This window comes from Inconstantimicrobium porci (genome assembly GCF_009696465.1).
Classification (GTDB): Bacteria; Bacillota; Clostridia; order Clostridiales; family Clostridiaceae; genus Inconstantimicrobium; species Inconstantimicrobium porci.
Genome location: NZ_VULX01000003.1, coordinates 115344 through 216357, shown reverse-complemented (window position 1 = coordinate 216357; position 101014 = coordinate 115344). Strand labels below are relative to the sequence as shown.

The following is a 101014-nucleotide window of genomic DNA, read 5'->3' as shown; positions in this document are numbered from 1 at the left end:
CAATTATGTTTAATAATTCTTGTCTTATCATTTGTAAACCTCCGTTTAGTAAAACTAATTAGTATATCCATTAATATTAGTATTATCCAAACGGACATAGATAATTCAGGAAAATTTGAGTGATAAAGAAATCTTGGCTCTGTAGAGCCTTGATATATAAGGGCTAAGAATTATGCTTAACCCTATATAATTAATAATATTGGAGGTGAAAAAATGGATTATCTAAAAATACAAGATATAAGCATGAATTTTCATTCTAAGAAGGGAATTACAGAAGCTTTAACCAACATCAACTTTTCAGTAGAAAAATCTGATTTTATAAGTATCATTGGTCCTTCAGGATGTGGAAAGTCCACCCTTCTAAATATAATTGCAGGACTTTTAAAACCATCTTCCGGCTCTATACTTTATAATGGCAAAAATATAAACAACAATAGAAATGTTCTTGGATATATGTTTCAAAAGGATAACCTCTTTGAATGGCTGTCTGTATGGCAGAATATCTGTCTTGGACTTAAGTTAAAGAAACAGTTAACAGACGAAAATATCAAAAGATTGAACAACCTGCTTAATGTATATGGATTGTCAGCATTTAAAGAACATCACCCAAGTGAATTATCAGGCGGTATGAGGCAACGTGCATCTCTTATCAGGACTCTTGCTTTATCTCCAGAAATTTTACTTCTAGATGAACCATTTTCAGCATTGGACTATCAAAGCAGGCTTACTGTATGTAATGATATTTCACAGATAATAAAAAATGAAAAAAAGACTGCCATATTGGTTACTCATGATCTAGCAGAAGCTATATCGACATCTTCAAAAATCATAATTTTATCCAAGAGGCCAGCTGTAGTAAAAAAAATTGTTAATATTTCATTTGATAGTAATCTTACCTCACTTGAAAGACGAGATGATCCTAAATTTTCAGAATACTTTAATATTCTTTGGAAGGAGCTTGATACAAATGACTAAGGAGCAGGAACACTCATTATTTCTTGCAAAAGAAAGTCATGATAAAAGAATTCTTAAAATAACAAGACTATTAATCCTGATAGTTTTTATTATCATATGGGAAATCTCTGCTGATTTAAAATGGGTTGATCCATTTCTTACATCAAGTCCGTCAAGGATAGTAAAGTCAGCAGTTCAGATATATTGTGAAGGAACACTTATACGTCATATATTTGTTACATGCTTTGAAACTATTATAGGCTTCATATTAGGTACAGTGCTTGGTGCATTAATTGCTATACTTCTATGGTGTTCAAAATTTGCATCAGATGTAGCAGAGCCATATCTTGTAGTTTTAAATGCACTGCCCAAGATAGCTCTTGGTCCCATTATTATCTTCTGGGTAGGTAACGGTATAACAGCTATAATTGTAATTACTCTTCTTATATCAATAATTACAACGATTATCAGCATACTTGCTGGTTTTTCAGAAATAGACACTGAAAAAATAAAACTGCTCAAAACAATGGGGGCTGGAAAAGTTCAGACGTTATATTATCTAATAATTCCAGCTTCAATTCCAAATATAATCTCAGCCTTAAAAATTAATGTTGGATTATCATGGGTTGGCGTTATAATTGGAGAATTTCTGGTTGCAAAAGAAGGCCTTGGATTCTTGATAGTATATGGTGGCCAGGTTGCACAGCTTGATATGGTTATGATGAGTATTGTCATACTATCCATAATTGCGTATATCATGTATAAAGTCGTTGCTGTTATAGAAAAAAAGATAAGTGCCAAATACTAAATTTAAACTTCTCCCAGAAAACTGTTTAATGTTTTCATAGACATAAATATATGGGGGAAGTTTTTTCTTTTAAAATCATCTATTAAAACATTTTTTCCAGGATGCAAAATTATGTCTACTTATTAGTTTGATATTAATAATATTTATATAAAAACAGCAGCTAATATAATACAGCTGCTGTTTTCTGCTATATGAATTCTAACTCCCATTTAAGCTTTCCCGTTTTTTCATCAGGAACGTACTTAAAATATGCTGAAAAAGTATTACCCTTTCTACTTTTTAGATTTCTAAATCCAACTTTACCATTCTTTAAAAGAAGCTCTACCATCTGCCTGCTTACATGCTTCCCAAATGATTCTATATACTTATCATTCTTCCATATAGTATAATTACAGCCGTTTTTCCAGTTTACACAACCAAATGACTTTTCATTTTCTACTATAGCATTTCTACAAATAGGGCATATACCTACTACTTCAGCATTCTCTGGAGCCTTAACTTTCATCTTACTAAGAGAAGCCTTATCATTCTTTATAAGATTTACAGCATTATTAGTAAAATCATAAATCAACTTCATAAAATCAGATTTAGTAAATTTCTGCTTTTCTATATCAGATAAAGTCTTTTCAAGCTTTCCTGTATAATCAAGGTTGAATAAATCCTTCACAGGGAAAGATTCAACCATTGTCCTTCCAAGCTCAGTACATGTAAGACTCTTTCCTTTTGCATTAACATATCCTATATCCTTTAATCTCTTTATAGTATCAGCACGTGTAGCTGGTGTACCAATACTGAAACCACTGAGGATTGAATTCATCATTTCATCTGAATCTTCTTTATTATTAAAACTCTTACCACATGTCTCCATTAATCTAAGAAGAGTTTTTTCTGTATGATGCTTTGGTGGTTTTCTTGTAACAGAATTAACTTTATCAGCAACAAGTTCAACTATATCCCTTAATTCTACTAAAGGAAGAATAGTATCCTTACTTTCAATCTTTTCCACAACACGCCATCCTTCAACTATCTGAACTCTTCCCTTAGCCATAAAAACTCCCGGAGAAGCTATATTGTTAACTTTAATAGTTATCTTTGTTTCTTCAAATTCAGCAATAGGCATAAACTGCATGATAAACCTGTTCTTAATAGCTGTATAAACAATTTCTTCATCTCTGCTTAAAGATGATGGCTTAACATAAGTTGGTGTTATAGCACTATGGCTTTCTACCTTTGAACTATCAAAGATCCTTTTGTTAGTTTTAAATTTAATCATATTTTCATAAGGAAGACCCTTTTTTAGTGTCTCAAGCACTTTTCTAGTTTTGTCTTCAAGACTTTCATCAAGAACTATACTGGCTGTTCTAGGATAAGTAATATGTTTCTTTTCATAAAGACTTTGAGCCACCTTTAACACCTTATCTGATGTCCATCCTTTATATTTACTTGTTATATATCCCTGTAAGTTTGAAAGATTAAAAAGATATGGTGCATACTCCCTCTTCTTCTCAATTTCCTTATTTACAATTTCACCTTTTGTTAACTTTATTGCTTCTGACACTTTTTTAAGATAATCTTTATCATCAAACTTTTCTGTATTATTTTCATAATATAAAGCATCAAATTCTTCATTTTTTTCAGTTTTAAATGTTCCTGATAATTTGTAATATGTTGTAGCATTAAAGTTTTCTATTTCCTTATCTCTATCATAGATTATTTTCAGAGTAGGTAAAAGTACTCTTCCCACATTTAATATTTTATCTTCTTCAGTAAATTTATATTTCAGCGTCGCTACAGAAGTTAAATTAATACCTATAACCCAATCTGTCCACTGTCTGCTTATTCCTGCATCCTGTAATGATTTCATCTCTGAATTAGGTTTTAATGAAGCCATCCCCTTTTTAACTTCATCAGCAGTCCATTCATTTAAAAGAAGTCTATATGTTGGCTTCTTAACTTCAAGAAATATAAAGATTTCATCAGCTATAACCTGTCCTTCCCTATCAAAGTCAGTTGCTGAAATTATACAATCAACATCATCACGTTCAATAAGACTTTTTATTATTGAAATTTGCTTTTTAGCACCAGAATCAATAATATTTCTATTAGAACTGTCATGTTTTATTTTATACATAAAATTCTGAGGAATGAATGGAAATTTTTCCATCCTCCAACTTTTCATATTCTCATCATAATCTTTTGCATCATAAAGTTGAAGCAAGTGTCCAAATGCCCAAGTAATTATATAATCCTTCCCCTCAAAATAACCATCCTTTCTAGTCTTAACATTTAATGCATCTGCAATATTTTTTGCAACAGATGGTTTTTCCGCTATTACTACTTTCAATTTGTTCACTCCATTCGATAAGATTGTTTTTCGTCATTAGTCTATTATACTACATTTATCTTATCATTTCCTGTATTCTATTTTTAAATTTAATATTATGATATAATTGGTAATAGAGGTGATAGAAATGAACATATTAATAGCTGAAGATGATATCAGAAATCTCATAAAACTTCATCTCACTAAAAAAGGATTTAACGTATATGATGCATGTAATGGCCAGGATGCTTACAATATATTTAATACAATAAAACTCGATCTTGCAATCTTAGATGTAATGATGCCCTTAATGGACGGAGTTACTCTTCTTAAAAATATTAGAAAATCAAGCAGAATTCCTGTAATTTTTCTTACTGCTAGAAGTGATGATTCAGACAAGATACTAGGTCTTAAATTAGGTGCTGATGATTATATGATAAAACCATTTAATCCTGCAGAACTTACGGCAAGAGTTTATGCACAACTCAGGAGATATTACCAGTACAACTCTGTAGAAGATGAAAGTACATATACTATTGGTGATATTACAGTTGACTCTAACAGCTGCACAGTCACAAAAAATGGTAACAAAATAGATCTTAATACTAAAGAATTCAAACTTTTGGAACTTCTGATTAAGAATGTAGGTAAAGTATATACAAAAAAGCAATTATACGAAAATGTATGGCAAGATATTTACTGTGGTGATGATAACACAATCATGGTTCATATTAGTCACTTAAGAGACAAAATTGAAGACAACCCTAAATACCCCAAATACTTAAAAACAATAAGAGGAATAGGATATAAACTTGAAGAGTATTAATATGAAAAAGATAAAAAAGATTAAAAAGAAAAAACTTGTAAACCTGCTGCTTAAAAATTACATTATATCATTTTTACTTATGCTTACACTTCTTATAGCAACAACATTTACTGTATTTACAATTGCAAATATATATTATAACCTGATCATAGAAAATGATGTAACAGCAAGTGTATTCTTCAGGGATGATTATAAACAAATTCCCTATAAGGTCATAACATCTAAACATGGATTTGCTTATGTTTATGATACCAATGGAAAAATCCTTGTAGATAAGCATTATACAGTCAACTTTGATTACCAAAAGTTCAATCCTGAAAATATATTTTCAATAGTTTATAAAGATGGTTTTAATAATAAAGCTAATCCAAACTTAACTCTAAGCTATGAGCATTATAAAATTAAAGCTGGCTATAATAAGAAACAAAATTATATACTAATTATTGGATATCCAATAAAAGGAGCTGATTTTTTCACAACAATAGACAGGAAACTGAATTTTAAGGTATTTTCTGTTCTAGCACTAATTATATGCATTTTATTATTTTTTGTGATATTTTCAATATACTCAAGATTTACATCAAGATTTTTTGTTACCCCTGTCAATATACTTATTGAGGGTGCAGAAAAATTTGCTGCCGGCGATTATTCCAGCAGAATAACACTTAAAGTTCAAAATGAATTTAAAGATCTTGGAGATACGCTAAATCTTATGGCCAGTAGAATATCTGAGGAAAAACATCTTAAAGAGAAATCAGAGTTTGCAAGAAAAAGACTTATACTAGATGTATCTCACGACTTAAAGAATCCTTTATCAAATATCATGGGATATGCCGACTATCTGGTAAGCAATGATATCTCTAAAGAGGAAATGTCTAAATATCTTTACATTATCCAACAGAACAGTATCAGAGCTAATAATCTTATACAAAACCTGTTTGAATTTTCCAAATTAGATAGTGAAGACTTCCATCTTCAATTGGAAGAAACAGATATATGTGAATTTATGCGTGAACTTATAGCTAGTTATATACCTGCACTTGACCAAAAACATTTCAATTATGATTTCGATATTCCAGAAGAAAAGATACTTCTTAATATCGATAAAAAGCAACTGGACAGGGCTATAAGCAATTTAATCTTAAACGCAATTAAATATAACAAAGAAGGAACAGCTCTTTCTATCACAATTCAGTTTGAAAATAATAAACTTTCGCTGATAATCTGTGATAATGGTGTAGGTATTCCAGAATCAAGCTTATCAACTATATTTGATCCATTTGTGAGAGTAGATAAATCTCGAAATATCCACAGTGGTGGCACCGGCCTTGGCCTTTCTATTACAAAAACAATAATTGAAAAACATAATGGTAGTATTGACCTGATATCAGCTGTCAATAAAGGATGCAAATTCATTATTTCATTTACTTTAAATCATAATATATAAAAAGGAGCTCTAAAGCTCCTTTTTACTTTATATGATATTTTAAATACTTATTTATTTTACTCTTCCAAAGCCTATATTTCTTTTTATCCTTCTGTTTGACTACATTCAGAAAATCCTCTAAAACTCCAGCTTTGCTGAGCCCTTTCATTAAATGCCTAGGATAGTTTACTTCCTTTTCATAATTGTTTTTAGGATCAATTATCATAAGGCTCATATCAGAACGCACAAAAATATCCTTACATCTTAAATCTTTACGTTTAAAGTGAAGTCGTGAAAATTCTTCGATTAGATCAAGCAGATTCTCTGACAGTTTGATATTTAATGAATTCTGTTTCAAGTATTTATCAAGTCTCTCACCTTCGACATATTCTCTTATAATATAGTAATCACCAACTTCAACAATATGCGGGAAATACTTTGATTTTCTTGTCCTATATAATATAGAACTTTCATCACTTAATACATCTTTGCTCTTAAATATTTTCATAACATTATTATCAGGAAGAAGAAAAACCACTCCATTATGTCCTTCTCCCAAATATTCACCCTGTTTCAAAAGTTCTTCAGCCTTTTCGCTTAAATTAACACTATAACAGTAATTTTTAGCCATATAAAGCTCCACAATATTACTTCAATATATTACTATGATTTATACTGCAATTTAATTCCTGGAAAAATCATTTAATTTATCTATAATGTCACTAATAACTTCATCTCTATTAATTTCATTAAGCATTTCATGGCGTCCGCCATTATAAAGCTTATAACTTACATCTTTTACATCAGCTTTTTTATAAATGCCATAGAGGTTTAATATTCCTTTTCCGTAATTACCCACTGGATCACAGTCACCTGCAAAAATATATATTGGTAAATTCTTAGGCACTTTGTTGACATTTTCTTTTTTCACATTTTTCTTTAATGCTTTAAACAGTTCATTATAGAAAGATGCAGAACAAACAAAACCACAAAGTCTATCATTAAGATATTTATCAACCTGCTGTGTATCTCTTGATAACCAATCAACAGCTGTTCTCTTTTCCTTTATTTTTTTGTTGTAGTTTCCAAAACATAATTTGTCTATAAAATTGCTTGTATGTTTTGCTCCTCTAATTTTACATTCCAATCCTGACAATAAAATTCCAAGACTTGTACCAAAGGGTGGTTTTCCATTAGTTCCAGAAAGAATAACAGCCTTAATCTCATCACCATATAATTGTATATATCTCTGAGAAACAAATGAACCCATACTATGACCAAATAATATCACTGGTACACCCGGGTATTCCTTCTTAATTATATCTGTTACATCATGAACATTTTCTACAAGTGCAGAAAATCCGCTTTCTCCTAAATAACCAAGTTCATTATTTTCTTCTGCTACTTTTCCATGTCCCCTGTGTTCATGACCATATACTATATAACCAGCTTCATTTAGCTTTTCTGCAAAATAATCGTATCTAGATATAGTTTCAACCATTCCATGTGAAATCTGCACAACTGCTTTAGGTATTTTACTATTATCTAAAGTCCACTTATATCCTCTGATGCTCTTATTTTCTTTGTCCTTAAATGTAAATTCCACTTTCAATTAATTCTACTCTCCTTCTACCTATTTATATAATAACTTATACATTTTATAATTTGTATTAACCTTTTTTACGTATTTATCCGTCTCTGGAAACGGTATGCTTTTAAGCGAGCTGCCGTCTTCTGAGTGCTCCTCATTGTTAAGCCACTTTTCCACATTACCTCTTCCGCCATTATAGGCCGCTATAATAAGATCAAGGCTTCCAAATTCCTCTCTAAGATTGTCCAGATACCAGCAACCCATTCTAATGTTATACTCTTCGTTAAGAAGCTGCGATGTACTATTAAATTCTATATCCATCTTTGTTGCAGCCCATTCTGCTGTGGTATCTGTTATCTGCATTAATCCATATGCATTTTTTGTGGATTTTGCATTTTTATCAAAATTACTTTCTGTCTTAATCACTGCCATAACTAATAACGGATCAAGATTATACTTTTCTGAATACCTCTTTACTATATCGTAATTCTTTAAGGGATAAAAAACTGAATACATTAAAAATATAGAGCCTATTAATATCATAAGCAGTGTAATTATAAATTTTAGTAAATTTGATTGTTTCTTTTTGTTCCTCATGAAAACTCCTTAATTATTACTCTTTAATACATTTAGATATTGGATCAGTTTATTAACTTGTTCTCTTGTTTCAATAAAACTTCCTGAACTGTTAATTATAAAATCAGAATACTCTATCTTTTCAATTAATGGTATTTGTGAATTAATTCTATTTAAAACATCACTGCTGCAAAGTCTGTCTCTTTCCCTTACCCTTGCTATTTGTGTTGCTGTATCAACGTATACAAGAACTACATAATCCATATCTTCATTAATCTTGTTTTCTATGAGAGTAGGTGCATCTAGTATTACTAGCTTTTCCCCAGCCTTATCATATTTCTTAAATTTATTATTAATTTCTTTTAATATATAAGGCATTATTATATTCTCATATTTTATTCGTTCTTTTGCAAATCTAAATATATGGTTTCCAAATTCACGAGCTTTAAAATTTCCTTGCCAATCAAAAAAACCTGTTCCAAATTCATTCTCGACTCTTTTTAAAATCTCAGGATACTTTTTAAGCACTTCCTTTGTAATTAAATCTGCATCAATAACAGGGAATCCGGCTTCACTTAAAATACTAGATACATTACTTTTACCTGATCCTATTCCCCCTGTAAGACCAATCTTAATCATCTTAAAAACTCCTCCTATTTTGCTTCATACCACGTATTACCTGTATTTATATCTACGTCTAACCCTACATGAAGCTTAAGCGCATTTTCCATCTCAGTCTTAACTAATAATTTTACTTGTTCAAACTCATTCTGTTTTACATTAAGTATCAATTCATCATGAACCTGAAGAATTATTTCACTCTTAAATTTATTCTTTTTAAGTTCATCATATACATGAATCATAGCAAGTTTGATTATATCTGCTGCACTTCCTTGAATAGGTGCATTCATAGCAAGTCTTTCACCAAGAGCCTTAACTATTTTGTTTGATGCTGATATTTCAGGAATATATCTCTTTCTATTTAATATAGTAAGTGCATAACCATCCTTCTTAGCATCTACTATTGTCTTATCAAGGTATTCTTTTACTTTCGGATATCTTTCAAAATATGCATCCATATACTGCTTTGCTTCTTTTCTTGTTATATGCAGATCCTGTGAAAGGCTGAAATCACTAATTCCATACACTATACCAAAATTAACTGCCTTCGCTCTGCTTCTCAAAAGTGAAGTTACTTCTTCTATAGGAACATTGAATACTTCTGATGCTGTTTTTGTATGAATATCAGTATGATGCGCAAATGCATTTATCATATTTTCATCACCTGCCATATGTGCAAGTACTCTAAGTTCAATCTGCGAATAATCAGCAGATAATATAATATCATCTTCATTATTAGGAATAAATACTTTTCTAATCTCTCGTCCCATCTCATACTTTATAGGTATATTCTGAAGATTAGGATCAGTAGAAGATAGTCTTCCTGTAGTAGTAACTGTCTGGTTGAAGCTAGAATGAATCTTTCCATCTTTATCAATTACCTGCTTTAATCCCTCAACATATGTAGAATATATTTTTGTTATCTGTCTAAAATATATTATTTTTTCTATTACAGGATGCTTATCAGCAAGTTTTTCAAGAACTTCTGCATTTGTTGAATATCCAGTTTTAGTTTTCTTTATTATAGGAAGATCTAATTTTTCAAAAAGTATTTTTCCAAGCTGCTTTGGAGAATTAATATTAAATTCTTCATCACATAATTCATAAATTATCCTTTGTGTTTTATCTATTTCTTCTCTAAACTTAACTTCAAGTTCATCAAGCTTATTTCTATTAACATTAAATCCTGCAGATTCCATAGCTGAAAGAACAAAACACAACGGCATTTCTACTTCATATAAAAGCTTTTCCATCTGTTGTTCTTCTATCTTGCTCTTAAGAGTTTCATATAGTCTGCTCATAAAACTATTTTCAATTATCTTTATATCACTGTCTACTTCATCTACATCCTCACAAAGATAATCATTCACAAGCTTTGGAAGTGAATAATTCTGTTTTGCGGAGTCAAGAAGATAAGCACTGATTGCAGTATCAAAGATCATACCTTTAACTTCAATATTCATCTTACTTAAAACAGTAATAAGATTTTTGCAGTCATGAACAACCTTTTTTATTTCGTCTTTTTCAAAGTATTTCTTTAATAAATCTAAAGACTCTACTTCATTTTCTATCTTACTGTATTCAATAACATAAGATTTTCCACCAGTAAGTACATATAAGTTATCTATAACTTTTGTAGAAAATCTTTCAGTACCTTTTAACTCATATGAAATAAAACTGATATCTTTAATACTGTCTACAAAACTCTTAAGCTTTTCATTAGAATCAATCTTTTCATAATTTATATCAGTTTTTATTTCTTCAGTGTCTTCTCCACATTCAGGAAGCTTATTTAATAAAGACTTCATTTGATATTGAATGATAAACTTCTTTAATTCTTTAGCATCTGCTTCACTTACTTTAATATCTTCAATATTAAATTCAATAGGAACATCTTTAACTATAGTTGCAAGATGTTTTGAGTGTACAGCCTGTTCTTTAAATGCTTCAAGATTTTCCTTAAGTTTCTTGCCACTTATCTTATCAATATTCTCAAGAACATTTTCTATACTGCCATACTCAGCAATTAATTTAAATGCAGTTTTTTCTCCAACGCCAGGTACTCCAGGGATATTGTCAGATTTATCGCCCATTAATCCTTTAACATCAATAAACTGCTGTGGTGTAACTTTGAATTCTTCCATCATTCTTTCTTTAGTATAACTCTCTGTCTCTGACACACCTTTTTTTGTAATGACAACATTGATATTATCACTTGCAAGCTGAAGCGCATCTCTGTCTCCAGTTACAACATATACTTCCATACCAGAAGCTCCACATTTGTCCGCTATAGTACCAATAATATCATCAGCTTCATAACCCTCAATCTCGTATATTTTTATATTCATTATAGAAAGCATTTGTTTAATTCTTGGAAACTGCTCAGCAAGTTCGGATGGCATCTTTTTTCTACCAGCCTTATAATCTTTGTATTCTAAATGTCTAAATGTAAGTGCCTTTCTATCAAATGCAGCAAAAATATAATCTGGATTTATTTCTTCCTTCATCTTAAATAACATATTAGTGAATCCATATAACGCATTTGTATATTTTCCTTCACTTGTAGTAAGCAATGGAAGTGCATAAAAGGCTCTAAAAGCTAAACTATTTCCATCTAAAATTAGTACTTTCTTCATTACGTTTCCTCCAAAATTACTGTTCTTTATACAACTTATATTATTATAACATGTGAAGACATTTTATTTTAAGATAATCTAAATTTTTATTTATACTCTATTATTGAGTATAACCCACTATAATAATAAATATATAAAAAATGTATTATAAAAATATAAAGTTTTTATTAAAAATAAGCTATTTCAAGACACAGTTAGACAAAAGAGGAAAGTTATGAGAAAATATGTTTATAACAGAATAAAAAAGGAGACGGAAATATGAATAATGAATTTTTAAAAAAATATGCAGAACTCGCTGTTAAAATAGGCGTTAATATTCAGAAAAAACAGACTCTTGTAATAAATTCACCTGTTGAATGTGCAGAGTTTACAAGACTTGTAACTGAATATGCTTATAAAGCAGGTGCAAAAGAAGTATTTGTTAACTGGAATGATGAAATATGCAACAAACTTACTTATCTTCATGCTGATGAAAGCATTTTTAATACAGTACCACAGTGGCTTGTTGACAGACAACTATCATTCGTACACGATGGTGCAGCATTTTTAAGCATTTCTGCATCAGATCCAGAATTATTAAAAGATGTAAACCCAGAAAGAATTGCTAAAAAGAATAAAAATTCAAGTATTGCTTTAAAAGAATTTAACGAAAAACTTATGGCTAATGAAAACTCATGGTCTGTTATTTCAATACCTACTAAAGCATGGGCTACTAAAGTATTTAGGAACGAATCTTCAGAAGAAGCAGTTGAAAAACTTTGGGATGCAATTTTTAAGATAGTAAGAGTTGATAAGGAAAATCCAGTTGAAGCTTGGAATCAGCATATTGCGAATCTTGCAAAGAAAACTTCATACTTAAACGATAAAAAATTTAAAAAACTTCACTATACAAACTCATTAGGAACAGATTTATGGATTGAACTTCCTAAAGATCACATATGGGCTGGCGGTGCAGATAATGTTCAGGGAACAGATGTTAAATTTATTGCCAATATGCCTACAGAAGAAATATTTACACTTCCAGATAAAAATGGTGTAAACGGAATAGTATACAGTGCTCTTCCACTAAACTATGGTGGAAATCTTGTCACTAATTTCAGTATGACATTTAAGGATGGGAAAGCGGTAGACTGCACAGCAGAAACTGGCATAGAAACTTTAAAACATATTTTAGATACAGATGAAGGCTCTAGAAGACTTGGAGAAGTAGCTTTAGTACCTTATGATTCTCCAATTTCAAATTCTAAGATCATCTTCTTCAACACTCTATTTGATGAAAATGCATCATGCCATTTAGCACTAGGCAAAGCATATCCATCTTGTATAAAGAACGGAGAAAACATGAGCGATGAAGAATTATCAAATCATGGAGTTAATGATTCATTAAATCATGTAGACTTTATGGTAGGAACAAAGGATTTAAACATTACAGGTATAACTGAAAACGGTGAAGAAATTCAGATCTTCAAAGAAGGAAACTGGGCATTCTAAACAATTATCAATGATCATTCACCAATACTCATTTATCAGTTAATGATTAAACTCTACTTACTGCGGAGTTCTAAAAAGAGGAGCAAATCTCCTCTTTAAAGCTCTACTGAAATATAAAATTACGTAAAATAAGAGAACAGAGTTTTTCTGTTCTCTTATCATTTTAAACTTTGTTAATTATTAATTAAGAGGTTTGGAGGTTTCCTCCATTTAAGATGAATTCATAAGCGCATCATCATGAATTTCTTCCTTCATCGATCATTGAATATTGATCATTGATGAATGTTTTTATACTGCTACCTCTTCTATATATTTTTCTAAGATGACTGCACGTATTGTTTCGTACTTCGTGAACTTTGGCAGTTTCCTTTTTATTTCATTTAAATTATTGAATCCTATCTCATTGCATACAGATAAAATCTGATCTTTCTGCTTATCTGTAAAGTACTTCTTTAAATTAAAGTATATATCTATATAATGACCTTCAACATAACATTCTGTTATATAGCCAAGTATAGTAGATATAGAAACTTCCTCCTCCTCAGCAATATGCTCTAAAGGATGCTTTTCTTTAACCATATCAAGCACAACTTCTTTTGTACTTCTGCTGTCTCCGTCTATAATAAGCTTTTTATTTCTTTTATTCTTCCACTTAACATCTATTTTTTCATCTTCTATATACTTCTTAACAACTTCCAGGATTTTTTCGCCGTACTTCGCAATCTTAACACTGCCTATTCCGCCGATATCTTCAAGCTGTTCAAAAGATACTGGGTATCTGCCGCTGATTTCTTTTAGCGTATGCTTAGGAAGAATTGCCTGGACAAAAGTTTCTTCTTTTTCAGCAATTTCATTTCTAACATCCATTAATTGTTTTAGAAGCTTCTCATCAGTATTAACATTGAAGACATCTGGATCATCTTTAAGTTCAATATTATTATTAAGCAAATAATCTGAAATTGCTTTTAAAAATACCTTACCGTACTTATCATACTTAACTTCACCAACACCGGAAATCATCATAATTTTTTCTTTGGTATTAGGACAGTGAATACTCATATCTTTAAGAGTACTGTCACCAAATATTATATATGGAGGCACATTAAGCTGCTGTGCAATATCCTTACGAATGGCTTTAAGAATTTCAAATAAATCATTGCTATTTTCAATCTTTCTAGAAACTGATAATTCTTTAAACATAACAGTCTGCTGTCCTTTAAGAACTTTTACTGATAAATTATTTAATCTTACAAGCGGGAATGTACCCTCTTCTAATGTAATATATCCATGCGAAATAAGCATATTGATAAAATCCCTTAGGTCTTCTTTTGAATATTCACTCATTATGCCATATGTAGATAGTTTATCAAACTCCTGTTCTATTATCCTCTTACCCTTAGAGCCTCTTAAAACATCAACTATCGCATTTATTCCGTATTTTCTCTTCATCCTATATATACATGACAGTACTTTTTGCGCATCAATAGTTCTATCCACAATTATGCCTTCCATGTTACAGTTGCTGCATTTACCACAGTTATCGTTATACGTCTCTCCAAAGTAATTAAGAATAAACTTCCTGTAGCAGCTGTTGCTGTTAACAAGATCTATCATCTGCTGAAGTTTCTTATACGCAACCATTCGCCTTGTTTCATTTTCAGTTCCAACCTCAATTAAATACTTCTGTTTCCTAACATCAGTCTGTCCAAAAAACAGTACACATTCACTTTCTTCACCATCTCTGCCCGCTCTGCCTATCTCTTGATAATATGATTCAATGTCTTTTGGCATATTATAATGAATTACATAACGTATGTTTGACTTGTCTATACCCATTCCAAAGGCATTTGTAGCTACCATTATGTTGATCTTGTCATAGATAAAGTTTTCCTGGCTTTTATTTCTTTCTTCAGCAGTCATTCCTGCATGATATCTGCCAGCAGAAAATCCTTCATCTATCAGCATTTCATACAAATTTTCAACATCTTTTCTTGTAGCTGCATAAATTATCCCGCTACTGTCCTCATTCTTACTTACGTAATCTAGTACATATTTTCTTTTGCTCGTAGGTTTTAATATGTTGATAGTAAGATTTTCTCTATCAAATCCAGATACAAAAATTTTAGGATTATTCAATTTTAATAGGTTTACTATATCAATTCTAACTTCACTTGTTGCAGTAGCTGTAAAAGCAGTTACAACAGGTCGTACATACAATGAATCTATAAATTTAGCAATATTATTGTAGCTTACTCTGAAGTCATGTCCCCATTGAGATACACAGTGTGCTTCATCAATAGCTACCTGCGAAATGTTCATCTTAGATAAAGACATAAGGAATTCATATGAATCCAATCTTTCAGGAGCAACATATATTATCTTGTACTTATTGTCGCACATACCAGCTATTATCTCCTGCATCTCTGAAGAAGACAATGTACTGTTAATATAAGCAGCTTCAATACCCATAGCTATTATTGTATCAACTTGATCTTTCATAAGAGAAATAAGCGGTGATATAACTATAGTCACCCCTTCAAATACAAGTGCAGGTATCTGGTAACATATAGATTTTCCTGCACCTGTAGGCATTATAGCAAGAACGTCATTTTTATCTATTATACTTGTAATTATTTCTTCCTGATTCTTTCTAAATGATTTATATCCATAATACTTCTTAAGTAACATCCTGCATTTTTCAATCATGCATTTTCACCTCTACAAATTAGTCTTTCTTTAATTATTGACACTCAGGACAATATTATAACATAAAAAGCAGAACAACATAAAAACAGTATGTTTTTAATGATTAATAAATATTATAATATTAAAGAAGCTTAACTTAGAAGGTGATTATTCAGATGAAAAAGTTTTTTAAATATACATTTATTACAATTCTATGTTCAGTTGTAATAATATTGGTTATTTTTAGAAATAGAATTATGCTAACGTATAATCTTGTACATTATGTGGTTTCATTAAAAGATAATAAAGTTTCATATTCTATTAATAACATGGAAACACTTAAGACGATGGACCATAAAAATATAATTTATAAAAAAGTCAATGGCAGATTACAGACTCTTGATATATATAGTTCAAAAAAAGAAACTGATAAATTATCTCCTGTAATTCTTTATGTTCATGGTGGCAGCTGGGCATATGGTGATAAAAGTATTCCTGAATTTCTCTCACCAGTTCTTGAAATGCTTAGGGAACAGGGCTACACAATAATCAGCACATCATATGAACTTATGAAGGATAAAGTGATCTTTGAAGATCAGGTTTCTGATGTAAAAGATACTATACGATGGATTTATAAAAACGGAAGCATGTATAATCTTAATAAGAATGAAATTGGGATTATAGGCATATCATCAGGCGCACATTTAAGCTTAATGGCATCTTATAGCGACAACAATCATTTTATAGGCGATCCATCTTTAAAACAGTACAGTAGCAGTGTAAAGTACATTATTGATTTTTCAGGACCTACAGATCTTTCAACACTAAATATCAAAGAAGTTGCTCCTGAACTATACCATGTTGCTGAAGCTGCTTATAACAAGGATCTTCTTATAGATTCATATAGCCCACTAAAGTATATTAATAAGAATATACCATCTACTTTGATTATTCACAGTAAAGCAGATACCATGGTGCCCTATGTTAATTCATCTATTCTTTACTCAAAAATAAAAGAAAGTAAAGGCAGAGCAAGAATGGTTTCACTATCATCAAGTGACCATACACTAAAAAACATTAGCCAAGATGATATAAAACTTCTTGTGACAGAAATTCTCAAGTTTATAATATTAAATTCTCCTTTATAATATAAACCACTAGACGTTTATGCATTTTTACTCTTTAATTTGACTAAAAGAGCTTTTATTCTATAATTATATATATATATTTATATTTTTAAGGAGAAATTATGATTACAAAATTGCTGTTGATTAGACATGGAGAAACAGAATGGAATGCTTTAGGTAAATTCCAGGGTTCAAAAAATATCGACTTATCAAATGCTGGCATAAAGCAAGCTGGCTATCTTAAAGAAAGACTTGATGGAGCCTTTGACTGCATATATACAAGTCCGCTTAACAGAGCACAGAAGACAGCTGAAATATTATGTTCAGATATGAATATATCTCCTATTGTAACAAAAAACTTAAGAGAAATTGACTTTGGAGAATGGGAAGGCTTAACAATAGACGAGATAAAAAATATATATGGAAAAGAATTTGCATTATGGAGAAACGACGAAATCAATGCTCCTCTATGCGGTGGTGAACAGAGCATAAAATTAGCTAGTATACGTGCCAAGAGATGTGTACTTGATATTGTTAATAACAATAAAGGTAAAACTATCGCAATAGTTGCTCATGGAGGCATTATAAAAGCAACCATACTTGGTATATTCGATTTAAAAATGACAATGTATCATAAAATTACTTTAGGCAACACTGCTATATCTGAGATTCATTTTAACGAAAACAATGAAGCAAAGATAGTAACTTTAAATGATACATCACATCTTCCAAAAGATATGGAGATAAAATCATACGTATAAGTAATGCATAGTTCATAGTGCATAATTGGAGATTGAAATCCTTAATCGAAATTAATATAAAAGAAAACTTGTCTTCTTTAAAACTCTCCATAACAAAAAAGTCAAGCATACAAAAGATACTTGACTTTTTATTTACAATTTATTGCAATTCCTTTTCTGTAGGCATTGAATCAATTGCTCCATAGTTTGTGCAAGTTATCGCTCCAACTTTGTTAGCATATGTTATGATTGTTTCCCACTGTTCCATTGATATATTCTTCTTATCCTGCATTTGTGCAACCTGTTTTAAAACTCCACCAACGAATGCATCTCCAGCACCTGTTGAATCTACCTGTTTGATCTTTATAGATGGAATTATGTTCATCTGTCCATTACTGCTAATTAATGTTCCTTTTGATCCTAATGTGACAGCAACAGTCTTTGCACCTATTTCGTGGAGGATTTTTACACCGTCTTCTAATCTTTCTTCTTTAGTTATCAGCATTATTTCTTCATCACTTAACTTTACAAAATCAGATACACTGATAAACTTCTTGTAATCTTCTACTACGGAATCAAGCATATCATCGCTGATAAGTGCATCTCTGTAATTTGGATCGAATGATACAAACATATTATTTTCATTAGCATACTTAAGAAGCTTGAAATAAGTGTCTTTTAACTTTCCTTCAAGAAAACCTGTAGCTGATCCAAAGTGGATTATATCATCCTTAGATATCTTAGCAGTATCTATGCTTGAAAATTCATACATTCCGTCACTTCCTCTATGAAATTCGAAATCTCTTTCACCATTTTCATCGATAGCAACAAATGCAAGAGTTGTATATCCTGATTTTACTACCATTTCAGTATTTATATTTACTTTTTCTAAAGTATCAACAAGGAAAGTACCAAAAGCATCATTTCCTACCTGACCCATAAAATAAGCTTCTCCACCTAACTTACATATTGAAGCAGCAACATTTGCAGGAGCTCCTCCTGCTTTCTTTTCGAAATTTGCACCTTGTGCAAGCCCCTTATTAATATCTTTTCCTATAAAATCTATAAGAAGTTCTCCGATACAAAATACTTTATTACTCATATTTAAATCCTCCCATGCTCCATAAATTTAAATTATTTATTTTAATTTCTTCATTTGAAGAAATAATAATTCCCTGAGAATTATTTTTACTGTATATACGTGAAGACAATACATATCTTCCGCCCTGTAAATATATTTCCACAGCTGATTTATCTACAAACATATTTATAGATACTTTTTCATCTTTTTCAATCTTAAACTTTCTTATGCTCTTCGGTCCGTTTAATATTGAACTGTTATCAAGAATTCCTGTACCATTTTTAAAGTCTAATACAAGTTTTGAATATTCATCATCTATACCCATGAATTTAATTTCTATATGATCAGCATTTAGTCTATCGATTTCTGCATTTATTTCATAAGAATTATCATTAGTATTTTCTGATTTCCACTCTGTACATATAACGCCTTCTGCCTCAGCAATAACTTCCTGTCTTAAATCTTTCATTTCTTCAACAGGCTTTTGATATAAAAGATTATCTTTTATAAATATTTCCCTTGGCATAGTTAAACAGTGAACTCTTCCATGCTCAACTGTCATATGATCATTTTCTTCTTCAGGAAGACCCATCCAGCCAATCATTATGTCTCTATTGTTATCATCTTTAAATACCTGTGGTGCATAAAAATCAGTTCCCAAATCAAGTTCTTCAAATGTTCCATGATCAAAATCAAGTGTATTATAATTTAATTTCCCAAGAATATATCCAGACTGGTATATGTTCTGATATCTGTATTCTTCTTTTTCAAGACCCTGTGGTGAGAAAATAAGTATATCTGTACCATTTATATTTAGTAATGATGGACATTCCCACATGAATCCGAAATCTTTATACTTTGTATTTATCTTGCCCACAAGACTCCATTTTTCAAAGTCAGCTGACTCATATAATAAAGCGCATCCCTTTAAACCTTCGCTCTGAGCTCCAATTACAAAGTAGAACTTATCACCCATTTTATATGCCTTAGGATCCCTAAAATGTGGTGTATAACCTTCGGGTATAGTATCTAAAACAGGCCCTTTTTTAACTATATTTCCTTTTTTATCTACAGTTGCAACACATTGATATGAACTTCTATTTCCCTGGAAATCTTTAACATTTCCTGTGTATAACAAATTAAGTTTATCACCAATTACAATGCCACTTCCTGAATAGCAGCCATTTTTATCATACCAATCATCAGGCGCAAGAACTGCTTTAGGTATTGAATAGTTAATGAAATCTTTAGTTCTTACTAGGCCCCAGTGCTTAAACTTATGTTCACAGTCAAAAGGATTCCATTGGAAAAATATATAATACTCATTATTAAAGTATGCTAATCCATTAGGATCATTAATTAATCCAAAGTTCATTTCAAGGTGATAATTAAGCTTCCAGTCATCAAACTGTTTATCTTCCATATATGATTTTATTGCTTTATCATTAATCTCATTTATTGATTTCATATATTATCCTCACTAATTATTAAGTTTTTGTTGTACCTATAATAACACTAAAGAGAGTTTTCTACTATACAGAAAACTCTCAGAAGTATTTTCTTATTCTTTTGGATTAAAGAAAATGTATGTTAATAAGAATGATACTGCTATACCGATAGCACAACATACTAAATAACCTACAAGGTTAGTGTTTAAGTATAATAGTATTCCTGGAACTGCAGTAACTCCCATACCTGTACCAGCAAGATTTATTATCCCTGCAAACATACCTGCTGCTGCTCCTCCTGCTAATCCAAATATAAATGGTTTTATAAATCTTAAGTTTACACCGAAGATTGCAGCTTCAGTAATTCCTAAAAATGCAGGAACTGCTGATGAGAAATATAATGAACGTTTCTTCTTATCCTTAGTTCTTGCCGCAACTGCCATTGCTGCTGCTCCCTGTGACACAATTGCTCCAGAGATGATTGCATTAAATGGATTTAAGCCAGTAGTTGCAATAAGTTCTGCTTCTAAAGCATTGAATATATGATGAACACCTGAAACAACTATAAGCTGATGTGTTGCACCAATTATTGCTCCACCAATACCAAATGGTATAGCAAGGAACATCTTAAATGCTTCTAATATATAAATTTCACTTGTGTGCATTAGTGGTCCTATAACAAATAATCCTAAGATTATTGATATAAATAAAGTTAAGAATGGAGTAACAATAAGATCAATAATATCTGGAATTACCTTTCTTAATGCTTTTTCAATCTTTGCTCCTATAATTCCAATTGCAAGAGCTGGTAAAACTGAATTCTGATATCCAACTATAGATATTGCCATTCCAAACAATGATACTGTTATTGGCTTAGCAGCACCTGATGCTACATCCCATGCATTTGGAAGCTGTGGTGCTACTAGCATTAATCCTAATACAAGTCCTACAACAGGAGTTCCACCAAACTTCTTCATTGTTGACCATGCTACAAGTGCTGGTAAAAATGCAAATGCTGTATCTGTTAAAACCTTTGAAAGAGTTTCAAGAGTTGGACTCATTTCTATTCCTAAACTAGGAAGGACTCCTCTTAGTCCCATAAATAATCCAGTCGCTACAAGTACCGGAATAATTGGTACGAATATATCTCCTAAAGTTCTTGATATCTTCTGTGGGATAGTCATATTGCTATAAGCATCTTCTTTTACGCTGCTGCTTATTTCAACGTTGCCAGACATTGCTGCAAATACTTTATTTACGAAACCAGTTCCTAAAATAATCTGATACTGTGCAGCTGAAAAGAACTGTCCTTTAACTCCATCAATATTTTCTATTGCCTCTTCGTTTATTAATTCTTTGTCTTTGACTATAAGTCTTAGTCTTGTTGCACAGTGTTCCATAGATTTTATATTTTCTTTACCGCCAATGTGTTCTAAAATCTGCTGAGCAACTTTCTGTTCCTTATTCATTGTCATACCTCCGTTATTATTTCTTAATGATATGATACCAATTCCACATTCACTTGTAAACATTTTTTTGTTTTTTCATCATAATTTATAATATTGTCAAAACACCTCATCATCTGTATACGATTGCGACTTGATATAATGAAAATTTTATTTTTTATAAATTAACAAAATATTTTTTTCAATAAAAGCTTTACAAGATATTTATGGAATTAGTTTTCCAACTAACATCGGTATTCACTTTTAGTATTATCATTTCCAAAATCAGTTATTCTATTATAAAAAATCCCCACAATTATCTTGTGAGGATTTTTAAATTATTTATTTTACATGTATGGTGATGGATTTACATGTCCACCATTTATTCGTATTTCATAATGAAGATGAGGTCCTGTACTTAGACCTGTTGAACCAACATAAGCAATAACTTGTCCCTTTTTAACGCTCTGGCCTGTGCTTACTATATATCTGCTACTATGTCCATACAATGCTTGAATTCCATTTCCGTAGTTCAAGATAACCATGTTACCATATACTGAATTCCATTGTGCAGTACCTACTACTCCATCATGTGATGCATATATAGGTGTTCCCTGTGGAACTGCAATATCTACTCCTGTATGAAATCCTTTCTTTCCTGTAACAGGATGAGTTCTTGTACCATAAGGACATGATATATAACCACCGCTTACAGGCCTCATATATCCTGAAGAAGATGATGATGGCTGCTGTGGAGTATTACTTTGCGGTTTTTCTACATTGTTATTTGTATTTACACTTGAAAATATGCTATCCATCTGTTTCTGAAGCTGATCATTATATGAAGATAAGTCTCCAATCTTATCATTAAGTTCTTTCTCTTTGTTAGAAAGACTGCTTATCAACAATGCTTTCTGCTGTTCAAGACTTTGAACTTCATCATACTCTGACTGTGTTTTACTCTTCTGTGCTTCATATTTTGATTTTGTGTCTTCTAGCAGCTGCTTTTTATTTTCAACTTCTTGCTTCTTTGAATGAAGATTTTCCTTAGACTTATTAAGATCCTCACGTTTATTTACAAGATCCTTTCTTAAAGAAGTAACTTCATTAATAAGTTTTTTATCATTGTTAACAAAATAAGCAAAGTTTGCTGCCTTGGCTATAAGATCTGATAAACTCTTAGATTTTATCATCATCACAATAAAATTATCCATATAACTGCTTTTATACATTACTCTTATTCTTTCACCAAGAAGCTTTTCCTTTTCTTCTATTTCTTTTTCTTTTGATTTAATATCCTCTTCATTTTTAGTTATTTTATTATTAAGCTTTGTAATATAATCTTCTATTTCATTAAGTTCGCCTTGTATACTATCTATATTAGTCTGAAATCCATCAATCATTTTTTGAGAATCCTCAAGTTCTGCAGACTTGCTGTTAAGCTTGTCCTTAATTTCGCTTAACTTTTTATTTTCAGATTCTTTTTGAACTGAAATGTCTGATTTCTGTTTCTCTAGCTGTTCTTTTTTTGAGTTATTGCTGTCGATTTTCTGTTGATAGTCCTGTTTTGTTGTAGCTCTAACAGCTATGGGATTACTTAATGTTATAGAAAATAGCATAATAGCTACCATAATACTTGCTTTAATTCTATTTCTCTGCATTTTTCAACTTTCATTCCCTTCAGTATAATACTATTCTATTATATAACAGCGAAAAAAATAATCAAATATCATAATTAAACTTTTTTTATTTATTTTATTGCATAAATATCCACTACTTTCCATGTTTCATCTACATTCATCTGTATTTTGAAAAACATTTTTTTCTCCTTATTCTCTGAATGGAGTTCTATTCCAAATAATTTCTTGCTAACCTTATATTTCAGTGTAGTATAGATATTCGCATAAAATGTATTATCTTTTTTTACAACTTCAGATTCATTTATCTTAAAATCATAATGTGACAGCTCATACTGATTTCTAAGAAGTCTTCTCTCTACAACAAACTCATTATAAATTTTTTCTTTATTTTCAGCTTTGATAATATTCATATCTTCTGCATTCATTGCATCAAAGATGCTCTTTACGCTTTCCTCAACGCTCTTGTTTAAAATAGCATCAAGAGTGTCATTATTCAGATTCATTTTTAAATGTATAACAGGATTTTCTGTTACTTTTACCTTTTCACTTTGTATTGTACCCCATGGGAAAGTTTTTTCTATGTATATTTCTGTACCCTTATCAGCAGCAAAAGGCCCTTTGTTTATAAAGTCACCTGCTTTTATATCAGATTTTTTGTCATTAATATACACATCTGCATCTTGAAAATCTGAGCTTATACTAATTCTGGTTCCTTTAAGATCCACATTAAACAATGTACTGCTACTGACAGCAGTTATTTCTTTTTCAAAATTAAGCTGGCCAAAAGAATTATTGTTAACGGCCCTCAGTTTATAAACACCAGGTACAATATTCTTCAATGTTACAAGTTCATTGTCTTTTTTAGTAACGTATTTTTGCTGATTATTCAAATAAATAACTGTACCAGCAAAATTCACATTAACTTTAATATCAATTCTCTTAACTTCTACATAATAATTATCAAAGAACAGCCATTTTCTATTCTTTAATTCCACAAAATCACAGTATCTGCCTTTGTTCTTTAAATCGGTGATAAGCGAATTAACACGTGATTCATTTGAAAAATAATCAGCAAAAGGCTTAAATTCATTTCTTCCTGTCCTGTCATCAGATTCAATCCTGCAGTATGTGTTAATTTTGTAATATTTTTTTTTATTCAAAGCATTTTCCAAGTTGTTTAATGTGTACTCTTTTGAAAATGCTAATCTGCCTATTAAAAATCCAATTAAAAATAGCACAAAAACTGCAGCTATACAAAAAATAGCTACAGTTTTCTTTTTATCTCTGGCAGAGAATATCTGAATATTTATATTAATATTTTTTATAAACTCTTTTATTTTCGCAATCAATTCTTTTATCCTCCACCATTAATTATTATTTTACACTCACAAAGTTATCAAATATACTGTCATTCTTTATCTTGTTTTCATTACCAAGTGCACATATGCATTGTTCACTTAAGATTGACTCTATAAGGTTCTTGAAACCTCTGATTGTCGTTACATCAGTGTTTATAACCTGTTCTCTTTCCCTTTGAATCATATTTCCAGTTATCTTTGAGAAATAGCAAGCATCTCCATGATCTGCCTTTGATGAATTGCTAAGCGGCTGATCAAGCTTACTTATAGTTCCAATCACATATTTTGTCATCTGTTTTTCATCTACATCAAAATTCTCAAGATATCCAGGCACTCCATCATAAGCATTAATTGTTTTATTGATGTTAGGATCTCTGTATGATAAGAATGCAGCACTTCCGTCTCTTCTGAAAAGACTAAATACCCCGTAAGCTCCACCTTTTACTCTTACTGTATTCCATAAATAATCATAACTCAATATAGTTTCAAGTACATTAAGCGCTCCAGTATATTTGCTTCTGTCAAATATGCCGCCTTTGCCAACGTAATTTACTTCACCCTGAGTTAAGATTCCTTCATTAAGCTTTCCTGCTTTTTTATCATATGAATAAGATTTTACTGTTTCATTTCTAAGATGTCCTGCAAAATCTACAATTTGCTTAGATACAAGATTATAATCCTCTTCATCTCCAGAAAAACTTGCTATTAAGTTTTCCCTATTGAATATTTTTTCTGCAGTTTCCTTTAATTTATCAGCTACACTGAAATCGTCTTTTTCAATACTGTCATTTATACTGCATATAAACTTATAGTATGATAATCCATAAAGTTTTTCATCATAAGCACCTTTATCAGACAAATATGAAAGCATTCTTCTGTAAGTGACCATATGGCCGTTTTGAATTATCATAGACTGTAGTCTTGATTTTAAGTCACCAATTATCTGTTTTAATCTTTCCTTATCATTATAAATTGTTTTCATAATTATCTCTTCAATTATCTCTAATGATTTTTCTGTATTATTCATTAGTGATTTGAACTTGATTGAGAAATAAGGATTAAAACCTCTGTCATTACCGCTGTAATCATTAAAAGCTGTTGGAGTAAATGAAACTTCACCAATATTTATATTAACTACATTATTCAACTTTACATAATCATATTTTTCAGTATTAAGTTTACCGATAATATCGCTAAGCAGTCTTATATAACTAACATCCTCAGCTGCTATACACTTTGATTTAAAGTTTAAAGACACATAAGCTATCTTATTAGTATTAAAATCATGATAGATTATATCTGTTCCATTATTTCTTCTAAGTTCTGTTGGAACAATTTCTGCTTTTTTGTTAATGTCCTCTAATGAAAGACTAGGTATTTTATCAAGGTTTTCCTTCTTATCAGGAGTATTCTGTCTTTCAAGAAGTTTCTTGCCTTTTGCAATAACCTCCTCTAGTTCTTCATCGCTCATCTTATTCTTTATGTCTTTAAGCTTTTCCTTAAGCTTAGCTTCTTTTTCTTCATTTAATCCTTTGTGAGGTTTCATAACTATTAAACTTATATTTTTGTTTTCAAGGATATACTTCTTGATTAATCCTTCAAAGTAACCATTAAACATTTCGCTTCTTATCTTTTTAAATACGTCTTCATACTGTAAGTGGCATAGAGGATCTCCTCCATATAGATAGCTATCCATAATCTTTGAGTAATATATTAATCCTTTTGGATATCCATAAGATTCAGCTTCTCTAAGTGCAAATTCAACCTTATTTACTGATGCTTCGATAACATCCTTATCAATACCATTTTCAACGAGTTCTTCAAGCTTAGCAAAAATTATATTTTTAAATTCTTCTTTCTTAGATTCTTCTGAATTTTTGGCAATTATTGTGAACATTGTTTGATTCATGCCGTTATCATATTCGCCAGTAACAGACTTTGCAACCTTCTTATCAAGCAGTTCTTTTTTAAGTGGTGCCCCAGATGATGTTAAAAGCATATGAGACAAAATCTCAAAAGCAAAATATAATTCATTATTAGAAGACTTATCGACAATAAAGTTCATATTTAAATATGTCTTTTCTTTATCATCTTCATCTTTACCTATTCCATACTCTATAACAGCTTCACGAGTACTTTCATATTCTTTTTCATCTTTAATTTCAGAATCAATTTCTTGATAAGTGAAATCTTTTAGATAGTTATCATTTATAAATGACAGCTCCTTATCGGTATCTCCATCACCATATAAGAAAATATAACTGTTTGATGGATGATAATACTTCTTATGGAATGCAATAAATTCTTCATATGAAAGATCAGTAATATAATCAGGATCTCCACCAGAATTATTACTGTACTGTGTATTAGAAAGCGCTATCTTTGGTATCTGTCTGTAAAGATATGAATCAGGTGAAGAATATACACCCTTCATTTCGCTGTAAACAACACCATTGTATTTTAATTCATCATCCTTATTCTCTAATTTATAGCTCCAGCCCTCTTGCATAAATATCTCTTCGTGTTTATATATATTAGGATAAAACACTGCATCAAGATATACATCCATCAAATTATAAAAGTCCTTTTCATTCCTAGAAGCTATTGGATATATTGTTTTATCAGGATATGTCATAGCATTAAGAAAAGTATTTAATGAGCTTTTTACAAGTTCAACAAACGGTTCTTTAGTATCAAACTTTCTAGATCCGCATAGTACGGAATGTTCAATTATATGAGGTACACCTGTACTGTTGTCTGGAGGTGTTCTAAATCCAATTGCAAAAACCTTATTGTCATCATCGCAGATAAGTTTAATAAGTTTTGCTTTTGTAACATCATGTTCAAATATCAATGCTTCAGCATTTATTTCATGTAGTGTTCTCTTTTCTTTTAATTTAAAGCCATGATAAGAATTACCTATTTGTAAATTCATTAAAATAACCCCTTTCTATAATTAGTATGAATTGAATAAGCTTATTTTACTTATTTTTATTCTTTTTACTTAAAGCAGCATACTTATCTTTTTTAACCTTTTTCTTTGGAATACTGTCTACTATTTTGCCCATATATACAAATTTTTTTGCAATCTTTATATGTAATTTGTTTTCCATTGCCCTGATTATGTTTTCTTCTATTTCTGTAACTACAGATATTGAATATCCAGTCTTACCTGCTCTTGCAGTTCTTCCTGATCTGTGAAGATAAGCATCAAAGTCTTCTGGAATATCAAGATTGATAATATGGCTTATATCCTGAATATCTAATCCTCTTGCAGCTATATCTGATGCAACAAGCACCTGAATTTTACCCTTCTTAAAATCTTCAATGGCTTTCTGTCTTGAAGACTTAAAACTGCTTCCATGTATTGAACCAGCCTTTATCTTGTTAAATCTCAATTTTTCCATTGTCATATTAACATCATAATTTCTATTGATAAATACAAGTGCTCTTTCAGGTTTCTCAGCATGTATTATCTTTCTTAACATATCAACCTTATCTCTCTGCTCACATACGCAGTAGTAATGTACTATATTTTCGTTTACAGTAGTAGTCTTCTTTGCACTGACAAAATTATACTCGCCAGCTATTTTTTTATATAGCTTTTTTGTCTCATCATTAACTGTTGCTGAGAATAATGTAAACTGCTTAATGTTTCTTGCAGATTTTATTATCTTCTCAACAATATCTATGTTATTCTTGTTTAATAATACATCACCTTCATCAAAAATAACAGTATTAATAGTATTAGCAGTTATTTTACCCTTCTGCATAAGTTCTAGGATTCTTCCTGGTGATCCCACTAAGATCTGAGGTTTTTCCTTTAACTTTTCCATCTGTCTCTTAATATTCGCACTGCCTATAAGTGCTGTTGTCTTAACTTTCTTATCTGAATCAGCACACAGCTCTCTTATTGTTGTATTAATCTGTACAACAAGTTCATGTGTTGGTGATAAAATAATGCACTGATTTTCTCTCTTATCTTCATTTATCATTTCTATAATCGGAAGTACATATGCTAAAGTTTTTCCTGTTCCCGTTTCAGACTGTGCTAAAACATTTGAACCGCTTCTTATTTCCGGTATAGCTTTTATCTGTATATCAGTGGGCTCAGTTACTCCTTTTAAATTAATTGCTTTAATTAATTCTGAACTTACACCTAAATTTTCAAATGTTTTCAATATTTTTTTACCTCTTGTTCTATTTTATTTTTTATACCTATAATATTTATTATTATAGCCTAATATAAATTCATTATAAATATAATTAAATGATGATTAACAATTTATTTCTACATATATAAAAAATAATAAGTTATACTTATTATTATAAAGAAATTTTATATTTATAGCAAAAGGGATGATATTTATGGCTATAAAATCAATAAACTCTATAAAGCTCACAAAATTTAAGTTTCTGTTTCAATTTATAAGTTACTGTCTTATAGGTGGTTCTACATTCGTAATTGATATTATAATTATGAACTTCTTGTGGTATGTCTCCGGAAAAAATGCAGGAAATGTAAACTTTATTTTTAAACTTATATCTTTTTCAATTTATTCTACTGTTGGATTTCATTTAAATAAAAGAATAACTTTTAAATCTAAGTCCTATAGCAAAACATCTTATCTACAGTACATCTCAGTAGTAGGACTATTGTCACTTATTGATGCAGTAGTAGTATCCAAACTAACCCTTATAAATATATTTTCATTAAGTAGCACTGCCTGGGCAAATATTTGTAACTTAACATCAAGCGCCATAACTGGGATACTTGGTTTTCTTATAAACAAATTTATAGTTTTTGATAATAAAAAATAATTTATATAATAAGCAAAATGCCTAGTATTAAGATAACATAATATCTTAATACTAGGCTTCTTAATATCTAGAATGTAAATAACTCCATATTGTCTACGGCTTTATTAACAATTTCATCTATGTCTAATGCTTCTTCTGCTTTTCTTATTGCTTCAACCTGTGGCTTTGTCTTTGGATGTTTTGGAACAAAGATTGTACAGCAGTCTTCATATGGAAGAATAGATGTTTCATAAGTTCCTATTTCATTAGCAACTTCTATTATATCTTCCTTATCCATTGCTATTAATGGTCTGAATACTGGTCTGTCAGCACAGTCATTACTTACAACAAGGCCTTCCATTGTCTGGCTTGCAACTTGACCAATACTTTCACCAGTTGAAACTGACTGAATATTCTTATCCTGCGCAATTTTGCAGGCAACTCTCATCATGAATCTTCTCATTATTATTGTAAGTTCATCTTCTCTGCACTTTTCGATGATATCCATCTGAATTTCAGTAAATGGCACAACATAAAGATTAATTCTTTCTGTATAATTTGAAAGAATTTTAGCTAAATCCTTAACTTTGTCTTTAGCTCTTTCTGAAGTATATGGGTGACTGTGATAATAAACACAGTTAAGCTCAACGCCTCTCTTAGCCATCAAATATCCTGCTACTGGTGAATCAATACCACCTGAAAGCATAAGAAGTGTACTTCCATTCATTCCATAAGGAAGTCCATGAGCTCCTTTAACCTTATCATGGTTAGTATATATGTAAGCATTGTTCTGTCTGATTTCAATATTTACAAGACACTCAGGATTATGAATATCAACAGTAATATCTTCAGTGTTTCTTAAGATATATGCTCCAACTTCTCTTGATGTTTCCATTGAATTTGTTGGGAAGCTCTTATTTGCTCTGTTAGTAGTAACTTTAAATGTCTTGGCATTACTGTCTTTTACCTTTGCTAGTGCTTCTTCCTTGATTTTATCATAATCAATAGGAACCTGCTTTACTATACATACTTCTTTAACACCAAATACCTTTCTAGTCTTGTCAACTACTTCGTCAAGATTTTCAGATTTGATAAACCATCTTCCCTGGTCAACGATTATTTCGCACTTGATACCAGTTAACTTCTTAAAGATGTTGTCTCTTAATTTCTTTTCAAACTTATTTCTATTTAAACCTTTTAAAAATATTTCTGGTGCCAATTTTACTAAAACTAGTTCATTCATTTCTTTATTCTCCTTAAAAACATAAGTGATTTTTTTAATTTATCTACTGTATAATCTACTTCTTCCTTAGTATTCATATCACAGAAACTAAATCTTAAAGCAGAATCAACTTCTTTATCAGTAAGTCCTATTGACATTAACACATGGCTGCCCTTTGTAGATTTAGATGAACAGGCAGATCCAGTTGAAACAAATATTCCGTATTCCTCAAGCATATGTAAAAGGACTTCGGATCTAACTCCCCTAAATGATACATTAAGTATATATGGAGTAAACTTATCTCCTACAGGACTATTTATTCTTATATCGTTAATGCCTTCAAGCTGTTTTATAAAATATTCTTTTAACTCTTCTACCTTTTTATAATTTGCCTCAAGATTAGACATAGTTATTTCAACAGCTTTTTTCATAGCCAGCACTGATGGCACATTAGAAGTTCCTGATCTTAATCCTTTCTCCTGCCCACCACCATGAACTAATGGCACAGGATTGATTCCTCTTCTAATATAACAGAAGCCAATGCCCTTAGGTCCATGAAGTTTATGGGCACTTGTCGACATTAAATCAATACTGCATCTTTTCACGTCTATAGGTAATTTTCCATATCCCTGTACAGCATCAACATGGAATTTTGCACGTTGAGAATTTTCTTTTATGATATGACCTATTTTCTCAAGATCCTGAACTGATCCTACTTCATTATTTACAAACATAACAGATACAAGCACAGTATTCTTCTTAATAGAATCTTTTAATTGATTAAGATCAATCTGTCCATTGATATCAACATCAAGATATGTAACTTCTATGCCGTTTTCTTCTAGATACTGTGCAGTTTTTAAGATACTTGGATGTTCAAATTTACTAATAATTATATGATTCCCAGGTTTTGTTAAGCCTTTTAGAAAAAGATTATTGCTTTCACTTGCACCTGATGTAAAAAATATTTCTTCCTTTGTAGAATTTATTGTAGATGCTATAAATTCTCTAGCATCAGTTAACTGCTTATCACAAGATACACCAATACTATGAAGAGATGATGGATTGCCATAGAAATTTTTCATTGCCCTTGCCATTTCATCTATTACTTCATCATAAGGTCTAGTAGTGGCGCTATTATCAAAATATACTTCCATAAACCCCTCTCCTTATTCTTTATTTAAAATAACATTATTTTCTTTCAACTAACATTAAAATTCTACATAATAATATGTAAAATTTCAACTACATTTGGAAAGATAATTTTTTCTGCTCATTTTGAGCCTTTTTGACAAAATACTCATTCTGTTTATTAATATCACAAATATCTTTATCATTTAAATTGCCTCTTCCCATTCTATCACAAACTGAAAGAAGAGAAATATCTTTAATTGAAACTTCGCTAACCATCTTCTTTAAATTTGCATAAGGAAGGTTTCTATTAACGTACAAAATCTGCATGTGCCACCTTATTAATGATGATACTTTTTTCACAAAATCATCATCAAGTCCAAATTTATAAAGAAATCTTTCAGCTAAATCCTTTCCCACAATATCGTGATCATATGAAGTCCATCTGTTATTTCGCTTGATAGTAGTTTTGCTCTTACCTATATCATGTAAAAGTGCTGCCCACATAAATACAATTACATCAGATGATTCATCTTTTACTTTGGCAGCTTCATCCACTACCATCAATGTGTGATTGAGCACATTTCCTTCAGGATGAAATTTCTTTTCCTGCTCAGTATTCCTAAGTTCAAGAAACACATCAAAAGGCTCCTCATTGAATTTTCCATCCTCCATCATGTTTTTAATATACTGAGAAGGTTTTTTCTTATTTAAAAGATAATTTTGCAGTTGATCAAAAATTTCCATTTTATTCATATTAAATCTCCTTTTTATTCTCGAATCATATTGAAAAAATGTCTATATATAGTAAAATGTTTTTGTCGGTATTTTTAAAACTGAACAATTAACTTCAAAACCAAAATAATAAATACGACTTATATCCTTTATGGAATAAGAACGGAGGGATTTAAATTTGGAAAAGAAATTAAATGTGTCTATCTTTGACACAAAAAAAATTGTATCAATAGGATTATTATCATCTATCTCAATCTTTTTAGGCTTATCTGGACTAGGATTTATACCTATTCCACCAGTTAAAGCTACAATTCTTCATGTTCCAGTAATTATTGGAGCAATTTTAGACGGGCCTATTGTTGGTATGATTATTGGTTTATTTTTCGGACTATTCAGCATGTATAATGCACTAGTTACAATGACTCCAACATCATTTGTATTCTTAAATCCAATAATTGCACTAATTCCAAGAATTATGATTGGACTGATTTCTTACTATGTCTATACTATTTTGTGCAAATTTCTAAAAAATAAATATAAAGCATTCTCCGTAGGTGCTGCTGCTGTATGTGGTTCGTTAATTAATACTGCAGGAGTTTTAGGACTTGCCTATTTTATTTATCTTGATAAATTTTCAAAAGCTTTAGGTTTATCAGCAACAGCTGGAGCTAAAGCTATTTCTCTCGTAGCGGCTACAAATGGAATACCTGAAGCTATCGTTTCAGCTCTTATCACCATTCCAATAATAGCCGCTGCAAAGAAAGTCAGACGGAAATAACGGAATTTTATTATTCATCATTTAGTAATTGTTCACTAAAAATACTATATATATTCACATAATATGACACTAAATTAATAAAAACTATTTATTTTTCTAACGATTAAAGTTATAATAGTTGCAGAGAGAAGATAATTTTTTCTCTAAGATAAAATACCATATAATTTATATGAAATATACGGAGGTCATAAAATGTTAGTTTCAGCTAAAGAAATGTTAAACAAAGCAAGAGAAGGAAAATATGCTGTAGGTCAATTCAACATAAACAACCTTGAATGGACAAAAGCTATTTTATTAACTGCTCAAGAAAATAACTCACCAGTTATCTTAGGAGTATCTGAAGGTGCTGGAAAGTACATGGGTGGATATCATGCAATCGTTGGAATGGTTAACGGATTAATTGAAGATTTAGGAATCACTGTTCCAGTTGCTTTACACTTAGATCACGGTAGCTATGAAGGAGCTAAAAAATGTATTGAAGCTGGATTCTCTTCAATCATGTTCGATGGTTCTCACTATCCAATAGCAGAAAACATAGAAAAGACTACTGAATTAGTTAAAGAAGCTGCTGCAAAGGGACTTTCTCTAGAAGCAGAAGTTGGATCAATTGGTGGAGAAGAAGATGGAGTTGTTGGTGCTGGAGAAGTTGCTGATCCTAAAGAATGTAAGCAAATAGCTGACTTAAATGTTACTATGCTTGCTGCTGGTATCGGAAACATTCACGGAAAATACCCTGAAAACTGGGCTGGATTAGATTTCGAAGCATTAGCTAAGATAAACGAAGCTGTAGGAAATATGCCATTAGTTCTTCACGGTGGTACAGGAATTCCTGACGATATGATAGCAAAGGCTATATCTTTAGGAGTTGCTAAAATCAACGTTAACACTGAATGTCAATTAGTATTTGCAGAAGCTACTCGTAAGTACATTGAAGCTGGTAAAGACTTAGAAGGAAAAGGATTTGACCCTCGTAAGTTATTAGCTCCAGGATTCGAAGCTATCAAAGCTAAAGTTAAAGAAAAGATGGAATTATTCGGATCAGTTAACAGAGCTTAATTTAAATATTAATAATTAATAATGGTTAATGAAATTCGTATAGAATTTCAAAAATGAAAAGGATGTCTTAAAACTTATGTTTTAGACATCCTTTTTTCATTTGGATTTCAATAATAACTAAAGAGTTATTATTGAAATCTGATTATTTTCTGCTGTTACCCTAATCTTTGTGTTATTTTTGATATCTCCTGCTATTATCTTCTTTGCAATGCTTGTTTCAAGCACATGTTCTATATATCTCTTCAGTGGTCTTGCTCCGTATACGGGATCATATCCTTCGTCAGCAAGCAGTTCTTTTGCTTCATCTGTTAATTCAATTTCAATATTCTTATCTTGAAGTCTCTTCTTAATATCAAGCATGAATATATCGATAATTCTCTTGATTCCCTGATGAGTTAAAGGTCTAAACATTATTATATCATCAACTCTGTTTAAGAACTCAGGTTTAAATCTTCTTCTCATTTCGTCCATTACAAGAGATTTTGTTGAATCATCTATATTATCTTCATCCTTGTTGGCAAGAAGATTTTCACTACCGATATTAGAAGTCATTATAATTATGCAGTTCTTAAAATCTACAGTCTTGCCCTGGTTGTCAGTAAGACGTCCATCATCAAGTATCTGCAGGAAGATATTAAATACATCTGGATGAGCCTTTTCAATCTCATCAAACAATATTACTGAATAAGGTTTTCTTCTTACAGCCTCTGTAAGCTGTCCGCCTTCTTCATAACCTACATATCCTGGGGGAGCTCCTATAAGTCTAGAAACTGAGTACTTTTCCATATATTCGCTCATATCTATTCTTATCATGTTATCTTCTGAATCGAACAGTGTTCTTGCAAGAGTCTTTGCAAGTTCTGTTTTACCAACACCAGTTGGTCCAAGGAAAATGAATGAACCTATCGGCTTATTTTCATCCTTCATTCCTGCTCTTGCTCTAAGTACAGCATCTGAAACTAAAGTTACTGCTTCCTGCTGACCTATAACTCTGCTTGATAGTTCACTTTCAAGTCTTAACAGCTTTTCTCTTTCGCCTTCTACAAGCCTGCTTACAGGAATTCCAGTCCATTTTGCAACTATCTTTGAAATATCACTTTCTGTAACTTCTTCTTTTAACAAAGCATTATCATAATGATTTTTCATGTTTGCTTCTTTTTCTTTTATTTCCTGCTGCAGTTTTGGAACAAGCCCATACTTATATTCTGCAACCTTGTTTAAATCATATTCTCTTTCATATTGTTCAATCTTACCTTTTGCTTCATCAAGCTGAGTTTTAAGATTTCTTATTTCCAGAATAGCTGATTTTTCTTTATCATATTTTGCTGTCATTTCATCATTTTTAGTTTTCAAATCTGAAAGCTCTTTTTCCAGTTTGACAAGTCTCTTCTGAGATTTATCATCTTTTTCTCCGCTTATAGCTTTCTTTTCAGTTTCAAGCTGGAACAATTTCCTTCTTACTATATCAAGTTCAGTAGGAAGAGAATCTATTTCTGATCTTATCATAGCCCCTGCTTCATCAATAAGATCAATTGCCTTATCAGGTAAAAATCTGTTCTGTATATATCTATGAGAAAGTTTTGCTGCTGCGACTATTGCATTATCATGTATTCTTACACCATGATGTATTTCGAATCTTTCCTTTAGTCCTCTTAAGATAGCTATAGTATCTTCAACAGTAGGCTCATCAACTATTACAGTCTGGAATCTTCTTTCAAGTGCCTTATCCTTTTCGATATACTGTCTGTATTCATCGAATGTTGTAGCACCAATACAGTGAAGTTCTCCTCTTGCAAGAAGCGGTTTAATCATGTTGCCTGCATCCATAGACCCCTCAGTCTTCCCTGCTCCTACTATTGTATGAATTTCATCAATAAAAAGTATAATTCTACCGTCACTGCTTTCTACTTCTTTAAGAACTGCTTTAAGTCTCTCTTCAAATTCACCTCTGTATTTTGCACCTGCTATAAGTGCTCCCATATCTAGTGAGAAGATTATCTTATCTTTCAGACCTTCTGGCACATCGCCTTTGACGATTCTTTCAGCAAGACCTTCAACAATAGCTGTCTTACCAACACCAGGTTCACCGATTAGAACTGGATTGTTTTTAGTTCTTCTTGATAATATCCTGATAGTTCTTCTGATTTCTTCATCCCTTCCGATTACAGGATCAAGCTTATGCTTTTTAGCAAGTTCAATAAGATTTGTTCCATACTTCTTAAGCGCATCATAAGTTCCTTCCGGATCCTGAGTATCTACTCTCTGATTACCTCTTATATCCTGTAAAACTTTAAGAAAATCTTTTTCATTTATATTAAATTCTGAAAGTAGTTTACCAACTGTTGTGCTTTTTTCAAGTTTAATCATTGCCAGCATAACATGCTCAACACTAATATAAGAATCTTTATACTTTTTAGATATTTCTTCTGCTTTAATAAGAACTTCTTCTATTCTTCTAGTTGCATAAACGCCAGAAGAGCCTGCGTCGCTTCCTAAAACCTTAGGCAGTGAATCTAGAACGCTGTCAGTTCTTTTTCTAAGTGACTCTAAATTTATATTCATTCTTTCCAGTACACTTGGAATAAGTCCATCTTCCTGATTAATTAGAGCAGAAAATAAATGTATTGTATCAACCTGCTGCTGATCATATTTAACAGCCGTCATCTGAGCATCATTTAAACTCTGCTGGACTCTTACTGTCATCTTATCTATATTCATATACATTACCTCTTTTCTATTTAATTTTAGCTTATATTTATATGATAATACAAACATCAAAGAAAGTCAAAGTAAATTTTTTTCGTAATTTGTTTTTTTTTATGATTTTATGATAAAATTAACTAACAATTATTACTGTTGGAGGTTATGTCATGAGAAGAGAATATATTAACTATCCATCTAATCTTCCCATTGAAATTACATACTGTAGCATAAGTCAATATCCTATTCACTGGCATAATACTATAGAAATAGTTTATGTACTGCAGGGAAATCTTAATGTAAGTATCGAATCGGATGAATTCGAACTTCATGCTAATGAAATGGAGATAATAAATGTTGATGAAGCACATAAGTTCAGATCAAAAAATGAAGATAACAAAGTACTTATATTTCACATTGATCCATCTTTTTTTGAAAAATACTACAGTGATATAGATAATATGATATTCTATGTAAACAGCTCAGATGAAGGAGCCCAGGATGCAGAAGAATATAACATACTCAGAAAATTTTTATGTCGAATTTTATGTGAATTAGTTCAGCACCAGGAAGGATATGATGAAGAAATAGAATCAACACTTGTTTCTGTTCTCTATCATTTAATTAATAATTTCCATTATCTTTTATATGATAAAGATGATCTTAAGAACAATGAAGAACAGCTTGAAAGATATCATAGAATATCAAAATATATATTCAATAATTATAATAATGTAACCCTTCAGGAAATTGCCCAAAAGGAATTTTTAAGTTCGCATTATTTATCACACGAAATAAAATATGCCACAGGTTACAGCTTTACAGACCTTGTTAACATAACAAGAGTTGAGGAATCAGTGAAACTTCTTTTAGAAACTGATATGGCAATTTCAGAAATATCAGAAGAAGTCGGTTTTTCTCATCCAAGATATTTCAACAAACACTTTAAGCTGAACTACAATATTACACCACTGCAGTTCAGGAAAAAGAACAAGGTTAACGAAAAAACATATGAAAAGCAGAAACGTGTAAATTACTTTGATTTAAAAGATTCTTTAGAGTATATAGTCTACTATCTTGAGGATTACGATAGATTTAACTACGAAAATAAGATAACAAAAATCAACATCGATATGAATGACTATAAAAGCGACTTTAATAAAAACTTTAAAGAGATACTGAATGTGGGAGATGCTTTTGATCTACTTATAGAAGATAATAAAGACTTTCTAGAAGAGATTCAGGAAGAAATATGTTTTAAGTATGCTCTTCTTTCAAATGTATTTTCTTCAGATATGGGAATTTTCCCAGCATCAAAATTTCATAACTGGAATCGTGCTGTTACTGTATTTGAATTTCTTGATTATCTTGACATGAAGCCGCTTATCATACTTGACAGTACGGATTTTTCAGATGATGAGTTTATATTTGCTTTAAATTCATTCATTAATTATTTCAAAGATGTAGAAACTTTAAGTCTTGCAGATTTTAAGTTTTCATACTCAGACAATATTAGCGAAACACTAAGAAACAAAATAAATACATTATTTAAGGAAAACTACTGCATATCATTAGATGCACAATATAATTTTAAATCTCCAGAAATCATAATCGATCCAGTATTTGATACTGCATATATGATACCATTTATAATAAATAAGATAATTAAAGATGATAGCTTTATATCATCTGTTCATGGCTTTGATGTACTCGACAAACAGGTTAACCTTACAAATGAAGTCTTTTTTGGATATCCAGGACTTATTAATGATAAAGGCATCAAAAAACCTGCTTATTATGCCTATTATCTTCTTAATAAACTGGGCAACATTATTATTGACCAGGATGACGGTTATATCGTAACAAAAAATGATGATGGTGAATATCAGATACTACTTTATTCATACAATGACGATATAAACTCATTATCAGATATAGAAACAATGTCAAAATTAAGAGGCATGAAAAATACTGCCAAAGTCAACTTCAACTTAAATATTGTCAACTTAAATTCAAACTGCAGAATTACCACTTATGAAGTTAATGAAAAGGTAGGATCATCTTATAATTACTGGATTGGTATGGGCAGACCAAAACGACTTAATAAAGAAGAAAAAGAAATACTTCACAAAGCATCCTTTCCACGAATAAACTTTTTATACTCCAAAAGAAGCACAATTCTTAACCTACAGGCAACACTTATTGGCTATGGTGCAGAGCTTATCATAATAAAAGAGGTGGCTGTATCAAAAGTCTTTGATACTAGCCGAAACAAAAAGGTAGATTCGTAATTGAATCTACCTTTTTTACGCATAATATTAACATGTTGAATGAGATAAAATTTGAAAATGTTTTTGTAGATGGTACAAAAATTGAAGCTAATGCTAACCAATACACTTTTAGCTATTAAAAAATTTGAGGCAAAACTTCAAGAAAAAACAAGAACTACTCTTGAATCAATGAAATCAGATTTTAATTTAGATATTGTTATTCCTGAAGATAAAATCATGGTTTCATACGTTAAAAACTTTTTAGTTGATTATATTAAGCCAATTATAAAAAGAGATAATATAACATTTGTATGTGGCAAAGGAAGAAGAAAAAGTAAGCTTCAAAAATATACTGAAGCTTTAGGTGAATTTATAAGAAAACAGACATTATATGATGATTATAATGATATCTTCGATGGTCGAAATAGTTTTTCGAAAACTGATCACGATGCAACTTTCATGCATATGAAAGAAGATCATATGAAGAATGGACAATTAAAGCCTGGTTATAATGTGACTATAGGAGTAGAAGCTGAATATATTACAGGTGTTAATATAACTAGTGAAAGATCAAATCAGCTTACATTGATACCGCTTCTAGATAAGATGTCTAAAAATCTTACTAAGAAGTATGAGTCCGTAACTGCTGACGCAGGCTTCGAAAGCGAAGAAAATTATACGTATTTAAAGAATAACAATCAAACCGAATATAAAAACTGATTTAGGAATTCTGTATAGAATCAATAGATCAATACAAGTTGAAGGTGCTTTTGGAATAATAAAACAAGATGCAAATTTTAGACGCTTTCTAATGAGAGGTAAAAAGAATGTCTTTATTGAAATTTTGTTGATGGCTTTTGGATTTGACATTAATAAACTTCACAACAAAACTATGCAGAACAGAAACGGACAGCTGCTTCATAAGCAGCAAGTATCGTAATTTATGTAATAAAACAAATTATGGAAAAGTCCGTAAGACCTTTTATTTGTTGTGTTTAAAAATATATTTTTACCCATAAATTACATAAAAATTAATGCATAGAATAAAAATATTCAAAAAAATAAGCCATACTCAGAATGATTTTTCAATCATTCTGAGACGGCCCCCTCTTTTATTCAACTAAAGCTTATTTTTAATTCTGTTTGCTAAAGAAAAATACTTTAATGATTCCTGAAGATCCTGTAGCTCATAATACATATATCCCATTTCCATATATCTTTTATATCTCTGCTTAGGAGTCCCAAACTTCATCAGTGCATCCATTGATAAGTTCATATACATTTCCATCTGTCTTTCTTCCTGCTTACAACCACAAATTTGCGCTTTATAATAATATGCTTTATCGATAAGTTTCACATCATTGAAGTAAATAGCTAGATTTAATGTTTCATCACTTATACTTTCTGCTTTGTTTATTTCACCGCATGAAATTAATACTTCAAGACATCTTATTAGATAATTTGCATATTCATATGATTTCGAAGAACCCCTTGCTTCAAGAGATTTATTCATAAATTCATTAAATTTTTCATTATTGCCCTTGTCTGAAAATATTTTTGCAATCCTTAAATATGATTCTGATAAAATATCCTTATATTCTTCAAGACATTCACAAGCTTGCCTAAATATTTGCTCATCAAATTTATTAGATGTCTTTAACTCAAGACATAAGTATTGAGTCATAATTTCACCCTTAATCTTATTATCAGTAATCTTCTCAACATTATTCAAAGATTCATTAATATAATATGATGCTTTATCAAATAAAGAAAGATTAGAATAGCATATACTTTCATAAAGATAATTTTGTCCGATATTGTTATCATCAAGATTATATTCATCTGCTGATTTGCAAAGTTTATCAAAATATGTGATAGCTTCTAAGTATTCTTCTGCTTTAAAGAAATACATCGCCATATCCTTGTAGTAGACTTTTTCAACATCTACATTTTCTTGATACAATTCATAATAATTAGGTATAAGTGTTTCTACCTCATTATACTTTCCTGTTTCAAGATAATAATTAAATAGTCTATGTATAATTTTTAAAGATAAATCTGTATAGCAATACCTAGTTGAATGTTCTAAATTAAACTTTAAATACTGCTCAAGTTCTTCCCCTTTATAATTCCCAACAGAAGACATATTGGTTGTGATCTGTTCTCTAACATCTTGTTTAAGATACTCTAGTCTTAAATCAAGTTTTTCTGCAACGAACTTTAATATATCCTCATCTGGTTTAATCTTATTGTTCTCTATACTACTCATTTTTGACATTGAAATTTTATCTTCGCATAAATCTTTTAATGTTATGCCTTTGTAAATTCTAGACCTTTTTATTTTCTCTCCTATAGATAATATTTCCATTTAATCACCCATTACAAAATTATTTTATAATACCTGCATCTTTTAAAATACTAACACTTTCATCTAGATATAATTTAGCTTCATCAAATTTTTTCTGATCAAGATAGAATTTTCCAATTAATATAGATGTCTGTGAAATTAAATTCTTATCATTACTTTCTTTTGCTATATCATACGTATTTTTTAGAATTGCCTCTGCTTCAGTAGTATCTTCATAGATTGATGCAATTCTATACTTAATATTATTTATTTTTATCTTACTTTCATAATCATGTTCATCAACGACTTCTGTAAGCTTAACAAGCATATCCATGCATTTATCCATTTCCTTCTGTTTTAAAAGGTTCTCACAAATGCATATCATAGTTTCAATAACATTAGTATCGCTGTTTCTAAGTCTTATTTCTTTTGCTTTATTAAAGTGTACTAAAGAATCACCTATCTTTTCATAATCATAAAGAATTTTACCAAGACTATGTTCTATACCACTTATAATTTTTTCTGAATTACAGATTTTAAGTTCATTTAATGCCTTATTGCAAAACTCCATAGCTTTGCTACTGTCCTCTTCAAAACATCTTTCTGATAAATCAATTAATTCCTTAGCATATTTCTTTTTATCATGAAGAACCTCTAGCCTCTCTTGAGTAAGTAATATGTATTTTTTTGATTCATCATCTTTTTCTTGTTTAAATGCAGTAAGTGTCTTGAAAAAATAAATTTCAGATAATAAATATTCATTATTTAATTTTCCATCCTCATAAGACCTTTCTGCTTGTCCTAAGTATGTAGTTGAAGAGTGATATGCTCTAAGGTTAAATGTTATCTTTCCCAAATTCAGAAAAGTTTTTGTTATCATATCAAAACAATTATATTTAATAAATATAACATTGGCTGACAGTAATAATTCCTGAGCTCCAAAATAATCTTTTTGTTTCATAAGTATTTCAGCACGCAAAAATAACACTCTTGCCCTTATAATGTCAAGAGAATATCTTACTGCATATGCTTCAGCTTTCTTAAGATACTCATTAGCTTTTTCAAGATCATTACAGAAAATATAGTTTTCGGCCATCAGCTCACTGTATTCGCTTATCCTTTTAGCTTGTGTAGCTTCTGATTCCATTAAATATTCTATAGATGTCTTAAGCTGTTTTGATAAATATTCAAGTAAATCCATAGATGGATTAGATCTGCCTGACTCAACAAGACTAATCTGACCCGGAGTTATTCTTTCTCCAGCTAAATCTTTAAGTGTCATGTTGAGTTCTTTTCTTCTTTTTTTAATTTTTTCACCCAATGAAAGAATGTCCATATCTTTACTTCCTTTTCCATAATTAATATCTGTATATTACATAAATTATACCATATTTTTTCTGCATTTAATGTGTTTTTTTATATTTTTTTGTACTTTATTATATTTTGGGTAAAAAAAATAGAGCATTTGACAACACTCTATCTTAATAATCATTACATTATCATTTTTTTTATGCACTGACATCTCTTTGACATCCTACAGCCAGCCTTTCTACTGAGCCTTATAAGCTGTTTTCTTGATCTCCAATCCATTGAAGGTATTAATGATAACATCATCAAGGCTCCTATGAAAATACCCATAATAAATGCTCTTATATATCTCATATCTGCACCTCTAATTAAATTATTTATATATATCTTGTGCATCTTATTATATTTTATTATAAAAAAATATGGATATAGTCCGCTTAGCTTCACTAAAAGATAATAAATTAAGATTCTTCTAATGCCTTTTTTGCAAGATAATCAGCTCTGTCATTAAATCTGTCTCCAGAATGTCCTTTTACTTTTATAAAATTAATATCTATCTTTTTCTTCATCGCTTGAATCTGACTATGATAATCTTGAGTAATTCTATTATTACGTTTCCACGTTCCTATTGCCCATGACTGAATACCCTGATAATCAAAATAGATATTTACTTTTTTAAAGCCCTTTTCTATAGCATATCTGATAGCGTTTAATGATCCAAGAACTTCACCAGATACATTTCTTAATGCAATAGCATCTTTATCATAGCCAATTCCTTTATCCTCATATACTATATTATCGCTGTTTACAACTACAAAACCATAAGAGAAGTTATTCTTCACAGTATTAAAACTTCCATCAACATAAATTTCTGCAGTATCAGTATCATTTTCTGTTTTAATAACATTCTCAGGTTCATCCTCTATCTCAATCTCTACTCCATGAAGTTTTATAAAGTTTATTGCATCTTCCCTGCTTGTAAAACTTTTATATATTGCTCCCTTATGACCTATAACTTCCTTTTTACATTCATCCCATGTATTATAAATCATGCCATTTCCGCTTTTGCCACATGCTACTGCATAAAATTTTGATGCCATTAATTATCAATTCCTTTCAATGATTATTGTGCAGTTAACTGTTCTATTGCAGAATATATTTTCTCAACATTTTCTGCATGAGTATACTGTACAAGATAGTCTACAGCTTTTTTTAGAACAATGATTATATCATTCTTTCCTTCCCAGTTCTCTACTATAACTTTAAGTGGTGTATCTTTAACAACTTTGTTAAGTGCAAAAAAGATTACTCCTATATCATCTATTCTGCCGATAAAAGGTATCTTATCAGGAATAATATCTGTAGGTAGTGATACATACGCTAATGATGATACTATTATTGCCTTTGTCTTAACAGTAACTCTTTCATCTTTTAAAAGTCGGTAAATAAGACATATAATATCTGGTACAAGAAGAATATAGTCTGAAACATTATGAACCTTCTCAGGCATTCTGCTCTCCACAATATCTCTGCCCTTTGTGTATAAGTCCTCAACCTTATGTAAATCTGTCAGATCATCAGCTTCATCTATTTCTTCCTCTTTTTCCTCAGAAACATCATTTTCTTGACCAAATTTTGAGATATTTATACCTTTTGTTTCAGCTATTATAAAGCCGTCTTTTAGACTGAGCTTATTAAGTTCTAGATTTATAAATGGATACTTTCTGAATATTTTCTTTAAATCTATGCTTACTTCGCCTTTAGCTGAAATAATCCCGAAATCGCTCAAACTTTTTACTGCCATTTTCAAAGCGTAATTTTTCACAAACTTAATGATGCCCATCTTTAATAATTTAACTTTTCCTAAAGACAAGACAATCACATTATCCTGAACATATTTAAGCTCCACAGCTACCCTGAATGGTATATTAATAATATTTTTAAAGTTTCCTTCTAAAACAATGTCATCATTTATTGATACACTGCTTATATTAAGTCCATCTATTTTAATAAAATCATTTATTATACTGATAATGTCATCTCCTGAAAGTCTTACATCAATATTGCTTATATTCACTTTTACCCCTCCATAATAGAAAAAATGCAATTTCATGCATTATTTTTCTCCCATCTAGTAATATAGTATAACGTATTACATATATTTTTTAAAGAAAAATGATAAACAGAATTCTTGACTTTATATTTCAGATTAATCTAAAACTTATTATTTACACTTTAGCTCTTTTTCGTAAAATTATATATGATAGAATCGCTCCGCATGCAAGACCGCCAAAATGGGCTGCATTATCTATATTCGGCTGACTGAATCCAATTATGATGTTAACAAAAATCACTGATGCCATATTATTAAAGAATGATTTTCCTATCTTGTCCTTTTCCATAAACCCAAATACTGCGGCAGCACCAAAAAGTCCAAAAATCGCACCTGATGATCCAACTGAAACATAAGGAGATATTACTGCTGAAAGAAGGTTTGAGCATATTCCTGACAAGAAATAAATAATCATATACTGTTTCTTGCCAAATACATCCTCAATTATATAACCTAATGAATAAAGTGCATACATATTAAAAAATATATGAATTAATCCTCCATGCAGGAACATTGCAGTAACAAGCCTGTAAATTTCTCCACTCCATATATAAGAATCGACTTTTGCGCCCATAGCTACCAGTACATACGTATTAATATCTATTATTGAGTGTGATAAATAACATGAAACAACAAATATGATTATATTAATTAGAATAAGTATGTTTGTCACATTAAGTGCTAAAGGTAACCTGCTTTTTTCATTATTGGTCATCATATTAATAATTCTTGATAATACATCGCTTGCTGACGAACAATATATTACAGAGTTTTCTTTAGTATTGAAAATCAGCTTGTTGTAATCATCTGTCTGTACCTGTTTATTCGATTTTGTAAAAATAACATTATTTAAAGAAAATGATACATTTTTTGACTTAAGAAACTGTTCTGCATGATAATAACACTTATTGTATTCCTCTTCATCCGAAGTTATCACTGCATACAATCCCCCATCAGTATCTTTTAGTGCAATCCATTTCTTTTTACCCTCAAATTCATATTCATCTATATAAAATCCATACTGCTTTAAAAGCAGATTAAATAATTTCTTTTCATTAACAGCCATTGATCTGCCTCTCTTTTATCCTCATTATTTTATTTTCTTTTTGATTCCATCGTAAAGATATATAAGATATTCTACATCAACACCTTCCTCTTTTAACTTTTGAATGTGTTCATCTGCAATTTTGATAGTATCTCTTGCCTGTCTAAAATCTTTATCCTTAATACATGTACTTGTGTACTGCAGAAGATAATCCACCTTTTTTACTTCCTTTGCAAGATCTTCTCTGTCTTCATTTACAAGTTTCATCATAACTGCATAAATCTTTGGTGAACTTGTATCTCTATTTTCATATAAAAAATCATTATTTCTGCTATTTTTATTAGCCATAATCTTTCGTCCTCCTAAATATTACAAAAACACCTCAACAAAATAAAAATTAACACAAAACAATGAACAATTAATCGTCTAATTTATAAAGCTAAAGTATAATAATTGTTCATTGAAGATCAAATTCATATTTATTGAGATGTTTTAATTAACATATATAAATTCTTCTTATTTTATTGTTTCTTCTAATACGTCAAGAAGATGTTCAAATGTGTGCATTGTAGCTTCGATTGGCTTTGGAGTAAGCATATCCACTCCTGCTTTCTGAAGCACTTTTATTGGATAATCAGATGATCCCGCTTTTAGGAAGCCTTTATATTTTTCAACAGCTTCGCTACCCTTTTCAAGAATACTGTTTGCAAAAGCATTTGCTGCTGAATATCCTGTAGCATACTGATAAACATAAAAATCACTAAAGAAGTGTGGAATTCTTGCCCACTCGCTGTCTATCTCTTTATCTACTACGATATCATCACCAAAATACTTAACATTTAAGTCATGCCATATCTTATTAAAATCTTCCGCAGTAAGTGCTTCTCCTTTTTCTATCTGTTCATGAACAACAAGTTCAAATTCAGCAAACATAAGCTGTCTGAAGACAGTAGTTCTAATCTGTTCAAGCTGCTGGTTTACAAGGAAAAGCTTTCTTGCTTTATCATCTGCATTATCAATCAAATAATTGATAAGCAGTATTTCATTAGTAGTAGAAGCTACTTCTGCAAGGAACAATGAATAATCATGATACTGATATGGCTGTTCCTTTCTTGAATAATATGAATGCAATGAGTGACCCATCTCATGAGCTAAAGTAGATACATCATTTAACTCATAATTATAGTTAAGTAAAACATATGGCATAGTATCATAGCTTCCCCATGAGAAAGCTCCTCCTCTTTTACCCTTGTTTTCAAATACATCAACCCAGCCCTGATCTATTCCGTCGCTGAATATATCAAGATATTCACTTCCTAATGGCTTAAGGCCTTTCTTGACTATTTCAACAGCTTCCTCAAATTCAATATGCTCACTCTTAAAATTAGTTACTGGAACATATAAATCATACATATGGATTTCATTTAGTCCAAGCATCTTCTTTTTCAGCGCAACATATCTGTGAAGCAGGTATAGATTATCATTTATAGTCTTAACTGCATTTGTATAGACTTCTGTTGGTATATTGTTTGGCTGCATAGAAGATTCAAGTGATGACTTATATTGTCTTACTTTTGAATTAAAGATAAAATTCTTTACTGAACTTACTAGTGCTGTTGCAAATGTATTTTCAAGATTTTTGTACTGTCCGAACAATGCTTTGAAAGCACCTTCTCTTACTTTTTGATCTTTACTTTTTATTAGTGAACTGTAATTTTCCTCAGTAAGCTGGATTTTAGCACCATTCTCTCCCTCAACTACAGGAAATTTCATATCAGCATCAGCAAGCATGCCCCTGATATTTTCTGGTGCCTGCATAGAATCAGATGCAAGTGCTAACACTTCTTCTATTTCCTTTGGAAGTACATGTTCCTTCTGACTTAAAAGAGTAGCAAATGTAAATCTATATTCATGAAGTTCTTCTGTATCCTCTACTATTTTTAATAAAACATCCTTATCTAAAGATAAAATCTCAGGTTCAAAAAATGCTACATAACTGTTAAACTCAGCTAAATAGATATCTATTTTAGTCTTAAGCGCCTGATATTTAGCATTTGATGTATCTTCATAATACTTAAGATAAGCATACATCATAAGTTTTTCAGCAAGTCTTGTATATTTCTCAGACTTCTTTAAAAATTCATAAATAGTCTTTCCATCCTTTAGTCTTCCCTGAAACTCTTTTAATGATGGTGCATTTAACTTTAATGTCTTAAAATCTTCATCCCATTTTTCATCAGATGTATATATTTTGTCAAGATGCCATTTGTACTTATCATCAATTTCACTTCTAAGTCTCTGTTTCTTTATTGCTTCCATATTATAACCACTCCTTAAACAGTATTAATTTTTAAATCAGAAATTTATACAGTCTACTCTGTATACTGCTCTTCTTTACCCTTTATATCTTCCATAACTTTTTCTATATCTTCATCAATCATATCAAGTATATCATTTATCTTGTCTTCCATTTCATTATGATCTTCATTAAAATCAAAGCAAATCCTCCATGATGGGTTATATTCATCAAGCATTTCTTCAACTTTATAACCACTATTTTCAATGTTTTCTATACTCATAAGATCATAAATAGCGCTATATTCCCATTCCTCAACATCCCTGCCGGTACTGAATTCTATATATACTTTTGAACCACTCATATAGAATTTTGTTACAAATTCTGCTCCCTGATTCACCTTATAGCTACCATGTTCTTTTAAAAACTTACCTTCATTATCTCTTTCAATTAAAACTAATGATGAAAAATCCATTTTATCATCTCCTCTCTAGTTATTCTTAATTCATTATAGTATAAAACACTTGACATAAAAAAGTCAAAATTTATTTAATTATTTGTAAATATATGGTAATATAGTTTTGTAATTATTTAATAGGGGTGGTAATTATGTCATCAAGACGAAGGCGAAGAAAGCATAAAATTAAAGTATATATGTTCAAACTATTAACAACATTAATACTATTTACAATAATGGTTTGTGCTGTATGGATGAATTATGTCGATTCAATTTGTAAAAATGTTTACAATGCAGCAAATTATTATCTTACGGAAAGTATATTTACATCAAAAAAACTATCTAAGATAGACAGCATGAAACTTAAATTTTCAGACTCAAAAACAGCAGTAGTGGAAGTTAAAGGTCTGACAATCAATAAACCATATCAGTGTATTACTTATAAAGCATACTTTTCTAAAGCCCAGAATGCATCATGGAAATTAGATAATGTATATAACGATTCTTATGAAAGCAAAGATACTACAGATTATTAACTAGAAGAAGATATTGCAAATTATTTGCAAAACAATGTATAATATATAACGTAATTATTTTTGCTTATGTAAAAACTTCATATTAGTCATATAAATTTAAATTTTTGACTCACATAAAACTCTAGGAGTGATACTCTTGATAAATATACACAATTTAAGTTTTTCATATAATAAGAAAGACTATACACTAGAAAATATAAATTTAAATATACCAAAAGGTTCATATGTTTCAATTGTAGGAAGTAATGGTAGCGGAAAAACAACTCTTGTGAAAATACTTTTAAAACAACTTAAACCTTCTACTGGCAGAATTGAAATAAACTCAAAAAAAATAGGTTATGTGCCTCAGAGACTTGATAGTTTTAACTCTCAGTTTTCTATATCTGTTAAGGAAATTCTATCTTGTCATGGCTCAGCACTAAAGCTTCACATAAAAAACTACAGTAAAATTCTCAAAAAATTTAACCTTGAAGGAAAACTTAACTCTTTGATTGGAAATCTTTCAGGTGGTCAGTGCCAGAAAGTCTTAATAGCAAGAGCGCTGATGGGAAATCCTCAGTTGCTATTTTTAGACGAAATGAGCACTGGTGTTGACGAACAATCACAGCTGGAAATTTACGATACAATAAGCAACCTTAATAAAACAGATGACATAACAATATTATCTGTAGAGCATGATATCTCAAAGGCTTTTCGATATTCTACACATATACTTGAAGTATCTGATAAAAAAGCTTTACTATATACTGTTAATGAATATAAGAATTTATATTATAGAAAGAATTTCTCATCTTAGAAAGGTTGATTAAAAATGTTTCAATTAGAATTTATGCAGAATGCTTATATAGCAGGATTATTCATAGCAATTTTATGTCCTTGTATAGGATTATTTTTAGTATTAAAAAGATATTCAATGATTGGAGATACTCTATCTCATTCATCATTTGCAGGTGTAGCCATAGGTCTTGTGCTAGGTTATAATCCCATACTTACTGCATTAATCTTTACAACATGCTGTGCAATACTTATTGAGTTCTTACGTAATTATTTCAAAAAATATAGTGAACTTGTAATGTCCATAATCCTTACACTAAGCCTCGGTATAGCTATAGTACTGGTAAGCACCGGTAAATCTTCCGCAAAAGTCACTTCATATCTTTTTGGAAGCATCCTGACTGTATCTAAACAGGATCTGATTACAATTGCTGTATGTTCAGTAGTATGTATACTTTTAATCATTGTTCTTTATAAGAAACTTATGTATGTTACTTTTGATGAAGAGGGTGCAAGGATTGCTGGAATAAATACTAAATTAATAAATTACTTATTTACAGTAATAATAGGTGTAACTATTTCTATGTCAATAAGAGTTATGGGTATTCTCGTTATATCATCAATTATTGTTATTCCAGTTGCCTCAGCTATGCAGTTTAAGAAAAACTTTTTAAAAACTCTGATAATTTCAATTATATTTGGAGTTATAGATATATTTCTAGGTCTTTTCTTATCATACGTGCTTGATAGTGCTCCAGGTGGTACTATAGCACTTACAACTGTTGCAACTCTAATTGTATCAATAATTATTAGTTCTCTTACTTCCTCCAATTAGGAATAAAAAACTGCTGAAGACAAATCTAAATGATTTATCTTCAGCAGTTTTTATTATCTTTATCATTCTTATTGCTTTTAGCAATCTTCTCACTGCACTCACTACATATTCCCTTAAGTACAAGCTTATGTTCTGTCAATGTAAAACCGGTCTGATTTTTTACGAGTTCCTCTATTTGTTTCATCGGACATGGTACCTTAATCTCTTTATTACATAAACTGCACTTTAATATATGACTATGTTTTTCCTTTACTAAAGAATAAAGATGACTATTTTCACCAATATTAAACTTTTCTACAATATTGTTTTTCTCAAACACTTCTAAAGTTCTATATACTGTAGATAAATTAATATCTATGTTTTCACCTCTGCTCCTATTATAAATATCTTCAGCTGTAAGTGCATTTGGGCTCTTTGAAAGAAGCATATAAATATATATCCTTGCTTTTGTTACCTTAATATTATTCTCTCTTAAAAAAATATCAGCCTCCACACTTCTCCCCTGCTCTCATTAAAATATGTCATTTCATTTAGAATTATGAATAAAACTAAACTTTTATATTTATTATAGCACAGGACTTTGTTTTTTTATCATTTTATTTATTTTTATTATTATGTTTTTTTAAACTTTTTAAAACATAATAAATCTTATCAATATCATCTTCAGATAAATTATCAAAATTTTTAAGACTCTCTACAATCTGATAAACCGCTCTGTTCTCATAATTCTTTTCAATATATTCATCCTTTGTCGTAAAATAAGTTGCAATTGTTGCAGTAAGCATACTAATAAATATAACACTGTTTATCATCAGTACCGCAGCAATACATTTACCTATAATTGTTGTTGGAGTTATATCACCATATCCCACTGTAGTGGCCGTAACAAAACTCCACCATAACGCATCTGCAAAACTCATATCTTCTGTAATAGACATTCCAACAGCCCCAATCACCATTGTGGTTGCAGTTCCTGCTATTGCATAATCAAGAAGTGTTATTTTAATTACATTATGAACTTCGCTCCTGAATTTAAGTATATATAAAATTATTCTTATAAGCTTAGACAACTGTACTATCTTAAGGCCACTGATATAATATTGCATACCTGAAACCATAAGAAAAAACACAAATATATTCTCGGGAATAATAGCTATAACATTAATAATATTTTCCTTAACAAATTCAGCTTTGTTTTCTGACAGTGCAAGTTCTAACAAATACTCAAAGAAAAATATAACCCAAAATAAATTATCAAAAACTGCAAGAGTATCATAAATTCTTTTAGAAGTTATAAGTCCGATCTGTAAACATAATACTACTATGGCAGACAAAGTTATTATTCCGGCTAAAAGTCTGTTAAAACGTCTTTTTCCATCCATATTAACACCTTAAAATATCATCTTTAGACCTAGTAAAATAAGCATAACACCGCCTATATAATCTGCATACTTGGGAATAAAGGAAATCTTTTTAACCTTTCCTGCTGCATAAAATGCTAACGCACTGAACATAAAGGTTATAATTCCAATAAATATAGTATCCCAAAGTATGGTTGTAAAATTCCTTAAATTCTGAAATGCAGTAAAACCTACAACAAGTGCATCAATACTTACTGATATACCCAGTATAATATACATACTCCATTTTGTAAGCATATAATCAGACTTACCTTCCATTCCTTCTTTTATCATCAATACACCTACAACTGCAATTGTAATACCTCCAATTATTGAAGGTACTGAAGCAAGATGCTTACTAAAAAGCATTCCAGAATATGCTCCTATAAATGAAAAAAGAAATTGAAAAACAGCAAATGATAAAACAAAATATATTTTCTGTTTTGCTTTTAAGGCATCCCTTATCCCAAGGCTTATTGAAACGCCAGAAGCATCCATGGCTAAGGCAACTGCAATAATAAACAGATTAATAAAATTCATAATCCCACCCTCACTTTTATTAGTAATTTTGTTTAATGCTATAAAAATAACTTAATAATAAAACATCGATAAATTGATAATATTATAAATAGCATAGCATTTGCATTCTACATTATTTGTATTAAAAAGTTATTTTATTTATGCTTACACACTGAAATAAAAAAATACTTTATTTTTAATATATTTTGTTGTATTATATATACGTTATATTAATTACGCATATTGTATAGCACATTTAGACTGTCGAGTATAACCCGCGACAAAACTAAAGTATAAAGGAGCAATATAATGAACTGTATAATAGCCCAATCAGGAGGTCCTACTGCAGTAATAAATGCTAGTGTTGCAGGACTTGTAGAAACAAATAATAAAATCAAAGCCTTTGATAACGTGTATGCTGGACTTAATGGTATCCAAGGTATATTAAACAAAAATATAATTAATCTTACAAATATTTCTCATGATGACTTAAATACATTTAGATATACTCCATCTTCAGGACTTGGTTCCTGCAGATATAAATTAAAAGACTATAAAATTGACGATAGTGAATATGTAAAACTATTAGATATACTTGATAGTTTAGATGTTAAAGCATTTTTCTATGTTGGCGGTAATGATTCTATGGATACAATATCAAAATTAGGTGCGCTTGCTGAAGAAAAAGAAATCGACATAAAATTCATCGGTATTCCAAAAACTATAGATAATGATTTAATGTATACGGATCATACACCAGGTTTCGGAAGTGCAGCTAAATTCATTGCTACAAGCACATTAGAAACTTATCTTGATTCAACAGTCTATATGGATAATGGTGTCTTCATTTTGGAAACAATGGGACGTGATACTGGTTGGCTTACAGCTGCCAGCTGTCTTGCAGTTATAGATGGCAAACAAGCTCCTGATCTAATTTATCTTCCTGAAACAGCCTTTGATGAAAAATCATTTATCGAGGACGTTTCAAGAATATACAAAGAAAAGAAGCACGTTTATATAGTTGCATCTGAAGGACTTAAAAACAGTGATGACACATTTCTTTCTGCTATAAATACAAAAGGTAGCCATGATAATTTTGGTCATACTCAGTTAGGTGGTGTAGGTAATTATTTAAAGAATCTTATAATAGAGAATAACATCACTACTCGTGTTAAAGTCCTAGAATTAGGTGTACTTCAAAGATGTTCAATGCATCTATCATCAAAAGTTGATGTTGAAGAAGCATATACTGTCGGCTGTGATGCTTTAAAATATTCTCTAGAAGGTCACTCAGGAAAGATGGTTGCAATAAAAAGAGATTCTTCTAATCCATATGCAAGTTCTACATTCTTAGTACCTGCTAAAAATGTTGCTAATAAGGTAAAATATTTTCCCAATAAATGGATTAATGAACGTGGAAATAATGTTACTGATGAAGCAATTGAATATTTAAAACCACTTATTTTCGGAACTGCAGATTATAATTCTAATAATTATACTCCAGTTTATAAAGTATTTAATAATTAAATCCATAAAAAAGGACTGTCTATTTTGGGCAGTCCTTCTTTATGAAGTTTTATATACAATTACTTTTTATCAGCTGTTATTTTAATGAATCTTTTAACTGCCTCAATAAAATAATCTATCTCCTCAACTGTATTATAAAACGCAAAGCTTACTCTTATCATGCCTGGTGTATAAAGTGATTTATCAGATGCAAAAATGAATGTATCACTATCTTTTATACCAAGCAACTTTTTTACATAAGGCTGTGCACAAAAACATCCTGTCCTTATGCCAATACACTCCTTGTTACCAAGATACTCCGCGAGTTCCTGATGTCTATGCCCCTTTATATTAAAGCAGCATACTGAAACTCTTTTCTTATCATCTGGGTCATAATACAATGTCACCTCTGGAATCTTCATGATTTTTTCTGTAAAATAATCTTTCAGCAGATTTTCCTGTAACTCAATTTTATCGAGTCCTATATTCTCCATATCATCCATTGCAGTAATAAGTGATAATACTCCTGCAACATTAGGTGTTCCTCCCTCTTCTTTTTTAGGTGCCTTAAGCCAGAACACCCTGTCATGGCCTACAATATCTACAGTCCCTCCCCCAGAAATAAATGGGTACTTTTCATTGAACCTATCAATCTTTCCAACTATTACTCCTGTTCCAAAAGGCGCATACATTTTATGTGCAGAAAATACCATAAAATCAATTTCTTCTTCTTTACAACTTCCTAAAATATTTATTTTCTTGTGTGGAACAAGCTGTGCTCCATCCACAACAATAACCGCATTATATTTATGAGCTATCTTTGCTATATAGTGAACATCATTAATATATCCAGTTACATTAGATGCCCCTGTAACTGTAACCACCTTAACTTTTCCTAAATATTTTTTACATAGCTTCTCGAATTGTTCCACCTTTAGTTTTCCTTTTTCATCAACCTCAACATATTTAACAGTCGCATACTTTCTCCAAGGCAAATCGTTTGAATGATGTTCCATCCTAGTTGAAATAACTATATCTTTTTTGCTCTTAACTAAAGCATTTGCTAATATATTAATTGACTGGGTAGTATTCATACTATAAATAACAGTATATCTTTCATCATTTATATCAAAGAATTTTTTTACTCTCTGTCTTGATTTATTATATAAATCAGAGGATATCTTAGATTTGTATCCCACTCCTCTTCCAACTGAAGCGTAATAATTCATATATTTTTCTAACTCATCAAAAATATTTTTAAATGGCGGCGTAGTTGCAGCATTATCGAAATTAATATATTTAGTATCTTCTCCATAGATATTTTTAACTAAAGTATCTATACCCACAATAGTATCTCTGCAATTAATAATATCCTTATCCAACATATACATTACCTCCACTATATATTATTGTAGATAATTCTAGATGGATACAAAAAATAATATATTTTGCTATTTTAAATCATATACTTTATATATAATATTTTATGGAGGCATGTAATGTATCCAGATAAAAAATACATGGAAGGTACTGATGCAAAGGATTTAAACTTTGCTCCTTTATCATCAGAAATTTTAAATCAACTATATAACCCAACTAAAAATATCAACTTTTTCACACCAGTTATCATGAAAGAACCTTTTTTTTCTGATGACAACCTTAGTAGAAATACATCAAGCCAATCCTATATTAGATTCTTTCATGCAGCACATTCAAAAAACAGCATAGACATTTATATAAACTCACAACTTATTAAGAAAAATATTAATTATACATCTATGACATCATATATTTGTATACCTTCTGGTACTTATACTATAAAATTATACAAATCAGGAACCCATCAAAATCCAATTCTTATATCTAACACAAAAATATGCAATAATAATCACTATACTTTTGCAATAATCGAAAACAGTAGCAAAATAAGTATACTTATGCTAAAAACCAAAAACAAAGATACAACAAGTTATAAGGGTATCCATGTCCGTTTCAGTAATCTCGTTCCGTCATCACCATTGCTAAATGTCACAATAGATAGTGAGCAACAGTTATTTAATGAAATTGAATATGGTGAAACTACAAGTTATGTAGATCTTTCACCAGGTATCTATAGTTTTGAAGTATTTCCAAAGGATTATAGTTTGAAGAAATTAATTGCTCCTAATGTTTCTCTAGCATCCGGTGCCTACCACACAATATTTGCCATCGGACGTGCGGATCTTTCTGGTTCACATCAACTGCTTATATTTAGAGATATATAAAAGCTTATCATATACTTATACTTAAAATTGTATATGAGTATTCTCTATAAGCTAACTTTGGAAAAAAATATCTCAATAGCATATCACAGTTCACAGAAGGTATCCAAATCTAATTATTATCAGAAACTACCTTTAGGATGTTTCCTCTTTATCTGTGATCTGTGAATTGCAATCTATGATTTTATAACATATCCCTGCTTATCTAAATATATTTCTTATTACAAAAAAATATTTGAATTTAATAATTGATTACTCTTCTATTCAAATCTTAATGCATCTATAGGATTCATTTTTGCTGCTTTTCTTGCTGGATATATTCCAAAAAACAAGCCTATAAGAGATGAAAAAAGCAAAACTCCCAATATTTTGCTGAAGGTTATAACCGGCATAATATGAATCTTGTTCCCTATAAAATAACCTCCTATCATTCCAATTAGCAGTCCTATAATACCTCCTATTACAGTTAATATTAGTGACTCAATAAGAAATTCTTCCATGATGGCAGCAGTACTTGCGCCAATCGCTTTTCTTATTCCAATTTCACGCGTTCTCTCAGTTACAGAAACAAGCATTATATTCATGACTCCAATTCCACCTACAACTAGTGATATTGCTGCAACTACTCCTAAAAAAGCAGTAAACATTAATACTATTTTATCAACCTGCTCCAGCATATTTGATGCTTTATCTATCATATATATATTTTTATTAACACAATTATGTTTTTTTTCTAGGTAAGTCCGTATCTCACTGATTGATCTTTCAACGTTTTCTTTACTATCTGATTTATAAACCAAATTATTATATTGTTCTGATACTCCAAGTGTTTTCGAAAAAGCACTTATAGGTACCATTACTAATGCTGTCTCACTTTCAGGCATAAAACTTTCACCATTTAATACTTTCGTAACTCCAATAATTTTAAATTTACGCTTATTATTATTTCTACCTATATTTATAGTTTCATTAATCACATTGTATCTTCCAAATAAGCTTTTAGCACTTCTTTCATCAATTACACATAAATATCTGCTGTTCTCTACCTCACTATTATTAAAAAATCTTCCGTATTTCATTTTTTGTGGTATAATCTTTATAAAATCTTCAGTACACCCCTCAATATACATATCACGTGATTTTGTGCCATTTTCTGCCCTAACTCTACTTCCCTGAATAGGTGATATATATTGAATAGTATTTATATTATCCTTAATAGCCTTATAATCATTTTTTCTTATATCATATGACTCCCTATATTTTTCATTAAGTAAATTTACACCTACTTTAACAGATGTAGTCCCTACCTTATCAAACTGTCCTATCATTGATTCTCTTACACCTTCACCAAGAGACAGAATGGTAATTACAGAAGCTATACCTATAATTATTCCTAGCATAGTTAATACAGATCTCATCTTATTGGCTCTTATACTTTTAAAAGAAAGTTTTATGCTTTCAAATAAATTCATATTTTCAACCTCTTATTCAAAAAATTAATTTGCTGATTCATCACTAACTATTCTTCCATCCTTCACTGTGATAATTCTCTGTGCAAATCTTGCAATATCCTCTTCATGAGTTACCATTACAATAGTTACACCATCTTCATTTAACTCCTGAAAAATATGCATAACCTCTATACTAACGGCTGAATCAAGATTACCTGTAGGTTCATCAGCCATAATAACAAAAGGTTTATTAACAAGTGATCTTGCAATTGCCACCCTCTGACGCTGTCCCCCTGATATTTCAGAAGGCTTATGTTTATACCACTTTGTAAGCTTAACCTTTTCAAGTGCCTTCATAGCTGTATCATGACGTGCTTTTTTTCCTACACCAGCATATATCATTGGTAATTCCACATTCTCAAGCAAATTAAGCTTAGGCAGCAGATTAAAATTTTGAAATACGAAACCTATCTCCTTATTTCTAATCTTGGCAAGTTGATTATCATTCATAAATGTGATATCTTTCCCATTTAATTTATATCTTCCTGAATCAAATCTGTCTAAGCAAGCTAAAATATTCATAAGTGTACTTTTACCTGATCCAGAAGGTCCCATTATGGCGATAAATTCGCCACGTTTTATAGTAAGACTTACATTATCTAATGCTTTATATTCAACAGCACCTGTTTTGTATACCTTTGTAATGTTTTCAGCTTCAATCATCAATCTTCACCTTTATATCTACACTTCAGATTCATATCATCCTCAGGATTTAACACAATTTCTTCTCCTTCAGAAACTCCGCTAATAATTTCTGCTTTATTATCAGAAACTACTCCAATTTGAACTTCTCTCTCTACAAGCATTCCATCCTTTAACACATATACTTTGCTATTTTTACCCTCATCATTTTTAATACACTCATTAGGCACTGTAATAACATTTTTCTTTTCGTTTATTAATATATCTGCATCTACAAGGAAATCCACCTTCATATCATCATGACAACCATCAATACTAATATCAATATTAACTTTAGGCTCAGTATTCTGAGTAATGCTCAGGATTGAAGGTTGATTTGAAGCAACAGGATTTATGAAAGCTACTTTTCCTTTACATTGTTTTTCACCATATTTTATATCAACTTTCTGACCTAATTTCACAAGAGAGACTTCGTCCCTGTTAAGGCCAGCTGTTATCTTTAGATCCTCAAGATTTTGAATAGTAATCACAGGATTTTGAATACTCGTAATTAGATTATTATCATAACTAATATCTGTTACTACCCCATATATATCAGAAATTACTTTACCACTATTAACTTCAAGTTTTTTTGCTGCCTTTTTATATGCTGTTTCAGCTATTGAAATTGCACTGTCTAGCTGCTTAGCCATTAAGTCATATTTCTCATTTATTGATTTTCTCTCATATTTTAGTTTTTCTATTTCTTTCTCAATTTCTGAAATGGCTGCACTTTTCTTTTTGTTAAAGAAAAATTTTTTATTATTAGGATTAATAGTACTTACTGCAATCTGATCTTCAAGTTTTTTAATCTCTAAATTAATTTCTTCTACTTTTTCATCATTTGCTTTCTTTTCTTTTTCAAGGAGATTTTTATTATTTATAGTCTCGTCATATTTTATCTTGGCCTGATTAAGCGCAGATTCATATTCACTAATATCATATGAAAACAGCAAATCACCCCGTTTAACGGCATCACCTACAGCAACATTGAATTTTTTTATCTTTGACTGGTTTCTATAATATTTTCTTTCATTATTTGATTTTATTGTTCCTGTGAGGCTTAGTTTTACTTCTATATTATCAAAACATGCTTTTGCAGTTTTCACAAATGTATAAGTATTTTTCTTCAATGTATAATAATAAACGGAAAAAAAGACAGCAAAGAGCCCCATAACAGAAACAGTTAAAGCAGCATAAATCTTCTTTTGTTTTTTCATAATGATTTCTCCTTTCGTTAATTCACTATATTTTATTAATACCTTTTTTCGCAAAAATATACATTTTAAAAATGATACTGTTCTTTCTTATTATCACTTGGAAACTTATGTAGTAAGACAACTATTTGAGTTTAAAAATTATCCATAGTATAATAAATTGTACTGTTTTATAAAAAGGAGAAAAAAATGATTATATTAAGTTGTAAAGATTTATGTAAAAGTTATGGTATAGATGAAATACTAAAAAATATAACATTTTCTATAAATGAAGGCGATAAAGTAGGTATTATAGGTGCCAACGGCGAAGGTAAATCTACCCTTTTTAAAATAATATCAAAGGAAATATCTTATGACTCTGGTGAAATATTTATCGACAAAAATAAGAGCATAGGTTATCTTTCACAGCATTTAAATTTAGACTCATGCAGGAATATATATGACGAAATGCTTTCTGTATTTCAAAATCTTATTGATTTAGAGAACAAAATAATCTCCTTAGAAAAAAAGCTTAATGAACCATATGATGAAAATAACTCTACTTATCACAATAAACTAATAAATGATTATACTTTAGCACAGGAACTCTATGAAAAACGTGGAGGATATACATATAAGGCAGAGATTTCAAAGGTCATCAAAGGTCTTGGCTTTACTGAAAATGATTATGATAAAATTATTTCTACACTAAGCGGTGGCCAAAAAACAAGAGTTGCACTGTGTAAGCTGCTTCTTGTAAAGCCAGACATAATTATGCTCGATGAACCTACAAACCACCTTGATCTTGAAGCTATTGAATGGCTGGAAGAATATCTTAAGAGTTATAAAGGTACAGTAATCACTATATCTCATGATAGATATTTCCTAGATTCAGTTACAACATCTACTTTTGAATTAAGAGGCGGAAAAATATATCACTATAACGCTTCTTACACTAAATTCCTTGAACTTCGTGAGAAAGATATTGAAGCACAAATAAAGGCATATAACATCCAGCAGGCAGAAATTAAAAGACAGGAAGCTATTATTGAAAAATTCAGATCATTCAACAGAGAGAAAAGTATCAGAGCCGCTGAAAGTAGAGAAAAAGCTCTCGATAAGATTGAACGTCTTGAATCACCAATTGTGCATACTTCTTCTACGAAGATAAAATTTGAAACTCAAGTAAAGAGTGGAAATGACGTACTCCATGTTGAAAACTTAAGCAAAAGCTTTGGTGACAAACTTTTATTCAAGAATCTTAATATGGACATTAAAAGAGGCGAAAAGATTGCCTTAATAGGTGAAAACGGACGTGGTAAGACTACTCTTTTCAAGATACTTATGGATAAATTGCCCGCTGATGAAGGTGCAAAAGTTATAGGTAGAAATGTTAATATAGGATACTACGATCAAGAACAGTCTGACCTTAACCTTGAAAATACTATTATCGATGAGGTATGGAATGATTATCCTAACCTTACTACAACTGATATCAGAACTGTTCTAGCTTCATTCTTATTTAAGGGCGATGATGTATTTAAGAAAATAAGCACATTAAGTGGTGGAGAAAGATGCAGAATTAATCTTTTAAAGCTTATGCTTTCTAAGTCAAACTTCCTGCTTCTAGATGAGCCTACAAACCATCTTGATATTCTTTCAAGAGAAGCTTTAGAAGATGCTATATTAAGTTATGATGGCACTCTTTTAATAATCTCACATGACAGATACTTCTTAAACAAAGTAATTGAAAAAATATATGAATTAAACGAAGATGGCATAAAAACTTATTTAGGAAATTACAGCTATTATATAGATAAAAAGAATAATCCAACAAGATTCGACTCATTAAATGATAAAGAAACATCTGGTAAAACAAAAACACAAATTAAAGTAGAAAAGAAGAAAAAAAGAGAATCTGAAAAAGAACTTAAAAAACTAAAGATGCGTTTTAGAGATGTTGAGAAATTAATTGCTCAAAAAGAAGAAGCACTTGAAGAATTAAACAACAAGTTATGTCTTGAAGAAGTATACTCAAACCCGTCAGAAGCCGAGAAAGTTAATAAAGAAATTACTGCTACAAATGCTGAAATTGAAGAGCTTTATAGTGAATGGGAAACTTTAGAAGCAAAGCTAAGTGAATAAAAAAAGGCTATAAAGCCCTTTTTTATTCATTTAACGTGTTCCTGTTGTTCCAAATCCACCTCTATCCTGATTGCCAAATGATTCAACTTCTTCGAATTCAAGTTCAGGCATAACTTCCATTATTCTAAACTGGCCTATTTTATCACCACATTTAATAAGCGTTCCTGTAACTCCATCTTTTGAATCATGACCTTTTAAACAGTAAACAGGAATATGCCACTGATCATTATCACCTATATATGTATCATCAACTACACCAACTGAATTTGTCTGTATTATTCCCCATGTCTTAAATGTTGAACTTCTAGGTGCTAGATGTGCTTCATAACCTGATGGTAGTTCTAAAGCAAAACCTAACGGTATCATCGCTCTGTCACCTTCTGGCACAAAAAGTTCTTTACTAGAATATACATCTATCCAGTTTCCTTTTGCAATTTTCTTAAGCTTAGTAGCGCCTTCAAAATACTTTATTCTAATCTTCATAATTAATATCATCCTTTATTACATTTTTTGATTATTATAATACAGATCCCTAATTATAACAAGATAAAATATAAAGCAGCAGACTTTTTTATCTGCTACTTTAAACTATTTATTACAAGAACACCTACATCTTTCTTATCTTTATCCAATGAGACAACCTGCCCATTCAAATAAACAGGTTTATTAAAAATATTCTTGTTTATTTTTTCAACTATCAAATATTTACCACTGTACAAATTCGTAAAATGAGCTATTCCATTACCATTTGTTGTTTTAGAATCAACAAGCTGTATTTTCATATTTGTAACCCTAAATATTGAAAATTCAGTACCTGATAAAGGCTCATTAGTCTTGCTTTTAAACATAGACTTAACGATAATACTTCCTTTAATATTATTCTTTAAGTTTTGATATTCATGAGAATCCTTTTCTTCTTTGATAGTTTCATGTTTTCTCTCTTCATATTTAACATTAGCATTTCTATTTCTGTTTTCTATATTTACATGAATACATAGATTATTATTATTTATCTCAAATTCATTCCAAGGTATATATTTAGGTTTTATTCTCTTAGAATCAACTACTTCTATTAATCTATAATAGCCAAAGTCCAGACTACTGATTCTGGCCTTTCCATAATCATCAGTAACACCATAATATATTAGTTCAGGTTTAATTCCTGATAGTCTATATATTCTAAACTTTACTTTAAAAGGGACTATAGAGTCCTTCTGCTTAATGTAGGAATTTATAATTAGCACACCCTTTTTATATCTACTATTTAGCGAATTATCTTTATCAAAACCTTCAGTACCACTGTTTTCATTATCATTACCCAATATATAATTACCTCCTGATTAATCTATCAATACATAATATTAATCATAAATATATATTGTGATTTATAAAATAAAAAATCATTATTTACATAATGATTTTTTATTATTATTGAACATCTTTATAATCAACATCAATTACTTCTGAATTGTTGTCCACATCACCGCTTTGTTGAGAACTCATATACTCTATATCATCAACGTTTTTTGTGTAACCATTATTAAATTTATTCTTAAATTTTTTATAAATCCATATTACTGCAACTGCTATAAGAATAATTGGCAAGAAAAATAAAAGTAGCTTTGTAACTAATAAAAGTACTATGCAAACAACTACTACAATTATTAGAGAATTTATAAACTTATCCATAATTATGTCCTCACTTAATCTTATTTTTCTCTATTATAACATTATATTATGAATAATGTATTAATGTTTGCTTAATTTTAAATTACTAATCTTAGTAAAATTTAATTTTTTAATATATTAATGATTTTAAGTTAATACTAAAATAGTGAATAGGATCTTAAAAAGGAGCTGATAAAATGCAAAATATTATATCTTTATTTCTAGTTTTTATGTTATTCATAACACCATCAAATTCAGAAATTGAAAAAGCGTCTAAAACAACAGAAACTAAAAAAATCGTCTACTTGACATTTGATGATGCTCCTGGTGGAAAGGTAACTAAAGATATGCTGAAAACACTTAAAGACAATAATGTCAATGCTACATTCTTTCTTATAGGTGAACAAATAGACAATAATCAACAGGAAATTATAAAGCAAATGGTATCTGATGGTAATGCAGTAGGTCTACATTCTTATACTCATGATCATTGTAAACTATATGGTCCTAATGGCGATTTTTTCAAAGAAATGGCTGAGTGCCAGAATTCTATAAAAAATGCCTGTGGTGTTACAACTAATATTCTAAGATTTCCTTTTGGATGCAACAGCAGTTATTTCAAGTTGACTAAATCAATGCTTAATAAAATCCATTCAAAAAATCTTAAAGTCTATGAATGGAATGTTGATTCCACAGACGGACTATATCCTAAACTATCACCAAGCAAAATAGCAAAAAGAGCTCAAAGCACAAAAAAAACTGCAGTAGTTCTTATGCATTCAGGATACAACAATAAAAATTCTGCAGCTGCACTTAATGAAGTTATACAGTATTATAAGAAAAATGGTTATACTTTTAAGACCATTTCTGATGATACTGAAGAATTATACAGAATTATAAAGAAAAAATAATTTTATAACTTCTCACTATTCAATTATTAACTTTAATGTGTTATATTAAATATAAATACAATATTTACTTATAATATGGAGGGGTTAATTATGAAGGTTAGATGCATAGACAATACATTCTGCGAAAATCTTACAGTTGGAAAAGAATACTCTGTTGTAGAGGAAGGCGATAAATACTATGTTATTGTTGATAACTTACAAGATGAAATTACAACAAAGAAAGAAAGATTTGTAGTTGTTGAAGATGGTGATTTAGCTAAAAAGGCAAAAGCTATGATCCATGAGTTAACATTTCAGGTCGATAACAATTTTAAAGATATAAAAGATTTTAAAATAAGAAAAAACAGCAAAGGTGAAATCAAAGAAGTTTTAATTAAATTCAATTACCTATAAAACAAAAATTCGATCAATATAAACATCGTATATTGATCGAATTTTTGTTTATGTAAAATGCTATATTAAACTTTTCAATACCAATCTAAAGCATCTTGCTACATTTTCCAAATATTCTTCTATTACAAATCTCCTAACTGGTATAATAAGCTTGCAACAAAATCAGCTGAATATTATTTATTTAGCTGATTTGTCTTTTTACGTTTATCTTTTACAATACTAGCTACTAGCACTACTGATGCTATAGCTAAAATTATGCTTTTACTTTTTTTCATTTATAAAATCTCCAATCTTGATAATTTATTAATATAATAATAACATATCAAGATAACTATTTTGCAACAATTTGATTAAGATTTTCTGAATATTCATAATTTATATTTTCAAATCTAGAAACTAATAATGATTTATCTATATCATTATCTTCACATAAGTCATTTAAACTTGAGTAAAAATCCCTAAGTTTCATATTAATAACGCTTAAAAGCATAAATGGATCCATTTGTGACACTAATTCGTTTGTTATTTCCATATCTTTCTCCTCTGTAATTAATCTATTTTAAAATTATTAATATTATCAAGAGTATCTGAAACAATCTTTGTCAAAGTATTTGCAGTATCAGCCACATCTTCAGCAGATTTGCTCATTTCTGAGGTAGAAGCTGTAATTTCCTCTGAGGTTGCCAGATTTTCCTGTGCAACAGCTGTTGCATTTTCAGTTTTATTAGCTATTGAGTTATTCTTTCTTTCAAGTTCATTTATAAAACTCTTTACATTTTCAACAAGTGGGACTATATTACTTACTGATTGAACTATTTCGCTAAATGATTTTATAGAATCCCTAATTGTTTTTTCCTGATGTTTAAAAGATTGTCCTAAATTATTACTGTCAATAATAACCTCTTTAGTTTCAACTTTAATACCTTTTACAATTGAATTTATCTCTTCGAGTGCATTCTTACTCTGTTCTGCCAGTCTCCTAATTTCATTTGCAACCACTGCAAATCCCTTACCAGCATCTCCAGCCCTAGCAGCTTCAATAGCAGCATTCAATGCTAATAAATTAGTCTGATCCGTTATTCCATTAATAAGTTCTGTAATCTCATTTATTTTATTCACACTAGTATCAAGTTCTGTAACTCTTTCAGTCATACTTTTGAAATCACTCTGAACTGTTTCCAATGAAGCTATCAGTTTGTTCAACTCACTGCCTCCTACATTAGCTACTTTTGATGCATCAGAAGCATTATTATGTACAACATTTATTCTTCCTACAACTTCTTTTAAGGTAACAGTAAAATCTTTAATAAGATTTACGATTTCTACAAGATCATTTGTCTGACTTTCTGAACCTTTTGACACCTGAAGTATTGAATTATTTACCTGTTCAGCTGAAGCTGCCATTTCTTCAGACACAGCAGATAATGACATGACTCTATCATCAATTGTATCAGTACCTTTCTTGAATTTATTAATAAGCAGGATTATTGCATCCAAGCTGCTTTTTAATTCTCGTCTCATAATTGCAAATTCGTTTTTACCATTACAATCCACATCTACAGCAAGATTTCCTCGTTTAACTTCTTCAAGTATAGCCTGGAAGTCCTTCAATGCCTTATTAATTTCCTTAATAAAAAATGCAAAAACAACTATTATTATTGCCACCACTACCTGGCTCATAATTATATTAATATATTTACTGTATCGAGCTTGTGACACTAATAAAGCTGATGAACTATTTATTTCTTTCTGAACTATTGTATTGTAATTTTCTAGGTTAGTTGTTATTGAATCGGCAATAGACTTTGCGTTAAGCAAATTTAAATTATCTATTTCCTTATCACTTTCAACGTTCTTAACCATATTATCTAAATTACTGAAATAAGAATTAAATTTTGATGGCATAGTAATTATAAAGTTATCTTCTTCTGCACTGTTACTCTTACATTTTATTAATAAATCCAGTGATTTAGCAAGTAAAGTACGTTCTTTTTTAATTATACCAGCTGAAAATAATGACATATTGTCAACAGTATTCGTTTTAATCTTATTGATTGATATAAGCATAGAATTAATATTATCAATTTTAGCTAGATTCTCTTTAAACACTGTTTCAGTACTTTTAGATACCTTGTTAAAAGATACAAAATTAAAGAATGCTAATGATTCATTACATAATACAATTAAAATCCCTATAATCAAAATAATTGTAACAAGCTTTATATTTCTTTTTCCATGATTAAGTTTTTCTTTATTATTATGATTACGTAACTTCATCTCTTTCATAATATCCCAACCTCTTTTGATGTTTTGTAATTATTTTCTACATATAATCTATTATATAACTTAATCATCTCGAAATCTATAAAATATATCATAAAATTACAATTTTTAATAAATTTATTTTTGCTTTAAATTTTCTTTTATTCTTAATATTATATCAGACTGAATAAGTTCACTTTTACTAAATCCTTTTTTAAAACATCTGATTTGTTTGTAATTATTTCCTTGAAGTTCTAAATCGAGTACATCTATTCTGTCACCCTTATATATTATAGGTTCTTTCTTTCCTTTAACAAAAACCTGTATTTCCATTGTTCTCACCTCACTCCCATAGATGATTATAATACCTCAAATATACTATTATCAACATAAAAATACCTATTGTATACAGCCAAGATATTTTTAAAAATAATCATAAAATATTGCAATATTATATTTCATTAAAAATTTCTCTTTCAATTTATGCAAAAATAATGTATTATTATGTTACGCAAATTAATATTTATGCATTCATTAGCAATACAAAGTGAATTATATGAATTAATATACAACAAAGGAGAAATATATGAATAAAACTGCAAAAGAGGAAAATCACGACTTTCAAAAAACATTAAAATTTATAATTCCATCGCTACTTGGAGTTTTTTTATTTATGATACCTATTCCATGGAATGGATCATTAACTATACCTGTAGCAATATTTTCAAAATTAATCATTTCATTATTAGGTGAATATTTGCCCATAATTTCAGTGGTTATAATATCAATAAGTGCAGCTTTAGCAATAATCTCAAAAATATTCAAACCAAAATTTATTATCAATAATAAATATTTAAATGGACTTTTTAATGTAAGCCCCCTATGGTTTTCTTTACGTATTATTGGTGCAATACTTGCAATAATCACAATATATAAATTCAGATTTGATTTTATATATTCAGATTCAACAGGTGGTACTCTATTATATAGTCTTCTACCTACACTTTTCGCTGTATTTTTATTTGCAGGACTTCTATTACCATTAATACTCGATTTTGGTCTTCTTGAGTTTGTTGGAACACTATTATCAAAAGTTATGCGTCCAATATTCTCACTACCAGGAAGATCATCAATCGACTGTATAACTTCATGGCTTGGTGACGGAACTATTGGCGTACTTCTGACTAGCAAACAGTATGAGCACGGCTTCTACTCTAAAAAGGAAGCAGCAATTATTGGTACAAACTTCTCAGTAGTATCAATTACTTTCTGCCTTGTAGTAATAGCTCAGGTAGGTCTTGAAGATATGTTTGTTCCTTTTTATATTACTGTAACTTTTATTGGAATTGTAGCTGCAGTAATTACCCCTAGAATTCCACCATTATCAAAAATTCCAGATACATATATTAATGGAGAAAAGAAAAAAGATAACGAAATTGTACCAGAAAATCATACTACATTTTCTTATGGAATAAGCAAAGCTCTAGAAAAAGTTAATAATAATAAAGGAATGAAAGAATTCCTGATTGATGGTATAAAAAATGTACTTGATATGTGGATTGGTGTACTGCCTGTCGTTATGGGTATGGGTACTATCGCACTGATACTTGCAGAATATACTCATATTTTTGAATATCTTGGTCTGCCATTTATTCCACTACTTAAGTTGTTACATATTCCTGATGCAGCTCTTGCATCAAAAACTTTAATTGTAGGTTTTACGGATATGTTTATACCTTCAGTTATCGGTAGTACTATTGCTAACCCTATGACAAGATTTATAGTAGCCTGTACATCTGTAACACAGCTTATTTATATGTCTGAAGTTGGAGGACTTTTACTGGCATCAAAGATTCCTGTAAACATAAAAGACCTTTTCATAATATTCTTAGAAAGAACACTGATAACACTACCAATAGCATCATTAATTGCTCACATGTTATTCTAAATAAAAAACGGAGGTATAAACCTCCGTTTTTTTATTTAGTTATTTAGAAATCTTCTAAAAATGAATGTTTTTCTTTTCCTTTTTCCCATCCTAGTATAGCATCCATACTTACATTCTCTGCTGACTTGAAAATTGATTTGTCAACATCCGGGAATGTCTTTTTAAGATTGGCAATCAATTCCTTTATTTCATATCTCTTATTACCAACTTTTTTAGCAGCTATCATGCATGCACAGTTTAACGGCCAGATACCTGCATTTTGAGTAAACCTCTTAATATAAGATTCTTCTATATAATACATAGGTCTTATAAGTTCCATATTCTCAAAATTCTTTGCTTTAAGCTTTGGAAGCATAGTCTTGAAATTACCTGCATATAAAACATTAAGCATTGTTGTTTCAATAACATCGTTGAAATGATGTCCTAATGCAACTTTATTACATCCTAATTCCTGAGCCTTTGAGTATAATGCTCCTCTTCTCATTCTTGCACACATATAACAAGGATAATCTTTAGCTATTCTGTCTACAACTTCGAATATGTTTGAGTCATATATCTGTAAAGGTATATTTAAGTAATTACAATTATCTATCAATAACTCTTTTATGTTTTCATGATAGCCTGGATCCATGCATAAGAATACAAGTTCAAAATTAACACGCCCATGTCTTTTGAGTTCTTGAAAAAGCTTCGCCATAAGCATACTGTCTTTACCGCCAGACACAGCAACTGCAATTTTATCCCCTTCTTTTACAAGTTCATAATCATTAATTGCTCTTGTAAACTTTGTCCATATATGTTTTCTATATTTTTTTATAATACTTCTCTCTATTTCAGGAAGTGGTTTTCTTTCATTAAATGGTACTAAAATGTCGCAGCCTTTTCCTGCTATATCGCTCATAAAAATCACCTCTATTTTAATCTACTTATACATTCTAAATGCTTTAAAGTATTATTGCAATATTTTAGAGTTGAATTTTAAATTGAAATGTTTTATTATATAGATATATCATTAAGTGGTTTTTGTAACTACATAAGGTAGGTGAATACAGTATGACAGATAATAATGATTTATTAAAATTAATAGATTCTCTTTCTTTAAAAGATACAATTAACTTGAATGAAATTCCTGATCTTGATTTATATATGGACCAGGTTATAACTTTGTTTGAAAACAAATTATCTAATGGCAAGAGATTTGATGATGATAAGCTTTTAACAAAAACAATGATTAATAATTATGCTAAAGATAAACTCTTACAGCCAATTACTAATAAAAAATATTCAAGAGAAAATATTCTACTGCTTATATTAATCTATAATTTAAAACAAAGCTTATCAATTTCCGACATAAAAACTTTATTATATGAAATAAAAGATACCAATGACGATTTAATACAGTTCTATAACAGCTTTTTAAATAGAACAAATTCTGACTTTATTGATTTTAAAAATGAAATAAGCACAGTAATAAATGAAAATGATGCTCCTGATAATCTTCCACTTTTTATATTATCATTAATCAACAAATCTAATATGTACAAAAAATTAGCTATCAATCTTCTTGATAACAATATTAATAAAAAAGATACGCCTCAGAAATAATGCGTATCTTTTGTTTTTGTGAAAAGTATTTTTATTAATTGTAATTTTTCTTATTAGTCTTTCTTAAGGAACAAGTCGTGTCCTATCTCTAGGCACAAAACTAGCCCTTCTTACATTATCTAGCTTTAAGAATTTACATGTTATTCTTTCAAGTCCAATTGCTAGACCACCATGTGGTATCATACCATATCTGAAGTTCTCAAGATATGACTTATAATTATCAGGATTAAGATTTTTATACTTCATGTTTTCAACCAGCATATTATAATTATGAATTCTCTGCCCACCTGTTGTTATTTCAGTACCTCTGCATAAAAGGTCAAAACTATGTGTTCCATTTTCGCCTTTCATCATTGTATACATAGGACGTTTATTTCTAGGGTAATTTGTAACAAAAACAAATTCAGAGTTGTATTTTTCTTCAGCATACTTACAAATTAATTTTTCAGCATCAGGATCAAGATCTCCTTCTAAATCTGTCTTATTATATTCCTTAGCCATAATACTGATTACATCATTAAATTCAATTTTAGGTATCTCATATTTTATTTCAGGTATAATATTTTCTATACCTTCAATAGAACTACATTCATCTTTTATTTTATCGATGATAAACTTTATCATTTCTTCTTCAAGCTTCATCAAATCATATTCATTATCTATAAATCCCATCTCAAGATCCATACTAACATATTCATTTAAATGCCTGTTTGTATTGTGCTCTTCAGCTCTATAAACCTGGGCCACTTCAAAAACCCTTTCAAACCCTGCACCTACCATCATCTGTTTATAAAACTGAGGGCTTTGAGCAAGATAAGCCTTATTTTCAAAATACTTTACTTCAAAAAGTTCAGTACCACCTTCAACGCCTTCCTTAATTATTTTAGGTGAAAATATCTCAGTAAATTCTCTTTCCTTAAGAAACTTTCTAAAGCCATCAACTATAGCATTCTGGACTTTAAATATATCTGCTTCTTTCTTATTTCTAAGGCTGAGCATCCTGTTATTAAGCATCGTATCAAGATTAACATCAAGGTTTTCCTTATTTATTTCTATTGGCAGCACTTCAGAAGTATTTAATATCTCTACACTTTCTATCTGCAGTTCAAAAGGATTTAAATCATTCCTGCTTTTCACAAGTAGACCTTCTATAGATACTACATCTTCACATTTCATATTTTCACAGTCTATCTTTTTATTATCTGCAACACACTGCAAAAGTCCTGTTCTATCCCTGACAACTATAAAAGTAATAGATTTTAGCTTTCTAATTCTGTGAATCCATCCCTTTACAGTAACTTTTTTATTAATATAATTGTTTAATTTATTAATCATAGTTCTATTCATATCTGTACCTCCTAATATTAATTATTGATCAATTACCAACAATCAATAATCGATAATCAATTCAGGATTGAACTCTGAAAGGAGTTCCCAAAAGAGGGTAAACCCTCTTTAAAACTTTCTTATGTTTAAATTTTAGAGGCTTAAAGATGGAATTTCCATTAATTACCACCTTCATTGACCAATGATCCTTGATTACTGATTATTATAAAAAAAAGCCCCTTGAGTTCAGCGCTAAACTCAAGGGGCGAAAATTTTTCCGCGGTACCACCCTGTCTTTGACAAAAGTTATAATATTAGATGGTTATAAAAAAAGCTTTCACTTCTTATATAGAAGTGAAAGCATATTCACGGTACCATTCTATTTTAACAAAGCATTATAACTTTGTCGTCTCAAATACTTTTAACGGAGCTGCCCGTCTTACCCTACTAAATTTCAGATAAGCTTCTCTGGAATGTCTTCAGCCTTACTGTTCTTATAGAGCTCCCATCATCCTCTACTCGCTTAAAATACTAAACTAAAGCTTACTATTTCCTTCATTGAATTAAATTTATTTTACACCTTAGATATATATATGTCAATAGCTTTAATTAATCTTAAATCTGCTTATCATATCTTCTAATCTATATACAAGTGAGTTAAGAGATTTGATAAGTTCACTAACATGTCTTACTGAATTTAATTCTTCATTTACTGTAGCTGAAATTTCTTCAGTACCAGCTGCTGACTGCTCGCATATTGACGTAATACCTTCAATAGCATCAAATACATCATTTTTATTTTCTTCTATAGAATTAACACCGTCATTTAAAGATGATAGTTTCTGCTCCATATTACTAAATGAAACCATAATACTGTCAAATGATGTTTTTACATCACTGATTGCATTATTAACATGATCAATAGTTTCAGTTGATTTATTCATGTTATTTTCTGTATTCTTAATTTCGTCATATACTTCTTTTATTATATTCTCAATTTCAGTAGTTGCTGAATTTGTCTGCTCTGAAAGCTTTCTTATTTCTTCTGCAACAACACCAAATCCTCTTCCAGCTTCACCAGCTCTTGCTGCTTCAATTGCTGCATTTAATGCAAGTAAATTTGTCTGCTGTGCAATTTCATTAATTGATGAAACTATATTACCTATTGATTCTGATTTTTTAGAAAGCTGTTTAACGCTCATACTTGTCTGTTCTTCAATACTTGTTGTAGTAGAAATCTTATCTACTAATATGTTTACAGAGTTTATTCCTATCGTATTGCTCTTTTTAGCTTCAGTAAACTTATCATTAAATTCATTAATTATCTTGTTCATCTTATCTACTGTATCTGATAATCCATGAAGTTTTTCAATACTTCCCTGTGCTTCCTGAGCTTGTGATTCCGCACCATTAGCCAGTTCATCCACAGTAGTATTTATAGCAGATAAAGACTCAACTAACTGATCAGTAATCTTATCCAATTCATTTGAATGGCCTGCAGTTTCATTAGAACACTGCTGTATATTACTTACTGTATCTTTTATAGTTCCCTTTAAGTTAAGAACAGCCCTGCCGATAACACCAGTTTCATCTGTCAGTGTATTAATCATCTGCATCTTTTCATTTTCTGTAAAATCAAGATCCGCAATCTTATTAACATCATCTGTTATAGTAATTATTGGTCCACTGATTACTTTACCTATGTATAATGCTATTATTGAAGTTAGTAAGCAAAGTACTATTGTTATGATGATTGAAACTTTAGTATTCTTATATAATCCAGCAAAAATTTCTTTTTCTTTTGCTGACACAATCATTATGTTACCATTTTTAAGTCTAGAATATGCCGCTACTGACTCGCTGCCGTTATCCTTATAGCTTTTTATTCCTGTCTCCTTTAAATCAGAGACATTAATCTTTAATGTTCCACTGATATTATCTTTTTCAGTATATTTCTTGTCTACAAGATAATTTCCTGCATTGTTAACAAGGAAAGCATATCCCGTATCATACATCTTTATATTATTTATCATGTCTTTATAATCATTAAAGAATAAATCTATGGCAACAACACCAATCAAAGTATTGCCTGAGTATATCGGTCTTGTATATGCCATACGGATACTGTCCGAGCTTTTATCAGTATGTGGATCACTCCAAACTGCTGCTTTCTTATTGACAGGATTATAATACCATGTCATATCAGGACTGCCATCGACAAAGTCCTGCTTTGTGAATTTATCAGTAATGGCTTTAACGCTTCCTGCTGTATCTTTTTCAAAAATCATCATATCAGCTTCTTGTGTAAGCTCTGGATTTATTATTACTGCTACACCAAGGAACTGCTTTTCTGAATTTATTGTTTCTTCAAGATATGGTTTTATTGTATTAAGATATGTTTTAGCATAATCATTGTTTTTTTCTATATCTTCAGCCTTTAATGTACTTGCTATCAACATTGTAAGGCTATTTACATATGATTCAGTTGTACTTAATTCTTCATTTATTACCTGGGCCTTGTTTACTGCTGTCTGCATCATAAGGCTTTCTGATTCAGTCTTAATTGTCTGTTTATTTATTACATTAATTACTGATGTTAATACAACAGCAGTAAATAAACAAGATAATACAATTCCCAGCATTATCTTATGTGCTATTTTCTTCATTGTTCTTTCTCCTAAATATCTGTAAATTAAAATTTGTTAGTATTTTTCATTATATAATTAATTTGCATTATAAAAATCATTAATCATAATTTTTCTTCAAATCCACAAATTCAACAGGTATAATATCCTTTAGTGCTTCAGCTTTCATTTTTATCTGCACACCTATTTTACCTCCACTAAACATGAACATATCAAAATCTAGTGCGCTTTCATCTATAAAAGTCTTAAACTGTTTCTTCATACCTATACATGAACAGCCACCATGAACATATCCACTGACTTTTAGTAAATCCTTCATAGGTATCATCTCAATCTTTTTCTCTCCAGTAGCTCTTTCAGCTTTTTTTAAATCAAGCTCTCCCGCAACAGGCACTACAAATACATAGTATTCTTTTGATTTACCCTGAGTAACTAATGTCTTAAATACCTGTTTAGGATTCTGATTAAGTTTTGCTGCTACGCCTTGTCCATCTATAACGCCATCTTTAGTATCATAAGTGTATACTTCATGCTCTATTTTATGACTATCAAGTATTCTGACTGCATTAGTTTTTACTTTTGCTTTTCCTGACATCAACTCTACCTCCTATGTTTTTTTATATTATACCATGAAAACCCAGGTCTAGTAATTATCATTAGTTACATTTAATTATTAATCAAAGTATAATTAATTTTATATAACATAAAAGATGTATCTTCTTCGAATTAAAATTCAAAGAGAATACATCTTTTTAAATAAACATTTATTTTTTATATACCTAGTGGAATTCCTAAAGTAAAGAATCCAATAAGTAATATTGTCCATGATACTAAGAATGATACTGAATAAGGGAACATTAATCTTATCATGTTTCCTAATGTATATTCAGGCTTGTACTTTTTCATAAATAGAAGTATTATTCCTGCATATGACATTAATGGTGAAATTATATTTGTCGATGAATCTGCAACTCTGTATGCCGCTGAAACCATGTCAGGAGTAAGATTGCTGTTAACCTGATATAACATTGGTATAAATATTGGTCCAAGAAGCATCCATTTTGATGTCAGCCCCCCAACAAAAAGGTTGATTATTGCTGTTATGATAATAAATCCCATTAATAATAATATTGGATAATTAGAAAGTCCTAATAATTCTAGTGACTTAGCTCCTAAATACGTTATATACGTTCCAAGATTAGAATATGATAATAATGCAAGGAAATTATATGAGAAGAACGTAAGAACAATTACATATCCCATGCCGCTCATCTGCTTAGACATTGCTTTAACAACATCTGCACTATTCTTAAACCTGCCTGTCATCTTACCAAATAAATAACCAGGTAAGAAGAACATAATCGTAATAACTAATATTATGTTGTCCATAAAAGGTTTTATAGCTTTTCCATTTTCGTCTTTATAAGGCGCTAATGGTCCCAGATAAAGAATATATGCTATAGCTGCACCTATAACTAAACCTAATAGTGCCCACTTTAATCCTTTGTTTTCTTCATCTTTCACAGTAAAATCTGTAAGATCAATATTTTCAGGCACTACATAGCTTTCCTTTTCAAGTCTTGGTTTTACAATCCTATCAGTTACAAAATAACCTACTACTGATAATAAAACTGTTGAAGCAATTATAAATATATAATGCATAGTAGCTGGTGTAATTGCTTTTCCTGCCTGAGTAACAAATGGTACACCTTGTCCCTCTGCAAATATCTTAGCATTGTTTCCTATAATAACATCTATAGGTGTTGCTGGCAGAAGATTAGCACTAAAACCTGCTGATACTCCAGCAAAAGCTGCTGCCATACCTATTAACGGATTCTTCTTCAGCCCTACATAAAGAAGTCCTGCAAGCGGAATCAATACAATATATCCAGCATCTGTTGCAATGCTGCTCATGATTCCTAAGAATACTAAAACAACAGGTAAAAATCTATCTGATACCTTAAGACCAATTTTTTTAATCAGAACCGTCAAAAGTCCTGATTCTTCAGCTAGTCCAACTCCAAGCATTACTACAAGAATAGTTCCAAGCACTCCACCGCCATATGCAAGCCAGTTAGTTAAAAGTGCATTATCAAATATCCATCTTAGATTTTCATTACTAAACATATTTTTGATTTCATATGATATTGTGCTGCCGTCAGATGCCAGCGTTTCAAATTTTAATCCACCCATAAAAACTGTAGCTGTCATAACTATTGCAAAAAGAATCATAAAAATAACTACAGGATCAGGTATCTTATGTCCCACCCTTTCCATAAGCGAGACTTTCTTTTTCTTTTGTTCTTTGTTCTCCATCAAGATAACCCCTCTCAAATTTTTCTTTAGTTTTTCTGTCTATCCATGAAATTATTATACATCATTTCGACATATTAATGTTAAATTAGTTGTTTTTTTATGAATTTGATTTTCTGTTCTTTGTTTTTATAAAGTAAGATTAAAATTTATTAATAAGTAACGTTCTTTATTAATAATTTATCATCAAGCCCTCAATATTGTCTTGTCAATCCATAAATATTCAGGCTTAAAGCTTTTAATATCATCTATTAATTTAAACATAGCAATATCTTTTTTCTTTGCTTCTATCATTATATCAAACTCAATTTCCTTATCATCAGTTTCAATTCCTTTAGCTACTTTTAGAAATGATATAAAATCATCTACATTAATATAATCTGCATGCTTTCTATCACATTCTCCATCTTTAGGGCTTGAGAAATGTATTTTAGGTATAACTTTTTTACCCTTATATGTAGCAAAACATCCTGCTACAACTTCACTTAAATCTTCACCGCAGTTATTGCACATATGGTGATGTACATCTAGCACCATAGGTGCATTAATCTCACTGCAGAGCTTTAATACATCAAGTGAATTATAGATTTTATCATCATTTTCTATAATAAGCCTTTCCTTTATACTTTCTGGATATGATTTAAGATTATCTATAAACCTCTGCAGGCCTTCTTCCTTGCCTCCAGCAGCACCTCCAACATGGATAACCATCATCCCCTTATCATAATTAAGATCTTCAAAGAGATTTACATGCTCCATTAAATTTATTACAGTATTCTTAACAACCTCTTCATTTGTACTGTTAATAACATTAAACTGATCTGGATGTGTATCTACCCTCATATTGCTTTTCTCTATAAGCCTGCCAATATACTGAAAATTTTTCTTAAATATTTCCCTATGTCCCCAATAACCAACATTAGGATGAGTAACAAGTGGAATTAAGGCAGATGTTATTCTGTAGAAATGTATCTCGTTTTCTATATTATAATTTATAGCATTTCCAAGGTTATCTAGATTTTTTAACGTAACAGCTTTAAGTTTATTCATTTTTTCATCAGCATTCTGCATTTTCTCATAATTCTTATATGTAACAGTTCCTGATGTCTTACCTTTATCTCCAAGCTCTAATGGTATTGCCACATATCCAAATCTAACTATCCTCTAATCATCTCCATAAAGAACTAATTATATTTTATTATCTTAATAACTCATACATTTTATTCAACAAAAAAGAGTATATACTTCAGTTACTGTTAAACTAAAATATATACTCTTTAAAATTTTATCTTATAAGCAATAAATTAATTATTTACACCATCTGAAACGAATTTCCAAACAATTTTGTCTCCTTTTTTGGGATAACAGTCTCTCATGCCATAACCCGGCTTTACGCCATTAACATAATATACCCATCCACTTAACGGTCCTGCACTTTTTTCCTTCAGATTAAACATCTTTACTACATAGCCATTATTAAAATAAGCTCCACTGCCACCGGCAAATTCCTTTGTATAATCTTCTAGGCTTTTAGATCCATCAAACTCTACAGTTTTACTGATAAATGTTTTTTGATGAACATCATCAACAATCGTAAAATTTGGTTTTTCAACTTTAGCTGGTTCTGTTGTTGGAGGAGCAGGTTCTGGTTTCACTTCACTATTTTGAGTCTTCGGTGAAGCTGCTTCCTGCTTCTTCTCTACTGCTGCATTAGCAGAAGAACTAGATTTAGCTGATTTTTTGTCTAAGTTATTATTTACTGCTGCAGATTTCTTTGATTCTGAAGCTTCTTCTTTCTTAGCTTCTGCATCTTTTTCTGCAGATGCTTTTTCAGTATTTTCCTTAGAATTATTGCTGTCATTTACAGCATTCTCTTTATTTTCAGATTCTTTTTTTTCTTTATCCTCTTTAGCCGTAGCATTATTATCATTAATAATACCAGATTGTGAAGAAGATGATGCAGTATTATTCTGCAGTGAATTTTTTGCTATCTTTGTTCCTGCCAGAATAATTACACTAACTGCTATAATTGATGCAAGAAGTATTAATACCTTCTTTTTATTTTTCATATATTTCACCTTTTGATATTTGTATTATTACTATTATGCTCTCTTTTTCAGATATACTCCTGAAGCAACAGATATTACAGCAAGTAATAATAGTGCTTCAGCTGACACACCGCCTGTTTTAGGAAGATTTCCTGAAGTAACCTTGTTTTCTTCTTTAGCAGGAGTATTATCCTTGTTAGTTGTATTTTCTACTTTATTATCTGTTTTGTTTCCTGTATTTGAGCCTGTATTCTGATTCTTATTTTCTTCTTTCTGAGATGGTTCTTTATTATATTCTTTAGAAGTTTCTCCATAAACCTTTAATGATTTTAAGTTTAAGTTTGAAGTATAGTAATCACCTTTACCGTTTTTCTCAAAATCATTTAAAGCAATTAAGGCTCTAAGTGCTTCTTCAGTTGAGAATAAGTTATCCTTCATAGAATCATTATGATTAAATGCACCATTATTCCCTCTGTAAGACATTAATGCAGAAACTAAATTACCATTTTCTTTAGCAAACATTCCCTTTGAAGGATCAATACCTATTGAAGTAAGGCCCATAATAACAAATGAATTAGTGTCACTTGAAGCTCCCCATTCACTTGCAATGTTTCCATCTTTCATCTGTCTGTCTGATAATACTTTGACAGCTTTATCTACTATTTCTTTTACTTTAGCATTATCAACGCCTTCAGCTTTTTCACCATTATAATATGGAGCTAATGAGTTAATTGCAGCAGCAGTTATATCAGGATCAGTTCCTTTACCGCTCCATGACCATCCATCATTATATGCATTAAGAAGCTTATTTACAAGCATACTCTTAGTAATCTTGTAATTTTCATCTATGTTAGCAGCTTTATAAGTAAGCAGTCCAAAAATCACATCATTATTAAGCCAGTTATTAATATCACTGTTAAATAATTTTTCTACTATATCATGATTCATAAAGTTATAAGGTGTATATCCTGCTGAAGCAAGTCCGATTATACCACTTTCTAATTGTGTTGGGCTCATATCATCAAGATTTTCCTTAACATTATCAGAGAATTCTTTTAAAAATGAATCATCTGGCTTTATACCACTCTTATAAAGTGAAAATGCTGACCAGTTTGATACCTTCTGTTTAGCCATAAAATCTAAAGTGTTCTTATATACTTCTTTAATATTATAGTTCTGCTTTGCAGTATTATTTTCTACAGATTCGTTGTACTTTATATCACTATATACTATAGCTGGTTTATTCACTTCATCTAAAATAAATATTCCCTTGTCCATCACAACAGCTGGTACAGACTTTCCATCACTATATCCACTAAACTTATAATTATGAGTACCCTTTGCTAATGAAAGCTTTACTTCACCTTTTTCATTAGATTTATATTGTTTTCCATCTATTTCTACATCAACATTCTTAACTGGTGAAATTACTTCTTTTCCTGTATTATAGTCTAAAGACTTATTATTAAGTGTAATTGTAAATTCTTTATCTGCCTTTGGAATTTCAGGGCTGAATAGAACATCATTTATTATTACTGTCTTAGAATAATCACCATAATATACTATAACAGTGTCACCTGCTTTTACATTTTGTGAACCCAACCCTACACTTGGACTTACTATTGATTTACCATCTTTAATAACATTCATCCATCCATCATAACCACCTAATGATGCTGACTTTATGTTATTTATTGAATCAATATATTTTCCATATGCTCCATCTTGAATATTATATGGAACATTCTTTTCTTTTAATAGATGTTCTAACGCATCAAGTGCATTATCACTATTCACTTTTCCTTCTGCTATTGTATTTGTAAGTCCCTCTACTCTTACGTAAACGCCTAAAGTTTCTGCTTTAGCACTTATTGGTGATAAAACAAAAATAAACATTACCATCAACAATGTTACTATGCTGACGCTTCTTCTTTTTTTCATTTAAAATCCTCCTTTATTTCTCTATATAATTTACCTTACGGTAAAATCTAGCTAATATATTATAAAACTTATCATAGAAAACTATCGCAAATAGAAAGTTTCCTATTGAGTGTGCCAAATCAAACGGTACTGCGTTAATATATGTAAGAGCAATTGATGTAAAATTAATTGTTTTTACAAAACCAAGCACGCACCAGAGATTCATAATGAATCCATATATAAAACCAGCAGCAAAACATAATATTGAAAATGCCTCTACTGGTAATTTATTCTTTGAGAATATTCCTCCTATAGCCCCCGCTGTCCCCCATGCAATCATCTGCCATGGAGTCCATGGCCCTTGGCCAAGAAAAATATTTGAAACAAAAGCTGAGATGGTTCCTATTAAAAAACCTGTATAACTTCCAAAAACACTGCCCGCCAAAACAACTATGAATGTTACTGGCTGAACATTTGGAATTATTACAAATGGTACCCTGCTGACAGCTGCAAATGAACCTATTGTTGCAATAACCGCAATATCTTTAATACCTTTTTTACTCTTTTCAAAATAAAAATAGCTGACAAAAATGATAAAGAATGCTGAAAGTGCAACAAGTGCTCCATAATATGATTTGCTGCTTAATCTGCCTGAAAAGATTATTAATAAAGCTAAAGGCATTATTGTAAATAGAAATAATATCCTTTTCATCATTTAATACATCCCTTTAATTCATCTAATGTATATACATCTCTATATCCTGCAAGTTTATGAACTGTTGAAGTATAATACATACCTTCTTTTAATACCTCTCTCTTATTTCCATACTGTACTAACTCACCATTGATCAGTAGCAAAATATCATCACTAAAGTCAGCTGCAAAATCTATATCATGAGTTATCATAATCAGCGTTCTGCCACTGTCTACAAACTTTCTTAACATATGCCCCAGCTCCTTTTTGTTGCTGTAATCAAGTCCCCTTGTAGGCTCATCAAGCAGGAGAATCTCAGGATTCATTACAAGTACAGATGCTATTGCAAGTCTCTGCTTTTCACCACCACTTAAATCCCTGGGGTTTTTATCTTTGTACTGATAAATCTTAAAATCCTTCAGTATGCTTTCAATTCTTGAGGAATCATCAATCTTGAAATTATCAAGAGTAAACTTTATTTCCTCGTAAACTGTATCTTTTGATATATAATCATTAGGGTTCTGTGAAACATATCCTATAACTTTTGCTATATCATAGCTGTTTATTTTTTGAAGACTTCTACCTATATAAGTAATGCTGCCCTTATATGGAACAAGTTTAACTATACTTTTAAGCAGAGTACTTTTTCCTGCACCATTTTCGCCTAAGATTGTATAGAACTTATTCTTCTCAAAATTTATATTGATTTCATTTAAAGCAATATTGCTGTGATATGCTACAGATACATTCTTCAGCTTTAGATATTCATTTTCTTCCTTTTTTCGTTTAAACATATTAAAGATACTGCTGCTCTTTTCTGTATCATCATTTTCATTACAATCTGCAGCAATACAATCACTAAAGAAAATATCATGATTTTCAAGTTTCTTTCTTACAGACTGGAAATCCATAGCTGAATCAAATTTCAGCTCTTTAGCTATTCTAAGGTACTGAGGCATAAAATCTATAAAATCTGTATTATAAAACTCAGTCCTGTCTCCATAAAATACTATACTACCTTCTTCAAGCACCATAATCTTCTCTGCTGCATCAAACCACTTATCTACTCTCTGTTCTGCAACAATGATAGTTTTACCAAGCTCAGAGCTTATCTTTTTCACAAGGTATATAAGCTCCTCTGCACTTTGTGGATCAAGTTGTGATGTAGGCTCATCTAGCACAATAATTTCAGAATTCATGGCAATACAAGCTGCAAGTTCTACCTTTTGTTTTTCTCCTCCTGACAACTCATCAGTTTTTTTATAAGTTAAATCAAGTATATTCAGGAACTGAAGTGACTCAAAAACTCTTCTTTTTATCTGCTTTTCAGGCACACCGATATTTTCAAGTGAAAATGCTATTTCTTTATGCACTGTATTCATGACAATCTGTTTTTCAGGATCTTGAAAAACTGCTGATATCATGTGCGCTCTTTCCCTATGTGAAATTGTTTTTACACTCTTTTCATTTATATATATATAACCTTCAATAATGCCTCCATAAAAATTAGGCACAGCTCCTGTTATTGCTTTAAGAAGAGTTGATTTTCCTGAACCTGATGTTCCAAGTACAAGCAGTATCTCACCTTTATCAGCCTTAAGATTAATATCCTTTAGTGCTGGTTCATCTTCATCAGGGTATGTATAATTTAAGCCTTTAATATTAACAATTGACATTATCTTCATCCCCCTTAAAAGTTTTATTTAAAAAAATTATTATTACCAATAAAATCATTATTGATTCAGCTGAAGCATCGAAACTTATAATTTTATTAAATAAGTCATATGAGTCGTAAATTATTGTTCCTTTAACAATATTTACAACATGAAAAACTAACAAAATGCAGCTATAAGTTATAACAGCAAAATCAATAAAATGGAATCTTTTTTTGTCATACTGAGTTCTATTACTACTTAAAAAACCTCTTACATAAGCGCTTTCACCTATATCAAAAGCATTATCAAGTGAATCGCTTAACAGTATTGACATCACTGGTATATTTGCTTTTATTTTTTCCCTCTTAGATTCACCTGTAAAATTAACGCCTCTTGTAACATATACATCATTAAGTGTACGAATTCTTTTTTTCATATTAGGAACTAGCTTTATACATAAAAGCAGTATCAATGTAACCTTTGGTGCTTTTCTGCTAAAATATGATACAGCCTCATCACTATCTATAGTGCAGTCAAGGCAGTAAAACAAATAGATTACCACCAATATTTTCAAGCTCATTATAAGAGCATAAACTACTGTCTCTAATGTAAAACTCCTATTAAATAATCTGAAGATAACATGAGTTCCTGCATCAACAAGAAGAAAATTTACTATTGAGGTTACTACTGCAATAGGCAGAAATATTTTAAGTCCTAAATCAATATTCTTCTTTCTATTCTTAACAATCAAAATTGAAAGAGCTAAAATAAGCGACGATAAAAGTATCAATGGCTGATCAGTTGAGAATACTACTATCATCAATGTAATATTTAATACAATTAACGATAAAACATGAAATTTAATTTTATTCAAAAACGCACCTCTATCCATAAAAAGCAGCCACTAATTTCTAGTGGCTGCTTGATTTTTTGTACACAAAACAATCCCAGGCTGTTTTTACCCAGTTCTTTGATAAATGTAAAATCATTTCCTCCCACCGAAGATAGATCACTCAAGATATTATTGTAAGATATCCTGACTTATACTTCATCCGCATGATAGCCTTCCCCAAAAAAGAGTGGCGTATTTATCACTTGTCTGTATATACAGTAGCGGGGGCTGCTATGGATTCTAACCATATTCCCTTACAATATATCATATTGAATTTTACTGTACATTATTATACACTTATTTATATTAATTAACAATAATAAAAATGTACTATAATTATTAGAAATTAATGTTTTTTTTGTTCATCAATCTTCTCAGCTAATTCATTTAAATATGTCCATCTTTCATACTTTTCATCAAGCTGTTTTTTCACTTCTTCTTTTTCATCTGTAAGTTCTTGAAGTCTTACATAATCAGTCACACATTTTTCAATTTCCTTATCGATATCTGCAACTCTATCTTCAAGTCCTGCAATCACATCATCTATTTCATCAAATTCCTTCTGCTCATTATAAGAAAACTTAAGTGTTCTTTCTTTAGATGGTTTTCCCTTCTTTTCTACTTTAACTTCTACAGGTACATCATTTATCCTTTTATTTTCTTCTTTCCATATTGAGTAATCAGAATAATTTCCATGAATAATTTCAATTTCTCCTTCACCTTCATAAGCAAAAATCTTATTGCATGTTCTATCAACAAAGTATCTGTCATGTGAGACAGTCATTACAGGACCGTTAAACTTATCTAAGAAATCTTCTAAAACAGTAAGTGTTGCTATATCAAGATCATTTGTAGGTTCATCGAATAGCAGTACATTTGGAGAGGACATCAATACATTAAGCAGATATAATCTTTTTCTTTCTCCACCTGATAACTTGCTTATAGGAGTATACTGCTTTTCAGGAGCAAACAGGAATCTTTCCAGCATGTCTGATGCAGAAATTCTGTCTCCATTAGATAATGGAAGATATTCAGCAATTTCTTTTACATAATCAATTACTCTCATGCTGCCATCTATATCATATGTCTCTTGAGAGAAGTATCCTATTTTTACTGTATCGCCGATTTCAACAGTTCCCTTGTCAGGCTTAGTTTTACCTGAAATTATATCCATAAGCGTACTCTTGCCTGCACCATTCGGTCCTATAATACCGATTCTATCATTTCTAAGCAGCGTATAAGTAAAGTCTTTAATCAGATCTTTTTCATAGCTCTTGCTGATATCATTAATCTCAATAATCTTATTGCCTAGTCTTGTACCTACAACTGACAATTCTAACTTATCATCACTAATCTTTTCCATGCTGTCTTTTAACTTTTCAAATCTGTCTATTCTCGCTTTCTGCTTTGTGGATCTAGCTTTTGCTCCACGTCTGATCCATTTAAGTTCATTTCTATAAAGATTTTCTTTCTTTCTCTGCTCTGAAACCTTTTGTTCTTCTCTTTCAAGTTTTTTCTCAACATAAAGCGAATAGTTTCCTTCATAGTTATATAAAACACCATCGCTTACTTCTACTATTCTGTTAGTAACTCTGTCAAGGAAATATCTGTCATGAGTAATCATTAAAAGGGCGCCTTTTCTGCTATTTAAATATCCTTCAAGCCAGTCTATAGTATCATTATCCATATGGTTTGTAGGTTCATCTAAAATAAGCAGATTACTTGGTCTTATAAGCGCGGCAGCTAAAAATACTCTCTTTCTCTGACCTCCTGAAAGCTTACCCATCTTCTTGCCAAAATCATAGATGCCAAGCTTAGTAAGAATCATCTTAGCTTCGCTTTCCATCTGCCATAAATTAAGGCTGTCAATCTGTTCCTGAAGCTTAATCAGTTTTTCACTTAATGATGTATCACCAAAATTCACCTTTTCAAGTATATTTTCATATTCTCTAAGGATCATCATTTCTTTAGAGTTACCTTTAAAGACCTGTTCAAGCACAGTATTCTCTGGGTTGTAATCAGGATTCTGGAATAGATACTCCATCTTAAGTTCATTGCTTGTAGTAATTTTACCTTCATCGCACTCGTCTACTCCTGCAATTATCTTTAAAAGAGTAGTTTTACCAGTACCATTTATACCAATTATACCAATCTTATCGCCATCATTTATGCCAAGGCTTATATTATCTAAAATGGCCTTATCGCCATAGCTTTTTGTTATATTTTCAATAGTTATTAAATTCATCTTTACCACCTTAACTAAAACTGATTTTTCTGAATGCCACTATCTTATCAGTCAATTTATTTTCAATATCAATATTTACTTTAAAAATATCAGGGCATGACTCTTCTCGCCATAACCTCATATACTTAGCTGTTGCAGTAGTGGAATAATAATAGTTTTCATCGATTTCATCAGAAAACTCAAAATAACTAAGTATACTCTTCTTATCTATAGTAAATCTATCCTTTTCCAGATTATTGATTACTGGCAGAAAATATTTCATAGGAATCTCATAATTGTATCTACCTTTTATACTTTTTGATTCAAAAAGCGCACGCTTTAAAAATTTAAATTCCTCTGTCTCTTCTTTTTTTACACTTATCTTGAACACTGGCATATTCTGTCTGTTTTTTTCAATTTTTATCCTTATCATTTATAATCACCAACTTTTAATCATAAGTAAACATAATATAACTATACATTATAACACTATATAACTCAAAGAAAAAAATTTCTCAGAAACAAAAAATGCCCTGAGAAATTTTATAAACATACTATTTTTTCTTTTTTCTTGATAAATATCTTATAAGTATACCTCTAGTAAGTTCTATTACTACTAATGAAGCAAATATACATACTCCTGCTAATATTATATCACCTCTGTTAAGAACTGTGAATCCGAACACCTTCATTGAAAGTCCCAATAAAAATGCTGTAATAAACAACCCTACAGCACATATTACAACACAGATTTTCATAAGTGTTAGTGGTTCTGAAACCTTAAGTAATATAATCATGCTTAGTATACCAATTATAAGAGTACATATTGTTGTTGTTTTAATATCAGTATATCCATTAAAATGCATAATAATAGAAGCTACTACTACACCAAAAGTTATTCCTATTCCATTAGGAAGCGACTTAACAAGTATCCTTCTCAAGAATCCTTCCTTAACCATATCCTTGTTAGCCTGCAATGCAATAAAGAATGATGGTATTCCTATTCCAAGTGAACCTATTAATGACATCTGAATAGGTGTATATGGGAATGGTAAAAGTATTAGTGCAAACATAATTGACAATAAAACTGCATATACTGTCTTAGTCAGATAAAGGTTAGCTGCAAGCTCCAAATTATTAATTGCTTGTCTTCCTTCTTGTACAACTTTAGGTAAAGATGCAAAGTTTGAATCAAGTAATACAAGCTGTGAAACTGCTTTTGATGAATCACTTCCAGATGCCATGGCGATACCACAGTCAGATTCTTTTAACGCAAGTACATCATTTATTCCATCACCTGTCATTGCAACTGTATGATTTTGTTTCTTAAGTGCTTTTACAAGATCTCTTTTCTGATGAGGTGTAACTCTTCCAAAAATAGTATACTCATCAACTATTTCCATATACTTGCAACTATTATGTTCAACAGTAGTCATATCAATATATTTATCATAATTATTCACTCCTGCTCTTTTTGCAGTCGCAGAAACTGTAACAGGATTATCTCCAGAAATTATTTTTATATCAACATTATTTTCTTCAAAATACTTTAAAGTTTCAGGAGCTTCTGGTCTTATCACATCTTCAAGGATTATAAGAGCAGCTTTCTTAATGTCTTCTGGTACTGTAACACCTGCTTCTCCATCATATTCTGCTAACAGAAGAACTCTCCTGCCTTTTAAAGCTTCTTCTTCAACCTGTTCTTTAATTTCATCATATTTTGTGCTATACAATATCTCTGGAGCCCCTAAATAATAGCTCTTGCCACTGTCAGTAGTAACTGCACTCCACTTTGTTGCTGATGAAAATGGAACTTTTGAAGTTATCGTAATACTGTTAGCTTCTTCTCCATATTTCTCAAGTATGGCCTGCTGTGTCTGATTTACAACAGGGAAAGCTGTTACAATAGCCTTTATTGCCTCTTCACACTGTTCTAAATCGTCATTAAAATTTCTTACTTCAACAAGATTCAATCTGCCTTCAGTTATAGTACCTGTCTTATCAAGGCATAATGTATCTACTCTTGCAAGAATTTCTGTTGCTGGCAGTTCCTGTACAAGCGTATTATACTTTGATAGTTTTACTATACTCACCACAAAAGTTACACTTATTAATAGTACTAGTCCTTCAGGAATCATACCACTTATTCCAGCTACAACACCAAGCACCGCTTCCTGCCATGGTTTTTTTGAGAAATACATCTGAGTAAATGTTAATAAAATACCTGTTGGAATAATTATTTTTATAATAACTTTTAATATTCTGTTCATTGAGCTCTGTAGTTCTGATTTTATCTTTTTGAACTTTTTAGCTTCTTTTGAAAGTTTTGATGAATAAGTATCAGCACCAACACTTGTTACAACTGCATAACCGGAATTACCGCCTACAAAACTTCCTGAATATAAAACATCACCTTCATTTTTGATAATTATATCAGGTTCACCTGTTAAAAGTGATTCATCAACTTCTATGCTGTTATCTTTAAGAACTTTAGCATCAACAGGAATCTGATTACCTGATTTTAAAAATATCACATCATCTACTACTATATCTTCAATATCTATTTCTTTTTCCTGTCCATCCCTAATAACTATAGCTTTTGATTTTGCAAGAATTGACAATTTTTCTACTGTCCTTTTAGCCTTTAACTCCTGAAGAATACCAATTATGGTATTAGAAATTATTACACCAGCAAATATTGAGTTTTTTGGTGACCCTGCTATTATAACAATTACAGCTAAAACTAAATTTATTGCATTAAACAAAGTAAAGACATTTGCTAGTATTATCTGCCAAATACTTCTTGAAGGAGATTTAGGAATTATATTGACCTTTCCTTCATGTATTCGTTTCTTTACTTCTTCTGTAGTTAATCCAATTTTATTTTTTTCTGGTATATCACTTTTTTTCGTTTCTTTTTTTCTTAAAATTTTCTTTTTCATCTTTTTCACCTAAACTTTAATCACATTACTTCTTATCATATAATCAATATTATAAGTTAAAATTGTTAATTTTTTAATATAAATTTTGTTGAAAATATTAATTCTTTCTTAAATTTTAATTTCTTTTCGATAATTATGCTTGTATTCTTCAGTATAGACAATATATTTTAAATTATCACTTTATAAAAATGTGACTTACAGGCATTATACATATGCCTAAAAATATAGAAAAAAGATATATCTTATTATAATGATACTCTCTTGCTGTAGGTATAAGTTCAGCAAATGATATATAAAGCATTATTCCTGCAACTAATGCAAAAATAACTCCTAAAATAGTATCATTAATAAATGGTTTAAGTATAAGCCATGTAAGAATAGCCCCTACTGGTTCTGCAATACCTGAAATAAATGTATACTCAAATGCTTCCTTTCTGCTACCTGTTGAATAATATATTGGCATAGCTACTGATATTCCTTCGGGAATATTATGAAGTGCAATAGCAAGTGCTATTGAAATTCCAAGCGCCACATTTTCGTAACCTGAGACAAATGTTGCAACTCCTTCAGGGAAATTATGAATCATCAGTGCTATCATTGATACATATCCAACTCGGTACAACTTAACATTCTTAGAATCATACACTTTATTATCATTCTCAACATCAGGAATAAATTCATCAATAAGTAGAGCCATCAGTGCTCCCATAACAAGAAATAAAAGAGTATATAAGACTCCTCCTATCATCCCTGCTTTTTTTGACAAATTTTCTTCTGCAGTTATATATAAATCAGTAAATGAGATAGTAATCATTACTCCGGCAGAAAATCCAAGTGAAAAACATATAAGTTTTTTATTTTTTGATTTTGAGAAAAAAACTATAAAAGCTCCTATTACAGTACACATTCCTGCTAATAAAGACAACAATAGTGGTACCAACGATTTTATATCCAAGACTTTTATCTCCTTTAATTTATTATTACTATTTTAATTTATTAAGAAGAATACGATTAAATAACTAAACAAAGAAATTTTTGTTGTATAATTTTTCATATTATTATATAATTTTCGTATTATTATAGGAAATAGGAGGTTTATTCTTAATGATAAAAAGCGATTTTAATGATGGCCTGGCAGAAGAATTATTAACATCATTAGATAAGATAAATAAGTATAATCTTACTGATACTAATTTAAAACTCGAAAAATTATTCAAGAAATATTTAAATTTTGATTCTGATTTTCTTAGTACGCTGTCTATAACACAGCTTGAAACTATCTTTGTTCATCCTAAGATAAAAGATTATTCAAAATTTACAATACTAGGTGTACTTTTTGTTAAACAATGGACTCTTTGTGAACAAAATGATAATACCTTCTACAAATTACTTAAAGGTTTCTATATCTTAAGCCATATCTATTTAAACGATAAGGATACAAAAATCCCCTATTATATAAATGATCTTATGAGTTCATGTGAGGAATTATCTCATTATGATCTTGACAATAATGCACTTTATACTTTAGTTAAGATATATGCAAAACATGAAGACTATACAAAAGTAGATGATATTTCGTTTGAACTTCTAAAGAAGGGAAAAAAATATAAGGATGACATTTTGGAAATATATAATTCAATGATGTCTCATAATGAAGATTTTCTCTCAACAAAAGAGATGACAAAAGATGAAATTCAATCAGCTATAGAAGAAATTAAAAGACTATAACTAATTGTAATTAAATTGTAATATTATTTTAACTAGCAATATTTTACATTCAGTATATTATTGTGTAAAATATTATTAGGGGGTTTGATCATGAAGAAAAAAATAATTACAGTTTTACTTATAATTACATTAGGGGTCGCAACTACAGCTATTTCATATTTAGTTTGTACTAAGTCAAAAGGAATTCAATCAATGCTACTGTCAACAACAAAAACTCCAGAGAAAGATATAAGCAGGAGTGATATTAAGGACATTGTAAATTCTTATTATTCTCAAAAACTAAAAGATACTAAAATCTCTTTTTCTTCTGATAGATTTTCAGATTCATATACAATGTATGAAACAGGCTGTATGTATGATATTGATTCCCTTACAAATGAGGCAGTTAAGCTCTCAAAAGATAAAAAAATCTCAACAAATAAAGATAAGATAACTAAAATGATTACAAAAGATAATGTGTTAAAAGCAAAAGTACTTGTAAAGAAAGATGATTTCAAACTATTTACAGACAAGCTCTCAGAACATGTAAACAAAAAAGTGAAGAAACCTTCTGTTTCTTTTGCTAATAATAAAGTACATCTCTCAGGTGGCGAAGATGGTTACAGCTTGAATAGTGATGCTTTATATCAAAACTTAAGTGATGCAGTAAAAAATGATAATACTAACTTAAATGTAAAAATCCCAATCGATACTCTTGCAGGCAGTGTTTCTGAAGATATTCAAAATAAAATGAGTGTGCTAGGTACTTATACCACAACTCTTACTAGCCTAAACGCTAACCGAACTAATAATATAAAATTATTCTTAAACAAGTTAAACGGATCATTAATACTTCCTAATGAAACTTTTTCATGTGATAAATCTGCAGGACGTAGAGAACTTGCAGATGGGTATAAACCTGCTCCAGCTTTTGCAGAGAGTAAAGTGCAAGATGCTGTAGCCGGTGGTATATGCCAGGGCGTATCTACACTATATAACGCTGTTCTTTTTGCTGATTTGAAAGTTGTGGAACGTGCACCACATATGTTTGTTGTATCATATGCACCAATAGGCAGAGATGCAACCATAGCCAGTGGATCTATTGATTTCAAATTCAAAAATAACAAAAAATATCCAATTATAGTACAATGTTATGTTTCAAATAAAACTGTATCAGCTTCAATTTGGGGTGTTAACGAAGAGCCGAATAAAAAAATAGAGATTTCAGTTGAACAACTTGGTCCAAGAAGTAGTAAGACTTATAAGAAAACATTAATAGATAATAAAGTTGTAAAAACAGAGCTTATATCAACCGATACCTACAAAACACCATCTTGATGTTAAAATACAAAAAAGACCGCATAGGAATGAATAAATACTAATTTCTATACGGTCTTTTACTTTAAGTGATATATTATAGACTACATTTCACATTGTTCAATTTCAATATCAAATTTGCAGCAGTTCACACACATGATAATACTTACAAGGAAGCTGTTATCAACTTTGCCCAGTTTTTCAAGTCTGCCATATGAATTCATTTCATAATCTTTTGATATACTGCTCGTTACTATTTCTCCGTTCTTTGTAAACAGAAAGAAATGATACTCTAAAAATGGATAACTCTTCTTATGTACTTCATCTGAATAACCACATAAATCACATTTTTCTGAATAGAACTCTCTTTCAAATTTAACGCAATCACTGTCATTTAAAATATTACATATTGTGTCTAAACTTATATTATTAATTTCCTTTTCATCGTCCTGAAGCAGATATCTAAAATTTTCTTCATTTAATTCGTATTCTTTATCTTCATAAACAAATTTATACATTTCCTTCACCTCAGAATAATTATACAATTAAACATAGTAAAATAAAAGTATGCTTTTATATTCAATTCTTTACAGCATAAAACACCACATTTTTGAACGCAATTTTTCAGATAACAAAAAAAGTGGCAGACAAAACTGCCTGCCCTATGAAAGGAAATTAAATTTATTTGTGGGTTATTTTATTTTTTATCTGAAAATGCAAAAATAATCTTTTCCGCAACTTCACTCATCTTTTGTCCACTATTCATACTAGTTTTCTGAATATATCTAAATGATTCCATTTCTGAAAATCCTTTATGCATCATTAAGACTCCTTTTGCCTTATCTATTACAATTCTTTTTTCTATTTTATCTTCAAGCTTTTCAACCTTCTGCTGCAACCTTATAAGCTTCATTCTGCTTTGGAATATAAGATCAACTGCATTAAGAAGACCCACCCTTGAAATAGGACTATTTATACAGTATATATCGCTGTCTTCATCAATAAATGAGCGATAAGTTTCATTCAGTACTGCTAAAAAGCTACACTGGTCTCCTAACGAATCGTATATATCAAGAAGAGTCATATCCGATAATTTATATCCTGTAACAATCAAATCAGGCGAAAGCTGCATAGCCCTTCTTATAAGGTCTCCGCCTGTTGTACATATTGCCAGAACATCATATCCATCTTCACATAATATATTTCTAACTTTTTGTGCTGTCTCTTCATTAGTCAGTGCTACTATTACTCCCCTTTGAATATTCATAGCAATCTCTCCATCCTAATATTTTCTTAGGTAATTATCTAATTCCCACTGACTAATCTGAGTTCTATATCCTTCGATTTCAACTTCTTTTGCTTTAATATAATTATTAAAAATATGATCTCCAAGAGTTTCTTTAACAAGTTCACTCTGCTTCATATATTTTAATGCTTCATCTAAACTTACAGGAAGACTTTCAATATTAAGTTTTTCCTTTTCTTCGTCTGTCATGGCAAATATATTTTTTTCAACACTGTCTGGTACAGTCATATTATTCTTGATTCCATCCAGCCCAGCTTTTAAAAGACAAGCTAGAGTTAAATATGGATTAGCACTTGGATCAGGGCATCTAAGTTCTATCCTTGTTTCATTGCCCCTTGGTGCAGGAACTCTTATAAGTGGACTTCTATTCTTAGATGACCAAGCAATATAAACTGGTGCTTCATAATCAGGTACAAGTCTTTTATAAGAATTTATTAATGGATTAGTAATTGCTGCCATACTCTTTATATGTTTCATTAGTCCTGCCATAAACTTATATGCAGTACCACTTAATCCAAGTTCATCATTTTCATCTATGAATGCATTTTTTCCATCTTTATTAAGAGATATATTAATATGCATACCTGAGCCATTTATACCCTGAATAGGCTTAGGCATAAATGAAGCGTATAACCCATGTCTTTGAGCAATTGCTTTAACAACAAGCTTAAATGTCATTATATTATCAGCTGTTGTTAGTGCATCTTTATACTTAAAATCTATTTCGTTCTGTCCTGGAGCTGCTTCATGATGTGAAGCCTCAATTTCAAATCCCATATCTTCTAAAATAAGGCTCATATCTCTTCTTGCATTTTCACCCATATCAACAGGTCCTAAATCAAAATATCCAGCATCATCCTGTGCCTTTATCGTAGGTTGCCCATTATTATCTGTTTCAAACAAGAAGAATTCACATTCAGGTCCTACATTCATAGTATATCCAAGTTCTTCTGCTTCCTTTAATACTTTCTTAAGTGCATTTCTTGGATCTCCTAAAAAAGGCTTGCCGTCAGGTCTATATACATCACAAATCATTCTTGCAACTTTCCCCTGCTGCGGTCTCCATGGGAATACTATAAATGTATCAAGATCTGGTCTTAGATACATATCTGATTCTTCAATTCTTACAAATCCCTCAATTGAGGCACCATCAAACATACATTCATTATTTAATGCCTTCTCTAACTGCTTATCTGTTATTGCTACATTTTTTAAAGCTCCAAAAATATCTGTAAACTGAAGCCTAATAAATTTAACACTGTTTTCTTCAACAAGTCTAAAAATATCTTCTTTGGAATATCTTTTCACCTAATTTGACCCCCTTTAGAAAAAAGGCGCACAATAGAAAACTTCTTTTCTATCGAACGCCTTTGTCCAATAAGTTTATTTTATACCATTAAATTCAGGAAGTCAACTTAATCTCATACTGTTAATATATTTTCATGTACTACCCTCATGAATTATATTATTAATTATCTATTTTTTCTTATCAATAAGCGCATCAGCACCTCTTTCTCCTGTACGTATTTTAACCGCATCTGCTACATCATAAATAAAGATCTTGCCATCACCTATTTCTCCAGTTCTTAATACTGACTCAGCTGTACTTATTACTTTTTCAACCGGCACTTCACAGACAACTATTTCAATCTTTATTTTTGGAAGCAATCTCTGCTCTACAGGCACACCTCTATAGTACTGAATTTCACCTTTCTGCATTCCACATCCCATAACCGGGGTAACAGTCATACCTGTAACACCTATCCTTCTCATTTCTTCTTTAAGTTCTTCAAATTTAGATTTCCTTGTAATTATATCAATCTTAGTTATCTTATAATCCATCTACAACGCCCCCTATAGTGTATCTGTAGTCTGAAAGTCTGCATATGCACTATCAATTCCATGTTCCTGTAAATCAAGTCCTCTTATTTCTTCTTCCGTGCTGACTCTTAATCCTACAGTAGCCTTTAATGTCTTGAATAAAACTAATGCACAAGCAATTGTCCATGCTGCTACAACAATTATACCTAATAATTGAATACCTAAGGACTTAAATCCACCACCATAGAACAATCCCAGGTTATCACCATATGCTGCAAAAAGTCCAACCATAATTGTTCCAACAACACCATTTAAGCAATGTACTCCGATTGCTCCAACTGGATCATCGATTTTAACAACCTTATCGATAAATTCAATACCAAATACAACTACAAAACCTGAAACAATTCCAATAATTGCAGATCCGGCAGGGGTTACAACATCACATCCTGCTGTTATTGCTACAAGTCCTGCAAGGACAGCATTTAAAGTCATGCTGATATCAGGCTTTTTATATTTAATCCATGTAATCATCATAGTAGTAGCTGCTGCAAAAGATGCTGCTAAGTTTGTAGTAATGAAAACTCTTGAAGCAATGTTTAAATTGTCACCTGTTAATGATAAAGTTGAACCTGGGTTAAATCCAAACCAGCCCATCCATAGAATAAACACTCCTAAAGCCCCTAATGTCAAACTATGTCCTGGAAATGCATTAGATTTTCCTTCTTTGGTATACTTTCCTATTCTAGGCCCTAAAATTGCTGCACCAATAATCGCACACCATCCTCCAAGTGAATGAACTACAGTTGATCCAGCAAAATCATGGAATCCTAAATTCTGAAGCCAGCCGCCTCCCCATATCCAGTGTCCTACTACTGGATAAATAACAGCACTAATTACAACACTGTAGATGCAGTATGATGAGAACTTAGTTCTCTCTGCCATAGCACCTGAAACTATTGTTGCTGCTGTAGCACAGAAGACTGTCTGAAAGAAAATATATGCATCCTTAGATACTCCAAGATTAAGATAACTTAAATCACCTTGTATAAAGAAGTTTGGTGCTCCTATAAATCCTGCTATATCTTTTCCAAACATAAGTCCAAAACCTAATATCCAAAATATAATGGAACCTAATGCAAAGTCCATCAGGTTTTTCATAATAATATTTCCTGCATTTTTTGCTCTGGTAAAGCCTGTCTCAACCATCGCAAATCCTGCCTGCATCCAGAATACCAATACTGCTGCAAGCAAAGTCCACATAGTATTTATTGATAATTCCATAGAAAATCCCCCTTAATATTTTGTTAACTCTTTTGCTTATTGATTATTCTGCAGAAATAATTTTTTAAATTTGACGTCAAAATAACATTAAAATAAAAAAGACGAAGTCATAGTAATGTATTATTACTAAGACCTCGTCGTCTTCATTTAACTTATTATATATAATTATACAATATTGTATTTATATGTCAACGCTTTATTTAAATAAATTTTTAATCCACTCAATAAAACCAGTCTTCTTTTTAATTGTAGTTTTTACTTTACTTTCTTTAGATAAAGGGGCCTTTATTTCTTCAGTCTTAATAACAAACTTAACTGTGCTTATCATGCTATCGTCTTTACCAGTAAAGTTGTCATACTTCTTAGACATCTTAACCATTTCATCTTTAACTTTTAGTACATTCTTTACGTCAGTAATAGCTGTAGTTCCCTTATCGTTAATCTTGTTAATTCCTTCATCAGAGAACTGTTTCATGCCATCATTTAACTGAGTTATACCATCACAAAGCTGTTTAACCCCATCTTCAAGCTTTGGAAGTGAGTTCACAAGACTTCTTGCCTGTGATACATTTCCTTTGCTTAAAGCATCCTGAGTAATTCTTAATATATCATCACTATTCTTTAAATCATTCTGCATGCTAAGTAAAGTCTTTGCCATAGAAGAAGCTTTATCTATGGAATTCTTATCAGTCTTTTTAACCAAAGCCTCTACACTATTTAATAATGGTTTAGCCTGAGCCATATCTTTTTCAAGCTTATTAACTTTTGCTGTAATTTCCATATCTTTGCCTTTTAAGCCAGCTGCCATCTTCTCAATGCTTGCAATATTCTCCTTATTAGCTTCTACATCCGCAGATAAAGTAGCAACTGAGTTCTTTAATGATACTATACTGTTTATATCATTTTCATTTAATGACAAATATGCATTAGCTAATGAGTCAATAAATGCTTTATTCTGTATATTGCTTACAGCACCATAGAACTGAGTAAGACCTTTGACTTCATCACCTTCAAGTATTTTTTTAGCCTCAGTTAATATAGGTTTAGCCTGTGCAACCACTTGTATTAATGGTTTCATTCCATTAACTGTACTAATCATAGTAGTTATATAAGTTCCGTTTGTTTTAATATCTTGAGCATCTTTCAGTATTCCATCGGATGTAAATTGCGTTGATTTTAAAGCTTGTACCATTTGAACAAGTTTTGTACCACTGTCTCCATAAACTCCATGAATAATCGCTATTGCTTTTTTCTGAGCTACAGTAAATGCCGTATTAAAATCAACCTTTTTTTCTTGTATAGTCTGTTTAATGTCATTAGCTATATATGCCTTCATCACAAGGAAACCTTCACTATAATTTGTAACATCTTTAAGCATAGATTGTAGTTGTGCCTGCCCTTTATCAGAATAGAACTGGTTTATAGCTGCAAGCTGAATATCTATCTTAGTCATAGCTTCTTCAACACTTGAAGAACCTGTAGCATTAACAATCTGAACAGTTAACTGATCAACCTGATCCTTAAGGGTGTTTCCCTTTTTCATAAGTAAATCAAGCTGAGTTTCAGCATTCTTTGCTCCTCTAACAAGCTGCTGTCCCTTTTGTAGATTTTCCTTAGTCATAACACCTGAAAGACCTTTTAGTTTCTGTTTAGTACTGTTATCTATACCATCATAAGTCTTCTTGGCTACAGTAACATCGCCCATAAGCTTTTGAACTTTTTTATCGCCTGTAAGTGCATTTATAGCAGTTACAGAACTATCTAATGTAGACTTATACTGAGATAAATCTCTTACATCTGCAAGAAGTGCATCTGCCTTTTCAAAATTACCTGATGATATTAAGCCTAATAACTGCTTTACTGCAGATGTATCCATACCCTGTGCTACAAACGCATCTTCTATAAGACGATTTGCCCTTAATACATTATTATCTTTTGTAACAAGGCTTAATTTTTCCTGTACTCTAGGATTTCTCAATATTTTCTTAGCATCTGCAAGTTTGCCTGCTGCGCTATCAGTGCCTGACTTCAATTTATTAGTACCATCAAGAAGCTTGTCACTTGAATCCTTAAGCATTTTTAATGAATCATTAAGCTTGTCTATATCATCTGCAGCATCTACCGTATTAAGTTCAGGCATCATTGTAGATGCTGCCATCATTATTGGTCCTAGTGAAAAATTTGTAGCATCAGCTTCAACTTCAATAGTATCAGTAAGATTAACATTAAGTTTTGAGCTTACACCATCGATATCAAGAGTTTCCTTCATACCTGGAAGAACTGCAAAGCTTGCAACATTTGTATTTCCTTCTGAAATTACTTTCCCTTCATTAATCTTGATATTTTTGAATGTATCAGTTGGAAGAGCCATACCGCCAGCTACTGAAAGCGGAGTATAAATTTTTCTCATCTTATCTCCAATCTGCTTTTCTTCATAGTTATTGTTTGTGAACTTTAATGATATTTTAACTTTACCTGATTTGCCAGCTATATCTTCTTTAGAAATCTCAGCGCCATCAAGATAATACTTAATGCTTACTGATATAGGAAGCTGTTTAGTTGACTTTCCCTGGTAATATAGATCATTATCTTTCAGAGTCCATGTGATGTTTTCACCATCTTGTACTGGCTTTTCCTCGCCTTTAACATTCTTTATTTCTTCAAGAGATGATTTATCTGTAACAGTTGCATTGCTGTCGCTGCTGTGAATCCAGTCAGAAACAATCTTTTCATTTTCTGTACCATCACTCTTTAATGTTACATAAACAGATTCATCTTTTTTTACTTCATTAGCATATACAGCTACTGTACTATTTCCTGCTATTATAGTGATTAATACTACTGTAGCTATTAATCTTTTAGACATTGATTTTCTCATATACCTTTCCCCCTATCTATGCAATTATACCCTTGTTTACATTTACACCTAAGTTTTTGTTCTTTCTCCAATGTAAAGAAGTCTTTGCTATAACACCTTCAAATACATAAAGCAATGATGGAAGTATAAAGATGATTACTGCCATACTAATAAGTGCTCCACGTGCTATAAGAAGACATAGACTCCTAATCAGCGCCATATCTGATATCATTGCAACACCAGCAGTTGCAGCAAAAAATGTAAGTCCACTTGTAGTTATTGATTTAGCTGATTCCTCAAGAGCAATTCTAATAGCGTCTTTTTTGTTACTTCCATTATTTAGCTCTTCATTGAATCTAGATGTTAGTAGTATTGCGTAATCAACAGTAGCTCCTAATTGAATAGTTCCTATAACTATACTTGAAATAAACGGAATTATTGATCCTGTATAATACGGAATGCCCATGTTTATTTCAATTGCAAGTTCTATCGCACCTACAAGAATAATAGGTATAGATACCGATTTAAATACAAACATTATAATTATGAAAATCACCAAAATTGATGTAACTGATACTTTCTTAAAATCAGAATCTGCGATTGTAATCAAATCCTTTGTCAATGGTCCTTCACCAGTAACCATTGCACCTTGATCATAGGATTTAACAATCTTTGTAATCTTGTCAATTTGTTCATTTTCCGAAGTCTGTGCTGATTTATAAGATGAATTTACAAGCAGTAAATTGTAATTCCCCTGTTTAAATATATCTTTAACCTTATCAGGTATAAATTCATCTGGAATTAAAGGTCCAATAAATTTTTCATATGAAAGAACACTTTCAACTCCACTCAGCTTTTCAATCTGTTTAGTCATGTCA

At 30.5% G+C, this 101014-nt stretch carries 85 protein-coding genes, 1 pseudogene, 1 riboswitch and 1 other annotated feature (1 of these 88 running past the window's edge); of the genes and pseudogenes, 24 read left to right on the top strand and 62 right to left on the bottom strand.

The window, feature by feature from the left end; translation table 11 throughout:
- Positions 1–213 precede the first annotated feature (213 nt).
- Complete coding sequence (locus tag FYJ33_RS04545; RefSeq protein ID WP_154530579.1) at positions 214–975, top strand: ABC transporter ATP-binding protein; 762 nt, start codon at positions 214–216, stop codon at positions 973–975.
- Entirely contained in the window at positions 959–1762 is an 804-nt protein-coding gene (locus tag FYJ33_RS04540; RefSeq protein WP_235900768.1) for an ABC transporter permease, read from the top strand. Before FYJ33_RS04545 ends, FYJ33_RS04540 begins: the two co-directional genes overlap by 17 nt.
- A 187-nt stretch (positions 1763–1949) precedes the next feature.
- Here the strand turns inward: FYJ33_RS04540 and FYJ33_RS04535 are convergent, their stop codons facing one another.
- Positions 1950–4115 (bottom strand): type IA DNA topoisomerase, encoded by a 2166-nt coding sequence (locus FYJ33_RS04535; protein ID WP_328598653.1) that lies wholly within the window; start codon positions 4113–4115, stop codon positions 1950–1952.
- A 118-nt stretch (positions 4116–4233) separates the two neighbouring features.
- Between FYJ33_RS04535 and FYJ33_RS04530 the strand changes: the two genes are divergently transcribed.
- On the top strand, positions 4234–4911 hold the full coding sequence (locus FYJ33_RS04530) for a response regulator transcription factor (protein ID WP_154530576.1): 678 nt from the start codon (positions 4234–4236) through the stop codon (positions 4909–4911).
- A gap of 1 nt (position 4912) precedes the next feature.
- The gene (locus FYJ33_RS04525) at positions 4913–6358 is read left to right on the top strand and encodes a HAMP domain-containing sensor histidine kinase (RefSeq protein ID WP_154530575.1); all 1446 of its coding nucleotides are present in this window, start codon (positions 4913–4915) and stop codon (positions 6356–6358) included.
- Between the two features lie 22 nt (positions 6359–6380).
- Here the strand turns inward: FYJ33_RS04525 and FYJ33_RS04520 are convergent, their stop codons facing one another.
- From FYJ33_RS04520 to polA, 5 genes are read right to left on the bottom strand one after another with little or no spacing between them, the layout of a single operon-like run.
- On the bottom strand, positions 6381–6968 hold the full coding sequence (locus tag FYJ33_RS04520; protein ID WP_154530574.1) for a protein kinase: 588 nt from the start codon (positions 6966–6968) through the stop codon (positions 6381–6383).
- Positions 6969–7019: 51 nt separating this feature from the next.
- A complete protein-coding gene (locus FYJ33_RS04515) occupies positions 7020–7949 on the bottom strand; it encodes an alpha/beta hydrolase (protein ID WP_154530573.1) in 930 nt (309 codons plus the stop codon).
- Between the two features lie 21 nt (positions 7950–7970).
- Positions 7971–8525 carry a lytic transglycosylase domain-containing protein gene (locus FYJ33_RS04510; protein ID WP_154530572.1) on the bottom strand — a complete coding sequence of 185 codons (555 nt, stop codon included), beginning with the start codon at positions 8523–8525 and terminating at the stop codon, positions 7971–7973.
- Positions 8526–8534: 9 nt separating this feature from the next.
- Positions 8535–9143, bottom strand: a complete 609-nt coding sequence (gene coaE, locus FYJ33_RS04505; RefSeq protein ID WP_154530571.1) for a dephospho-CoA kinase — start codon at positions 9141–9143, stop codon at positions 8535–8537.
- Between the two features lie 14 nt (positions 9144–9157).
- Positions 9158–11761 (bottom strand): DNA polymerase I, encoded by a 2604-nt coding sequence (gene polA, locus FYJ33_RS04500; protein WP_154530570.1) that lies wholly within the window; start codon positions 11759–11761, stop codon positions 9158–9160.
- Between the two features lie 258 nt (positions 11762–12019).
- On the opposite strand from polA, the gene FYJ33_RS04495 reads away from it, so the two are divergent.
- Positions 12020–13252, top strand: coding sequence for an aminopeptidase (locus FYJ33_RS04495; RefSeq protein WP_154530569.1), 1233 nt, complete (start codon positions 12020–12022; stop codon positions 13250–13252).
- Between the two features lie 288 nt (positions 13253–13540).
- Here FYJ33_RS04495 and recQ read toward each other — a convergent pair whose 3' ends face one another.
- Entirely contained in the window at positions 13541–15958 is a 2418-nt protein-coding gene (recQ, locus tag FYJ33_RS04490) for a DNA helicase RecQ (RefSeq protein WP_154530568.1), read from the bottom strand.
- 155 nt (positions 15959–16113) lie between these two features.
- Between recQ and FYJ33_RS04485 the strand changes: the two genes are divergently transcribed.
- Positions 16114–17085, top strand: coding sequence for an alpha/beta hydrolase (locus FYJ33_RS04485; protein WP_154530567.1), 972 nt, complete (start codon positions 16114–16116; stop codon positions 17083–17085).
- Positions 17086–17186: 101 nt separating this feature from the next.
- Positions 17187–17825 carry a histidine phosphatase family protein gene (locus FYJ33_RS04480; RefSeq protein WP_154530566.1) on the top strand — a complete coding sequence of 213 codons (639 nt, stop codon included), beginning with the start codon at positions 17187–17189 and terminating at the stop codon, positions 17823–17825.
- Between the two features lie 139 nt (positions 17826–17964).
- On the opposite strand, the gene FYJ33_RS04475 is transcribed toward FYJ33_RS04480, so the two are convergent.
- From FYJ33_RS04475 to FYJ33_RS04445, 7 genes are all read right to left on the bottom strand, one after another.
- The gene (locus FYJ33_RS04475) at positions 17965–18906 is read right to left on the bottom strand and encodes a carbohydrate kinase family protein (RefSeq protein WP_154530565.1); all 942 of its coding nucleotides are present in this window, start codon (positions 18904–18906) and stop codon (positions 17965–17967) included.
- On the bottom strand, positions 18899–20353 hold the full coding sequence (locus tag FYJ33_RS04470; RefSeq protein WP_154530564.1) for a glycoside hydrolase family 32 protein: 1455 nt from the start codon (positions 20351–20353) through the stop codon (positions 18899–18901). Before FYJ33_RS04470 ends, FYJ33_RS04475 begins: the two co-directional genes overlap by 8 nt.
- A 93-nt stretch (positions 20354–20446) precedes the next feature.
- Positions 20447–21802: a PTS transporter subunit EIIC gene (locus FYJ33_RS04465; RefSeq protein WP_154530586.1), complete on the bottom strand. Its 1356-nt coding sequence runs from the start codon at positions 21800–21802 to the stop codon at positions 20447–20449.
- Between the two features lie 323 nt (positions 21803–22125).
- On the bottom strand, positions 22126–23439 hold the full coding sequence (locus FYJ33_RS04460) for a murein hydrolase activator EnvC family protein (RefSeq protein WP_154530563.1): 1314 nt from the start codon (positions 23437–23439) through the stop codon (positions 22126–22128).
- Between the two features lie 89 nt (positions 23440–23528).
- A complete protein-coding gene (locus FYJ33_RS04455; protein WP_154530562.1) occupies positions 23529–24767 on the bottom strand; it encodes a TcaA 3rd/4th domain-containing protein in 1239 nt (412 codons plus the stop codon).
- 25 nt (positions 24768–24792) lie between these two features.
- Positions 24793–27711 carry an insulinase family protein gene (locus FYJ33_RS04450; protein WP_154530561.1) on the bottom strand — a complete coding sequence of 973 codons (2919 nt, stop codon included), beginning with the start codon at positions 27709–27711 and terminating at the stop codon, positions 24793–24795.
- A 46-nt stretch (positions 27712–27757) separates the two neighbouring features.
- Positions 27758–28957 (bottom strand): DEAD/DEAH box helicase, encoded by a 1200-nt coding sequence (locus tag FYJ33_RS04445; protein ID WP_154530560.1) that lies wholly within the window; start codon positions 28955–28957, stop codon positions 27758–27760.
- Between the two features lie 178 nt (positions 28958–29135).
- Here FYJ33_RS04445 and FYJ33_RS16960 point away from each other — a divergent pair, with 178 nt between their 5' ends.
- Complete coding sequence (locus FYJ33_RS16960; protein ID WP_154530559.1) at positions 29136–29597, top strand: GtrA family protein; 462 nt, start codon at positions 29136–29138, stop codon at positions 29595–29597.
- A 67-nt stretch (positions 29598–29664) separates the two neighbouring features.
- On the opposite strand, the gene thiI is transcribed toward FYJ33_RS16960, so the two are convergent.
- From thiI to FYJ33_RS04425, 3 genes are all read right to left on the bottom strand, one after another.
- Positions 29665–30819, bottom strand: a complete 1155-nt coding sequence (gene thiI, locus FYJ33_RS04435; RefSeq protein ID WP_154530558.1) for a tRNA uracil 4-sulfurtransferase ThiI — start codon at positions 30817–30819, stop codon at positions 29665–29667.
- Positions 30816–31955 (bottom strand): cysteine desulfurase family protein, encoded by a 1140-nt coding sequence (locus tag FYJ33_RS04430; RefSeq protein WP_154530557.1) that lies wholly within the window; start codon positions 31953–31955, stop codon positions 30816–30818. Before FYJ33_RS04430 ends, thiI begins: the two co-directional genes overlap by 4 nt.
- Before the next feature lie 88 nt (positions 31956–32043).
- The gene (locus FYJ33_RS04425) at positions 32044–32685 is read right to left on the bottom strand and encodes an HDIG domain-containing metalloprotein (RefSeq protein ID WP_154530556.1); all 642 of its coding nucleotides are present in this window, start codon (positions 32683–32685) and stop codon (positions 32044–32046) included.
- A gap of 157 nt (positions 32686–32842) precedes the next feature.
- Here FYJ33_RS04425 and FYJ33_RS04420 point away from each other — a divergent pair, with 157 nt between their 5' ends.
- Entirely contained in the window at positions 32843–33442 is a 600-nt protein-coding gene (locus FYJ33_RS04420; RefSeq protein WP_154530555.1) for an ECF transporter S component, read from the top strand.
- Positions 33443–33634: 192 nt separating this feature from the next.
- Entirely contained in the window at positions 33635–34498 is an 864-nt protein-coding gene (gene fba, locus FYJ33_RS04415) for a class II fructose-1,6-bisphosphate aldolase (RefSeq protein ID WP_154530554.1), read from the top strand.
- Between the two features lie 117 nt (positions 34499–34615).
- Here fba and clpB read toward each other — a convergent pair whose 3' ends face one another.
- Positions 34616–37216, bottom strand: a complete 2601-nt coding sequence (clpB, locus tag FYJ33_RS04410; protein ID WP_154530553.1) for an ATP-dependent chaperone ClpB — start codon at positions 37214–37216, stop codon at positions 34616–34618.
- 152 nt (positions 37217–37368) lie between these two features.
- Between clpB and FYJ33_RS04405 the strand changes: the two genes are divergently transcribed.
- Complete coding sequence (locus tag FYJ33_RS04405) at positions 37369–39489, top strand: helix-turn-helix domain-containing protein (RefSeq protein WP_154530552.1); 2121 nt, start codon at positions 37369–37371, stop codon at positions 39487–39489.
- Positions 39490–39882: 393 nt separating this feature from the next.
- Positions 39883–40408, top strand: a pseudogene (locus tag FYJ33_RS16955) (transposase); the annotation flags it as partial.
- A 180-nt stretch (positions 40409–40588) separates the two neighbouring features.
- Here the strand turns inward: FYJ33_RS16955 and FYJ33_RS04390 are convergent.
- The 9 genes from FYJ33_RS04390 to FYJ33_RS04350 all read right to left on the bottom strand — a co-directional run bounded on the left by FYJ33_RS04390 (position 40589) and on the right by FYJ33_RS04350 (position 49052).
- Complete coding sequence (locus tag FYJ33_RS04390; RefSeq protein WP_154530549.1) at positions 40589–41836, bottom strand: helix-turn-helix domain-containing protein; 1248 nt, start codon at positions 41834–41836, stop codon at positions 40589–40591.
- Between the two features lie 19 nt (positions 41837–41855).
- Positions 41856–43151: a helix-turn-helix domain-containing protein gene (locus FYJ33_RS04385; protein WP_154530548.1), complete on the bottom strand. Its 1296-nt coding sequence runs from the start codon at positions 43149–43151 to the stop codon at positions 41856–41858.
- A gap of 155 nt (positions 43152–43306) precedes the next feature.
- The gene (locus tag FYJ33_RS04380; protein ID WP_154530547.1) at positions 43307–43477 is read right to left on the bottom strand and encodes a hypothetical protein; all 171 of its coding nucleotides are present in this window, start codon (positions 43475–43477) and stop codon (positions 43307–43309) included.
- A 107-nt stretch (positions 43478–43584) separates the two neighbouring features.
- Positions 43585–44223, bottom strand: coding sequence for a ribonuclease H1 domain-containing protein (locus FYJ33_RS04375; protein ID WP_154530546.1), 639 nt, complete (start codon positions 44221–44223; stop codon positions 43585–43587).
- 23 nt (positions 44224–44246) lie between these two features.
- On the bottom strand, positions 44247–45200 hold the full coding sequence (locus FYJ33_RS16805) for a YkvA family protein (RefSeq protein WP_206046610.1): 954 nt from the start codon (positions 45198–45200) through the stop codon (positions 44247–44249).
- 151 nt (positions 45201–45351) lie between these two features.
- On the bottom strand, positions 45352–46302 hold the full coding sequence (locus FYJ33_RS04365; RefSeq protein WP_154530544.1) for a rhomboid family intramembrane serine protease: 951 nt from the start codon (positions 46300–46302) through the stop codon (positions 45352–45354).
- Between the two features lie 24 nt (positions 46303–46326).
- Positions 46327–46629 (bottom strand): hypothetical protein, encoded by a 303-nt coding sequence (locus FYJ33_RS04360; RefSeq protein WP_154530543.1) that lies wholly within the window; start codon positions 46627–46629, stop codon positions 46327–46329.
- Positions 46630–46797: 168 nt separating this feature from the next.
- On the bottom strand, positions 46798–48600 hold the full coding sequence (gene pepF, locus FYJ33_RS04355) for an oligoendopeptidase F (RefSeq protein ID WP_154530542.1): 1803 nt from the start codon (positions 48598–48600) through the stop codon (positions 46798–46800).
- A gap of 53 nt (positions 48601–48653) precedes the next feature.
- On the bottom strand, positions 48654–49052 hold the full coding sequence (locus FYJ33_RS04350) for a DUF6762 family protein (protein ID WP_154530541.1): 399 nt from the start codon (positions 49050–49052) through the stop codon (positions 48654–48656).
- A gap of 134 nt (positions 49053–49186) precedes the next feature.
- Between FYJ33_RS04350 and FYJ33_RS04345 the strand changes: the two genes are divergently transcribed.
- From FYJ33_RS04345 to FYJ33_RS04335, 3 genes are all read left to right on the top strand, one after another.
- The gene (locus FYJ33_RS04345) at positions 49187–49570 is read left to right on the top strand and encodes a hypothetical protein (protein WP_154530540.1); all 384 of its coding nucleotides are present in this window, start codon (positions 49187–49189) and stop codon (positions 49568–49570) included.
- Positions 49571–49706: 136 nt separating this feature from the next.
- Positions 49707–50366, top strand: coding sequence for a metal ABC transporter ATP-binding protein (locus tag FYJ33_RS04340; RefSeq protein ID WP_154530539.1), 660 nt, complete (start codon positions 49707–49709; stop codon positions 50364–50366).
- A 15-nt stretch (positions 50367–50381) separates the two neighbouring features.
- Positions 50382–51179: a metal ABC transporter permease gene (locus tag FYJ33_RS04335; protein ID WP_154530538.1), complete on the top strand. Its 798-nt coding sequence runs from the start codon at positions 50382–50384 to the stop codon at positions 51177–51179.
- Between the two features lie 40 nt (positions 51180–51219).
- On the opposite strand, the gene FYJ33_RS04330 is transcribed toward FYJ33_RS04335, so the two are convergent.
- The 3 genes from FYJ33_RS04330 to FYJ33_RS04320 form a co-directional block, all read right to left on the bottom strand.
- Positions 51220–51672 carry a Fur family transcriptional regulator gene (locus tag FYJ33_RS04330; protein ID WP_277642830.1) on the bottom strand — a complete coding sequence of 151 codons (453 nt, stop codon included), beginning with the start codon at positions 51670–51672 and terminating at the stop codon, positions 51220–51222.
- 103 nt (positions 51673–51775) lie between these two features.
- On the bottom strand, positions 51776–52561 hold the full coding sequence (locus FYJ33_RS04325; RefSeq protein WP_154530537.1) for a potassium channel family protein: 786 nt from the start codon (positions 52559–52561) through the stop codon (positions 51776–51778).
- Positions 52562–52570: 9 nt separating this feature from the next.
- Positions 52571–53119, bottom strand: coding sequence for a manganese efflux pump MntP (locus tag FYJ33_RS04320; protein WP_154530536.1), 549 nt, complete (start codon positions 53117–53119; stop codon positions 52571–52573).
- 288 nt (positions 53120–53407) lie between these two features.
- On the opposite strand from FYJ33_RS04320, the gene FYJ33_RS04315 reads away from it, so the two are divergent.
- Positions 53408–54625: a 6-phosphofructokinase gene (locus FYJ33_RS04315; RefSeq protein WP_154530535.1), complete on the top strand. Its 1218-nt coding sequence runs from the start codon at positions 53408–53410 to the stop codon at positions 54623–54625.
- 59 nt (positions 54626–54684) lie between these two features.
- Here FYJ33_RS04315 and FYJ33_RS04310 read toward each other — a convergent pair whose 3' ends face one another.
- Positions 54685–55989 carry an aminotransferase class V-fold PLP-dependent enzyme gene (locus FYJ33_RS04310; RefSeq protein WP_206046609.1) on the bottom strand — a complete coding sequence of 435 codons (1305 nt, stop codon included), beginning with the start codon at positions 55987–55989 and terminating at the stop codon, positions 54685–54687.
- Between the two features lie 114 nt (positions 55990–56103).
- Here FYJ33_RS04310 and FYJ33_RS04305 point away from each other — a divergent pair, with 114 nt between their 5' ends.
- Positions 56104–56868, top strand: coding sequence for a DUF4397 domain-containing protein (locus tag FYJ33_RS04305; RefSeq protein WP_154530533.1), 765 nt, complete (start codon positions 56104–56106; stop codon positions 56866–56868).
- 257 nt (positions 56869–57125) lie between these two features.
- Here the strand turns inward: FYJ33_RS04305 and FYJ33_RS04300 are convergent, their stop codons facing one another.
- From FYJ33_RS04300 to FYJ33_RS04290, 3 genes are read right to left on the bottom strand one after another with little or no spacing between them, the layout of a single operon-like run.
- Positions 57126–58337 carry an ABC transporter permease gene (locus FYJ33_RS04300; protein ID WP_154530532.1) on the bottom strand — a complete coding sequence of 404 codons (1212 nt, stop codon included), beginning with the start codon at positions 58335–58337 and terminating at the stop codon, positions 57126–57128.
- Between the two features lie 24 nt (positions 58338–58361).
- On the bottom strand, positions 58362–59039 hold the full coding sequence (locus FYJ33_RS04295; RefSeq protein ID WP_154530531.1) for an ABC transporter ATP-binding protein: 678 nt from the start codon (positions 59037–59039) through the stop codon (positions 58362–58364).
- Entirely contained in the window at positions 59039–60277 is a 1239-nt protein-coding gene (locus tag FYJ33_RS04290; RefSeq protein ID WP_154530530.1) for an efflux RND transporter periplasmic adaptor subunit, read from the bottom strand. Before FYJ33_RS04290 ends, FYJ33_RS04295 begins: the two co-directional genes overlap by 1 nt.
- Before the next feature lie 186 nt (positions 60278–60463).
- On the opposite strand from FYJ33_RS04290, the gene abc-f reads away from it, so the two are divergent.
- The gene (gene abc-f, locus FYJ33_RS04285; RefSeq protein WP_154530529.1) at positions 60464–62398 is read left to right on the top strand and encodes a ribosomal protection-like ABC-F family protein; all 1935 of its coding nucleotides are present in this window, start codon (positions 60464–60466) and stop codon (positions 62396–62398) included.
- A gap of 30 nt (positions 62399–62428) precedes the next feature.
- On the opposite strand, the gene FYJ33_RS04280 is transcribed toward abc-f, so the two are convergent.
- From FYJ33_RS04280 to FYJ33_RS04270, 3 genes are all read right to left on the bottom strand, one after another.
- Positions 62429–62881, bottom strand: a complete 453-nt coding sequence (locus FYJ33_RS04280) for a dUTP diphosphatase (RefSeq protein ID WP_154530528.1) — start codon at positions 62879–62881, stop codon at positions 62429–62431.
- A gap of 95 nt (positions 62882–62976) precedes the next feature.
- Positions 62977–63720 carry a prealbumin-like fold domain-containing protein gene (locus tag FYJ33_RS04275; protein WP_154530527.1) on the bottom strand — a complete coding sequence of 248 codons (744 nt, stop codon included), beginning with the start codon at positions 63718–63720 and terminating at the stop codon, positions 62977–62979.
- Positions 63721–63826: 106 nt separating this feature from the next.
- The gene (locus FYJ33_RS04270; RefSeq protein ID WP_154530526.1) at positions 63827–64087 is read right to left on the bottom strand and encodes a hypothetical protein; all 261 of its coding nucleotides are present in this window, start codon (positions 64085–64087) and stop codon (positions 63827–63829) included.
- Positions 64088–64263: 176 nt separating this feature from the next.
- Between FYJ33_RS04270 and FYJ33_RS04265 the strand changes: the two genes are divergently transcribed.
- The gene (locus tag FYJ33_RS04265) at positions 64264–64977 is read left to right on the top strand and encodes a polysaccharide deacetylase family protein (RefSeq protein WP_154530525.1); all 714 of its coding nucleotides are present in this window, start codon (positions 64264–64266) and stop codon (positions 64975–64977) included.
- Between the two features lie 90 nt (positions 64978–65067).
- Positions 65068–65370 carry a hypothetical protein gene (locus tag FYJ33_RS04260; protein ID WP_154530524.1) on the top strand — a complete coding sequence of 101 codons (303 nt, stop codon included), beginning with the start codon at positions 65068–65070 and terminating at the stop codon, positions 65368–65370.
- Between the two features lie 331 nt (positions 65371–65701).
- Here FYJ33_RS04260 and FYJ33_RS04255 read toward each other — a convergent pair whose 3' ends face one another.
- The 3 genes from FYJ33_RS04255 to FYJ33_RS04245 all read right to left on the bottom strand — a co-directional run bounded on the left by FYJ33_RS04255 (position 65702) and on the right by FYJ33_RS04245 (position 67965).
- Positions 65702–65902 (bottom strand): DUF4250 domain-containing protein, encoded by a 201-nt coding sequence (locus tag FYJ33_RS04255; protein WP_154530523.1) that lies wholly within the window; start codon positions 65900–65902, stop codon positions 65702–65704.
- A 17-nt stretch (positions 65903–65919) separates the two neighbouring features.
- Positions 65920–67656, bottom strand: coding sequence for a methyl-accepting chemotaxis protein (locus tag FYJ33_RS04250; protein WP_154530522.1), 1737 nt, complete (start codon positions 67654–67656; stop codon positions 65920–65922).
- A 114-nt stretch (positions 67657–67770) separates the two neighbouring features.
- Positions 67771–67965, bottom strand: a complete 195-nt coding sequence (locus FYJ33_RS04245) for a hypothetical protein (protein WP_154530521.1) — start codon at positions 67963–67965, stop codon at positions 67771–67773.
- A 253-nt stretch (positions 67966–68218) separates the two neighbouring features.
- Here FYJ33_RS04245 and FYJ33_RS04240 point away from each other — a divergent pair, with 253 nt between their 5' ends.
- Entirely contained in the window at positions 68219–69580 is a 1362-nt protein-coding gene (locus FYJ33_RS04240; protein WP_154530520.1) for a YjiH family protein, read from the top strand.
- Positions 69581–69623: 43 nt separating this feature from the next.
- Here FYJ33_RS04240 and FYJ33_RS04235 read toward each other — a convergent pair whose 3' ends face one another.
- On the bottom strand, positions 69624–70481 hold the full coding sequence (locus FYJ33_RS04235; protein WP_154530519.1) for a tRNA 2-thiocytidine biosynthesis TtcA family protein: 858 nt from the start codon (positions 70479–70481) through the stop codon (positions 69624–69626).
- A 152-nt stretch (positions 70482–70633) separates the two neighbouring features.
- On the opposite strand from FYJ33_RS04235, the gene FYJ33_RS04230 reads away from it, so the two are divergent.
- A complete protein-coding gene (locus tag FYJ33_RS04230; protein WP_154530518.1) occupies positions 70634–71185 on the top strand; it encodes a DUF1836 domain-containing protein in 552 nt (183 codons plus the stop codon).
- Positions 71186–71248: 63 nt separating this feature from the next.
- Here the strand turns inward: FYJ33_RS04230 and aspS are convergent, their stop codons facing one another.
- From aspS to zupT, 14 genes are all read right to left on the bottom strand, one after another.
- Positions 71249–72532: an aspartate--tRNA(Asn) ligase gene (gene aspS / locus FYJ33_RS04225; RefSeq protein ID WP_154530517.1), complete on the bottom strand. Its 1284-nt coding sequence runs from the start codon at positions 72530–72532 to the stop codon at positions 71249–71251.
- A gap of 326 nt (positions 72533–72858) precedes the next feature.
- Positions 72859–73079, bottom strand: a binding site (T-box leader).
- Positions 73080–73116: 37 nt separating this feature from the next.
- Entirely contained in the window at positions 73117–75177 is a 2061-nt protein-coding gene (locus tag FYJ33_RS04220) for a methyl-accepting chemotaxis protein (protein WP_154530516.1), read from the bottom strand.
- Positions 75178–75256: 79 nt separating this feature from the next.
- Positions 75257–75751 carry a Cys-tRNA(Pro) deacylase gene (gene ybaK / locus FYJ33_RS04215; RefSeq protein WP_154530515.1) on the bottom strand — a complete coding sequence of 165 codons (495 nt, stop codon included), beginning with the start codon at positions 75749–75751 and terminating at the stop codon, positions 75257–75259.
- Between the two features lie 176 nt (positions 75752–75927).
- Positions 75928–77472 (bottom strand): AbgT family transporter, encoded by a 1545-nt coding sequence (locus tag FYJ33_RS04210; RefSeq protein WP_154530514.1) that lies wholly within the window; start codon positions 77470–77472, stop codon positions 75928–75930.
- A gap of 183 nt (positions 77473–77655) precedes the next feature.
- Positions 77656–78630, bottom strand: a complete 975-nt coding sequence (gene uvsE, locus FYJ33_RS04205; RefSeq protein WP_328598654.1) for a UV DNA damage repair endonuclease UvsE — start codon at positions 78628–78630, stop codon at positions 77656–77658.
- Positions 78631–78773: 143 nt separating this feature from the next.
- Entirely contained in the window at positions 78774–79538 is a 765-nt protein-coding gene (locus tag FYJ33_RS04200; protein ID WP_154530513.1) for a DUF4430 domain-containing protein, read from the bottom strand.
- Between the two features lie 33 nt (positions 79539–79571).
- The gene (locus tag FYJ33_RS04195; RefSeq protein WP_154530512.1) at positions 79572–81458 is read right to left on the bottom strand and encodes a DUF4430 domain-containing protein; all 1887 of its coding nucleotides are present in this window, start codon (positions 81456–81458) and stop codon (positions 79572–79574) included.
- A gap of 13 nt (positions 81459–81471) precedes the next feature.
- Positions 81472–82152 (bottom strand): ECF transporter S component, encoded by a 681-nt coding sequence (locus FYJ33_RS04190; RefSeq protein ID WP_154530511.1) that lies wholly within the window; start codon positions 82150–82152, stop codon positions 81472–81474.
- Positions 82149–83807, bottom strand: a complete 1659-nt coding sequence (locus tag FYJ33_RS04185) for an ABC transporter ATP-binding protein (protein WP_154530510.1) — start codon at positions 83805–83807, stop codon at positions 82149–82151. Before FYJ33_RS04185 ends, FYJ33_RS04190 begins: the two co-directional genes overlap by 4 nt.
- Complete coding sequence (locus FYJ33_RS04180) at positions 83794–84660, bottom strand: energy-coupling factor transporter transmembrane component T (protein WP_206046608.1); 867 nt, start codon at positions 84658–84660, stop codon at positions 83794–83796. The genes FYJ33_RS04185 and FYJ33_RS04180 overlap by 14 nt, the downstream gene beginning before the upstream one ends.
- Before the next feature lie 135 nt (positions 84661–84795).
- Positions 84796–84981: riboswitch (cobalamin riboswitch) on the bottom strand.
- Between the two features lie 43 nt (positions 84982–85024).
- Positions 85025–86923: an ABC-F family ATP-binding cassette domain-containing protein gene (locus FYJ33_RS04175; RefSeq protein WP_154530508.1), complete on the bottom strand. Its 1899-nt coding sequence runs from the start codon at positions 86921–86923 to the stop codon at positions 85025–85027.
- A 10-nt stretch (positions 86924–86933) separates the two neighbouring features.
- Positions 86934–87335 (bottom strand): hypothetical protein, encoded by a 402-nt coding sequence (locus FYJ33_RS04170; RefSeq protein WP_154530507.1) that lies wholly within the window; start codon positions 87333–87335, stop codon positions 86934–86936.
- 121 nt (positions 87336–87456) lie between these two features.
- Positions 87457–89844: an HAD-IC family P-type ATPase gene (locus FYJ33_RS04165; RefSeq protein ID WP_154530506.1), complete on the bottom strand. Its 2388-nt coding sequence runs from the start codon at positions 89842–89844 to the stop codon at positions 87457–87459.
- A gap of 175 nt (positions 89845–90019) precedes the next feature.
- Entirely contained in the window at positions 90020–90799 is a 780-nt protein-coding gene (gene zupT / locus FYJ33_RS04160) for a zinc transporter ZupT (protein ID WP_154530505.1), read from the bottom strand.
- Between the two features lie 149 nt (positions 90800–90948).
- Here zupT and FYJ33_RS04155 point away from each other — a divergent pair, with 149 nt between their 5' ends.
- On the top strand, positions 90949–91572 hold the full coding sequence (locus FYJ33_RS04155; RefSeq protein ID WP_154530504.1) for a hypothetical protein: 624 nt from the start codon (positions 90949–90951) through the stop codon (positions 91570–91572).
- 90 nt (positions 91573–91662) lie between these two features.
- Complete coding sequence (locus tag FYJ33_RS04150) at positions 91663–92889, top strand: VanW family protein (RefSeq protein ID WP_154530503.1); 1227 nt, start codon at positions 91663–91665, stop codon at positions 92887–92889.
- An 83-nt stretch (positions 92890–92972) separates the two neighbouring features.
- On the opposite strand, the gene FYJ33_RS04145 is transcribed toward FYJ33_RS04150, so the two are convergent.
- The 7 genes from FYJ33_RS04145 to FYJ33_RS04115 form a co-directional block, all read right to left on the bottom strand.
- A complete protein-coding gene (locus FYJ33_RS04145) occupies positions 92973–93386 on the bottom strand; it encodes a DUF3785 family protein (RefSeq protein WP_154530502.1) in 414 nt (137 codons plus the stop codon).
- A 179-nt stretch (positions 93387–93565) separates the two neighbouring features.
- Positions 93566–94135 (bottom strand): ANTAR domain-containing response regulator, encoded by a 570-nt coding sequence (locus FYJ33_RS04140; protein ID WP_154530501.1) that lies wholly within the window; start codon positions 94133–94135, stop codon positions 93566–93568.
- A 15-nt stretch (positions 94136–94150) separates the two neighbouring features.
- Complete coding sequence (gene glnA / locus FYJ33_RS04135) at positions 94151–95482, bottom strand: type I glutamate--ammonia ligase (RefSeq protein ID WP_277644423.1); 1332 nt, start codon at positions 95480–95482, stop codon at positions 94151–94153.
- Between the two features lie 168 nt (positions 95483–95650).
- A complete protein-coding gene (locus FYJ33_RS04130) occupies positions 95651–96016 on the bottom strand; it encodes a P-II family nitrogen regulator (protein WP_154530500.1) in 366 nt (121 codons plus the stop codon).
- 12 nt (positions 96017–96028) lie between these two features.
- Entirely contained in the window at positions 96029–97279 is a 1251-nt protein-coding gene (locus tag FYJ33_RS04125; RefSeq protein WP_154530499.1) for an ammonium transporter, read from the bottom strand.
- Positions 97280–97475: 196 nt separating this feature from the next.
- On the bottom strand, positions 97476–100157 hold the full coding sequence (locus FYJ33_RS04120; RefSeq protein WP_154530498.1) for a hypothetical protein: 2682 nt from the start codon (positions 100155–100157) through the stop codon (positions 97476–97478).
- Positions 100158–100173: 16 nt separating this feature from the next.
- Positions 100174–101014 carry the end of an efflux RND transporter permease subunit gene (locus FYJ33_RS04115; RefSeq protein ID WP_154530497.1) on the bottom strand. 1262 nt of this gene lie beyond the right edge of the window, so only the last 841 of its 2103 coding nucleotides appear in the window; its start codon lies off the right edge, out of view; its stop codon occupies positions 100174–100176.

Excerpts from the sequence above, each read along its gene's own strand:
- FYJ33_RS04210 (WP_154530514.1), bottom strand. The coding sequence starts at position 77,472 with ATGGAGAACAAAGAACAAAAGAAAAAGAAAGTCTCGCTTATGGAAAGG.
- FYJ33_RS04470 (WP_154530564.1), bottom strand. The coding sequence starts at position 20,353 with ATGAAATCAATAAATGAGATTAATGATAAAGCAATAAAATCATATATG.
- FYJ33_RS04425 (WP_154530556.1), bottom strand. The coding sequence starts at position 32,685 with ATGAATAAAATGGAAATTTTTGATCAACTGCAAAATTATCTTTTAAAT.
- FYJ33_RS04360 (WP_154530543.1), bottom strand. The coding sequence starts at position 46,629 with ATGGCTAATAAAAATAGCAGAAATAATGATTTTTTATATGAAAATAGA.
- FYJ33_RS04460 (WP_154530563.1), bottom strand. The coding sequence starts at position 23,439 with ATGCAGAGAAATAGAATTAAAGCAAGTATTATGGTAGCTATTATGCTA.
- FYJ33_RS04130 (WP_154530500.1), bottom strand. The coding sequence starts at position 96,016 with ATGGATTATAAGATAACTAAGATTGATATAATTACAAGGAAATCTAAA.
- FYJ33_RS04235 (WP_154530519.1), bottom strand. The coding sequence starts at position 70,481 with ATGAGCGATATAGCAGGAAAAGGCTGCGACATTTTAGTACCATTTAAT.
- FYJ33_RS04450 (WP_154530561.1), bottom strand. The coding sequence starts at position 27,711 with ATGAATTTACAAATAGGTAATTCTTATCATGGCTTTAAATTAAAAGAA.
- FYJ33_RS04345 (WP_154530540.1), top strand. The coding sequence starts at position 49,187 with ATGTCATCAAGACGAAGGCGAAGAAAGCATAAAATTAAAGTATATATG.
- FYJ33_RS04520 (WP_154530574.1), bottom strand. The coding sequence starts at position 6,968 with ATGGCTAAAAATTACTGTTATAGTGTTAATTTAAGCGAAAAGGCTGAA.
- thiI (WP_154530558.1), bottom strand. The coding sequence starts at position 30,819 with ATGAATGAACTAGTTTTAGTAAAATTGGCACCAGAAATATTTTTAAAA.
- FYJ33_RS04385 (WP_154530548.1), bottom strand. The coding sequence starts at position 43,151 with ATGGACATTCTTTCATTGGGTGAAAAAATTAAAAAAAGAAGAAAAGAA.
- FYJ33_RS04245 (WP_154530521.1), bottom strand. The coding sequence starts at position 67,965 with ATGGAAATACAGGTTTTTGTTAAAGGAAAGAAAGAACCTATAATATAT.
- FYJ33_RS04510 (WP_154530572.1), bottom strand. The coding sequence starts at position 8,525 with ATGAGGAACAAAAAGAAACAATCAAATTTACTAAAATTTATAATTACA.
- FYJ33_RS04485 (WP_154530567.1), top strand. The coding sequence starts at position 16,114 with ATGAAAAAGTTTTTTAAATATACATTTATTACAATTCTATGTTCAGTT.
- FYJ33_RS04250 (WP_154530522.1), bottom strand. The coding sequence starts at position 67,656 with ATGAAAGAGATGAAGTTACGTAATCATAATAATAAAGAAAAACTTAAT.
- FYJ33_RS04480 (WP_154530566.1), top strand. The coding sequence starts at position 17,187 with ATGATTACAAAATTGCTGTTGATTAGACATGGAGAAACAGAATGGAAT.
- FYJ33_RS04155 (WP_154530504.1), top strand. The coding sequence starts at position 90,949 with ATGATAAAAAGCGATTTTAATGATGGCCTGGCAGAAGAATTATTAACA.
- FYJ33_RS04545 (WP_154530579.1), top strand. The coding sequence starts at position 214 with ATGGATTATCTAAAAATACAAGATATAAGCATGAATTTTCATTCTAAG.
- FYJ33_RS04125 (WP_154530499.1), bottom strand. The coding sequence starts at position 97,279 with ATGGAATTATCAATAAATACTATGTGGACTTTGCTTGCAGCAGTATTG.
- FYJ33_RS04230 (WP_154530518.1), top strand. The coding sequence starts at position 70,634 with ATGACAGATAATAATGATTTATTAAAATTAATAGATTCTCTTTCTTTA.
- FYJ33_RS04120 (WP_154530498.1), bottom strand. The coding sequence starts at position 100,157 with ATGAGAAAATCAATGTCTAAAAGATTAATAGCTACAGTAGTATTAATC.
- FYJ33_RS04335 (WP_154530538.1), top strand. The coding sequence starts at position 50,382 with ATGTTTCAATTAGAATTTATGCAGAATGCTTATATAGCAGGATTATTC.
- FYJ33_RS04295 (WP_154530531.1), bottom strand. The coding sequence starts at position 59,039 with ATGATTGAAGCTGAAAACATTACAAAGGTATACAAAACAGGTGCTGTT.
- FYJ33_RS04290 (WP_154530530.1), bottom strand. The coding sequence starts at position 60,277 with ATGAAAAAACAAAAGAAGATTTATGCTGCTTTAACTGTTTCTGTTATG.
- coaE (WP_154530571.1), bottom strand. The coding sequence starts at position 9,143 with ATGATTAAGATTGGTCTTACAGGGGGAATAGGATCAGGTAAAAGTAAT.
- FYJ33_RS04300 (WP_154530532.1), bottom strand. The coding sequence starts at position 58,337 with ATGAATTTATTTGAAAGCATAAAACTTTCTTTTAAAAGTATAAGAGCC.
- FYJ33_RS04170 (WP_154530507.1), bottom strand. The coding sequence starts at position 87,335 with ATGATAAGGATAAAAATTGAAAAAAACAGACAGAATATGCCAGTGTTC.
- FYJ33_RS04185 (WP_154530510.1), bottom strand. The coding sequence starts at position 83,807 with ATGTCAATTGTTAATATTAAAGGCTTAAATTATACATACCCTGATGAA.
- FYJ33_RS04260 (WP_154530524.1), top strand. The coding sequence starts at position 65,068 with ATGAAGGTTAGATGCATAGACAATACATTCTGCGAAAATCTTACAGTT.
- recQ (WP_154530568.1), bottom strand. The coding sequence starts at position 15,958 with ATGATTGAAAAATGCAGGATGTTACTTAAGAAGTATTATGGATATAAA.
- FYJ33_RS04140 (WP_154530501.1), bottom strand. The coding sequence starts at position 94,135 with ATGAATATTCAAAGGGGAGTAATAGTAGCACTGACTAATGAAGAGACA.
- FYJ33_RS04350 (WP_154530541.1), bottom strand. The coding sequence starts at position 49,052 with ATGGATTTTTCATCATTAGTTTTAATTGAAAGAGATAATGAAGGTAAG.
- polA (WP_154530570.1), bottom strand. The coding sequence starts at position 11,761 with ATGAAGAAAGTACTAATTTTAGATGGAAATAGTTTAGCTTTTAGAGCC.
- FYJ33_RS04320 (WP_154530536.1), bottom strand. The coding sequence starts at position 53,119 with ATGAATTTTATTAATCTGTTTATTATTGCAGTTGCCTTAGCCATGGAT.
- FYJ33_RS04365 (WP_154530544.1), bottom strand. The coding sequence starts at position 46,302 with ATGGCTGTTAATGAAAAGAAATTATTTAATCTGCTTTTAAAGCAGTAT.
- FYJ33_RS04405 (WP_154530552.1), top strand. The coding sequence starts at position 37,369 with ATGAGAAGAGAATATATTAACTATCCATCTAATCTTCCCATTGAAATT.
- FYJ33_RS04190 (WP_154530511.1), bottom strand. The coding sequence starts at position 82,152 with ATGATGAAAAGGATATTATTTCTATTTACAATAATGCCTTTAGCTTTA.
- FYJ33_RS04280 (WP_154530528.1), bottom strand. The coding sequence starts at position 62,881 with ATGAAGATTAGAATAAAGTATTTTGAAGGCGCTACTAAGCTTAAGAAA.
- FYJ33_RS04265 (WP_154530525.1), top strand. The coding sequence starts at position 64,264 with ATGCAAAATATTATATCTTTATTTCTAGTTTTTATGTTATTCATAACA.
- FYJ33_RS04150 (WP_154530503.1), top strand. The coding sequence starts at position 91,663 with ATGAAGAAAAAAATAATTACAGTTTTACTTATAATTACATTAGGGGTC.
- FYJ33_RS04390 (WP_154530549.1), bottom strand. The coding sequence starts at position 41,836 with ATGGAAATATTATCTATAGGAGAGAAAATAAAAAGGTCTAGAATTTAC.
- FYJ33_RS16960 (WP_154530559.1), top strand. The coding sequence starts at position 29,136 with ATGATATTTATGGCTATAAAATCAATAAACTCTATAAAGCTCACAAAA.
- abc-f (WP_154530529.1), top strand. The coding sequence starts at position 60,464 with ATGATTATATTAAGTTGTAAAGATTTATGTAAAAGTTATGGTATAGAT.
- FYJ33_RS04380 (WP_154530547.1), bottom strand. The coding sequence starts at position 43,477 with ATGAGATATATAAGAGCATTTATTATGGGTATTTTCATAGGAGCCTTG.
- FYJ33_RS04315 (WP_154530535.1), top strand. The coding sequence starts at position 53,408 with ATGAACTGTATAATAGCCCAATCAGGAGGTCCTACTGCAGTAATAAAT.
- FYJ33_RS04530 (WP_154530576.1), top strand. The coding sequence starts at position 4,234 with ATGAACATATTAATAGCTGAAGATGATATCAGAAATCTCATAAAACTT.
- fba (WP_154530554.1), top strand. The coding sequence starts at position 33,635 with ATGTTAGTTTCAGCTAAAGAAATGTTAAACAAAGCAAGAGAAGGAAAA.
- FYJ33_RS04475 (WP_154530565.1), bottom strand. The coding sequence starts at position 18,906 with ATGAGTAATAAAGTATTTTGTATCGGAGAACTTCTTATAGATTTTATA.
- FYJ33_RS04175 (WP_154530508.1), bottom strand. The coding sequence starts at position 86,923 with ATGAATTTAATAACTATTGAAAATATAACAAAAAGCTATGGCGATAAG.
- FYJ33_RS04255 (WP_154530523.1), bottom strand. The coding sequence starts at position 65,902 with ATGGAAATAACAAACGAATTAGTGTCACAAATGGATCCATTTATGCTT.
- FYJ33_RS04145 (WP_154530502.1), bottom strand. The coding sequence starts at position 93,386 with ATGTATAAATTTGTTTATGAAGATAAAGAATACGAATTAAATGAAGAA.
- FYJ33_RS04270 (WP_154530526.1), bottom strand. The coding sequence starts at position 64,087 with ATGGATAAGTTTATAAATTCTCTAATAATTGTAGTAGTTGTTTGCATA.
- FYJ33_RS04465 (WP_154530586.1), bottom strand. The coding sequence starts at position 21,802 with ATGAATAAGGAACAGAAAGTTGCTCAGCAGATTTTAGAACACATTGGC.
- FYJ33_RS04495 (WP_154530569.1), top strand. The coding sequence starts at position 12,020 with ATGAATAATGAATTTTTAAAAAAATATGCAGAACTCGCTGTTAAAATA.
- FYJ33_RS04325 (WP_154530537.1), bottom strand. The coding sequence starts at position 52,561 with ATGGATGGAAAAAGACGTTTTAACAGACTTTTAGCCGGAATAATAACT.
- FYJ33_RS04165 (WP_154530506.1), bottom strand. The coding sequence starts at position 89,844 with ATGAAAAAGAAAATTTTAAGAAAAAAAGAAACGAAAAAAAGTGATATA.
- pepF (WP_154530542.1), bottom strand. The coding sequence starts at position 48,600 with ATGGAAGCAATAAAGAAACAGAGACTTAGAAGTGAAATTGATGATAAG.
- FYJ33_RS04305 (WP_154530533.1), top strand. The coding sequence starts at position 56,104 with ATGTATCCAGATAAAAAATACATGGAAGGTACTGATGCAAAGGATTTA.
- aspS (WP_154530517.1), bottom strand. The coding sequence starts at position 72,532 with ATGAATAGAACTATGATTAATAAATTAAACAATTATATTAATAAAAAA.
- FYJ33_RS04240 (WP_154530520.1), top strand. The coding sequence starts at position 68,219 with ATGAATAAAACTGCAAAAGAGGAAAATCACGACTTTCAAAAAACATTA.
- ybaK (WP_154530515.1), bottom strand. The coding sequence starts at position 75,751 with ATGTCAGGAAAAGCAAAAGTAAAAACTAATGCAGTCAGAATACTTGAT.
- FYJ33_RS04310 (WP_206046609.1), bottom strand. The coding sequence starts at position 55,989 with ATGTTGGATAAGGATATTATTAATTGCAGAGATACTATTGTGGGTATA.
- FYJ33_RS04525 (WP_154530575.1), top strand. The coding sequence starts at position 4,913 with ATGAAAAAGATAAAAAAGATTAAAAAGAAAAAACTTGTAAACCTGCTG.
- clpB (WP_154530553.1), bottom strand. The coding sequence starts at position 37,216 with ATGAATATAGATAAGATGACAGTAAGAGTCCAGCAGAGTTTAAATGAT.
- FYJ33_RS04195 (WP_154530512.1), bottom strand. The coding sequence starts at position 81,458 with ATGAAAAAAAGAAGAAGCGTCAGCATAGTAACATTGTTGATGGTAATG.
- FYJ33_RS04220 (WP_154530516.1), bottom strand. The coding sequence starts at position 75,177 with ATGAAGAAAATAGCACATAAGATAATGCTGGGAATTGTATTATCTTGT.
- FYJ33_RS04200 (WP_154530513.1), bottom strand. The coding sequence starts at position 79,538 with ATGAAAAATAAAAAGAAGGTATTAATACTTCTTGCATCAATTATAGCA.
- FYJ33_RS04430 (WP_154530557.1), bottom strand. The coding sequence starts at position 31,955 with ATGGAAGTATATTTTGATAATAGCGCCACTACTAGACCTTATGATGAA.
- FYJ33_RS04375 (WP_154530546.1), bottom strand. The coding sequence starts at position 44,223 with ATGGCATCAAAATTTTATGCAGTAGCATGTGGCAAAAGCGGAAATGGC.